Annotated in this window: 91 protein-coding genes, 1 tRNA gene and 1 pseudogene (2 of these 93 cut by a window edge); 53 read left to right on the top strand and 40 right to left on the bottom strand. The window is 57.6% G+C overall.

The features are described from left to right. The 7 genes from atpF to EC9_RS19335 all read left to right on the top strand — a co-directional run. Nucleotides 1–412, top strand: partial view of a F0F1 ATP synthase subunit B gene (gene atpF, locus EC9_RS19365; RefSeq protein ID WP_145347796.1) — the 3' portion only. Its footprint begins 245 nt before the window's first position; only the last 412 of its 657 coding nucleotides appear in the window; its start codon lies beyond the left edge, outside the window; it ends in the stop codon at nucleotides 410–412. Nucleotides 413–553: 141 nt separating this feature from the next. Further along, entirely contained in the window at nucleotides 554–1,180 is a 627-nt protein-coding gene (locus EC9_RS19360) for a F0F1 ATP synthase subunit delta (RefSeq protein ID WP_145122624.1), read from the top strand. A 106-nt stretch (nucleotides 1,181–1,286) separates the two neighbouring features. Then, on the top strand, nucleotides 1,287–2,801 hold the full coding sequence (atpA, locus tag EC9_RS19355) for a F0F1 ATP synthase subunit alpha (RefSeq protein ID WP_145347795.1): 1,515 nt from the start codon (nucleotides 1,287–1,289) through the stop codon (nucleotides 2,799–2,801). Nucleotides 2,802–2,928: 127 nt separating this feature from the next. Then, nucleotides 2,929–3,807 carry an ATP synthase F1 subunit gamma gene (gene atpG, locus EC9_RS19350; RefSeq protein WP_145347794.1) on the top strand — a complete coding sequence of 293 codons (879 nt, stop codon included), beginning with the start codon at nucleotides 2,929–2,931 and terminating at the stop codon, nucleotides 3,805–3,807. 53 nt (nucleotides 3,808–3,860) lie between these two features. Then, complete coding sequence (atpD, locus tag EC9_RS19345) at nucleotides 3,861–5,315, top strand: F0F1 ATP synthase subunit beta (protein ID WP_145122621.1); 1,455 nt, start codon at nucleotides 3,861–3,863, stop codon at nucleotides 5,313–5,315. 27 nt (nucleotides 5,316–5,342) lie between these two features. Next, the gene (gene atpC, locus EC9_RS19340) at nucleotides 5,343–5,735 is read left to right on the top strand and encodes an ATP synthase F1 subunit epsilon (protein WP_145347793.1); all 393 of its coding nucleotides are present in this window, start codon (nucleotides 5,343–5,345) and stop codon (nucleotides 5,733–5,735) included. Between the two features lie 118 nt (nucleotides 5,736–5,853). Continuing rightward, on the top strand, nucleotides 5,854–8,541 hold the full coding sequence (locus EC9_RS19335) for a hypothetical protein (protein WP_145347792.1): 2,688 nt from the start codon (nucleotides 5,854–5,856) through the stop codon (nucleotides 8,539–8,541). A 531-nt stretch (nucleotides 8,542–9,072) separates the two neighbouring features. Here the strand turns inward: EC9_RS19335 and EC9_RS19330 are convergent. Further along, complete coding sequence (locus tag EC9_RS19330; protein ID WP_145347791.1) at nucleotides 9,073–10,344, bottom strand: lactate racemase domain-containing protein; 1,272 nt, start codon at nucleotides 10,342–10,344, stop codon at nucleotides 9,073–9,075. Between the two features lie 184 nt (nucleotides 10,345–10,528). Here EC9_RS19330 and EC9_RS19325 point away from each other — a divergent pair, with 184 nt between their 5' ends. Then, nucleotides 10,529–10,963: a 3-hydroxyacyl-ACP dehydratase FabZ family protein gene (locus EC9_RS19325; RefSeq protein WP_145347790.1), complete on the top strand. Its 435-nt coding sequence runs from the start codon at nucleotides 10,529–10,531 to the stop codon at nucleotides 10,961–10,963. A gap of 2 nt (nucleotides 10,964–10,965) precedes the next feature. Then, on the top strand, nucleotides 10,966–11,769 hold the full coding sequence (locus EC9_RS19320; protein WP_145347789.1) for an enoyl-ACP reductase FabI: 804 nt from the start codon (nucleotides 10,966–10,968) through the stop codon (nucleotides 11,767–11,769). An 8-nt stretch (nucleotides 11,770–11,777) separates the two neighbouring features. Here the strand turns inward: EC9_RS19320 and EC9_RS19315 are convergent, their stop codons facing one another. Then, the gene (locus tag EC9_RS19315) at nucleotides 11,778–13,355 is read right to left on the bottom strand and encodes a N,N-dimethylformamidase beta subunit family domain-containing protein (RefSeq protein WP_218934270.1); all 1,578 of its coding nucleotides are present in this window, start codon (nucleotides 13,353–13,355) and stop codon (nucleotides 11,778–11,780) included. Nucleotides 13,356–13,603: 248 nt separating this feature from the next. On the opposite strand from EC9_RS19315, the gene EC9_RS19310 reads away from it, so the two are divergent. Then, entirely contained in the window at nucleotides 13,604–14,512 is a 909-nt protein-coding gene (locus EC9_RS19310; protein WP_145347787.1) for a hypothetical protein, read from the top strand. 103 nt (nucleotides 14,513–14,615) lie between these two features. On the opposite strand, the gene EC9_RS19305 is transcribed toward EC9_RS19310, so the two are convergent. Continuing rightward, nucleotides 14,616–15,200: a hypothetical protein gene (locus EC9_RS19305; protein ID WP_145347786.1), complete on the bottom strand. Its 585-nt coding sequence runs from the start codon at nucleotides 15,198–15,200 to the stop codon at nucleotides 14,616–14,618. 100 nt (nucleotides 15,201–15,300) lie between these two features. Further along, nucleotides 15,301–16,962 carry an OprO/OprP family phosphate-selective porin gene (locus EC9_RS19300; RefSeq protein WP_145347785.1) on the bottom strand — a complete coding sequence of 554 codons (1,662 nt, stop codon included), beginning with the start codon at nucleotides 16,960–16,962 and terminating at the stop codon, nucleotides 15,301–15,303. Nucleotides 16,963–17,398: 436 nt separating this feature from the next. Between EC9_RS19300 and pstS the strand changes: the two genes are divergently transcribed. From pstS to pstB, 4 genes are read left to right on the top strand one after another with little or no spacing between them, the layout of a single operon-like run. Next, the gene (pstS, locus tag EC9_RS19295; protein ID WP_246105776.1) at nucleotides 17,399–18,430 is read left to right on the top strand and encodes a phosphate ABC transporter substrate-binding protein PstS; all 1,032 of its coding nucleotides are present in this window, start codon (nucleotides 17,399–17,401) and stop codon (nucleotides 18,428–18,430) included. 51 nt (nucleotides 18,431–18,481) lie between these two features. Beyond that, a complete protein-coding gene (gene pstC, locus EC9_RS19290) occupies nucleotides 18,482–19,459 on the top strand; it encodes a phosphate ABC transporter permease subunit PstC (RefSeq protein ID WP_145347784.1) in 978 nt (325 codons plus the stop codon). Then, nucleotides 19,456–20,367: a phosphate ABC transporter permease PstA gene (gene pstA / locus EC9_RS19285; RefSeq protein WP_218934268.1), complete on the top strand. Its 912-nt coding sequence runs from the start codon at nucleotides 19,456–19,458 to the stop codon at nucleotides 20,365–20,367. Before pstC ends, pstA begins: the two co-directional genes overlap by 4 nt. Before the next feature lie 14 nt (nucleotides 20,368–20,381). Continuing rightward, nucleotides 20,382–21,227 (top strand): phosphate ABC transporter ATP-binding protein PstB, encoded by an 846-nt coding sequence (gene pstB / locus EC9_RS19280; RefSeq protein WP_246105774.1) that lies wholly within the window; start codon nucleotides 20,382–20,384, stop codon nucleotides 21,225–21,227. A 10-nt stretch (nucleotides 21,228–21,237) separates the two neighbouring features. Here pstB and EC9_RS19275 read toward each other — a convergent pair whose 3' ends face one another. Continuing rightward, complete coding sequence (locus tag EC9_RS19275; RefSeq protein WP_145347783.1) at nucleotides 21,238–21,897, bottom strand: hypothetical protein; 660 nt, start codon at nucleotides 21,895–21,897, stop codon at nucleotides 21,238–21,240. A gap of 307 nt (nucleotides 21,898–22,204) precedes the next feature. Here EC9_RS19275 and EC9_RS19270 point away from each other — a divergent pair, with 307 nt between their 5' ends. From EC9_RS19270 to EC9_RS19260, 3 genes are all read left to right on the top strand, one after another. Beyond that, entirely contained in the window at nucleotides 22,205–22,627 is a 423-nt protein-coding gene (locus EC9_RS19270; protein WP_218934267.1) for a thioredoxin family protein, read from the top strand. Nucleotides 22,628–22,755: 128 nt separating this feature from the next. Beyond that, the gene (locus EC9_RS19265) at nucleotides 22,756–24,777 is read left to right on the top strand and encodes a redoxin domain-containing protein (protein WP_145347781.1); all 2,022 of its coding nucleotides are present in this window, start codon (nucleotides 22,756–22,758) and stop codon (nucleotides 24,775–24,777) included. 36 nt (nucleotides 24,778–24,813) lie between these two features. Beyond that, nucleotides 24,814–26,292, top strand: a complete 1,479-nt coding sequence (locus tag EC9_RS19260; RefSeq protein ID WP_145347780.1) for a hypothetical protein — start codon at nucleotides 24,814–24,816, stop codon at nucleotides 26,290–26,292. 98 nt (nucleotides 26,293–26,390) lie between these two features. Here the strand turns inward: EC9_RS19260 and EC9_RS19255 are convergent, their stop codons facing one another. The 4 genes from EC9_RS19255 to EC9_RS19240 form a co-directional block, all read right to left on the bottom strand. Next, a complete protein-coding gene (locus EC9_RS19255; protein WP_145347779.1) occupies nucleotides 26,391–27,500 on the bottom strand; it encodes a sialidase family protein in 1,110 nt (369 codons plus the stop codon). Between the two features lie 77 nt (nucleotides 27,501–27,577). Continuing rightward, complete coding sequence (locus EC9_RS19250) at nucleotides 27,578–29,083, bottom strand: family 10 glycosylhydrolase (RefSeq protein WP_218934266.1); 1,506 nt, start codon at nucleotides 29,081–29,083, stop codon at nucleotides 27,578–27,580. Nucleotides 29,084–29,259: 176 nt separating this feature from the next. Then, nucleotides 29,260–30,180, bottom strand: coding sequence for a DUF1559 domain-containing protein (locus EC9_RS19245; RefSeq protein WP_145347777.1), 921 nt, complete (start codon nucleotides 30,178–30,180; stop codon nucleotides 29,260–29,262). 106 nt (nucleotides 30,181–30,286) lie between these two features. Then, nucleotides 30,287–30,961, bottom strand: a complete 675-nt coding sequence (locus EC9_RS19240) for a GntR family transcriptional regulator (RefSeq protein ID WP_145347776.1) — start codon at nucleotides 30,959–30,961, stop codon at nucleotides 30,287–30,289. A 565-nt stretch (nucleotides 30,962–31,526) separates the two neighbouring features. Between EC9_RS19240 and EC9_RS26640 the strand changes: the two genes are divergently transcribed. The 3 genes from EC9_RS26640 to EC9_RS19230 all read left to right on the top strand — a co-directional run bounded on the left by EC9_RS26640 (nucleotide 31,527) and on the right by EC9_RS19230 (nucleotide 33,598). Further along, on the top strand, nucleotides 31,527–31,697 hold the full coding sequence (locus EC9_RS26640) for a hypothetical protein (protein WP_218934265.1): 171 nt from the start codon (nucleotides 31,527–31,529) through the stop codon (nucleotides 31,695–31,697). 132 nt (nucleotides 31,698–31,829) lie between these two features. Then, nucleotides 31,830–32,795, top strand: coding sequence for a mannonate dehydratase (locus EC9_RS19235; RefSeq protein WP_145347775.1), 966 nt, complete (start codon nucleotides 31,830–31,832; stop codon nucleotides 32,793–32,795). Between the two features lie 32 nt (nucleotides 32,796–32,827). Continuing rightward, entirely contained in the window at nucleotides 32,828–33,598 is a 771-nt protein-coding gene (locus EC9_RS19230) for an SDR family NAD(P)-dependent oxidoreductase (RefSeq protein WP_145347774.1), read from the top strand. A 110-nt stretch (nucleotides 33,599–33,708) separates the two neighbouring features. On the opposite strand, the gene EC9_RS19225 is transcribed toward EC9_RS19230, so the two are convergent. Both EC9_RS19225 and EC9_RS19220 read right to left on the bottom strand, forming a co-directional pair. Continuing rightward, complete coding sequence (locus tag EC9_RS19225) at nucleotides 33,709–35,118, bottom strand: sulfatase family protein (protein ID WP_145347773.1); 1,410 nt, start codon at nucleotides 35,116–35,118, stop codon at nucleotides 33,709–33,711. A 75-nt stretch (nucleotides 35,119–35,193) separates the two neighbouring features. Beyond that, nucleotides 35,194–35,391 (bottom strand): hypothetical protein, encoded by a 198-nt coding sequence (locus EC9_RS19220; protein ID WP_145347772.1) that lies wholly within the window; start codon nucleotides 35,389–35,391, stop codon nucleotides 35,194–35,196. 407 nt (nucleotides 35,392–35,798) lie between these two features. On the opposite strand from EC9_RS19220, the gene EC9_RS19215 reads away from it, so the two are divergent. The 6 genes from EC9_RS19215 to EC9_RS19190 all read left to right on the top strand — a co-directional run bounded on the left by EC9_RS19215 (nucleotide 35,799) and on the right by EC9_RS19190 (nucleotide 41,580). Then, entirely contained in the window at nucleotides 35,799–36,788 is a 990-nt protein-coding gene (locus EC9_RS19215) for a DUF1559 domain-containing protein (RefSeq protein WP_145347771.1), read from the top strand. A gap of 141 nt (nucleotides 36,789–36,929) precedes the next feature. Then, nucleotides 36,930–37,301 (top strand): hypothetical protein, encoded by a 372-nt coding sequence (locus tag EC9_RS19210; protein WP_218934264.1) that lies wholly within the window; start codon nucleotides 36,930–36,932, stop codon nucleotides 37,299–37,301. 407 nt (nucleotides 37,302–37,708) lie between these two features. Next, nucleotides 37,709–38,695 carry a DUF1559 domain-containing protein gene (locus tag EC9_RS19205; protein WP_145347769.1) on the top strand — a complete coding sequence of 329 codons (987 nt, stop codon included), beginning with the start codon at nucleotides 37,709–37,711 and terminating at the stop codon, nucleotides 38,693–38,695. A gap of 292 nt (nucleotides 38,696–38,987) precedes the next feature. Next, complete coding sequence (locus EC9_RS19200; RefSeq protein ID WP_145347768.1) at nucleotides 38,988–39,359, top strand: hypothetical protein; 372 nt, start codon at nucleotides 38,988–38,990, stop codon at nucleotides 39,357–39,359. A gap of 693 nt (nucleotides 39,360–40,052) precedes the next feature. Continuing rightward, entirely contained in the window at nucleotides 40,053–40,997 is a 945-nt protein-coding gene (locus EC9_RS19195) for a DUF1559 domain-containing protein (RefSeq protein ID WP_145347767.1), read from the top strand. Between the two features lie 148 nt (nucleotides 40,998–41,145). Then, nucleotides 41,146–41,580 carry a carboxypeptidase-like regulatory domain-containing protein gene (locus EC9_RS19190; RefSeq protein ID WP_145347765.1) on the top strand — a complete coding sequence of 145 codons (435 nt, stop codon included), beginning with the start codon at nucleotides 41,146–41,148 and terminating at the stop codon, nucleotides 41,578–41,580. On the opposite strand, the gene EC9_RS19185 is transcribed toward EC9_RS19190, so the two are convergent. The 3 genes from EC9_RS19185 to EC9_RS19170 form a co-directional block, all read right to left on the bottom strand. Further along, the gene (locus EC9_RS19185; protein WP_145347763.1) at nucleotides 41,577–43,169 is read right to left on the bottom strand and encodes an alpha/beta hydrolase; all 1,593 of its coding nucleotides are present in this window, start codon (nucleotides 43,167–43,169) and stop codon (nucleotides 41,577–41,579) included. The two genes, EC9_RS19190 and EC9_RS19185, sit on opposite strands and share 4 nt — an antisense overlap. Nucleotides 43,170–43,393: 224 nt before the next feature. Further along, nucleotides 43,394–44,491, bottom strand: a complete 1,098-nt coding sequence (locus EC9_RS19180; RefSeq protein ID WP_145347761.1) for a DUF1559 domain-containing protein — start codon at nucleotides 44,489–44,491, stop codon at nucleotides 43,394–43,396. Between the two features lie 309 nt (nucleotides 44,492–44,800). Then, nucleotides 44,801–45,577: an ABC transporter ATP-binding protein gene (locus tag EC9_RS19170; protein ID WP_145347759.1), complete on the bottom strand. Its 777-nt coding sequence runs from the start codon at nucleotides 45,575–45,577 to the stop codon at nucleotides 44,801–44,803. A 771-nt stretch (nucleotides 45,578–46,348) separates the two neighbouring features. Between EC9_RS19170 and EC9_RS19165 the strand changes: the two genes are divergently transcribed. The 5 genes from EC9_RS19165 (at nucleotide 46,349) to EC9_RS19145 (ending at nucleotide 53,405) form a co-directional block, all read left to right on the top strand. After that, the gene (locus tag EC9_RS19165; protein WP_145349244.1) at nucleotides 46,349–46,987 is read left to right on the top strand and encodes a PepSY-associated TM helix domain-containing protein; all 639 of its coding nucleotides are present in this window, start codon (nucleotides 46,349–46,351) and stop codon (nucleotides 46,985–46,987) included. A gap of 104 nt (nucleotides 46,988–47,091) precedes the next feature. Continuing rightward, the gene (locus EC9_RS19160) at nucleotides 47,092–47,586 is read left to right on the top strand and encodes a DUF2271 domain-containing protein (protein WP_218934840.1); all 495 of its coding nucleotides are present in this window, start codon (nucleotides 47,092–47,094) and stop codon (nucleotides 47,584–47,586) included. Between the two features lie 73 nt (nucleotides 47,587–47,659). Then, entirely contained in the window at nucleotides 47,660–48,466 is an 807-nt protein-coding gene (locus EC9_RS19155) for a DUF4198 domain-containing protein (protein ID WP_145347756.1), read from the top strand. A 23-nt stretch (nucleotides 48,467–48,489) separates the two neighbouring features. Beyond that, nucleotides 48,490–50,160, top strand: a complete 1,671-nt coding sequence (locus EC9_RS19150; protein ID WP_145347753.1) for a sulfite reductase subunit alpha — start codon at nucleotides 48,490–48,492, stop codon at nucleotides 50,158–50,160. A gap of 299 nt (nucleotides 50,161–50,459) precedes the next feature. After that, nucleotides 50,460–53,405, top strand: a complete 2,946-nt coding sequence (locus EC9_RS19145) for a VWA domain-containing protein (RefSeq protein WP_145347751.1) — start codon at nucleotides 50,460–50,462, stop codon at nucleotides 53,403–53,405. 227 nt (nucleotides 53,406–53,632) lie between these two features. Here EC9_RS19145 and EC9_RS19140 read toward each other — a convergent pair whose 3' ends face one another. Beyond that, on the bottom strand, nucleotides 53,633–54,409 hold the full coding sequence (locus EC9_RS19140) for a zinc-dependent peptidase (RefSeq protein ID WP_145347749.1): 777 nt from the start codon (nucleotides 54,407–54,409) through the stop codon (nucleotides 53,633–53,635). Nucleotides 54,410–54,677: 268 nt separating this feature from the next. Here EC9_RS19140 and EC9_RS26635 point away from each other — a divergent pair, with 268 nt between their 5' ends. From EC9_RS26635 to glgX, 4 genes are all read left to right on the top strand, one after another. After that, a complete protein-coding gene (locus EC9_RS26635; RefSeq protein WP_218934262.1) occupies nucleotides 54,678–54,836 on the top strand; it encodes a hypothetical protein in 159 nt (52 codons plus the stop codon). After that, nucleotides 54,833–56,251, top strand: coding sequence for a tRNA (N6-isopentenyl adenosine(37)-C2)-methylthiotransferase MiaB (gene miaB, locus EC9_RS19135; protein ID WP_145347747.1), 1,419 nt, complete (start codon nucleotides 54,833–54,835; stop codon nucleotides 56,249–56,251). Before EC9_RS26635 ends, miaB begins: the two co-directional genes overlap by 4 nt. A 191-nt stretch (nucleotides 56,252–56,442) precedes the next feature. Beyond that, nucleotides 56,443–57,612, top strand: a complete 1,170-nt coding sequence (locus EC9_RS19130; protein WP_145347745.1) for a sialidase family protein — start codon at nucleotides 56,443–56,445, stop codon at nucleotides 57,610–57,612. A gap of 569 nt (nucleotides 57,613–58,181) precedes the next feature. After that, entirely contained in the window at nucleotides 58,182–60,272 is a 2,091-nt protein-coding gene (gene glgX / locus EC9_RS19125) for a glycogen debranching protein GlgX (protein ID WP_145287856.1), read from the top strand. Here the strand turns inward: glgX and EC9_RS19120 are convergent. Continuing rightward, nucleotides 60,266–60,697: a hypothetical protein gene (locus tag EC9_RS19120; RefSeq protein ID WP_145347743.1), complete on the bottom strand. Its 432-nt coding sequence runs from the start codon at nucleotides 60,695–60,697 to the stop codon at nucleotides 60,266–60,268. The two genes, glgX and EC9_RS19120, sit on opposite strands and share 7 nt — an antisense overlap. A 198-nt stretch (nucleotides 60,698–60,895) precedes the next feature. Here EC9_RS19120 and EC9_RS19115 point away from each other — a divergent pair, with 198 nt between their 5' ends. The 3 genes from EC9_RS19115 to EC9_RS19105 all read left to right on the top strand — a co-directional run bounded on the left by EC9_RS19115 (nucleotide 60,896) and on the right by EC9_RS19105 (nucleotide 65,421). Beyond that, nucleotides 60,896–63,418, top strand: coding sequence for a DUF3656 domain-containing U32 family peptidase (locus tag EC9_RS19115; RefSeq protein WP_246105771.1), 2,523 nt, complete (start codon nucleotides 60,896–60,898; stop codon nucleotides 63,416–63,418). A gap of 450 nt (nucleotides 63,419–63,868) precedes the next feature. Continuing rightward, entirely contained in the window at nucleotides 63,869–64,825 is a 957-nt protein-coding gene (locus EC9_RS19110) for a DUF1559 domain-containing protein (RefSeq protein ID WP_145347739.1), read from the top strand. Nucleotides 64,826–64,977: 152 nt separating this feature from the next. Next, the gene (locus tag EC9_RS19105) at nucleotides 64,978–65,421 is read left to right on the top strand and encodes a hypothetical protein (RefSeq protein WP_145347737.1); all 444 of its coding nucleotides are present in this window, start codon (nucleotides 64,978–64,980) and stop codon (nucleotides 65,419–65,421) included. A gap of 487 nt (nucleotides 65,422–65,908) precedes the next feature. On the opposite strand, the gene EC9_RS19100 is transcribed toward EC9_RS19105, so the two are convergent. The 10 genes from EC9_RS19100 to xseA all read right to left on the bottom strand — a co-directional run bounded on the left by EC9_RS19100 (nucleotide 65,909) and on the right by xseA (nucleotide 78,595). After that, a tRNA-Lys gene (locus EC9_RS19100) sits at nucleotides 65,909–65,981 on the bottom strand. A 107-nt stretch (nucleotides 65,982–66,088) separates the two neighbouring features. Beyond that, nucleotides 66,089–70,111: a hypothetical protein gene (locus EC9_RS19095; RefSeq protein ID WP_145347735.1), complete on the bottom strand. Its 4,023-nt coding sequence runs from the start codon at nucleotides 70,109–70,111 to the stop codon at nucleotides 66,089–66,091. A gap of 232 nt (nucleotides 70,112–70,343) precedes the next feature. After that, nucleotides 70,344–71,279, bottom strand: coding sequence for an AAA family ATPase (locus EC9_RS19090; RefSeq protein WP_391556733.1), 936 nt, complete (start codon nucleotides 71,277–71,279; stop codon nucleotides 70,344–70,346). Nucleotides 71,280–71,323: 44 nt separating this feature from the next. Next, nucleotides 71,324–72,574, bottom strand: coding sequence for a hypothetical protein (locus EC9_RS19085; protein ID WP_145347731.1), 1,251 nt, complete (start codon nucleotides 72,572–72,574; stop codon nucleotides 71,324–71,326). Continuing rightward, nucleotides 72,571–73,344 (bottom strand): DUF4129 domain-containing protein, encoded by a 774-nt coding sequence (locus EC9_RS19080; protein WP_218934261.1) that lies wholly within the window; start codon nucleotides 73,342–73,344, stop codon nucleotides 72,571–72,573. Before EC9_RS19080 ends, EC9_RS19085 begins: the two co-directional genes overlap by 4 nt. A gap of 134 nt (nucleotides 73,345–73,478) precedes the next feature. Then, the gene (locus EC9_RS19075) at nucleotides 73,479–74,417 is read right to left on the bottom strand and encodes a hypothetical protein (RefSeq protein ID WP_145347728.1); all 939 of its coding nucleotides are present in this window, start codon (nucleotides 74,415–74,417) and stop codon (nucleotides 73,479–73,481) included. Then, nucleotides 74,407–75,387 (bottom strand): stage II sporulation protein M, encoded by a 981-nt coding sequence (locus EC9_RS19070; RefSeq protein ID WP_145347726.1) that lies wholly within the window; start codon nucleotides 75,385–75,387, stop codon nucleotides 74,407–74,409. The genes EC9_RS19075 and EC9_RS19070 overlap by 11 nt, the downstream gene beginning before the upstream one ends. Next, nucleotides 75,384–76,376 carry an RDD family protein gene (locus tag EC9_RS19065; RefSeq protein ID WP_145347724.1) on the bottom strand — a complete coding sequence of 331 codons (993 nt, stop codon included), beginning with the start codon at nucleotides 76,374–76,376 and terminating at the stop codon, nucleotides 75,384–75,386. The genes EC9_RS19070 and EC9_RS19065 overlap by 4 nt, the downstream gene beginning before the upstream one ends. A gap of 224 nt (nucleotides 76,377–76,600) precedes the next feature. Continuing rightward, nucleotides 76,601–77,179 (bottom strand): 2Fe-2S iron-sulfur cluster-binding protein, encoded by a 579-nt coding sequence (locus tag EC9_RS19060; RefSeq protein WP_145347722.1) that lies wholly within the window; start codon nucleotides 77,177–77,179, stop codon nucleotides 76,601–76,603. Between the two features lie 162 nt (nucleotides 77,180–77,341). Then, complete coding sequence (gene xseA, locus EC9_RS19055) at nucleotides 77,342–78,595, bottom strand: exodeoxyribonuclease VII large subunit (RefSeq protein WP_218934260.1); 1,254 nt, start codon at nucleotides 78,593–78,595, stop codon at nucleotides 77,342–77,344. 377 nt (nucleotides 78,596–78,972) lie between these two features. On the opposite strand from xseA, the gene dapA reads away from it, so the two are divergent. The 3 genes from dapA (at nucleotide 78,973) to EC9_RS19040 (ending at nucleotide 81,295) form a co-directional block, all read left to right on the top strand. Next, complete coding sequence (gene dapA, locus EC9_RS19050) at nucleotides 78,973–79,863, top strand: 4-hydroxy-tetrahydrodipicolinate synthase (protein ID WP_145347720.1); 891 nt, start codon at nucleotides 78,973–78,975, stop codon at nucleotides 79,861–79,863. Between the two features lie 246 nt (nucleotides 79,864–80,109). Further along, complete coding sequence (locus EC9_RS19045; protein ID WP_145347718.1) at nucleotides 80,110–80,442, top strand: hypothetical protein; 333 nt, start codon at nucleotides 80,110–80,112, stop codon at nucleotides 80,440–80,442. A 127-nt stretch (nucleotides 80,443–80,569) separates the two neighbouring features. Beyond that, nucleotides 80,570–81,295, top strand: a complete 726-nt coding sequence (locus tag EC9_RS19040; protein ID WP_218934259.1) for a hypothetical protein — start codon at nucleotides 80,570–80,572, stop codon at nucleotides 81,293–81,295. 187 nt (nucleotides 81,296–81,482) lie between these two features. Here EC9_RS19040 and EC9_RS19035 read toward each other — a convergent pair whose 3' ends face one another. Next, entirely contained in the window at nucleotides 81,483–81,863 is a 381-nt protein-coding gene (locus EC9_RS19035) for a DUF3127 domain-containing protein (RefSeq protein WP_145347716.1), read from the bottom strand. Nucleotides 81,864–82,127: 264 nt separating this feature from the next. Here EC9_RS19035 and EC9_RS19030 point away from each other — a divergent pair, with 264 nt between their 5' ends. Further along, complete coding sequence (locus EC9_RS19030) at nucleotides 82,128–83,720, top strand: C25 family cysteine peptidase (protein ID WP_218934258.1); 1,593 nt, start codon at nucleotides 82,128–82,130, stop codon at nucleotides 83,718–83,720. A 1-nt stretch (nucleotide 83,721) separates the two neighbouring features. On the opposite strand, the gene EC9_RS19025 is transcribed toward EC9_RS19030, so the two are convergent. The 5 genes from EC9_RS19025 to EC9_RS19005 all read right to left on the bottom strand — a co-directional run bounded on the left by EC9_RS19025 (nucleotide 83,722) and on the right by EC9_RS19005 (nucleotide 87,896). Next, on the bottom strand, nucleotides 83,722–84,723 hold the full coding sequence (locus tag EC9_RS19025) for an AAA family ATPase (RefSeq protein ID WP_145347712.1): 1,002 nt from the start codon (nucleotides 84,721–84,723) through the stop codon (nucleotides 83,722–83,724). A 162-nt stretch (nucleotides 84,724–84,885) separates the two neighbouring features. After that, nucleotides 84,886–85,344 carry a hypothetical protein gene (locus EC9_RS19020; protein WP_145347711.1) on the bottom strand — a complete coding sequence of 153 codons (459 nt, stop codon included), beginning with the start codon at nucleotides 85,342–85,344 and terminating at the stop codon, nucleotides 84,886–84,888. Nucleotides 85,345–85,347: 3 nt separating this feature from the next. After that, on the bottom strand, nucleotides 85,348–86,442 hold the full coding sequence (floA, locus tag EC9_RS19015; protein WP_145347709.1) for a flotillin-like protein FloA: 1,095 nt from the start codon (nucleotides 86,440–86,442) through the stop codon (nucleotides 85,348–85,350). 182 nt (nucleotides 86,443–86,624) lie between these two features. Then, nucleotides 86,625–87,224, bottom strand: a complete 600-nt coding sequence (locus EC9_RS19010; RefSeq protein ID WP_145347707.1) for an NfeD family protein — start codon at nucleotides 87,222–87,224, stop codon at nucleotides 86,625–86,627. 126 nt (nucleotides 87,225–87,350) lie between these two features. Further along, nucleotides 87,351–87,896 carry a PSP1 C-terminal domain-containing protein gene (locus tag EC9_RS19005; protein WP_145347705.1) on the bottom strand — a complete coding sequence of 182 codons (546 nt, stop codon included), beginning with the start codon at nucleotides 87,894–87,896 and terminating at the stop codon, nucleotides 87,351–87,353. A 320-nt stretch (nucleotides 87,897–88,216) separates the two neighbouring features. Between EC9_RS19005 and EC9_RS19000 the strand changes: the two genes are divergently transcribed. From EC9_RS19000 to EC9_RS18985, 4 genes are all read left to right on the top strand, one after another. Beyond that, nucleotides 88,217–89,143, top strand: a complete 927-nt coding sequence (locus EC9_RS19000; protein ID WP_145347702.1) for an ABC transporter permease — start codon at nucleotides 88,217–88,219, stop codon at nucleotides 89,141–89,143. A 41-nt stretch (nucleotides 89,144–89,184) separates the two neighbouring features. Continuing rightward, entirely contained in the window at nucleotides 89,185–90,411 is a 1,227-nt protein-coding gene (locus EC9_RS18995; protein WP_218934839.1) for an ABC transporter permease, read from the top strand. After that, nucleotides 90,408–91,388 (top strand): ABC transporter ATP-binding protein, encoded by a 981-nt coding sequence (locus EC9_RS18990; protein ID WP_145347698.1) that lies wholly within the window; start codon nucleotides 90,408–90,410, stop codon nucleotides 91,386–91,388. The genes EC9_RS18995 and EC9_RS18990 overlap by 4 nt, the downstream gene beginning before the upstream one ends. Before the next feature lie 171 nt (nucleotides 91,389–91,559). After that, nucleotides 91,560–92,918: a Gfo/Idh/MocA family protein gene (locus EC9_RS18985; RefSeq protein WP_145347696.1), complete on the top strand. Its 1,359-nt coding sequence runs from the start codon at nucleotides 91,560–91,562 to the stop codon at nucleotides 92,916–92,918. 329 nt (nucleotides 92,919–93,247) lie between these two features. On the opposite strand, the pseudogene EC9_RS18980 reads toward EC9_RS18985, so the two are convergent. After that, nucleotides 93,248–93,690 (bottom strand): annotated as a pseudogene (locus EC9_RS18980) (sulfatase-like hydrolase/transferase); the annotation flags it as partial. A gap of 495 nt (nucleotides 93,691–94,185) precedes the next feature. Here EC9_RS18980 and EC9_RS18975 point away from each other — a divergent pair. Beyond that, nucleotides 94,186–94,377, top strand: coding sequence for a hypothetical protein (locus EC9_RS18975; RefSeq protein ID WP_145347694.1), 192 nt, complete (start codon nucleotides 94,186–94,188; stop codon nucleotides 94,375–94,377). Nucleotides 94,378–94,485: 108 nt separating this feature from the next. Then, the gene (locus EC9_RS18970) at nucleotides 94,486–94,953 is read left to right on the top strand and encodes an SET domain-containing protein (protein WP_145347692.1); all 468 of its coding nucleotides are present in this window, start codon (nucleotides 94,486–94,488) and stop codon (nucleotides 94,951–94,953) included. Between the two features lie 37 nt (nucleotides 94,954–94,990). On the opposite strand, the gene EC9_RS18965 is transcribed toward EC9_RS18970, so the two are convergent. From EC9_RS18965 to EC9_RS26630, 5 genes are all read right to left on the bottom strand, one after another. Then, a complete protein-coding gene (locus EC9_RS18965; RefSeq protein ID WP_145347690.1) occupies nucleotides 94,991–96,469 on the bottom strand; it encodes a sigma-54-dependent transcriptional regulator in 1,479 nt (492 codons plus the stop codon). Nucleotides 96,470–96,479: 10 nt separating this feature from the next. After that, nucleotides 96,480–97,817, bottom strand: coding sequence for a sensor histidine kinase (locus EC9_RS18960; RefSeq protein ID WP_246105770.1), 1,338 nt, complete (start codon nucleotides 97,815–97,817; stop codon nucleotides 96,480–96,482). Between the two features lie 131 nt (nucleotides 97,818–97,948). Next, nucleotides 97,949–98,689: a dienelactone hydrolase family protein gene (locus EC9_RS18955; RefSeq protein WP_145347688.1), complete on the bottom strand. Its 741-nt coding sequence runs from the start codon at nucleotides 98,687–98,689 to the stop codon at nucleotides 97,949–97,951. Between the two features lie 118 nt (nucleotides 98,690–98,807). Further along, the gene (locus EC9_RS18950; RefSeq protein WP_246105769.1) at nucleotides 98,808–100,316 is read right to left on the bottom strand and encodes a TonB-dependent receptor; all 1,509 of its coding nucleotides are present in this window, start codon (nucleotides 100,314–100,316) and stop codon (nucleotides 98,808–98,810) included. Between the two features lie 189 nt (nucleotides 100,317–100,505). Next, on the bottom strand, nucleotides 100,506–104,618 hold the full coding sequence (locus EC9_RS26630; RefSeq protein ID WP_218934257.1) for a vWA domain-containing protein: 4,113 nt from the start codon (nucleotides 104,616–104,618) through the stop codon (nucleotides 100,506–100,508). A 533-nt stretch (nucleotides 104,619–105,151) separates the two neighbouring features. On the opposite strand from EC9_RS26630, the gene EC9_RS18930 reads away from it, so the two are divergent. After that, nucleotides 105,152–106,621: a DUF1501 domain-containing protein gene (locus EC9_RS18930; protein ID WP_145347686.1), complete on the top strand. Its 1,470-nt coding sequence runs from the start codon at nucleotides 105,152–105,154 to the stop codon at nucleotides 106,619–106,621. A 96-nt stretch (nucleotides 106,622–106,717) separates the two neighbouring features. On the opposite strand, the gene EC9_RS18925 is transcribed toward EC9_RS18930, so the two are convergent. Continuing rightward, nucleotides 106,718–107,071 carry a VOC family protein gene (locus EC9_RS18925; RefSeq protein WP_145347684.1) on the bottom strand — a complete coding sequence of 118 codons (354 nt, stop codon included), beginning with the start codon at nucleotides 107,069–107,071 and terminating at the stop codon, nucleotides 106,718–106,720. A gap of 325 nt (nucleotides 107,072–107,396) precedes the next feature. On the opposite strand from EC9_RS18925, the gene EC9_RS26625 reads away from it, so the two are divergent. From EC9_RS26625 to EC9_RS18905, 4 genes are all read left to right on the top strand, one after another. Further along, on the top strand, nucleotides 107,397–107,591 hold the full coding sequence (locus tag EC9_RS26625; protein WP_218934256.1) for a hypothetical protein: 195 nt from the start codon (nucleotides 107,397–107,399) through the stop codon (nucleotides 107,589–107,591). Nucleotides 107,592–108,260: 669 nt separating this feature from the next. Then, nucleotides 108,261–111,959, top strand: a complete 3,699-nt coding sequence (gene secA, locus EC9_RS18915; RefSeq protein WP_145347680.1) for a preprotein translocase subunit SecA — start codon at nucleotides 108,261–108,263, stop codon at nucleotides 111,957–111,959. Nucleotides 111,960–112,071: 112 nt separating this feature from the next. After that, nucleotides 112,072–113,385, top strand: a complete 1,314-nt coding sequence (locus tag EC9_RS18910) for a 3-deoxy-D-manno-octulosonic acid transferase (protein ID WP_145347678.1) — start codon at nucleotides 112,072–112,074, stop codon at nucleotides 113,383–113,385. 146 nt (nucleotides 113,386–113,531) lie between these two features. After that, entirely contained in the window at nucleotides 113,532–114,506 is a 975-nt protein-coding gene (locus EC9_RS18905; protein WP_145347676.1) for an Rpn family recombination-promoting nuclease/putative transposase, read from the top strand. 69 nt (nucleotides 114,507–114,575) lie between these two features. Here the strand turns inward: EC9_RS18905 and mqnE are convergent, their stop codons facing one another. Further along, a protein-coding gene (gene mqnE / locus EC9_RS18900; RefSeq protein WP_145347674.1) for an aminofutalosine synthase MqnE crosses the window boundary here: on the bottom strand, nucleotides 114,576–115,343 show its 3' portion. It continues 378 nt past the right edge of the window; 768 of the gene's 1,146 nt are visible here — the last part of the coding sequence; its start codon lies beyond the right edge, outside the window; the stop codon is at nucleotides 114,576–114,578.

Genomic DNA, 115,343 nt, shown 5'->3' with positions numbered 1-115,343 from the left:
TATCTGGCCTCCGATTCTCGAAGGTCTGCAAGCTCGCGAAGCCAAGATTCACGACGACCTGACCGACGCCGAACGCGCTCGTTCGACCGCCAATGCGATGTTGTCCGAATATCAAACGAAATTGGACGACGCGCAGACTCAGGTGCAATCGATGTTGGCCGAAGCACGTCGCGATGCGGAGCAATCCAAGCAAGGCATCATCGACGAAGCGAAAGCCGAAGCGGATCGCCAACGCGATCGTGCGGTTGCTGAAATTCAATCCGCCAAGACCGTCGCGATCGGCGAATTGGCAAGTCACTCGTCGGCGATTGCTCTGCAGTTGGCCCGCCAAGTGGTTGGACGTGAGTTGAACGAAAGCGATCATGCCGATTTGATTCGCAAGTCGCTGGACAATATGCCCAGCCAAAACTGATCGCTTGTCGATCGAGAATTAGGTTAAATTGCAGACTCAGAACAATCCGTTTTGGGTCTCACCGAAACGTCGGCCGGATTTCGTCGATCCGGCGGCGTCACTGATACAAGTCACCATAACTTTCGGGATTGATGCGAAACGATGAACGAATCTGCCAAGCATGATACGGTGCTGGACACCGGAGCTTTGCAACTTGGGCGTGTCTATGCTCAAGCGTTAATCGGCGCGGCCATGAAAGAAGGCGTGACGGATGACGCGATCGAGCAGTTGGGCCAATTGGTCGACGATGTTCTGTCGCAGCATCCGACGCTGGCCTCGGTTTTCGCCTCGCCACGGGTTAGCCAAGAAGAGAAGTCGCGGATCTTGGACAGCCTGCTTGGTGACAAGGTGCATCCCGTGTTGCTTCGCTTTTTGAAGGTGGTCGCTGGCCGCGGTCGGTTGGGCTACCTGAACGAGATCCGATATTCGGCGGATCAGCTGAAAAACGAGATGATGGGACGCGTGGTTGCGGAGGTGCGAACTGCGCTTCCGTTGACCGACGAACTGCGCCAGAGCGTCCAACAACGCTTGGCAGACAAGCTCGGCAAGGATGTTGTTTTGAAGGAAACGGTCGACCCACAGCTGATCGGCGGCTTGGTCGTTCGGATTGGCGACACCGTGATCGATTCGAGTGTCGCGGGCCAATTGGAATCGCTGTCGCAGCGGGCTCGCGATGGTCTCGCAAGTAAATTGATCGCCAATGCCGATTCGTTCGCCAACGGATCGTAACGCCGCACGATAACGTCCAAGCGACGCTCCGTCGCTGTGATTACAAATACAAAGTTAGACGCAAGCGGTTCACAAACACCGCACGGTACAACAAGGAAATATACGGATGAAATTCAACTCCGATGAGATTGCTTCGGTCTTGCAACAAGAGATCGAGCAGTACGAGAGCAAGGTTGATGTCCGCGAAGTCGGAACGGTCTTGGAAGTTGGCGACGGTATCGCTCGCGTTTACGGCCTTTCGGGCGTAATGGCTGGCGAGATGGTCGAATTTCCCAACGGTTCGATCGGGTTGGCTTTTAACTTGGAAGAAAGCAGCGTCGGTGTGATCATCTTGGGTGATTACCTGACCATCGAAGAAGGCGACGAAGTCAAGGCGTTGGGCAAGCTGTTGAGCGTCCCCGCTGGCGACGCCGTTGCCGGGCGCGTGCTCGATCCGCTGGGCAACCCGATGGACGGCAAGGGCCCCGTGCAATCGGACATTCGCCGCGACGTCGAAGTCATCGCGGCGGGTGTTTCCGAACGGCAACCGGTTCACGAGCCGCTGCAAACCGGTATCAAGGCGATCGATGCGATGACGCCGATCGGCCGCGGGCAACGCGAGCTGATCATTGGCGACCGCAAGACCGGCAAGACCGCCGTGGCGATCGACGCGATCATCAACCAAAAAGGGAACGGCGTTAAGTGTTTCTACGTCGCGATCGGACAGAAGGATAGTGCGGTTGCAACCGTCGTCGACGCGTTGGAAAAGCACGGCGCGATGGACTACACCACGATCATCGTCGCCGGTGCCAGTGCTCCCGCACCGCTGCAATATGTCGCGCCTTACGCTGGAACCGCGATGGCCGAACACTTCATGTTCAACGGCCAGCACGCGTTGATCGTCTATGACGATCTCAGCAAGCAAGCGGTCGCCTATCGCCAAATGTCGTTGCTGATGCGACGTCCGCCAGGCCGCGAAGCGTTCCCCGGAGACGTTTTCTATTGCCACAGTCGTTTGTTGGAACGATCCAGCAAGCTGAACGATGAGCTTGGTGGCGGATCGTTGACCAGCCTGCCGATCATTGAAACGCTCGAAGGCGAAGTTTCGGCTTACATTCCAACCAACGTGATTTCGATCACCGACGGCCAGATCTACCTGCAACCCGACTTGTTCTTCTCAGGTGTGCGTCCCGCGATGAACGCCGGTATTTCGGTTTCTCGCGTGGGTGGTGCCGCTCAGATCAAGGCGATGAAGAAGGTCGCCGGTGGTTTGCGTCTGCAATTGGCAGCCTTCCGTGCTCTCGAAGCGTTCGCTCAACTGGGTACCGACCTCGATGCGGCAACGCAACAAGAGTTGGATCGCGGTTACCGAATGGTCGAACTGCTGAAGCAGCCTCAGTATTCGCCGTTGGATGTATCGCTGCAGGTGATCAGCTTGTACGCCGGTACCAAGGGCTTCCTGGATGATGTCGCTGTCGACAAGGTTCAAGAGTTCGAGAAAGCGTTGTTGCAGTTCATCAATGACAAGCACAGCGGAATCGCATCGAGCATCAAGGAATCGGGCGAGATGTCGGACGACGTGACTGAAAAGCTGGAAGCAGCGATCAAAGATTTCAAGCAAGGCTGGAAGCCCGCTGCGTAAGCGGATTTCTGATCGCGGCGGCGGATCGCAAGCGGCACCGATCAGACATCCCGATGTTTACTGAATCCGATCCGTTCGGATTCAGCGTTCCGCTTAACGTTCTGAACTAAAACAACCTGAATCATCCATGGCCAACGCCAGAGCACTTGATAAACGCCGGAAATCGATTCGCAACATCCGCAAGATCACGCGGACGATGGAATTGATCGCGACGGCGCGGTTTCGCAAAGCGATGGATCGAGCCGCTGCGGCGACCGATTACACCGAACGTATTACCCAGATCGTCGCCAGCCTTGCGGCGGCCGGTTTGGAAGTTCAACACCCGTTGCTCGAAGCACGTCCCGATCCACGGGCGGCTTCCTGTTTGGTGCTGACCAGCAACCGCGGCCTGTGCGGCGGTTACAATAGCTCGATCTTCCGTCGCGCATTGCCACGGATCGAAGAGCTTCGCAAGTCGATGGATCACTTGAACATCGATGTCAGCGGCAAGCGCGGAATCGGTGCGTTTAAGTTCCGCGGGATCAAGACTAACGACACCTACCAGCAGTTCGACGACCAGCCGAAGTTTGCCGAAGTCGAACAGATCGCCAACAAATATCTGGCGGCTTACGCTGCGGGTGAGATCGATCGTTTGGACGTTGTTTACACCAAGTTCCACAGCGTCGCTAAGCAGGAAGCGGTGATTGAGACGCTGTTGCCGCTTGGTGCGATCGACCTCGACGAAGAGGAAGCGACTGGGTTGTCGGCCGATTATGAATTCCTGCCATCGGCGGAAAGCATTCTGGAAGAGGTCGTTCCGACGAGCTTCAAGATTCGATTGTTCAAATGCTTCCTGGACGCTGCTGTTAGCGAACAGGTGGCACGTATGGTGGCAATGAAAAGTGCGACCGAAAACGCCGGCGAGATCATCAAGCAACTGTCGATGACCTACAACCGTGCTCGCCAATCGCAGATTACCGGCGAGATCATGGAAATCATCGGTGGCGTCGAAGCCTTGGCCAATTAATCCAATTCATTCATCAACAATCAACCCGACGCTAAAGCGAGGGATCTATCAAAATGTCAACCGTCACTGAAAACAAGTCGGGCCGCGTTACCCAGATCATCGGATCGACGTTCGATGCGGAATTCCCGCAGGATGCTCTGCCGAAGATCTACAACGCGCTGAAGATCACGTCGGAGCACAAGGGCGTCAAAGTCAATCTGACCGGCGAAGTGCAACAGCACCTCGGCGGCGGACGCGTCCGCTGCGTCGCGTTGGGTAGCACCGACGGCATGATTCGCGGAATGGAAGTCATCGACACCGGTTCGCCGATCACCGTTCCCGTGGGCAAGGGAGCTTTGGCTCGCGTCTTTAACGTCTTGGGTGAACCCGTCGACGGTCGCGGTCCTGTCGAATCGGACGAGCGTTGGCCGATCCATCGTCAAGCTCCACAGATTTCGGAGCTGTCGACGAACACCGAATTGTTCGAGACCGGTATCAAGGTGATCGATCTGCTGACTCCGTTTGTTCGCGGTGGTAAAGCGGGTCTGTTTGGTGGTGCGGGACTGGGCAAGACCGTTATCTTGACCGAGTTGATCGCTCGTATCGCTTCGACTCACGGTGGTTATTCGGTATTCGCGGGTGTCGGCGAACGAACTCGTGAAGGAACCGACCTGTGGTTGGAAATGCAAGAGACGGAGATCGGTTCGACCGGTCGTAACGTTATCGAGCAGACCTGCATGGTCTTCGGCCAGATGAACGAACCACCAGGGGCTCGTTTGCGTGTTGCGTTGTCGGCACTGACGATGGCGGAATATTTCCGTGACACCACCGGCGTCGATACGCTGTTGTTTGTCGATAACATCTTCCGCTTCTCGCAAGCCGGTTCGGAAGTATCGGCGTTGTTGGGACGTATGCCTTCGGCTGTGGGTTACCAACCTACGCTGGCGACCGAAATGGGTGCTCTGCAAGAGCGAATTTCGTCGACCAAGAAGGGTGCGATCACATCGGTACAAGCGGTTTACGTTCCTGCGGATGATCCGACCGATCCGGCTCCTGCGACGGCGTTTGGTCAGTTGGACGCGTTCATCTATCTGGAACGCTCGATCTCGGAAAAGGGTATCTACCCTGCGATCGATCCATTGGCTTCGAACAGCCGTATTCTCGATCCTCAATACGTCGGCGAACGCCACTATGCGATCGCTCGTCGCGTGCAAACGATCCTGCAACGCTACCGCGAATTGCAAGACATCATCGCGATTTTGGGTGTCGACGAATTGAGCGAATCGGACAAGATGATCGTTCACCGCGCTCGTCGTATCGAACGCTTCCTGTCGCAACCGTTTTTGGTCGCCGAAAAGTTCATCGGCAAGCCGGGTGAAGTCACCTCGATCGGCGATACCATTCGCAGCTTCGAAGAGATCTGCGACGGCAAGTGGGATCATCTGCCAGAGCAAGCGTTCATGTACGTCGGTTCGATCGAACAGGCGGAAGAGCAAGCCAAGCAGATGGCAGAAAAGGCGAAGAAGTAGAACGGCACCTGGAAAAAGGCATAGATCGTGGCAAAGTTAAAGTGCGTTGTAGTGACGCCAGAGAAAACCGAGATCGATCGCGAAGTCGACAGTCTGGTGCTGCCATTGTACGACGGTGCGATGGGCGTGCTTCCCGGACGCGCTCCGTTGATCGGACGCCTCGGGTTTGGACAGCTTGAACTGACCGATAGTTCGTCGACCGAGACCTATTTCGTCGACGGCGGGTTTGCTCAAGTCGAGAACAACGTCGTCTCGATCCTCACCGGTCGAGCGATGCCGGTCAGCGACATCGTCTACGCCGATGCGGAGAAAGAGTTGGCAGCCGCGTTGCAGTTGCCTGCGAATACCGAAGAGCAGCGTCAGGTCCGCGATGCGTCGGCGTTGCGAGCACGCGGTCAGATGCGTATCTCGCGCAAGTAAATCGCTTGGTTAGAGCCCGTCGCTTCTTTGCGACGGGCCACGTGCCTGGTATGCAATCGAGGCGGAAGCGGGCGGCTGTGGCTGAACCGCCGACGCCGCATCCGGCAACAGGGTCCATGTGAAAGCGTTTTTAATCCCGCTTGGCTTGTTGACCTTATCGTTGGGGGCGATTCTCTACCCAGCTCTCTCGGGTGATCGACGGCTCGCGTTTCGCGACGTCTCCCATTTCTACCAACCGCTCTATCGAGCGATCGATGCGCGGATCTCTGCCGGCGATCTACCGCTCTGGAACCCCTTGGATCAGTTTGGCCTGCCGGTTGCCGGTGAGACGACGACGGCGCTCTTCTATCCCGGCCGATTGGTCTTCCATCTCGGCCTCGACGCTCCGCAATCGCTGGCGGTCTACATCTACCTGCATCTGATCCTGGCGGGGCTCAGCGTTTTTTGGATCGCTCGCCGGTATCACGGTTCGGTTGCTGCCAGCGCTCTCGCCGGGGTTGTCTACGCCGCCGGCGGTCCCGTGTTGTTCCTTTACACAAATCCGCCATTTCTCGTCGGTGCGGCGTGGCTACCGCTGGCGGCCGGCTTCTTGGTCGAAGCGGTCCATCGCTGGAACCGTGTCAGCTTCGCCATCGGTTCGATGGCTCTGGCGATGATGTTGTTGGGAGGCGATGTTCAATCAGCCGCTCAAGTGATCGTCTTTCTCCTCGGCTACGTCTTGCTGCGCGCGATCCGTCGGATGCGAGTCGCCCGTCGTCAGACGCGGCTCGCTGGAGACGCAAGGCTTGGCACCAAGATGCTGCTCGGCGGGACGGTCCTCCGATTGATGACGATCGGACTGGCGATCGGCTTGGCCAGCGGCGCGGCTTCGCTGCAGATCATCCCTTCGTGGCAGTGGTCCCAGCAGAGCGTGCGGCGTCACAGTCCTTCATCGGGCGTGGCGCAGTTGACCGCGGCAGAGCCTTATGTCGCCGCGCCGTCTGCTTGGTGGCAAGCCCCGGCGGCCGGAACCCATCAAGCCAACGTCTACGATTTCAGCGTGGGGCCGTGGCAGTGGATCGGGGCTCTGTTGCCGGGCGTGTGTGGAGAGATGTTTCCCGAGAACACGCGGATCACGCGACTGTTGCCCAGCGAAGGAAAGACCTGGACGCCGTCGCTGTTCCTGGGCGTGCTGCCGGCGATCTGTCTGTTGATCCGGCTACCGATTTATCTGCGTCGTTTGGTCAACCGACAAGCGCAGCGAGGGCGTGGAAATCCGCTGCGGATTTGGGACGGAATGATCCTGGCCGGACTGGTCTTCAGTTTGGGAGGCTTTGGGCTCGTTTGGGCGGTTCGCGAACTAGCCTATCTGTTCGGCGGCGCGATGATCTTGAACGACTGCAACGCTGCGGTGGGCGGTCCGTATTGGTTCCTTGTGAGTTTCGTTCCGGGATATGCCAACTTTCGTTTTCCCGCCAAGTGGCTGGTCTTTTTCAGCCTTGGGCTCGCGCTGCTGACAGCGCACATGGTCGATCGGTTGGCTCGCGGATCGCGCGACCGATGGAGCGGTGCATCGGTATCGCTGATTGGAATTTCCGTGCTGGCACTTTTGATCAGCCTGCTGCCAATCGGCAGTTTTGGGATCGATCTCAGCCCCGCCGCCGACAGCTTCTTCGGGCCCTTAAACCTTTCGTTGTGGCAGCTGCAAGCGTTTTGGGCTGCGGTGCATGCAGCCCTCTTTGCCACGATCGTGTTGGTTCTTTGCCGACGCTGCCCGCCAAGTTCTCGGGTGTTGCCGATCGCTTTGCTAGCGCTGACCTTAATCGAATTGACGCTTCACGGTCGTGGCTTGATCGGAACCGCATCAGCCCCGTCGGATTCAAAGCTCGCCGAGATGCAGCGGACGACGGCACCGCTGCGACGCGTGATTTCGCTGGCTGCCGCGCCGCGTTGGCCCGAACGTTGGGGGGCGACGAGTCCGTCGGCGACTCCCGATCCGCGGAACCTACGACTCGAACAAGTTGAACATGGGCAGCAGTTATCGCTCTTCATGCGCTGGCATTTGGATGCGGGGATCGCGAAGCTCAATTCGCCGACGTCGATCAGTCATTGGCGCGGGCCGATCTTCTGGGACGCGGTCCGGCCGGTCTTGGCCGACAGCCCGCCGGATCAGACCACCGACCGCCTGAGGCGTCTGTGTCAATTGTTAGGAGCCGATGCGACGCTTCAGCCGCGCGTCGCCCAGCCCGAACGAGGACCGACGGCCAGCACCGAAGCTCCGTTGCAGATCCGTTTGGACGCCCGGGTCCGCAACCCCGACGCAGCCCCGATCGAATTGGTCGACGACTGGCGCGTCGTTGCTCCATCGGAGATCGTCGCGGTTTTGCCCGAGCACGTTCGTGACTATCTGACCGACGCGACGCAAGCGAGTCTTCTGGAATCGGAAAGCGAATCGCTTCGCACTGATTTGGAGCCAATCCCTACGGTTTCCGAGCTGGAAATCGAAGAACATCAACCCGAACGAACGCTCTCCCACGTCGAGGTTTCTCATCCGACGCTCGTCAAGTTTTTTCAGATCCAAGACGGTAACTGGACTGCCCGCTACCGCGCGACCGGCGGCTCCGTATGGCATCAAGCGACCAGCCATCCCGTCGACTTTGTCAGCCAAGGATTTGAGGTCCCCGCAGGCAACTGGCAAGTCGAATTCCGCTACCGCCCAACCTGGCTAGTCCCCGCGTCGGCGATTTCGCTGTTTGGTTGGGGATTTGCGTTGTGGCTGCTCGCCGCTGGTTTTGGGTGTTGGAGATGTGCTCGGTTGGGTGCCTGACATCGCAGTTCGGCTTGTGTCGGCCTCCGGCCTTTTAGTTTCCGTCTCGAATTCGGTTCCGGTGGCTTACACCACCGGCAGAGAATATGCCGGCCTCCGGCCTACTGGATGCTCCGGCTGGTCGCGGCCGTGGGGCTTGTGTCGGCTTCCGGACTTGTGTTTTTGTTGCGGGCTTTGGTTCCGGTGGCTTACAGCACCGGCAGAGGATATGCCGGCCTCCGGCCTAATACCTGCATGCTCAAACCACACAAGTCCGGAGGCCGACACAAGAATTGCCGGTGGTGTAAGCCACCGGAACTGAGGCCATTCCAGTCCCAAGGCCGGAGGCCGGCACACGACCTGCCGGCGGTGTAAGCCGCCGGAGCTTGAGCTCTCCACAAGGATTTTAGGCCGGAGGCCGACACAAGAATTGCCGGCGGTATAAGCCACTGGCCCTGTGGACGCTCCATTCAACAAGGCAATCGGGCGACACCTGTTTATGCCAACCGATTGGGAAAAGTTCCATCGGCTGACGCCATCGACTCCAACCGATTAGACGCGGCCTGGGGAGGCCCAGAGGCCGAGGGCTGGGTTCTTGATGAAGTAAAACTCTTCGCCGTCGCTGTCGGTGTGCCAGCCGTCGTTCAGTTTTTCCGGCGGGTACTTTTCCATCAGGCTTTTCACGTCGCCGTAGTTGTAGCCGACGCTTTCGATCTCCTGTTGCGACAGCTCGCCGGGGGCGTAGGTGACGCGGAAGCGGTTTTCGCTGCTGCCGTGGATCAGGTGAGCCGCGGCGGAGAGGTTGTTGCGGAGGTCTTCGTTCTGTTGGACCAATTCCATCACGCGGGCACTCGGTTGATAACCGTATTTGCGGATCAGCCCGTCGATCGCTTCGTCTTCGCCAAACATCCGCACGGCGGGACCCAAGACGATCAGTTCGCCTTCGTCTTCGATCGCCAGTCGCGTTCGGTAGATCGACTTGTTGCCGATCCAAGTGCTGTGGAACTCGGAGGGGTCGAGATAACAGACCATCTTTTTCGGGGCGCGTTCCAAAACGGTGAAGTTGACTTTCAGGGCCAGCTCTGCCGCCTCGAAGAACGTGTCGTGATCGTCGCCGATGTACAGCCCGCGAGTGACCAGCGATCCATCGGGCTGTTGGCCGATGACGGTCAGGATGTAGACCAGCGGCATCTCTTTGCAGAACAGGTCTTGAGCGCGATTGAGGATCTTTCGCAGCGGCGTGTCGGCGCGTCCCATCGTCCGTTCCATGCCGTAAGCCGCGCTCAGGAAGTGGCTCTCGTTGATTCCCTTCACGCCGCCGGTGCCAACAAAGATGTTCTTGTTGTAGTTGGCCATTCCGATCACTTCGTGCGGAACGACTTGGCCGATCGAGAGGATCATGTCGTGGCCTCCTTCAAGCAGCAGGCGGTTGACCTGCGCCGGCCACGGCTCCGAATAAATTCCCTCGGTCGCTTGGCTGACGAAATCGGCATCGACGTCGCCCAGGGTGACGACATCGTTTCGCCAATTGTGCTCGCGGATCAGATCGGTTGGCAGGCCGGGGAACATGTGCGCTAACTGTTCCGGCGACATTGGTTTGTGCGTTCCTAAGGCGGGCATCACATCGACCATCGCATCGCCGAGCAGTTCGTGGCAGAGGCAGGTGATTTCGCCGGCGCGGCTGGGCAGGCGGCTGTAGTCCGGGGGAATTGCCAGGGCTTTGCTGGGGCGGCCGCGGTCGGTGAACAGCTTTTCCAAGCCCTCTCGTAGATCGGCGGTCGAGAGTTCGGCGGTTTCAGAGCCACGGGCAAAGTAGGTGGTCATGGGCGGATGGTCGGGTAGGAGTCGGAGAAGTCGAAAGGGCTGTCGGGCAACCGCGTCAGGCGGGGCCGGTAGTGTTTAAGATAAGCGGCATGACAAGCTTTGGGCAGTCCGGTAGCATAGCGTTTTGAACAGTTCGCGATCGATTCGCTGCCGATACCCAACCTTCGAACCATAGTCCCCACCAATGACCGCTGAACAGATTGAAGCCGCCATTCCCCACCGCACACCGATGCGTTTGTTGGATGAAATCGTCGAACAGACCGAGCAGACGATCGTTTGCAAGAAGACGTTTCACAGCGACGATTTTTTTGTGCAGGGGCATTTTCCCGGCTACCCGATCGTGCCGGGGGTGATTCAATGCGAATGCTGTTTGCAGGCCGGGGCGATTCTGTTGAGCAAGCAGACGCCGGCGGACGGTTCGGTCGTTCCGGTGGCGACGCGGATGGACAACGTCAAATTCAAGCGGATGGTCCGCCCGGGCGACACCGTTGAGCTCCACGTCACGCTGAACGAACAGCTCTCCAACGCCTTCTATATGACGGGCAAGGTTATGTTGGACGGCAAATTGGCGGCTCGGTTGGACTTTGCTTGCAGCGTTGCGACGCCTGAGGAGGGCTAGGGATGACCGATTTTCTGAAACTCAGTGGCCGCAACATCCTGGTGATGGGCGTTGCGAACAAGAAGAGCGTTGCCTTTCACGTCGCTAAGACGTTGGAAGAAGTCGGGGCCAACGTGATCTATTCGGTCCGCAGCGAGCAACGTCGCGAATCGTTGGCAAAGCTGTTGCCGGGACGCGAGATCTTGATCTGTGACGTCTCGCGGCAGGTGGAGATCGATGCTTTGGCCGCCTACATCAGCGACAACGGCTGGACGATCGATGGCCTGCTGCACTCGATCGCCTTCGCCGACTATAGCGACGGGATCAAACCGTTTCACGAAACGACGCGGGCCCAGTTCCTGCAAGCTGTCGACATTTCGTGCTTCTCGTTGGTAGCGATCTGCAACGCGCTTCGCGGATGCTTTTCCGACGACGCCAGCGTCGTCACGATTGGAATCAGCACGACGCGGATGGCGAGCGAGAGCTACGGATACATGGCTCCGATCAAAGCGGCGTTGGCTTCGTCGCTGGCGTTTCTGACGAAGTCGTTCAGCAAGTTCTCGCAGGTCCGATTTAATTCGGTCGCCGCCGGGCTTTTGAAGACGAGCGCCTCGGCGGGAATCCCGGGCTACGTCGATTCGTATCTATTCGCCGAATCGGTGATCCCGCGTGGCAAAGCGGTTTCAACAAGCGAAGTCGCCGACACGGCGGCGTTTCTGTTGAGCCCGCGGTCGTCGGGAATCTGCGCTCAACAATTGATCGTCGATGCGGGAATGGAGATCAACTACTTTGATCAGGATGTCGTTCGCCGCGCGACCGATCACTGAATCGCGGATCAATCCTGAGGTTTCTGTAGCGAGCGCTCAAACAGATTTTTAGTGATCTGTTGAACGCGGCGATCGGGACCGTGCGGGCGGCTGAAATGCGACCAGGGGATGATGTGCCCCGGCGGGGTCGCAAGTCCTTGAGCCCAGTAGATCGTGGCTGCGTTAAAGACGAAGTTGTCTTTCGGGCCGGGGAAGATCGTCGCGGTCCAGTGTCCCGGGTCGGTGCCGCTGGCCCAAGTGGTCCCCTCGGCGACGACCTGCAGTCCCGGTCGCTGCAGATCGGGATCGCCATGATGTTCCCAGCCGATCAGGCCTTCGATGCGGTCGCCGCGGCGCATTTGAGTTCCTTCGTAAATCCAGTGCTTGGGCTGAGTGCAAACCCAGTCGCCGCCGCCGTTAAATGGAACGACCGTCCGCGCGCCGATGATCTTTCGTTCGTCGGGGCCATGGGTTTCGAACGGGCCCATGATCTTGCCGTAGGTCTGCGTCTCCTCCTCCCGCAACGGACCGAAGCTGCCGGTGCGGGTGATGATTCGATTCGACTGGCCGCTTTCGCTGGGGCTGAAGGGGCTGACCATATAGACGCTGTTGGCACTCAGCCACAGCACATTGACGCCACGATCGATCGCCGCCGCGACGGTATCGTATTGCCGCGTGTCCCAGTATTCGTCGTGCCCGACGCTCAGGAACGTTTTGCAGCGGTCGATCTCGCCGGGGTTTAACAGGTCGCTGTTGCTGACGTAGGTGACGTCGTATCCCTGTTGCTCCATCCAGAAGCAAAGCGGGAATTCCCACAGCAGGAATTCACCCGAACCGAGCGACAGCGGATGTTCGAAGATCTGGCAATACATGCCGTAGGGGCGGTCGAAGCTGACCGCGACGCCCGGCTTCTGCGGACCGTCGGGATGGGTGTACAGCGAGTCGTTCACGGGCCAGCGGTTATACGCTTGCCAAGTGTTGTCCGAACATTGGAAGACAAAATCGGCGGGGCGATCGTCTTTCACAATGAAGATCACGTAACTCTGCCAATAAGGTTGGTCGGCTTCGGGGACCGTCGTCAGTTTTCCCAGATAGACTCCACTGACCCAATCCTCGGGAATCGTGAAGCTGACACTCGGTTCCCACTTGCACTGCCGCACGCGGTCTTTCCCCGCCTCGGGAACCGGTTGCGTGATCGTGTCGATGTTCGGGAAGGTCTTGACCAGCCGGCCGCCGGTGCCGCCGTAGTAGCCCATCCGGTAGATGTCCAGATTGACGGGAACCGCCGGATCGGAGCTTATAAAGACTTTCAATTCTTCGCCAACCGAAAGCGATTGCTCCGAACAGTAGCCTTCGACAAGCGAGGTTCGATAGCGGCCGGCATTGGGGCGGACGCGGGTCAGTTGCCAATCGGTCGTCCCGGGGAGTTGGTTCTCCGCGACGATCGGGCTCGTTTCGGCGATCAGCGGAACCGGGGCGATCGCGGTGATCACGAACAGGAGGATCGGAACCAGGCCGCATGCAAGCGGTTGGCAGGCGTTCCGAAGCGGTTTCGTCCGGGAGAGATTCAATCGCGCAAGGCGAGCAACAGGTGGGATCGTTGACATCTTTGGTTGGCTCGTAAAGGTGGGAATCGAGTTCGGCGAAAACGCTGTGCTCGAAGTATTGCCAGCATAACGGAACTGCGGGCCCGTTGCAGGTGATTCGCCATGGACTTGAAAAGTCGTGGCGCGGTATATCGGCCTATCAATCGACGTTGAATGGCGGCCGGCGTATTGCCGCATTTATATGACACGCAACCGAGCCGATACGGATGAACGAACCGAATAGCCGATGCGTCGATGGAACGAAACTCTTGACGAGCTCCGCTACACCGAAACTACGTAGCGGAACTCGTCAAGAGTTTCGAGCCTTGCTGATCTTCACGTTCTCCTTGGCGGTTGTTCCGGCGCAGGCGGTCGAGCCGCTCGCCCCGACCGCGGCTCCCGCGGGCATCGCCAGCGATCCGCTGGCTGGAATGCCCGACGCCGAAGCGGGGCGGTTGCGGCAAATCGTCGGCGATCTGATTCGCAGCAGCATTCCCGAAACGTATCAGAACGAAAAGGACTGGGGCCATCAGAAACGAATCTATGCGGGCGTGAAGCTGCGCCGCGATGGTTGGAAGATCGATACCAAGCGTCGCTGGCGCGAAGTGAATCACGGCGCGTGGACGCGGTACGAGATTCGCCTGATCGATCCCGACCAGCATATGAAGGTCGATCTACACGATCTGCGTTGGTTGCCCGATGGAACGGCAACGTTCCGGTTGACGCTTGCCGGACGATTAAACTGCTTCGCCCGTCGCAGTCGCTGGAACTACGGCGTCCAGCTGTGGAGCTTCAACGTCGACGCGGACGCCGACATCGAGATCACGATTGTCGGCAGCATCGGCATCGGGCTCGATTACGTCAACATCCCGCCGGATGTCGTCGTGAAGCCGGTGATCGAATCGGCGGAGATCGCCGTGCCAAGGTTCGAAGTGAACCGGATCAGCGACGTTGGAGGCGATTTCGCCGAAGGGATCGGCGACGCGTTGGAAGGGATCTTGCGAGACGAGATTATATCCAAACAACAGGTCAAACTGGTCCAGCGGATGAATCGCCAGATCGCTCGAAAAGAAGAGGATTTGCGATTTTCGATGAGCGACTGGCTGTCGAAGTTGCTGGCGGATAAGTCGCTCGCTGCAGAAACACCGAAGGCCGACCTGTTGCCAGGCCGGCCTTAAACTCGCGTCATTGGGATCAGACAAGTGCGTCGTCGAAGTGGTTGGGGAGTTGCACTTCACAACATGTTGTGGATGCCATGTGTTGAACCCAATTTGTCAGCGTTTATCGGTTCAGCTGAAGCGTCTTCAGGCCAACGGGGCGAGCGACGTGCACGGCTGGCACTTCGTATTCGAGCATCCCATCGGTTGCCGCGGTCTGCATGACGTCGTTTTCGATCGCGGGTGTTGGAATCGAAGGCGTCGGTACGGGGGGCAGTTCGTTTGCACCCAACAGGCATCCACCGCCGTCGCAGCTGCCACAGCTGCCGTCGTCGCAGCAGTTGTTTCCGCCACCGCAGCATCCGCAGCCGCCGATCATCTTCGGTGTCCAGGTGAATTCAAGTTTGGGGCACTTGTATTCCTTCTTCTTCAGCACGCGAACGGTTCGCACGCAGGCACCGTTGTTCGCACAAGGGTTGCAGCGTTTTTGCCACGGGAAGACAACTTTGGGGATGCAGACTTGTTTGCATTCGACTTCCCAAGCTGTCTTCTTTTCGTCGACTTTGTCGACCTTCAAGCTGCAGCAAGCACAATTGTCAGCGCACAGTCCGCATTGACAGTTTGCGGCTCGCGCGGTGCCGGTGAACTGGATCGTTGTCAGGCCACCGAATAGCATCGCACCGATAATCAGTTTGTGGATGTTTTTCATCGTATCGCTCCGAATCGCCACGTCCGTGTGGCAATCAATTTAGAGAATGTAGTTTGGGAATGGAGTCTTCGGATCTGAATCGTTGGGATGTGTGCGTCGATTAGAAATCGAGCATAAATCGCATACCAAGGATCGCGTAGTCACCCGAGGTGTATTCGGTTCCCGTGGGGCCAACGGGGCTGTGGTTGTCGATCTCGCCGTAGATCAGGTTGGTCTGCAGTTTCGAATACGCAGTCCAGTACCAGTTCAGGCCACCGGTGACCGAATGACCCACGCCACCTTGGATGTCGCCGTCGGTGAGGTCGATGTAGTCGTATCGCAGAGCCAATGCGAGAGCTCCCATGCCCATCTTTCGTCCGCGATTGCCACAAAAGCGATCGACAAGGAAGAAGTTCTCAAATGGTCGGACACGATCGATCGTACCGTGGGTTCGTTTGTAGGGAATGTGTTCCCCGGTCAGGAAGTACGATGCGAAGATGTAACCGCCATGGAAGTGGGTATCGGGACCCGATCCGGCGATCTGATCGTCGCGTTGAACCCAGTTGAACAAATATTCGCTGGTGATCTGCAGCGATCCGATGTTCAGCATCGATTCGAGGCCGATCGTTTCAAACCAGTCGGCACCTACGATTCGACCTGTGTTGAGCCATCGCGAATCGCTGCGTGCTTCGGGGCGTGTGCGGAAGCGAGCTTCGTTGCTGTTCGAATCGGCACTGCTGGCGTCGCCATCGGGCTTGGCGACTGCACCGGACATCGCCAAGTGCCAATAGCCGCGTCCACCGCTGACCTCGTCGTACCAGGGGCTGCCGCCAACGCGACCGTAACCGCCCATTTGCATGCTGTCACCGATGATACGACCGGTGGTGCTGGTGTTTTCCAGGCTGTAGAGACCGTACGCCCAGAAGGTCGATTCGGCATCGTTGTGGCCGTACATTGCCAAACCGATCCGTCGAGCGTCTTCGTTGAACGCTTCGACTGCAAACGGTCGTTCCATGAACACGTTGTGGCGGCTGCTGTTCAAGTGGTCCAAGCCCATCGGACGCTTTTGGTTACCCAACAACAGCGTTTGGTTGTATGGCAGGTTGGTCCAGCCGATGTAGGCATCTTTGTATTCTGGGGTCGATGGATTGTTGAAATCCATTTGGATCCGGAAGACCATGTTTTCGGGGACTTCGCCCTGGATTTCCAACCGCAAGCGGCGGAACAGGAAGCGGTCTTCGGGGTCGGTTCCGTAGTTCGCGTTGGTTGGGTCGTCGTGCTCGAAATATCCGATCCCAGGAGAGTTGTCCATGAAGTTCCAATAGTCCATGTGAAGACGACCGCCCATTTTGTAGGACGATTTCTTCTTCTTGGCTTCGGCTTCCTTGGTGATCTTGCCTTGGTACTGGCCCCACGACTCTTCCATGTCGTCCAGACGTTTGGTCAGATCTTCGATCAGTTCGTCTCGCGAATCCTTCTCCTGTCCCGCGTTGTCTGACTTGTCTGTCGATTCGTCAGCCGTTTTAACCGAGTCGCCTAAATCATCCCCCGCGGTGGCGTCGCCGGGAGTCGCCCAGTGAAGAGCCGAAACGGGTTCGTTGTAGGCAACGGGAGCAACCGACGCGTCGTCGGATTTACCCAAAAGGATGGGGCTGAATGCAGCGGCTTCCAGGCCAGCATCTTCGGATGGGAATTGAGCGTAACCGATCGACGCCCCAAATTGGCATACAACTGCCAAGCCTAGCAGTCGGCGCAGCCAACGACGTTTTTGAGTTTTGAACATCTGGAGTCCTTTCCAGTTCGTTTCCAAACAATAGCCAAAATGAAACGGTTGGGCGTTTAGGAGGAGTCATGACCCGTCCATCCTTGGTTGGATCACTCTCCTAATAATAAATATCGTCCTAGACAGACCGTTCTTGGGGGTAGCATCGTCGCCGTTTGCCCTGCACATCCGATGCCGCAGTCTCAATCGGATGAATCTTAACAATCCCCCTCGCTGCAATCGGTACAACGGTTACAACGCGATCGATCGGGCAGGAGAACCCTGCTGGAAATGGTTTGTTAAGGAATTGTGAAGAGCCAGTGAAATTGGCGGTCTGCCACGTTTTGCGACTTGAGCGTCCCTTCTTCGGCCAATACCGTGGTTCAGGATTCAACAACCTAATCACCCTCCGTTTATTTGGGAAAACAACGTGCGTTGGCGAAACTCAAGCGTTTTCGTGGCAGGTCTGACCGTTTGTCTATTGTTTAGCGGTTGCTCGTCGCGCAGTTCCGATTCGAGCGGCGGTGATGCTGCGGATAGCGTCAAGCTCACCGGATCGGGAGCAAGCTTCCCTTTTCCGCTGTACGATCGTTGGTTTAAGGAGTACAGCCGCGCACATGACGACGTGCAAATCGACTACCAAGCCAAGGGTAGCGGAGCGGGGATCAAGGACTTTACCAACGGCACCGTCGATTTTGGTGCCAGCGATGCTGCGATGACCGACGAAGAGATCGCCGAGGTAGGCCAAGGTGTTCAGTTGTTGCCGATGACCGCTGGCGAAGTGGTTCTGGCCTACAATCTGCCGGGCGTTGAAGAGCTGAAGCTTTCCCGCGACGCGTACACCGGAATCTTCTTGGGTAAGGTCACCAATTGGACCGATCCGCTGATCGCCGACGCCAATCCCGGCGCGAAGCTGCCCGATGAAGATATCACCGTCGTGCGACGCGCCGACAGCAGCGGCACGACGTTTGTCTTCACGCAGCACTTGAGCGCGATCAGCGAAGAGTGGGCAAACGGCCCCGGCACCGGCAAGACGGTCGTGTGGCCCGACAGCGACAAGATCGTCGCCTCGCCAAAGAACGACGGCGTCACCGCGACGATCACGCAAACTCCCGGTGCCATCGGATATATCGAATACGGATATGCCAAGCTGACCAAGTTGGCGATGGCGAGCCTCGAAAACAAGGCTGGAAACTTCGTCCTGCCTTCGTTGGAGAGTGGCCAAGCTGCGTTGTCGAACGTCGAGATGCCAGCCGATCTGCGAGCTTGGTTGCCCGATCCTCCCGGCGATCAAGCGTTCCCGATCGTCAGCTACACCTGGTTGTTGTGCTACAAAAAATACGAAGATCCCAAGCAAGCCGAAGCGCTCAAAGAGGTCGTCAAATACTGCTTGACCGATGGACAGAAGATCAGCGACGAGATGGGATACGTCCCTTTGCCCGAGGATGTGGTCGCCAAGGTAACCGCTGCGTTGGATGCGATCCAATAACCGGTCGATCTACCGGCTTTCCTAACGATTACGAAATGGTAAACGGACTATATGGCAACATCTATCGAGCCAAACGATTCGATTGATTCGGTCGCATCACCTCCCACGACTTGGGATGTTTCATGGGACCGGGCGTTCCGAGGGATGACACACGTCTTCTCTTGGATGACCATTTTGTTGGTCTTATACATCCTGTATGAAATCGGTGGAAAAGCGGTTCCCGCGATTCAAGAGTTTGGTCTTTCGTTTATTACGGGAACCACTTGGGATGCCAATAAAGGCGAGTTCGGCGTGCTGCCGGAAATCTGGGGGACGCTTTACAGTTCGCTGTTGGCCCTTGCGATCGCCAGCTTCTTTGGCGTCTCGATCGCGATCTTCCTGACACAAGATTTCTTGCCGACGTACCTGGAAGTTGTCTTCAAGAACATCGTCGAACTGTTGGCTGCGATCCCCAGCGTGGTTTATGGTTTGTGGGGAATCTATGTCGTGATCCCCGCGATCCGGCCGGCGGCTAATTGGGTGCACGAGCACTTTGAGTGGATACCTTTTTTCAAGACATCGCTCAGTGGTCCCGGGATACTTCCCGCGTCGCTGGTCTTGGCAATCATGATCTTGCCGACCGTTTCAGCCATCTCCCGCGATGCGATCAGCTCGGTCCCGCACAAGCTGAAAGAAGCTGCGTTTGGCCTGGGGGCGACTCGCTGGGAAGCGATCTTTGGTGTGATCATTCCCGCCTCGGCGACTGGCATCTTCGGCTCGCTGGTGCTCGGCTTCGGCCGCGCCCTCGGAGAGACGATGGCGCTTGCGATGCTTGTTGGAAACTCCAACCAGTTGACGGTTTCGCTCTTTTCGCCAGCCAATACGCTTGCGGCACTGCTGGCGAATAACTTTCCCGAAGCGGGCAAACAGGAAGAGCAGGTGTTGATGTACGCCGCGCTGCTGCTGATGGCGATTACCTTGGGCGTCAACATCTTTGGAGCCGCGATCATGCGACGAGCTTCGGCGCATATGAAGGGAGCGACGAAGTGAGCCAAGAGATCACCGACGCCTTTGAAGACATCGACTTTCCAACTTTGGAACGCTCGCTGCGTCACCCACGCACATTTTTCAGTTCAGCACTCAGCATCCTGACTGGGGTTGTGACGGTTGTCGCTTGCATCCCTTTGTTCTCTGTGCTGTTCATGCTGATCTGGCGCGGTGGGAAGCGGTTGAGTCTGAGCTTGCTGACCGAAACACCTCCATCGGCTTTTGAAAGCGGAGGTGGGTTTGGCAACGCGATCGTGGGGACGCTGTTGATGGTTGGGATCGCGATCTTGATCAGTGTTCCCTTTGGCGTTTTGGCCGCTCTGTTCCTGGCGGAATTTGGCAGCGGCAGCAAGACGGCGTCGGCGGTCCGGTTCTGTGCCAAGTTGTTGACCGGATTCCCGTCGATTTTGGCTGGCGTGTTCGCCTATGCGGCCGTCGTCTTGGTCACGGGGACCTATTCGGCTCCGGCTGGCGGCATCGCCCTTTCGATTCTAATGCTGCCGATCGTGATGTTGACTGCGGAAGAGGCGATCAAGATGGTCCCGCACCGCATGAAAGAAGCGGCGATCGGGATGGGTGCGACGCAAACACAAGTCGTTTGGAAAGTGATTCTGCCCACGGCACTGCCGGGGCTGTTAACTGGAGTGATGTTGGCCGTGGCGCGTGCCGCTGGCGAAACCGCTCCGCTGTTGTTCACGGCGCTCAACAGCAACTACTGGATCGTACAAGATGGCGAGTTGGCGTTGATGGATCCGACGGCTTCTCTGGCGGTGCTGATCTTCAATTTCTCTGGCGTTCCTTTCGAGAATCAAATTGAACTCGCTTGGGCAGCCGCTCTCGTGCTGGTGATGATCGTGTTAGTGATCAACATCGGTGGGCAAATCCTATCGCGCAATAAAGTCACAAGCTGAGCAGGTATTTCCATATGATTCAAGCATCATCGACGGTCCAATCGAAAGCCGGAAAGGCCGCCAACGGCAGCAGCAATGGTACGGCCTCCAATATCGTTATCGATTGCAAGATCGACAACCTTTATTACGGCAAGTTTCGAGCTGTTCGCGATAGCCACATCCCGGTCCAGCAGGGGCAGATCACCGCCTTCATCGGGCCTTCGGGCTGCGGTAAGAGCACCGCGCTGCGATGTCTGAACCGGATGAACGATCTGGTCCGCGGCTTCCGCTTCGAAGGGCATGTTCATTTTCGCGGCCGCGACATCTACCATCGCAGCGTCGATCCCGTGGCGGTCCGTCGCTACATCGGGATGGTCTTTCAACAGCCCAATCCGTTTGCGATGAGCATCTATAATAACGTTGCGTTTGGCCTGCGCCTGAACCGTGTTAAAGGGGATGTGCCCGAGCGCGTCGAGAAGGCGCTGCGTGGCGCGGCGCTTTGGGATGAGGTGAAGGACAAGCTGAAGAACAGCGGATTGTCGTTGTCCGGCGGACAACAGCAACGGCTCTGTATCGCTCGGGCGATCGCTACCGAACCCGAGGTGCTGTTGATGGATGAACCTTGTTCGGCGTTGGATCCGATCGCCACGCGACGGATCGAAGAACTGATGACCGAACTGAAGAAGCAGTACACGATCGCGGTGGTCACTCACAATCTGCAACAAGCTCAACGCGTCGCTGACATGACGGCGTTCATGTATGTCGACACCTCGCAAGGTGCGCGAACCGGCTATCTGGTCGAATACAGCAAGACCGAAGCGATGTTCGCCGATCCGCAGGAAGAGTACACCAAGCAGTACATTCGCGGCGAATTCAGTTAACACAGCGACGTCAGATTCCTAGGTTGCCAAAGCCGTTATCCTGCAATCGCACCAACAGCTTGATCAGTTCGACCTGTGATTCAACCTCCAGGGTTTGCAGGATCGCGTTGCGCCGGCGTTCGATGGCGTCGCTCGAGACGCCTTCAATGTTGGCACCAGCGATCACGATCGCAATCTGGCGGTCCGTGGGGCTCAACTGCTCGAAACGCCGCCATTTTTCGGAAAGCAGTGTCGTCGGGGCGTTCGATGCGATGATGCCCATCATTCGCGAGATGCCCAGAATTGCATAACGCGGGTCGCCCGCTTCTTGTAGGGAACGTTTGTAAGTGCGGAAATGGAGCGTTCTTCCCAGGGGATCTTCTCCCACATGATTGAATTGCACCGTCGAACAACCGCCCAGGATCATCTTGTCGCTGCGTTGTGAGACGTCGACAATCGACGAATGCAAATAAGAAGCCCCCGGTTTCCCCGCGGGATCCGCCCCCGCTGTAAACCGAAGGTGATAGGCGCTGTTGACAATTTGCGTGTGTCCGTTGGCCGCCTTTACGAAAATGCTGTCGGGTTCATCTGCAATCGAGGCCAGCGGAGGCTGCCGCTGTCGAATGCAGTCGAGAACCGTATCGGAGATGCGTTGAACGGTCTGTTCAAAGTTTTCAAGGTTGTTGCCCATGGACGGCAGTGTCTTAGAATGGATGGCGGGAATGGGGGAGTTTGAAAGTGGCAGCAAAAGCTGTCACTGGACAAAGTGATGGTAGGAAGGTGCCAGATGGCCCCCCCCCTCCAGGAACTAACGCGTCGGCGCCTGACCTGCTCCGCAATGTTAATCGCAGAGTAATTCCCACCATCCGTTTCGCCACCGATCGAAATCGTGTGTTTGAAGACGAATCGCCAACCGGCGGTTTGCCGTCGGATCTGGTATATAAGATTCTGGGATTCGATTAGATAATAAATCAATATAGCTTGATTGGAAAATGAATATGCTCGCCTCGACCCGAATCGCTTTGGGATGGATCACGCTGGTTACTTTGATCGTCGTCGGTTGCGATCGCTTTCGCGTGGGAGATGGTTCGGCCAGCGATGACCCTCACTACAGCGAACAGCAGTTCGACGAATTGGTTGCACAGTCGCCGCTCACCTTGATTAAGTTCGGCGCCCCGTGGTGCGGTCCGTGCCGGATGCTCGACGACGAATTGCCGAATGTCACCGGCGAAGTCGAGATCGTATCGATCAACGTCGACAACAATCCCGAACTGAGTGCGCGTTACCGAGTTTCGGGCATCCCGCATATGATCATGTTTCGCGACGGCAAGAAGATCGACGAACGGATGGGGTTTCATTCCGCGGCCGAGATTTCGCAATGGGCTGCCGGGTTCTCCCATTCCGGTGACGCGGCCCTTTGATCGTCTTGCGTCTGTACGTGGGTTGCAGCACGTGGGGCGGTTGATCGCCGACTCGTTTGTGAACGATTAAAACCTGTTGAACAGGCTCGCTTGATCCGCACTCTTCACCATCAGTCCATTGGGCAGCCATGAACATTCGAGATCTGACGCACGAGGCCTTTCGAAACAATCGCGGGGCAGATTTTTGGCGATTGTTTGTCTTCATCGTGGCTTGCTGTTTTAGTGGGCTGCCTGCCACCGCTGCCGAATCGGTCCAGTCGTTGCAGTTGCCTTCGGTGGTGGAGAACCAATCGGTTCGCTTGTTAGATCCCGATGCGGGCAAGTTGCATGTGATCTGCTTCCTGGGGACTGAGTGTCCATTAGCCCGGTTGTATGGGCCGCGGTTGTCGGCGTTGGATGCCGAACTGCGCGATCGCGGCGTGCGTGTCTTGGGGGTCAACAGCAACCGCCAGGATTCGCTGCAAGAGGTCCGCGAGTACGTCGATCGGTATGCGATCTCGTTCCCGATGGCGAAAGACTACGACGGCGCCGCGGCGACGCTGTTGGGAGCGACGCGAACGCCCGAGGTTTTTGTGCTCGATGCAACCGGCAAGATCCGCTACCAGGGCCGTATCGACGATCAGTATCGACCGGGCATTTCCCGTCCCGTCGCCACCCGCAGCGAATTGCGCGAAGCGATCGACGACCTGCTGGCCGATCGCCCCGTGGCGATGCCACGGACCACGGCGGTCGGTTGCATCATCGGCCAATCGCGACCGCTAGCCGATGAGGGTTCGATCACCTTCTGTAAACAGGTCTCACGCGTTCTGCAGCAGCACTGCGTCGAATGCCATCGCGCCGGCGAGATCGGACCGTTCGCCCTGACCGATTACGATGAAGTCGTCGGCTGGGCCGACATGTCGCTGGAAGTGATCGACCAGGGACGGATGCCGCCCTGGCACGCGAATCCCGAATATGGCGACTTCTTAGGGGCCCGGCAGATGCCGGCGGGGGACAAGCAGATCTTGCGAGACTGGGTCGATCAAGGGATGCCCTATGGCAATGCCAACGACCTTCCCGAACCGTTGCCGCCGCGAGGCGATTGGGGACTGGGAACTCCCGATCTTGTCTTCTCGATGAACGACAAGCCGTATCGCGTGCCGGCCGAGGGAACGGTGGAGTACCAGTATTTTGTCGTCGACAGTGGGGTTACCGAGGATCAGTGGATTCAAGCGGCCGAGGTGATCCCTGGCGACCGCAGCGTCGTCCATCACGCGATCATCTTTGTCCGCCCCCCCGATGGCCAACGCCAACGTGGCGTCAATTGGTTGACCGCCTACGTGCCGGGCCAACGCGTCGCCGAGTATCCGCCCGGCCTGGCTCGTCGTGTCCCCGCCGGTTCCAAGTTTGTCTTCCAGATGCACTACACTCCCAACGGTTCGGAAGTGGACGATCTGACCAAGGTCGGCATCAAGCTGGCCGATCGATCGACGGTCACTCACGAAGTCTTTACGGTGGCGGCGATCGATCAAGAGTTCGAGATTCCACCTCGAGCGGCCAATCATCCCGTCGAAATCAAGCCGGGCGGGTTGCCGAAAATTGGGCAGCTATTAGCCGTCGCCCCGCACATGCATCTGCGCGGCAAGGCGTTCCGTTTGGAGGGACGCATCGCGGGCCAGCAGGAAACATTGTTAGACGTGCCGGCGTACGACTTCAATTGGCAGCACTCCTACGCCTTTGCCAACCCGATCGATCTGTCGACGATCGACGATTTGGCGGGGACCGTCTGGTTCGACAATTCCAAAAACAATCTCGTCAATCCCGATCCGTCGCAGTATGTCAGTTGGGGCGATCAGACTTGGGAGGAGATGGCATTGGCGTTTTTCGAAGTCTGCCAGCCGTTGGATGTCGAGAAGGATGGCGGCGCGAAGAAGAAGTCGAAAGCGAAGGCATCGCGTGATAAGGTCACCGACGAGGCGACGCAGCGTGTCAACGATTTCGTCCGCGACTTCTTCAAACAGATGGATACCGATGGCGACGGCCAGGTCGCTCGCGAAGAGACGCCGATGGCCTTCAGCCGCTACGGATTTCGTAAGTTCGATCGCGACGGCGATTCGATCCTCACGCGGCAGGAAATCGAACAGGCCGCCAAGAAGCGGTTTGGCTCGTGAGTCGCTTGTCCCCATTTGTTGCCCAAGGGGCCGATCATGGATGCCGCTGATCTGCCGCGACGCTATCGAAACTTCATCCGCTTCCACACGCATGTGACCTACCCAGACGAGAGCGAGCGGCGGCAACAAATCAACACTGCCGAGGTGATCCGGCGGCTCGACGCGATCGGAATGCAGCACATCCCCATCCCGACGATCTGGGACGGCGTTCATCTAGTCGACGACGGACGCTTGGCGGGATCGCTGGAGATCGACCGGCGGATCGGGCTGACCTATCGGATGCGAATGGGGCGGATCAAACGTTTCCTCGACGACATCTTTCATTGGTCGCAGCGCGACACAGCGATCTACCATGCGTTAGCATCCGCGCTGCGGGAGATCGAATTCGATCGACTGGCCGGTCGCACCGACATCGATCGCGCGATCGCCAACGTCGCCCTGATCTCGACCGTCAAGCAAGCTCTTGCGATCGGTTTGGCGGCTGACGTGATCGCGGCGCAAGTCAATTGGGCACTCGGTGAAGTCGGCGGGCTAACGGCCGATGAGATCGAGTTGTTGGAATGTCTGCCTGACGAGGACTCGCTGCAGTCGACCGATTCGCTCGACCTGGAACGGATGGCGTTGGACCGCGGGATCAGCGAGATCCAATTGGTCGAAAACCTGGAGACACGCGATAAGATCGCGTCGCTGTTGAGCGACTGTTTCGGTGGCGTCCGTCGCGAGACCGAGCACAAGGAGATCCATCCGCTGTCGGTCCGGCGGTTGGATATCGCGTCGCGGATGCTCAGCGAACCGGGGCTCGAAGCGTTGGTGCGGATCGCGCGGATCGCCAACGAATACGTCGGCTTTCAGCCTCGCTTTGAAAAGAAAATGTTGCCCGCGGCCGACGGCGACCAGACGCGGATGCGGATGATGCAATCGTTCGACGAACTGTCGCGGATGGTGCCGGCAGCGTGGGCGCTGAAAGTCGCGTCGCCCAAATATTTTCGCTACCGCGTGGCGACAAAAAGCTTTATGGTCCGCGAGAAGATCAAGAAGAGCGACAAGAAGCAACTGTTCTACGCGATGCTGGATCGTTCGAAATCGATGCAGCAGGGAGAGCGGATCTACAAGCTGATCGCGATTTTAATGAACCGATTGCGAGCCGTGCTGCGACGCGAAGCGATCCTCGGTTTCAGCTTTTTTGATTCGGTTGTCCATGAACAGGTGCTTGTCGACGAAGTGTCTCAGGCTCGCCACGCAATGCAAAATCTGCACTCCAGCTTTTTTCTTGGCGATGATACCGATATCAACCTCGCGATTCGCGAGGGGATCACGCGGATCGAAGCCGTTGTCGCCGACACTCAGGCCGAACGTCCCGAGTTGATCATCGTGACCGATGGAGATCACGGGATCAACGTCAAGCCAGAAGAGCTTAACGGGATCATCCTGCACGCGTTTATCGTCGAAGAAGTCAACGACGATCTAATCGAGTTAGCCAAGGCGACCGGCGGCGTCGCCTTGCAACAACTTTAGCGTCAAGCTCGAACGTCGCTGAACCAAAGTTGTGTTGAGTCGAACTTACGGTGAAGCCTGGTCTCAAGCAAAGCTTCGCAGGAAGTCGCACTATTGTTCTACTTGCCGTAGAACCAATCGACGTTCAGGCGAGACATATGCAAGCCATCGTTGCTGTGATAGACGATTAACGCGGTTCCATCTTCCAAGAATTCAACGCATTGATAACCCAAATCGTTGGTAGGATCGTCGACCAGGTTACGCTGGTGCACGAAGGTTTCCCCTTCGTCTTGAGAGATGGCTGTGGAGAGCACGCTTCGCAGTGGGAGCCCGCTCTCGCTTTTGGACTTGCCGCTGATCCAAATGAAGAGCAAGTCTCCTGTCGATGGAATTCGGCGGACCGTAGGCAGGCCAGCATAAGGCATTTTCAACTCACGGATGAGCTCGCCTTTCGACCAAGTTTCGCCTCGGTCTTCGGAATAGGCTTTCACGGGATGACCACTGTAGGTGCGAGCGAACATCAGCAGTCGGCCGTCTTTTAGTTCCACGGCATCCGGTTCTTGGACCTCAATCTTTTTCGAGTCGTATAAGTCGACTTCGTTCTCGCTAGGGTGCCAGCTGTATCCTTGATCGTCGGAGTAAAAGGTTAAACCGACATAGCCATTATGGTCATGGGAACTAGGCATGTACTTCTTCGTAACGGCCACCGCGATGACGCGGCCATCCTTGAGAGAAAGCAGTTTGTCGTTGTGGACCAGGGTGTACCCCGCGTGCGGCGTCATCGGCAGTTGCTCACTCCATGTTTCCCCTTGGTCGGCGCTGCGACGATAAAGGGTCATCGCGTAATACGGCTTGGCGGGGTGAGTGGTGTAGTTGTAGGAGATGAGAAGGTCCCCATTGTCCAGCTGCAGCAAGCTTGGATGGTTGTATCTTCCCGGTCCCGACGAGGGTGGCTGAGCGACGATAACCTTCGGCTCGCTCCATGTACTTCCTTGATCGGTCGAAGTCTTGGAAACAATGCCTCCGCCTTCACCGGGTTCGGTGTAGCAGAACAAAAGGGAGCCATCTTTTCGCTGCATCAAGTCGCCATTGATGCCGCGATAGCCGCGTAGTTTCTCTGCTTTGGGAACAATGTGTATGTCTTCGATGGCTTCGGCGGCACCGACTGAAGAAATCGAGGCGGCAATGACCAGCAATGTTGCAAAAGCGACGTTCGTTCGTTGGTTCATGCGATGGATTACCTTAGGTGATGTTCTTGTTGGATTGCCGAATTCACAAGCTTCTAAGCAACTTTGCGGCGTTGGGATTATTTGTCTTGATTCCAGCGAACCGTGCAGCGCAGGTCGGTCCACTTCGCCGCCGCGTCTTTGTCGCCGAGTGAAACCGTCACTTGGTTTTCGTTCAGTTTGAGCATTCCAGGATCGACAGTGCATTCCAGCCAGCCATCCGCCGCGGGCGATGACTTCAGCGTTTTTCCATTGAGCGCGACATCGACGTTCTTGGGAGCTTCCTTGTCAAACTGAAGGCTGAGTGTGATTTTGGGCGGAGCGACGGAGTCCAACTTTTGATATTCCACGCCGTTGTAGAAGCTCACCGTCGCCGGTTTATTGGATGCTACCGAAACCGCAGCTTTCGGATTGAGCGTGGCGATTTTTTGGTAGCTGCGATGTGGCAAAGCGCCTCCAGCCGCAGCTCCGACGCCTCGGATACTGGCGAAGTAGTCGTGATCTTGCCGGGCAAGTGTTGCCGGCTCACCAAGCTCTTTCCAGATCGGCGCGTTGGGATCAAACGAATTGAATAGATTGAGTCCCGCCATGCCGGCGCTTCGCGCGGCCAATGCTCGCCCGCGGTAGGCTTCGACCGTCATTCGCATCTTTTTCGCATCGGGATCTCGGACGCGGGATTCATCTAACGACGGGTAGACCGGGACGTTGTACTTGTTACCTAGTTTGACCGAATCCTCCCATGGGCTCAGCCGGTAATATCCCGACACTGTCATTAGGTCGATCAAATCGTCCTGCAGCCATTGTTCGATATCGAGACCGCAGTCACGGCAATAGGAGACCGAGTCGGGTACACGGACCGAAAGCAGGATCGGCTTGCCTCTTTTTTGCCCTTCGACTTCCGTGATTTTTCTAATTCGACGGATCATTTCCGTCATCAGGCTTCGCTCCTCGTCGTTGCAAGGAGTTCCCGATTGAGCTGCCCGTTTAAAGAAGACAGGATGTCGAAAGAAGTCGAGTTCGATTCCGTTGATGTCGTAGTTTTGGCAAACCTCTTCGACATACGCGACCGCAAGATCGCGAATCTCAGGACGCGTGAAATCGACAGCGCTCCAACCGCCGAACTTGGGGCGATTTTTCGGGGTCCCGATCAGCCATTCGGGATGCTCGAGCTTTAACGGATTCGCTCGCAACATGATCGGCCCGTACCCCGACAAGCCCGCATCATGTGTGTCGTTCATGCGAAACGACCAGAAGATTTCGATGTCATTCTTCTTGCCGAAATCGGCCATGACTTGCAGCGGGTCGGTCCCCGCGTCGAGCATTTTTTCGATCGAGTTCTTGGAGAACAAGCCTTCTTTCGTCTTAAAGACATTCCCCACTTTCGTGTCATGGGTGAACATGCCGAAGCCGCTGCTCCACGTGCAATAGAAAATCGTATCGACGTGGGTGTTCACCAACGGAGAGGTGCGGTGACGGAGCAGTTCGTCGGGTGTCGTATCTCGACAGAGATAGACCGGTTCGTTTCCGTCGTTATTAAAGATGATCCGCCGCTCGCGCTGAGTGGCCGCTTCCCTGTCTGCTCTCAATTGAGCAAGGGAAAGAGGCTCGTCAGCCTGACCAATGCTGATAGCAACAACCAACAGGGCAAAAAGAGTAGCAGCAACATGCGAACATCGGATCATAAAAACGAATCTCAAAGAACTTTTGGGGAAGCAAATTTGCGATGGACCGGTCTTGGTCCATCCATTCCTGCCGACGTGGACTAGAACTCTTGCAGGACTTCGCCACCGAGTCGCGTCGTCAAACCATAGAGAAGCGTCTGATCGATCGTTTCGGTGAACAATCGCACGCTACCGTCGGCGAGCGCGAAGTGGGCTCCACCGGGGTGATAGCTCGAAAAACCTTGCGGGCGGTAATTGAAAGTTCCTCCGCCGGGCAAGGTAAATGGCCCGTTGATACCGGTGGAGGTATCGAAGACGTCATATAAGGAATAAGTATTGGCGTTCACGGTGTTCGCTGGATTCAAGTCGCCGGTGACTTCGCCGATCAGCAGTGTGTTGGAGGTGCCATCGATGATGTCGCGGAACTTGGTAGAGGACCCGCCATAGAAAATGCCGTTTCCGTCGGAGCGAGGGCGAAGGCCAATTGTTCCCGAACTGTTGCAACGCCAGTCACGGGAATCCGCGACGCCGGCCATATCGGTGCGGGCAAAGGCATCAACGGCCCCGGCTAAACCGGTATTGACCATCGTATCGCTTTGCGGATTGGAGGGACAAAGATAGACAGGGATTGGTCCCAACGCGGTGTCCGGATCATGGTTTGGGCCGTAGCCTGTAACATAATTGTCGACGTTGAAATTGATCGCGTCATATCGAGCGCTCTGTTCTATGAACGGCAACGTATGGACGCCCCAGGAGAACATGTGAGGGCCGGTAAGGCCGCTGCAACCACCAGTGATTCCTCCCCCCAAAGGAAAGGTTCGATGCGTGTCGTGATAGTTGTGAATCGCCAATGCAACTTGTTTGTAATTGGCCGAACAGGACATGCGGCGTGCCGCTTCGCGTGCAGCCTGTACCGCAGGCAACAACAGCCCAACCAGAATGCCGATGATCGCAATCACGACCAAGAGTTCAACCAGTGTGAAACCACTGCGCAGGGGGGGGCGCTTTTTCTGCTGAATCATTTTCTATTCCTTAAATCAAGGCAAAAAAGGGAAAAGACTGTAGAGGTAGGTGGGGAGTGAATGGAGGAAGGAAATATCAAAAAGGGAATTTACATGTTCGCCACTACTAGCGACCGGATGCGAAGGCTTTAACTCCTTTGCTCCGTGTTATGTGTTCTCGTAAAAGTTTAGAAGCTTCTTTGATCTGTCCGGCTTCTAAGTTTGCGATGATTTCGCGGTGCTCGCGAATTACGCTCGCTTCCCTCTGTCTGCGAATATCTCCGGTGACGGGAGCAAGCGGATAAAAATGCTGAGCGGAATGGGAAAACATCTTCGCAAGGATCTCGTTTCCCGAGAATTCTAAAAGGGTCTGATGGAACAGGAAATCGGATTCATAAAATCCCATCGTCAGCCCTGCCAGATGCAGGTCTTCCATCGTGCTGCAGATCTTTTTCAAGGGTGACAAATTTCGGGGTGCCGCGCCTGGAGCAAACGCTAAATCAAGTGCCCCGAGTTCAAGAACGACTCGAGCATCCCAAAGTGAATCATAGTGGACCTCTTCCGGGGTCGGCACAAAAAAGCCACCGGTCGGTCGACGAATCAAAAGCCCGTCGTGCGTTAGCAGCACCATCGCCTCGCGCAACGCAGCGCGTTGAGCCACAAGCCGCTGAGACCATTCCACCTCCGCCAAGCGACTGCCAGCCGGGATTTGGCCGCAGACAAGCATCTTCCGCAACACGGAATAGCATTTTCCACTCGCGTTCAGCAAAACAAGTCGCTCGGGTTTCTTCTCGCTGATCATTTGGTTCAGGGTAGCACGGTCTGTGTACAATATCAACAAGAAAATGAACGCAGCACGCGACGTGCTTTATCGGGCTGGCGATCGGGGCATCTAGGAGCTTGTCATCGCTCTCTTGGCCGCTATTCCGGGCTGGAAGGACTGCCGGTGCGGGGGTGGTTCCAGGCGTCTGGTTCGCGAATCAAGCTGTGCTGTGCACAATAAGTGATTGATTTCGAGTACGGGTTTGCTAAGGTTGGTTGCTGTGGCTTGGAGAAAATTTCATGGTTTTCTCTTTCGTTCTTCTCGAAACCTTTTAATAGTTGGCTCTGGAATTATGGGATCGTTTGATTTTCGCATCGTGGGTTTGATCGGGGTGGGGCTTCTCGTTTTGGGGGGCTGTTCCAGCGAAAGTGGGCCGGAGAGACGTGTCGTTACAGGGCGGGTTACCTATCAAGGCGAAGCCGTCCCATCGGGAGAAATTCGGCTTGCCCCTGAAGGTGACGGACCTGTGTCGGCGGCACAAATTACGAACGGAGTGTTTGAAATCGCACACCGTGGGGGCGCGGTTATTGGTCCGGCGAAAGTAATGATCGTCGCTGTCCCGTCGGCCGCTGGCGTCTCGCAAGACGATTTGGATTCGGGCGGCGCTCAGCCAAAAACGATCACGATTCCCGCAAAATACAACGAGGAGTCTGTTTTGAGCACGGAGGTCGAATCGGGCGAAGGAAAGCAGACGATCGATTTCGATCTGGAATAGGAGTTCCGTTTTTGGCAACCTCCGCCGACGCGAGGACTATCTAATCTAAGAAGTCCCGCGTGCGGTGACGTCGTTCGCGCTCGATGTCCAACGGTCGCTGGATTTGATCCCCTTTTGCTAGAAGAGTTTGATATGCAGTTGGCATCCGTGGTGACTCCTTTTGATGACGAGAACCTGGCACGCGTTGCCCAGTTGGGCGTCAGTGCTGTCGCTATCCGCTATCCGGGATTAGAGCTTCGAGGTCTTCTGGAAACCCGCGAGCGGTTAAGCCGCCATGGCTTGAAGATCGCTGCGATCGAGGGAGAACTGCCGATTCAAAATGCCATCTTTGGCACCGCGAATCGGGCAGATGATTTCAGCCGCATGAAGCAGTTGTTTGCCATCATGGGAGAAGCCGAGGTACCGATCTGTTGCTACAACTTTATGCCCGCAACCGATTGGGCCCGAACCGACACGAAGGTTCGAGAACGGGGTGGAGCGCTCACAACCGCCTTTCGTAGTTCCGATGCGGAATCGGCGGCTTCGCTGCATTCCATTTCTCAGACCGATTCGATCTCGCCGATTTCCTCCGACCGATTGTGGAGCAACCTTCAGCGATTTCTGGAAGAGCTGCTGCCTGCTGCCGAAGCGGCCGGCGTCGCCTTGGCGATGCATCCCGACGATCCTCCGCTGGCATCCTTTGGCAAACATGCTCGCATCATGAATCGCCTGGAAGACTTCGATCGGCTGTTGGAAATTTCCGCCTCGCCCAGCAATGGAATCTGCTTTTGCCAGGGCAACTTCGCCGCAATGGGAGTCGACATTCCAGATACCATCCGGCGATGGGGAAAGCGGATTCGTTATGTTCATTTTCGAGACGTCCAAGGGACCGCCGACGACTTCATCGAGACATTCCACGACAACGGCCCGACGGATATGGTGGCTGCGATGAAAGCCTACCGCGATATCGGATTCACCGGCCCGATACGTCCCGATCACGTGCCACAGCTGGCCGGCGAAGAAGAAGGCCAACCGGGATATACGATGCTGGCCCGATACTTTGCTTTTGGATATATCCGAGCATTAATTCAAGCGACCGAGCTTCCCGCCGCCCGCTGACGCGATCGTTCCACGGAACCTAAGCAAAACGCATGAAACTTAAAGACAAAACAATTATTGTCACGGCAGCGGGCAGAGGGATCGGGAAAGGGTGCGCCGTTGAACTGGCCAACCAAGGGGCTTCGCTGATCGTTAATGATCGACCCGGGAGCCAAGATTTGCAGGCAACCGTGGAAGAGCTACGCGACCAGGGGGCTAACGTGCACGGTGTCGAAGCCGATGTCTTCACTCGCTCTGGCTGCGAAGGCTTGCTTCGCGAAGCGGAGGAGCAGTCGGGGCCGGTTTACGGACTTGTGAGTTGTCCCGCTTTCCAGAAGGTCTCTCCGTTTCTCGACTTGCAGCCGGAGGACTTTGAAAACGTGGTTCAGGGAACTCTTTTCAGTAGTTTTCACATGAGCCAGTTGGTCGCACGCCAGATGGTTGACGAAGGCATCGCGGGGAAGATTGTTTTCATCTCAAGCGTTCTCGCTCAGCGGCCTATGGCTCAGAAGAGCGCCTATTGCGCAGCCAAAGCGGGCTTGAATCAATTGGCCATGACAATCGCTGTCGAGCTGGCCTGCCATCGCATTAACGTCAACGTGATCGAGCCGGGCTGGATCGATACGCCCGGGGAAAGAGAGGCGTTCACGCCGAAGTTCTTCGAGCGGGAAGCGACCAAGCTGCCGTGGGGGAAGCTGGGGACAGCTCGGGATATTGGCCGTGCCGCCACTTTCTTGATGTCGCCCGATGCCGACTATATCACGGGAGCGATCTTGCCGGTCGATGGGGCGTTTCGTTATCGCGACGGACGCATGCTCGACTGATCCAATCGATGGCGCGGGGCCCGTGAATCGCATCACTCGGGCCCGAGCCAATTCGCAATTTTGAAGCGGCTTGCAATGTACCCGCCTTTGCTTTCGTGGAGCCCTCGATCCTATTTGGTCCACGGTGGGCGAGCGTTGGCCGTGATCTCTGCATCCAACTCTTTCATCCTCGCTTCCAGTTCCGCGACCCGTTCGGGATGGGCATCGGCTAGGTTCTTCTGCTCGCCAACATCGGCCTGCAGATCGAACAGCATCCGCTGCGGTAGGTTGGTATCGGTCTTCAGCTTCGCCGAAGGTTTCTTCTTTGGCGGAGCTTTGACCAACAGCTTCCACTTCCCTTGCCGCAGTCCTTCTAGTGCACCGCGGGACGTGTAGTAGACGAACTCGTCGCGCGACGTTTCCCCCGATTCGCCGGTCATCAGATGGGCGAGGTTCATACCGTCGATCTTGCGATCGCTGGGCAGGGTGCTTTTGGTCAGCGCGGCGATCGATGGCAACAGGTCGATCGTTCCCATCAGTTCGTCGCACTCGGTCCCGGCGGGAATGCGGCCTGGTCCCCAGACGACGCAGGGAACGCGTTGCCCTCCTTCGAACGTGGTCCCTTTCCCCGCGCGAAGCGGACCGGCCGAGCCACCATGATTTTTGAACTGCAACCATGGGCCGTTGTCCGACGTGTAGATCACGTACGTATTTTCTGCCAGATCCAATGCGCGGATCGTATCGATCAATCGGCCGACTTCGGCATCGATGTGCTCGATCACGCAGGTGTAGGCGTTTTGTGGATCGGCGTCGTAGGCATCCTCGGGAACATACAGCGGGATGTGTGGCATGCTGTGCGGAAGATAGACGAAGAAGGGCTTCTTTTGGTTCTCGCGAATGAACTCGATCGCCCGATCGGTGTAGCGACGCGTGACGGTCCGTTGGTCGACGGGCAATTCGACAATCGTTTCGTTTTCGACAAGGGGCGTGTTCCAGTACTTCACCGCACTGTTGGGATTTCGCCACAGATCGTCCGACGATACTCGCGACTTGCGTTTATTGTCCGGGTGATTCATGTCGTTGGAATAGGGGATCCCAAGATAGGTGTCAAACCCGTGCTGGCGGGGCAAGGTTTCGGGGTGATGCCCGAGGTGCCACTTGCCGAAACATGCAGTCGCATATCCGAGCCCCTTCAGGTGATCGGCGATCGTATGCTCGGCCGGATTCAACCCCTTGGTCGATTGCGGAAAGAGCACATGTTCGTGAAGCCCGACGCGCTTTGGATAACATCCGGTCAGCAACGCCGCTCGCGACGGAGTGCAGACGGGCGAGGCGACCATGAAGTTTGTCATCCGCCGCCCCTCCTTCGCCATCCGATCGATGTTGGGCGTTTTGATCTTTTCGGAGCCGAAGCAGCCGAGGTCACCGTAACCCTGGTCGTCGGCGAAAATGATCACAAAGTTGGGCGTCGCCGCGGGGCTGATCTCGCAGCGGAACAGACAGAAGCCGGCGATCGCGGCAAATAGAATCGATCGATACATCGACAAACTCGCTAGGTGTTGGGGGATGGGATCCACAATTCTAGTCGCCCGCGAGATGCGATGTGGGGGAAGTGGTCAGTCGGGTCGTATCCCCTCATCACGCGGTCGATTTTCGACCGCTGTCTCGAAGACCGTCGCAGCCGCTTTTGCCATCAAGTGCAGTGTTTTGGGGGAAGGCTGCATCGGCAACGGGGAGTTTCTCGGCTGGTCGAAGAGCTCGGCTAAGACGGCTTCGATCTCTCGTTCGAGTTGGTCGACGATTTTCGGTTTCATATCGTATTCTCGGTTAGTTACGGAGTGGACTCTGCCGTTAGCGTACCACGAGTCCGTTCGGAGAGAACTAAGGATCTGCGGTCTATCGCGTGCGGAGGTTGCCACTAATGGTGTTTTGCGTTTGGCTCTTCAGTCTGGGGCGAGGTTCTTTTAGGGCGGTCCGGCTTTGCTTTGATGGTGGTAAGTGTTCCCTAATGGTGTGGAAAAAATCCGAAAAAAGAAAGTTGTGTTATCCACCGATGAAAGGTGGATGTGTGCATTAATGGTTCGTGGTGGACCTTTGTGGTTGCCTAAGGCCTGGTAGTTGCACTTTTGGTGAGTTGACAAATTTTTTAGGTCGAGGCAGACTTCCGCAAGGTCCTAGTTTTCCATGAATTTTTATCGAGAGTATCGAGGCTTTGCAGAAGATGATCCGAACCCAGAGACGAGGTTTTACGCTGGTTGAATTGTTGGTCGTGATTGCGATCATCGGTATTTTGGTTGGGCTATTGTTGCCAGCGGTTCAGGCGGCACGCGAGGCGGCTCGGCGGATGCAGTGCAGCAACAACCTCAAGCAGATCGGCTTGGCGTTGCACAACTACCACGACACGTTCAAGAGTTTTCCGAGCGCGGCGATCTATACCGGCACCGCTCCTAAGCAGAGTCCGCCTTTGGACGGCAGCAACCGCTGCAACGGCCGCGATGCAAACTGGGGTGCAACTTGGATGGTGATGATCCTGCCGTTTATCGAGCAGCAAGCAGCCTACAACCAGATGGATTTCACCCAGCGAGCGCGGTCGACGGTCAACAACGCGATCACCAGCCAACCGCTGGATGCGTTTCTCTGTCCTTCGCACGTCTCGGTCCCGGTCAAGTTGGTCCAGGACTACGATGGTTTTGCCAAAGGCAACTATGCGGCCAATGGCGGAACGCACTACACCCAGGACATCGCCACGTTCAACAACAGCGCTTACAAAGGTCCTTTCTCGTTGCCTGGCCAGTATGGTGCCAAATTCCGCGACATCACCGACGGCACTTCGCAGGTGATTGCCGCCGGGGATGTGGTCGCTTCGCCGAGCAACACGTGGGATGATCGCGGGACTTGGGGATGGCCCAGCGGGTCGCTGTTCGGGCTCCGCGCCCAACAGTTCTCCAACGGAGTGCTGACTCCAAACGATCCCCGTCAGACCGACTGCACCGCGTATGCGAGCAACGACAACACGAATGTCGTCTTCAATCAGCGCAACAATCCCGATTGTTCGACCAATCAAGGGATGGCTTTGCGAAGCTATCACCCCGGCGGTGTGCAAACGGTCTTCTGTGACGGCAGCGTGACCTTCATCGGTGAGACGATCGACGAAGTCATCTACGAAAACCTGATGCGGATTCAGGATGGCCAGCCGTTAGGCCAATTCTAACAAAGCTTGCGTTGGCGGTTGCTGGCCGCCAACAGCATTTCACAGTCCAGGCGTTCGCTTGGGCTTCTTCGGATCGCGAGTTGCTCGCGCGTCTCGTTTCCCATGACATTCTTCCCCATCGTAATCCTGGATCTCTCATCGATGTTCGCGTCTGTTTCGAAAACCTTCGTTTGCGTCTGTCTTTTCATGTCGACTTTGGCCGGATGCACCGGCGGGGCCCCGGCCCCTTCGGAAGACCAAGTGCTTCAAGATTCGGCAGGTTTTGTCTGGACCTTCATCAATGAGGCAAAGAAGGAACGTAAGTCGGATGTGATTCAAGCCAAGCTGTCCGTCATGATGGAAGCGCTCGACGCTCAAGCCGAGGCCTTCGGCGGTAAATTGGTCGAACTGCGCGACGCTGCCAAGACGCTTCAGGCGGATCTACAAGCCGGCGAGAAACCGGCCGATTGCTTGCAAAAGTTCGCCGATTCGGTCAGCGCGTTGGTCCCCGAGCCCCAAAATCTGGGCGAATAGCTTCGCTAGCTACTGCATCCACCTGGTCGATCTTGCAGCTTCAGGTCTGCTGGTCGTAATTGCTCGCAGCGGATTTAGGGAAGATCGGTTTTTGCATGCTATTCTCAGGCATCGGTGCCTGACTCGGCATGCGAAACCGTTAGTTTTGTAAACTAGACAAACCACTTTGGTGGAAGTGTTCGGAAGCTGACTGTCGTCAGCCTTATTGCGATTTTAAGTGAAAAACGGAATGGCCGGGGCGGCACCAGTGGTGGTCTGCGTTGAGCCGTAATGGCGTGTTTTGGTCCGTTCTGTCCTGTTTAGCGATGTGGCTCGAATTGTTGGCGCTTGACACCGCATGGGTGGTTGTCAAGACTTGACTCAAATCTCTTTTATTATTCTTTTAGCGAGCTTTTGGGGGACAAACAATGATTCGAATGAAGAAAGAAGGTTTTACTTTGGTGGAACTGTTGGTCGTGATCGCGATCATCGGGATCTTGGTGGGGTTGTTGTTGCCAGCAGTGCAGGCTGCCCGCGAGGCAGCACGTCGGATGCAATGCAGCAACAATCTGAAGCAGATTGGCTTGGCGTTGCACAACTACCATGACACGTTCAAAAGTTTTCCAAGTGCGGCGATTTACACCGGGGAAGCACCCAAGCAGAGCCCGCCGTTGACTTCCAACCGCTGCAATGGTCGCGATGAATTTTGGGGCGCGACATGGATGGTTTTGATTCTGCCATTCATCGAACAGCAAGCTGCCCACAATCAGATGGATTTTGGCCGAGTCGCTCGCTCGACTGTTAACAACGCGATCACGGGGGAGCAAATGGATGCTTATGTTTGTCCGTCGCACCCTGGCATCGGGGCTCGATTGACCCAGGATTACAACGGCTTCGCAAAGGGTAATTATGCTGCGAACGGTGGAACACACTACACGCAAGACATGAACACGTTCACCAATAGCACCTACAAAGGACCGTTTTCACTTCCGGCCCAGTATGGAGCGCAGTTTCGTGATATAACCGACGGTACTTCGCAAGTGATCGCCGCTGGGGATATCGTGGCCTCTACTGGTCACTCGGCAGATGATCGCGGTGCGTGGGGGTGGCCCAGTGGAGTGATATTCGGCTTGCGTGCCTCAGCTTTTGCCAACGGTCTCTTGACGCCAAATGATCCGCAGCAGACCGATGCCACTTCGTACGCAAGCAATGACACATCCAACGTAAATTTTAATCAACGCAACAATCCAGATCGCAACACCACCCAAGGAATGGCACTTCGAAGCTATCACCCCGGCGGCGTGCAAGCGGTTTTCTGTGACGGCAGTGTGCACTTCATCACCGAAACCATCGATGAGGTCATCTACGAAAATCTGCTACGGATTCAAGACGGCCAACCGATTGGCCAGTACTAATCTAGCGTTTTTTGCTCAAACAGGTTCGTGTTTGATGCCTCGGGGGAGTTCGCGATTGGCGGCTCCTTCGCATGACCTTTGATCGATCCGCGAGCCCCACGGGTGGCGGTCATCGGCCGCTTCATCGGGACGACGTTGCTGTCGACCAAAACGTTAGTTCCAGCGACAAGTAATTTTGGTCATGCGTGGCATCTGCCGCAATGTCCTCAATCCTTCACCTTTCGTGAACGGCGATCCCATTTGCCCTTGTCGTTCACGGTTACCGAAAAAAAACATTCAGGATCTATCATCGATGTTGCCCCGTTCCGCAAAAGTGTTGGCGTGTATTTGTCTTCTCTCGTCGCTATCGATTGGCTGCAGCGGTGGCGCACCGGTCCCTGCGGAAAACCAAGTGCTTCAAGACTCGGCGCATTTTGTCTGGACATTCATTCACGAGGCGAAGAAGGAACGCAAGTCGGATGTAATTCAAGCCAAGTTGAGCATCATGATGGAATCGCTCAATGCCCAAGCTGATGCGTTCGGAGGAAAGTTGGTCGATTTGCGTGATGCGGGGAAGTCGTTGCAAACTTCATTGCAGGCGGGCGACCCACCCGCTGAGAGTGTGCAGAAATTCGCCGACACGGTCAGCACTCTAGTTCCCGAACCCCAGAACATGGGCGAATAGTTCGGCTGCGAACGGCTACCGGTGTTGGGATCCTTCAGGATTGGGCGCCGAGCGGAATGTGCGAGCGGTGTATCCGACGGCATGTGGATGCTTGCTTTTCCTTCTGCCGCAGCCACATGCTCACGTGGCGCGATTCCGTACCAACAGCGCGTTCTGTCTAATCTTCGGCATCGAAGGGCTCCAAAGGCTGTCGGTCGCCAAGCGGTCCGTCGAGCCTAGCCCCTTCCTTTGCGGGATCTGGCTGTTTGGAGCCGCGTTTCGCTGGCGAATATGCTCCGCACAACCGTGTTTCGATGTTGGTGAATAGTCTCTTCACATAGCATCGGTTAAGCGGCATCGTGGGTCACGGGTAAGCGCCGCAATTCTCATTGGCGTGGGATTGGCTCGTCTCTGTTGGCTCCCGCTGACACCGTGGTGCGGTTGCTTGTGTTCCTATAAGGTGGCGATCTGCGGTGTGGAAATGCTTTTTGTTGCCCGCATCGCGGTGCAGTTTTAGAAAAAAAGCAATGAGGGGGAGGCCACCATCGCGTAGTTGATTCGTGCATTAACGGGAGATGCAGTTCCGTTGGAAGGGGCTTAGTTGCCTCTCTAGCACCAGTGGACCGTTGACAGACAACTCCGGGGGGTGGACACTACCCCCTTCTCAGAATTGTCTTTCTATTTTCGTCAACGAGATTTTGAAGGTGTTGAAAAATGGCTCGAGTCAAGCGGCAAGGTTTTACGCTAGTTGAATTGTTGGTCGTGATCGCGATTATCGGCATTTTGGTCGGCTTGCTGTTGCCTGCGGTCCAGGCGGCGCGGGAAGCGGCCCGGCGGATGCAGTGCAGTAACAATCTGAAGCAGATTGGCCTGGCATTGCACAATTACCACGACACCTACAACACGCTACCGCCGTTGGTGATTACGCCAGCAGCCGATCCTAGTGATTCCACCGCGAACAACCCAATTGGCGGCGGGAATGTTGAAAGCTGGGGATGGACGGCGTTTATTTTGCCCTTCATCGAGCAAGGCGCGCTTCACGAATCGGCGGGGATTGGAGAGGGACGTTTGCTAGAACTCGAAGTCAACAATGCTGCCAAGGTCGTTGTGTCGGCGTACCGTTGTCCTTCGGACGTTGGTGCCGAGGTTGGCGATGTAGCGCAGCGATTTCTGAAAGGGGCCGGTTCAAACTATGCGGCTTACAATAACTCCCGCTCGGGCGTCTTCTATCACAACACGACGCCAGACGGTGGCTTCTATCAGAACAAATCGCGTAAGTTTCGCGACGTCACCGATGGGCTCAGCAATTCGATGGCGGTCGGAGAATCGTGCTCACGATTGAATGGCCAAACGATGAGCTTGAAATCATGGGCAGGTTGCTTCTACGGTGAGGATGGCAACTGTTTGGATGAAGTGGGACTTTCGGGGCGATGGCCGATTAACGATTCAACGGGCAGCATCGATCAAAAGGGGGAAGCGCTAAGCAGCTTGCACCCTGGAGGCGCGATGGTGCAGTTGTTCGATGGCAGCATTCGGTTCCTGTCGGAAAACATTCAGTTCGCCCGCAGTGCGGCCCCCAATAACAATACGAGTGCCTGCGACAGCTTGTATGAGTTCTTGATTGGGATCAACGACGGAAACCCTATCAGCGAATTTTAGTCGTTCTCAAATCCGAGACGCTCGTCACGCTGGATTGTTGTTCAAGTGAATGATGCTGGGCTGGGAGGTTGGTATGTTCCGCCTTTCAGCCCTGTGTTTGCATGCCGCTTCTTCCCGTTCTTAAATTGTGATCCAAGGCTTGTTACCGATGTCCGTTGTTTGTCGATGTTTTCAGATTCAATACGCTCTATTAATTGTCGTTTCGTCTCTCGCAGTGATCGGTTGTGGTGGCTCGGGCGGACGTGATTTGCCGAAACTAGGGCAGGTGACCGGAACCGTTACGCTCGATGGCCAGCCGTTGGCCGACGCTGTGGTCTCTTTCCAATCGAAGGAGGCTGGTCGCGTTGCTTCGGGGGGGACCGACACCGATGGAAACTACACAATCTACTTGCTGAACGATATCGAAGGGGCTCCGGTTGGCACAAATCAAGTCATGATTGTGACCGCCAAGCCGGGGGACGATTCGATTCCGGGAAGCGCCAAGCCGGAGACTTTGCCGGCGAAATATAATGCCGAGACCGAACTCACCGCCGACGTTCAACCGGGCGACAATGAGTTCAATTTTGATCTGACGTCGAATTAATCAATTGTCGCCGAGGTCGTTTGAGAAGACTCGCTGCCCAGTAGGTCGATCAGTCCGTTGGCAAAGGTGTATCGCCAATAAAAATAACCGTGGCTGCTGCTGTATTCGCGGTGCGTAAGCGTGTAGCCTTTCGCTTTCAGGACGTCGCGGAAGTGGCGAGTCGAATTCAAGATGTCGACTTCGAATTGGCCCGCTTCGAGATGGAACCGGATCGGTTTTAGCGGAGCGTCGGCGAATTGGCGAGCGAGCCATTCCGGCTCCGATCCTGGCAAGGTCGGACGACTGCCGGGCGACCACCAGAAGGATCCCGATTGGCTGTAGGCGTTGCCAAAGATCTCGGGATGGGGGTGCGCGATAAATGCCGACGCCAGCCCGCCGTAGCTCGCTCCGGCAACCACGCTGTTGGCTGGAGTCGCGGTGATCTCCTGCGCCTTCGTCCAGGGAATCAGTTCGTCGGCGATGAAGCTGGCGAAGTCGGGGGTGCAGGGAAGCTCGGTCGATCGACTTGCGGGGCTGGGGTTGCTGACAAAGATCGCCGCCGTGGGGCGGATCTTTTTCGCGGCGATCAGATTGTCCAGAATCGTTGCGGCGCCGATCTCTTGTAGGTATTTGTCGCCATCGAAGACGACTAACATTCCGTTTTCCGAATCGCCTGGTCGGTAGCCATCGGGTCGGTACAGGTGGATGTCGCGGGTGTTGCCGAGCGTCTCGCTGGTTAATCGGTGTCGCGTGATTACGCCGCGCGGCGTCTCAGGATTCGCTTCGATCCAGGTCGGTTGCGGTGCGTCGGGCAGTTCGACGACCGAGCTGCCGTCGTAGATGTCGACCGGATCGGCGGGGAAGCAAAGCTTGTTTAAGGGATCACGCTGCGCCGTGGCGAGAATCGCGCGGCGTCGCTCCCAGGGCGTTCCGTCGAATACCGGCACGTCGGGAGCGAATCGGTAGTCGATTCGAGCGCTGCGGGGGACGCGGTAGCTGCGATACCAAACATCGGAATCGCCCAGGCGATGCAGTTCGTCGTGGTCGCCCGACGGCGCGCCAAACAACCGCACGTTGCGATGATCGCCCCGCCAGAGAAAGGTTACCAAAGCGTCGGGCTCCGGCAGCGGTGGCATCACCCCTTCGGATTCGACCAACGGCGCTCCCGCTTCGCGGATTTCACTCCAGAAACGATCGGTGCTCGGATCCTTCAAAAGGTCTTGCTGCAGCTGACGCAGCCGAGGGCTCTGCAATTCAGGTTGCGGAGCCTTTTGTTTGGCCAGCGGGATGCTGCTGCGTAGCGTTAACGAAAACTCCCCCTTCGCAGGACCGGAGATCGAAAACGCGTAGGGGCCTTCGCTGGCGACGACAAACATGAAGGTTTGCGTTCTCCCCTGGCCGGCGGTGAGTTGACGGATGTGGTTTCCAGCGGAACCGACGAGCGACAGGACCAGTTGTTCGCCAGCGATTGCGCCACGAATGAAGTCCCCAGCGGGTGCGGGAATGACGATCGTTGGCGAATTGCCTTGAGCGTCGAGTGAATCGTTTAGCGGTTCGCCGATCGTAAGCGTTGCCGCTGCCGGTGGTGAAGCATTTTCTGAGGCCCGCAATTTTGCGGATGAGTTGCAGGCGACTACGACCAGGGCAATTGCCAGGCGGCAGGTAAGCGTTGAACTTGTATTGAACAAAGGAGATCTTCGGCAAGAGTGGAATGGATTGGATCTGCGATTCGAAGCAGCAGGCGGACGAAGGCGATACGAAAACTCCAAGCCGTTGCAATCACAGCTTGGAGCCTCGCAGACGTTGCATTATAAAAAGAACCTGTGGGGCGATTCTATTGCGACACAACGGTCTTCACTTCGCCGCCGTGCCGGGTCCAGCTGGCGTGCCAGACCGTGCGATCGATCGTGTTGCTGGCGTTGCGGACGCTGCCATCGGCTAGGCTGACCACGGCGATGCCGGGGTGGTAGCTGCGGGCGGCTGTCATTTTGGAAGAGCCGTAAACCATGTCGGGGACCTCGCTGTTGGGTGTCAAGCGACCGTTCATCACCGGGCCGTTGGGGACGCTACCGCGCAGCCAATAGTGATTTCGGTCGCCCGTCCAGGATCCAATGTACGACTGAATCCCCGCGACTCCACTGGCATCGGCAGCGTTGGCCATCGTTTGGTCGACACCCGACGTTGCCGCGGCTCGATAGGCTCGTGGATCTTGCAGCGGCGTCGGGGAGGCTGCGGTGTTTCCCGTCCCAATCGTTGTCTCGGCAAAGACGATCGTATTGCTGGTTCCGTCGACGATGTCGCGGAAACGAATCTTGGCACCGATCCAACACAGTCCATCCGACGGCGTGCCATTGCCGGGATGGAACACGCCATCCAAACCGCTCCCTTGATTCATCGCATAACTGGTCCCCGCGATTTGGATCGTCGTTCCCGATGGCATCGTCAACGAGTGCAGGTCAGCTCCAACATCGCTTGGGCATTCGAAAGTCGGAACCTGCGTTCCGGCAGCGACTTGCAGGGCCAAGGGCAAGTCGGCCAGTGCGGGATGTCCCATGTAGATGTCGAAATCGATCAAGTCCTGCAAGTTCGCCTGCTCGATAAACGGGAGCAGTTTCGCAAGAGGTGAAAAGTCGTTGGGGTAGCCGCCGGAGTAGGTCCAGCCGTTGTTCGGGAACGCTTCGTTGTAGGTTGACGCATAATTGTGCAGCGCCAGCCCCAGTTGCTTCATGTTGTTGCCGCATTGCATTCGGCGGGCCGCTTCGCGAGCCGCTTGCACGGCGGGTAACAACAGTCCGACAAGGATCCCAATGATCGCGATGACAACTAACAATTCGACAAGCGTGAACCCGCGGCGACGTCGATCGGTGCGGCTCGAGGGGCCGGAAATGTTGCGTGGGTACAGCGATAGAAACGAAGCGTGGCGAAACGCCATAGTACAGTTCTCCTCAGATAGGCAGGCAAATGGAAACGGTTGCCCGCAGTCCAACGAGGACCGCGGCATGGAAAACCGAGTTTGGCTGGCTAAGAGATAGAGACTCTGTTGCTTGCTAACCGCGGACGCTGCAGCAAATGGCTGAGCCTTGGGGCGGTGTTGTCGCGCCGATCGAGAGCTCTCGATCGAGCGTAGGTTTTCGTTTTTCGAAGCTTCCGGGAAATTGGAAATTGGAATTTGGTGTGGAGGAGGCGGTCGAAACCTGTTTGCGATCGATTGCAATCAGGCTTCTCGCCATCGGATTGGAAGTTAAGTGGTTAAGGCGGGTTCGCCCGCTCCCAAAACCTCTTGGTAGTGAGCCGCCAAGGCTTGGGCGTCGGTGTATTCGTCGGTTTGCAGCGACTGAACGATCTGACCATCTTTTAGGATCACGACCCGATCGGACCAGATCGCCACGCTTGGTTCATGGGTTACGACGATGATCGTCCGCTGTTGTTGATCGCACAGTTCACGCAGCAGTTTGCAGATCGATTCGCCGGTGACCGAATCGAGGCTTCCGGTCGGTTCGTCGGCCAACACGATTGCCGGGTCGGTTGCCAACGCTCTCGCGATCGCGACGCGTTGCTGTTGTCCACCGCTGAGTGCATCGGGGCGGTGTGACAATCGGTCGGCGATTCCGAGGCGCTCTGCCAATTCGTTCAGCGACCCGTTTTGTGGCTGCTTGATCCCGGCGGCGTACAGCGGCAGTAGGATGTTGTCGGCCGCGGTGAGCGCTGGAACTAGATTGAACGATTGGAAGACCAAGCCGATTTGGTCGCGACGAAACTCGGTCAGCTTGCGGTCCGAGAGCGTCGCGAGATCTTGTCCGTCGACAAAGACCGCGCCGTCGGTCGGTCGCGTCAGTCCCGCCATCAAGTGCAGTAGCGTGCTTTTGCCCGATCCGCTGGCACCCATCACGGCGACAAACGAACCGTGCTCGACAGTCAGATCGACCTCCTTCAACGCGTCGATCGCACGCTCTCCCTGGCGAAACGTCTTGGTCGCGTTTCGGACCGACAGCGGTGCGGTTAGATTTTTTTGGCTCATGTAGGTTGGCAATTCGCCGGTGCATTGAGGGTTAAAAGGTTGTGACGTCGCTCTCGTCGTGATGCCGCTTCGCCGGAATCATCGTCAACCGTCGACTTCTTCGATTGCTCGTCCCCCATGCAACCCGCGTGCCAACCTTGTCCATCGCTTCGACTCGATGCCACCCGTACCGTTCCCCTCGCCCGTCGCGTTGGAGCCTCTTCGACAAGCGGATTTCAGACTCGTCCGTTCTCTGGTGGGGAACGAGGACCAGCAAACAAAATTTTGCGTCCGCTCGGTGGGACTCTCCGGAAGAGGGGTTCTTGTTCCCGCGGCGGCGGAAGTTTCACCGCCGGCGATCAATTGACCGCCGACCGACGTTCGCCAAGGAAAACGCTGGGGATATTCTGACTGCAGCGCGGGAAATTTGGACTTCACCGGTTGCCAAGGAGGCTGGCGGTAACTACGCTTATTGCGACGCGATCTCAATAACGCGTCGCCGCAGCCGATAGCAAACTGTTTACGATCGGTTGTTCCCGCCAGCAAATGGCAATGCTCCGACGATCCGTCCGCCGCATCTAGGCCTCCGATCGACGCCAAGCATTTTTGCCTTGTAGCCAGCATCCAGCGGCAGCATCGTGCTCGCCGATTTGTACTGCAAACTCAAGGCTGCAAAATGCGCCCTCCAACCCATTCCTCACGGTTCGCCTCCCTGCGTGCTTCGATGCTGTGCGGTTTTTCTGGGGAGAGTCCGGTTTGAGTCAACGATCTTCCGACACCACCAACGCACCGATCGAATCCGATCTACCATCGGTCAGCCAGACGCTGCGCCGCGGATTTTGGTTGCGGACGATGATCCAATGGCACTGGATCAGTTCCGCTGTCTGTCTGCTGGGAATGATCTTGTTTTCGGTCACCGGGATCACGCTGAACCATGCATCGCAGATCGAAACCGTCCCGGACGTCGAGCACGAGATCATCGAGCTGCCCCAGTCGGTGATCGATGCGATCGACGCGGAGTCGTCCGAGGACGATGCACCGTTGCCGGTCGCGGTCGCGGGATGGTTGAACGATCAGTTGGGCGTCTCGGTCGGTTCGCGAAAGGCCGAATGGAGCGAGGACGAGATCTATCTCTCGATGCCTGGGCCCGGGAGCGATGCGTGGTTGAGCATCGATCGGTTCGCTGGCGAAGTCGAATTCGAACGAACGCAGCGCGGCTGGATCTCGTATTTCAACGACCTGCACAAAGGACGCAACACGGGGCCGGCGTGGAGTTGGTTCATCGATATCTTTGCGCTTGCGACACTCGTCTTTTGTTTCACCGGTTTGGGGCTTTTGTTCCTGCATGCCAGGCACCGTCGGATGACGTGGCCGCTGGTCGGACTCGGGCTGATCGTTCCGTTGTTGCTCGCGCTACTGCTAATCCACTGACCGCCACGCTTCCCTGATTCACCATCACCTCCATGACTGTTTCCTTGAACAACAAGAGTCGACGCATGTTGAAACGCTTTCCAATTCTTGCCGCTTCGTTGGCCATGGTGTTTGCTTTGACCAGCGCCCCGGCGACGGCCGCTGAGATCGAACTGAGTATCGAAATTCCGCGATTAAACGTTTCGGAATATCACCGCCCCTATGTCGCCGCCTGGATTCAAACCGCCGATCGCAAACTGGTTCGCAATCTGACGGTTTGGTACCAGATGCGCGATACCGATGAAGGGCACGGCACGAAATGGTTGCCCGATCTGCGACAGTGGTGGCGAGTCTCGGGGCGCAGCTTGGACGTGCCGGTCGATGGCGTCACCGGTGCCACGCAACCCGCAGGCAAGCACGCGCTGACCTTCACCGACAAACAGCCTCACTTGGCCGATCTGCCACCGGGGAAATACACCCTGATCGTCGAAGCGGCACGTGAAGTCGGCGGCCGCGAAATGGTGAAGATCCCGTTCACATGGCCTCCCGCGTCGTCGCAGAAGTTCGACGCGAAAGGCGAAAAGGAGCTGGGGGAAGTGACCCTATCGGTCAAACCTTAGGTCTCCAATCCATCAACGTTTGAATCCAGTTCTCAGTAATTTCCGCTCCTTAACCCGAAGAGAGAAGTTCACGATGAAAATTGCATCCTTCCTGTCCATCGCCCTTGTGGTCACCCTGTCCCAGATCGCATCCGCCCACAAAGTGTGGCTGTTGCCATCGCAGACGACGCTTTCGGGGAACGATCCCTGGGTCACCGTCGACGCCGCAGTGTCGAACGATCTGTTTTACTTCAACCACCACCCGCTGCGGCTCGACAACGTTGTCATCACTGCTCCGGATGGCGGTTCGGCCGAAGCGCAAAATCCTTCGACCGGAAAGTACCGCAGCGTCTTTGATGTTCAATTGGAGCAAGAGGGAACCTACAGCATCGCGTTGATGAACCAGGGGCTGTTTGCAAGCTGGGTCGAAAACGGCGAACGCAAACGTTGGCGTGGATCGGCAGCAACGTTTGCCACCGAAGTACCGGCCAATGCGGAAAACCTGAAGGTTACCGAAAGCGTCGGGCGGGTCGAGACCTTCGTCACCAATGGCGCTCCGACCAAGGAAGCGTTGAAGCCGACTGGCGTGGGAATCGAATTGGTCACCGCCACACATCCGAACGATCTGTACGCTGGAGAAAAGACTCAGTTCCAATTGCTCGTCGAAGGCAAGCCTGCGGCGGGACTGGAGGTCGAGATCATCCGAGGTGGCACGCGGTATCGCGATTCGCAAGAGGAAATCTCCGTGACGACCGACGAGAACGGAGAGTTCACCGTTGCCTTGGACAAGCCGGGGATGTATTGGTTGTCGACCTCGTCGCAGGACGAAAAGGGGAAGACCGCGCAAGCGAAGACCCGTCGTCTCAGCTATGCCGCGACGCTGGAAGTTTTGCCACAGTAAATCCTTTTGAATAAGTCGGACCGATGGCAAACCAACCACCCCGCCGCAGATTCGCTGAAGTGATCGGCAACGCAGTCGTCATGCTGCTGTTGGTGATCGTTGCGTTGCTGTTTCTGCGGCTCACTCGCGGCGCTTGGTGGATCGCAAATCCACCCTCTTCGCGGTGGTGGCTTGCCGGCGGTGCGCTGACGATTTACATCGGGTTCTGCCTGCGGATGCTCCGCCGTCCGGCGAACCGATTGAAATCGAACCCGTCGGTTGTTTCGGCAACCGCCGCGGATGAGGGTGTGGCGATCGATCCGTCATCGATCGCCGTGGTCTATGCGAGCCAAACCGGTTTCGCCTACGAATTGGCAGAGCAGACGACCGCGCTGTTAAACGAATCGGGCAGGTTGGCGCACCTGGCGGGGATCGAGCAGATCGATCGCGATCGGTTGGTCCGCGGCGGACGTTTGTTGTTTGTCGCCAGCACGACCGGCGATGGGGATCCGCCCGATCACGCCTACGGATTTCTCGAAGAGGTGATGGGGCAGGGGGCTGATCTGCAAGCTTTGGAATACGCCGTGTTGGCTCTCGGCGATCGCACCTATGACCAGTTTTGTGCCTTCGGACGTCAAATCGACAGTTGGTTGCGGCGCCACCAGGCGCAGCCGCTGTTCGATCTCATCGAGGTCGACAACTGCGATCCCGCCGCGGTGCAAACGTGGCAAACGAAGGTCGCCGAAACGTTTGAAACCTCATCGGCTGAGCCATGGCAGCCGGCGGAGCTCGACGACTGGCAACTGACAGGCCGCGTGGAACTGAATCCAGGCAGTCTCGGCGGCGGCGTCTATCATCTGACATTAGACCGCAAGAGTCTCGCGTCGCAGTCGATCGATTGGCAGGCGGGAGACATCGCCGAAGTCGAACCGCGGAACGCAAAGGCATCGGTCGATCGTTGGCTGCAGCAGGCCGGATGCGATGGAGAGACGACGATTGAAGTGGGCCACGAGAGCACAACGTTTGCCGAACGGTTGTCGCGGTGCGAGCTGCCAGAGTTCGACGGCGTCGAAGATCGGAATCCGCAAACGCTGGCCGACCGGTTGAAGCCGCTGAAGGCTCGCGAATATTCGATCGCATCGTTGCCGAGCGATGGCAATCTGCAACTGGTGCTGCGTCGCGTCGTGCGGACCGACGGGGCGCTTGGAATTTGTAGCGGTTGGTTGTGCGACCACTTGGAATTGCAGCAGTCGGTGCGATTGAGGATTCGCAGCAACCCGAGCTTCCATCCGCAGAAGGTCGCCCGGCCGGTGATCCTGATCGGCAACGGGACCGGGATTGCGGGGCTGCGAGGACATTTGAAGCAACGCGTCGCCGAGGGGCATGCCGAAAACTGGCTGCTGTTTGGCGAACGCTCCGCCGATCGCGACTTCTTCTTTCGGGATGAACTCTCCGATTGGCAGCAGCAAGGTCTGCTGAAACGTTTGGACCTCGCCTTCTCCCGCGACGGCGAACAGCGGACCTACGTTCAGGATCGACTGAGTGAAGCGGCCGACGAATTGAAAGCCTGGGTCGCACGCGACGCGGCGATCTACGTCTGCGGTAGCCTGGCCGGGATGGCTCCCGCGGTCGATGCCGTAATCCGCGAGACGCTTGGCAACACGCTAGTCGACCAGATGCTCGCCGACGGCCGCTACCGTCGCGACGTCTATTAGTTGGTGGCTATACGACTCCGTCGCGTGGGCTATTTCGAAGCCGCGATGTTATCCTTATAGCATCAAAGCAATGCAGTCGAAGCCACAGAGCTCTCCGAGTTCACCGAGGCCCACGAATCGCGGCTAGGTTTCTCTGTGGACTCTGAGAACTCTGTGGCGAAGCCGTGCTTCAAATTGGATCTATCAGCCGGGCACCAATAGCTCCCGCGGGTCTCGACGCTCTGTTTTACTTCTCGCAGGTAGCAATGTAGCTTATAGCGTTGGTTCGATTGATGGATGCGTAGGACTAGGAATCTTGGATGCGAATCGGTTTTGATGCCCCCGAATTTTTGTGGCTGCTGTGCCTGTTGCCTCTGTTCTGGGTAGCCGCGTACCGGCGTCGCGGATTGGGCGTCGTGCATGCGGCGGTTGCGATCGGTTTACGTTCGCTGGTCCTGTTGGCGATCGTTGCGGCGATAGCGGGCGTGCAGATTCGTTGGCACAGCGATCGCGTCGCGGTGATGTATCTGTTGGACCAATCCGAGAGTATCGATGCCGGTCGGCGTCGGGAGATGTTCGACTTCGTTGCTGCCAACGTGCGCGAGCATCGCCATGCGTCTCGCGACGATCTGGCGGGAGTGATCTTGTTTGGCCGAGAGGCGACGATCGAAGTCCCTCCGTTCAGCGACGACCTTCCGCAGCGGTCGCAATTCAGCGACAGCTCGCTTCGCACCGACGCGACGAATCTTGAACAGGCGTTGCAGTTGGCACGGACCGCGATGCCGACCGACGTCCGCCGCCGGATCGTGGTCATCACCGATGGGAATCAGACGCTGGGACAGGCTGCGCGAATCGCAGATCGGATCGCCGCCGATGGGATTGGAATCGACATCGTTCCTGTTCCAACCCAGTCGGGCAGCGATGTGCTAGTCGAAAAGATCGACATGCCGGCGCAAATTCGTCGCGGGCAACCGATCGAATCTCGCGTGGTGATGACTAATTTTGCCGCGGAGAATTCGGACGCGCCCGTTCCGGGGCGGCTGCAGGTAACGCGGCGCAGCGGACACGACGATCAGATGATCTTGAATCAACCGATCCAGCTGACGCCCGGTAAAAACGTCTTTCCACTGCGACATACGATCGATCGCGCCGCGCCTTATACGTACACGGCGACCTTTGTCCCGGACGATCCGGCGGACGACGCGCGGTCGCAGAATAATCGCGCCGTGGCGTTTGCCAATGTGCGGGGGCAGAGTCGCGTGCTGCTGATCGAACCGGCGACCGAGCCTGGAGCATGGGCCGAGTTTGCCGATCGGTTGCGGGAAGAGAATATCGAAGTCGTGGTCGAACCGAGCGATGCGACTTTCAGTTCGCTGGCTCAACTGCAAGCCTACGATTCAGTGATCTTGGCCAATGTGCCGCGAGTCGGCGGGGACGCTGCCGATTCGCTGCAATGGTTCAACGATGATCAGATCGAGATCTTGGTGCGCAACACGCAACAACTGGGAGCGGGGTTGCTGATGATCGGCGGTCCCGATGCGTTGGGAGTCGGCGGTTGGACTGGGACGGCTCTCGAAAAAGCGATGCCTGTCGACTTTGAAATCAAGAATCTGAAAGTCGCTGCGGTTGGGGCGTTGGCACTGGTGATCGACAGCAGCGGATCGATGGATGGCCAAAAAATGCAGCTGTGCAAAGCGGCGGCGTCCGAGGCGATCAAGATGCTTGGCCCGAGCGATCACTTGGGAATCTGGACCTTCGACGGCGCGACGCGCGAGGTGATTCCGATGCAGCCGGTTGCGGGGCGGACGCACATGTTGCCGATGGTTTCGCGGATCACGGCTGGCGGCGGAACGGTGATGTATCCGGCGATGGAGCGAGCATTTATCGGGCTGTCGCAAACCGAAGCGGCGGTGAAACATATCATCGTGCTGACCGATGGGCAAACCATGCCAAACGACTTTGCCGCTTTAACGCAGCGGATGCAACAACAAGGGATCACTGTTTCATCGGTAGCGATCGGTAAAGATGCCGATCTCGCTTTGATGCGGGAGATCGCTTCGATCGGCAGCGGAAAGATGTACCACGTCCATTCGCCGCGAGGCATTCCGCGGATCGTGATGCGGGAGACGCGTCGGGTTTCGCGGCCCTTGATTTTTGAGCAGCCAGCAGGCGTGCAGCCGCAGCTCGCACAAGATCATCCGCTGATTCAAGGCGTTGGCAGCCCGCCACCGATCCGCGGCTATGTGATGACGACGGCCAAGGATAGCCCGTTGGCTCAGGTCCTGATGTCCGCGGCCGGACCACAGAACAGCCAACAACCGGTGCTGGCGGTCTGGCAGTATGGACTGGGCCGAACCGCTGTCTTAACGACCGATGGCGGCCAGCGTTGGGCGAGCGATTGGCGGACCTGGGACGACCGCAAGAAATTGATCGCTCAATTGATGCGATGGCTGAACCGGCCCGCTGGCGACGCGGGGAAGTTTACTTTGGCGACCGTCGTTGACGATGGGCAGGTGCAAGTTGTTGTGAACGCGTTGGATGAGAGCGATCAGTATTTGAACTTTCTGGAGATGGGAGCGTCGGTGCTCGACCCCGATCTCGAACCTATCGACTTGCGGATGCGGCAGACCGCGCCGGGACGTTACGTCGGTTCGTTTCCCGTCGATCGCGCGGGGAACTATTTTGTCCACGTCGTCCCCGAAGCTGGCTCGGCTCCGCTGACCACCGGCGTCAGCGTGCCGTTTAGCGCCGAATATCGGATCCGCGAAGTGAATCGAGGGCTGTTGGAACAGCTGGCAGCCGCGGAGCCACGCGGCGGCGCGGCCGGAACGTTGGCTCCATCGATGGAGAACGGCGACGCCGATCCGACGTCATTGGACCCGTTTCGTGGCGGTTTGGATGCGATCCGTTCGATCCAAGATTTTTGGCCCATCTTCGTTCTGATCGGCTGCTGTCTGTTTGTCGGTGACATCGCGGTCCGCCGCATTCGATGGGACTTCAGCGGCGTGAAACGCGTGGCGGCCAAGAGAGCGACGAAGTTACAGGATGCCGACGCGGGCAAGCTTCAGCGCCTGCAAACCCTCCGCTCGATCAAACAGCAAGCGGCTGGCAGCACGCCTCCTCAGCCCGAACTCTCGCCGTCGCCCGCTGTTTCTGAACCATCAACCGTTCAGGCGAAGCCGCCAAGCCTCGGCATCGACGATGCCCCCGAAACTCTCTCGTACACCGAGCGCTTGCGGCAAGCAAAAGCCAACGCACGACGGTAAAGACCAAATTAGAAAAGACAGTGGAAACGTGACTCCGTCGTGTTGCCTTGGTTCACTCGTCTAGCCAGCGATACAGTCCGGGCGCATTGTAGATTTGAACTCGCTGTGACCAACGTCCTGCTCCTTCGATCACATGGTCTCTGTGAGCATTAAGGCCTCTGTGGCTAAATTTTTCGGCCGTCGTTGTGGGGGGGGGCCAGATGTGCTAATGAGCACCGATCGACAAGCTAAGGGGCTGTCTGCACGCCCCAGAGTTTGGTCAACAATTGGCAGACTTCGGGATCGTGCTGTTGCAGTTCTTTGCGGTCGAAGGGGAAGAAATCGTTCCGCGCGAAAAAGGCTTCGGTCGTTTCGGCGAAATATTCCTGCGGACTGGTCAGCGCATAGGCGCGATCGAAGCGTTTGTTCCCTTCGGAATCTTGACGCTCCACGCGATCATAGATGCCGCTGGACTGGGCTTTTTTGAAAGCTGATCGCAGCGGGCCGTTTCGGAACCCGTCCTCCAGTTCGCGGTCGTGGTAGGCGTGGGCGAGTTCATGCAGGGCGAAGTTGGGCATGCGCCGCGTCTCGGCGGCGAAGATCCGGATGTTTGTAAATTCGACGCCGCGGGCCATCGCCGGATCGCGCCCGTTGGCTCGCAACCAATCGCCGCTGGGATGGTATTCGGCGCGAGGGGAGACGCCGGGGTATTCGGGTGAAAACCAGAGCGTTACCTGTTGCAGCTGTTTGAGCGGCGCCGCCGGTACGACGCGGCAGATCTCATCCAACTGAATCGTCAGCAGTTCCAAAGCCTGATCGGTGGCGTCGCGACTTTCCGGTTCGAGCAGTTCGCGGCGGATCTGGATCGTCCAGCCGGAGAGGCTACGCTTTTCGTAATGCTGCTCCGGCGACGCCGTCGCGGACGGCTGAGGCTTGTCCGAAGCGGCGGCGGGGAGATCCGCGCCGAGGCTGGCGAGAGTGCAAAAGCTGGCGAGTAGACTGGTTTTGATAGCGGTCATCGACATCGAGCGAGCCTGGGGTTGATATCAATTTGTGGGGCGGGGCGGCGGAAAGGGGGGCTGGTTGGGTAGACGCGGGCCCCTTGCAGCGGAAGGTCCAGTCTATCCGCAGCGGCTTGCTGTCACAAAGCACTAGCCTTTCAGGCACTTCCGCTGGTAACATCTACACCCATCAGGGCTTAAGTTGGGGTGCGTGTTCGGGATCCCGGACGCGGTAACGAATCGGGAATCGCTATCTGGAAGCTTATGCCGCGTGGGTGCTGACTACATAAATATGATCCTCTGGGTGGTCGGGTCGATTCTGGCTGTGGGGATCTTGATGGGCTTGATGCGTCGTCGGCGCGATCAATTGGTCCAAGAACTTCGGGAACATGTCGAGCGAGAGCGTTCGACCGACAAATCGCCAAAGAGCGAAGCTAAAAGTAAAACATGACGAAACGACTTTATATCGAAACTGTCGGCTGCCAGATGAACGTCTTGGACAGCGAGATGGTCGTTGCCAATTTGCGGCAACACGGCTACGAGGTCGTGCAATCGACCGAAGATGCCGACGTGCTGTTGTACAACAGTTGCAGCGTTCGCCAGATGGCTGAAGAGAAAATCTACAGTGCCGTCGGCGAGGTCAAACGGATCAAGGAAGCGCACCCCGATCGCGTGGTCGGCATCATGGGCTGTATGGCTCAGAAGGATCAGGCGAAGATTTTTGATCGCGCCCCGCATGTCGATCTGGTGATCGGCCCGGGCCAGCTGCATCAGATCCCCGACTTGATTCAACAAGTGCGCGCCGGTGCCGGGCCTCAGGTGATGGTCAGCCTCGGCCGCAAGGAAGGTTCGCAGGCCGATATCCGTCGCAGCCACGAGACGTTTGATCCGTTGCGCGATCCGTCGATGCGGCCGACTCCGTTTCAAGCCTATCTGCGAATCCAGATCGGTTGCGACAAATTCTGCACCTATTGCGTCGTGCCGATGACTCGCGGTCCGGAACAGGGACGCCGTCCGGCCGACATCTTGTTGGAAGCTCAAACGTTGGCCGATCAGGGCTGCAAAGAGATCACGCTGTTGGGGCAGACTGTCAACAGTTACAAATACAGCGAAGATGGCACGACGACGCGGTTGGCCGATCTGCTGCGATCGCTGCACGAGATCGACGGCATCGAGCGGTTGAAGTTCGTGACAAACTATCCCAAGGATATGACCGAAGATCTGCTGCGAACGGTTCACGAATTGCCGAAGTGTTCGCCCTATCTTCACGTTCCAGCGCAGAGCGGATCGGATGAGGTCCTGAAGCGGATGAAGCGCGGTTATACGATCGCCGATTACCGAGCGATGATGGAACGGATCCACAAGTTCCTGCCCGAAGCGTCGGTCAGCAGCGACTTTATCGTCGGCTTCTGCGGCGAGACCGAAGAGCAGTTCCAGATGACGATGGATCTGGTTCGCGAGTACCGCTACAAAAACAGCTTCATCTTCCAATACAGCGTTCGCGAGGGAACCGTCGCCAACCAGCGATTGGAGGACGACATCCCGTTGGATGTCAAGAAGCGTCGCAACAACGATTTGTTAAACCTGCAGAACGAGATCTGTCTGGAAGACAATCAACGCTTTGTCGGCGAGACGGTTCAGGTGCTGGTCGAAGGGCCGAGCAAGAAGGCGATCAAAAACGGCGACGATGGGCCTGTCGTTCAGATGACCGGGCGGACGCATTGCGACCGGATCGTTGTGTTCGATGGAAATCGCCGCCAAGCGGGACAGATGATGGACATCGTCGTTCGCGAAGCGTTGTGCCACACGCTGATTGGCACCGTCCATACGAAGCACTTTGGCCCGCAAGTTTTTCAGCTCGCTTAATCGTTCGCTTAGCTTATAAGAGAAGACGTATTTAGCTCCCGTTTCAGTTCATTTTCAATTCGCGTGGCCCGGGCGACAGATCCTGCTTTTTCGCAGGCAGGGTTTGTTTTCAGAGACCATGCACGGCATAGATCGGGACGGCGCTGCCGTTGCACCGTACGGATCGATCGTTCATCAAGGACCGATGACAAATGAAAGTTGTAGCCTTTCCGCTGGCCGTTCTGCTTGCCTTTGCCGCGACCGCTTCACGTGTGGGAGCGGATGATCCGCTGACCGCGGTGACTCTGGAAACGATCGATCTGACCGACCAACTGCGTCGCCAAGTCGTGGTCGACCGCGAAACGGGACTCTATCTTGGCTATCCCACGACCGCTTTGTTAGACGATGGCCAATCGATGCTGTGCATCTATGCTAAGGGACGCGGCCGCGGGGCGCTTCTCTATAAACGCAGCGAAGATGGCGGAAAGACTTGGGGCCCACGGCTGGATACTCCCGAAAACTGGTCGACTTCCAAAGGAGTTCCCAATCTGCATCGTGTCATCGATGCCGAGGGGAAGCGTCGCAACTTGTTGTGGGCGGGGAGGTATCCGGCGCGAACGGCGGTTTCCGATGACGAAGGAAAGCAGTGGAGCGAATTGAAGCCGGCCGGCGATTGGGGCGGCAGCATGGTGATGGGGTGTGTCGAAGCCTTGAACACCAAGGGGCATTATTTGGCGATGTTCCACGACGACGGCCGCTACTTTACCGAACGTGGTGGGAGCACCGAAACGGTGACGGTCTACAAGAGCCTGTCGACCGATGGCGGTTTGACTTGGTCGCGTCCCGAAGCTGTTTTCCGATCCGACGAGATTCATCTTGCCGAACCGGCGTGCATTCGATCGCCCGATGGCAAGCGGTTGGCGGTGCTGTTGCAAGAGAGTCGCTTGCGTAAGAACTCGCACGTGATGTTTAGCGACGACGAAGGGAAGACGTGGACCCAGCCGCGTGAGCTTCCGCTGGCGCTGACCGGCGAACGGCATGTCGCTCGCTACGATTCCGACGGCCGTTTGATGGTCAGTTTCCGTTGCCGATCACCTTATCGCTCCGCGAATACTCGTCCCTTCGAAGGCAGTTGGGTCGCTTGGGTTGGCACCTGGGACGATATCGCCAACGGAAAGCAGGGCCAATACAACGTTCGCCTGAAGGAAAATACAAAGGGTTACGACACTGGTTATTCGGGCGTTGAACTGCTGGGTGACGGCACTTTTGTCGCCACCTCTTACGGTCACTGGGACGAAGGCCTCGACCCTTACATCCTCAGCGTGCGATTGAAGCTGGCGGAGCTGGACGGAATGTCCAAGGGGCTTGCTACTTCGGAGTGATCCATGGGGGCCGGGAGAGCGGTTCGGTAGACTTCCGTGTCTGCCGACGTTATCTCCTGGGCAATCCGGCGTCGACTGCTGGCAAATAGTCGGCAATGTTCCTCCCCCGGTATTGGGCATACGATCGGATCAACCGGAAAACTCCAAGGTTTATTTCGATTATTTCGTCCTTAAGGCCTCTCTGGTGGCGTTGAAGGCGGGTTAACTTCCCCAGTAGGCTGTGCGTGGGAGCGATCGCTACCGGTCGGTGGCGAGGGGATAATACGAGTGCCGGGGCAGTCAAGCGGGGGATTGCAAGGTATCTTGTGGTCTGGGTCTGGAAGGTGTTAAGGCGAAAGTGCGTCTAACCCTACCGGAATGTCCGTTCTTTCTTCGCTGACCGACAATGAAGGTGCTTCTGGTAGCGGCTTGCTAGCTGATTCGTCCGGCCATCGCTCAAATAAAAATGGGCGAAGGTGCATGAAGAATCCGGCCGAAGTCGAGACCGGGGGGTATTGTTTTTACATAGGCAATTTGAAGCCTGTCGATGAACTACCCCTTGAGTCATGCTCCAGAAGGATCTCCGAAATATGCTCATGCGTCACCCGCACCCCGAGTTGCAATTCGCTTACCAACTGCCTTACGGGGCGGTCGTGAAGCCCAATGGCGTTCAGTTCTCTGTTTACAGCCGTTCTGCAACCTCGATGCGTTTGCTGCTTTACAAGAATGTCAACGACCGCGATCCGTCGAAGGTGATCGAGTTCGATCGCGACGTCGACCGCTGGGGGGACATCTGGAGCATTCAGGTTCCGAATCTCAAGCCGGGCCAGCTGTATCACTTCCAAGCCAGCGGACCTTTCGATCCCGAACGCGGCCAGCGGTTTGACGCTTCGGCGCGATTGATCGATCCCTACGCCAAGGCATTGGCTGGCAAGTTCCAATCGAACGAAGACGGGATCACCCGTCCGCCGAAGTGCGTTGTCGTAGACGACAGCTTCGATTGGGAAGGCGATCGCCACTTGCGGCACGATCTTTCCGATTCGGTGATCTATGAGATGCACGTCCGCGGCTTTACCAAAAGCAAGACGGCGAAGATCAAAAATCCCGGCACCTACCTGGGCGTGATCGAAAAGATTCCGTACCTGAAGTCGCTGGGCGTGACGGCTGTCGAGTTGATGCCGGTGCACGAGTTCCCTATCGAAGCGACCAACGGCGAAAAACTGGAACGGCCGAACTATTGGGGCTACGACCCGATGGCCTTCTTCGCGCCGCACCGTGGCTATGCGGCCGGCAAGCAGCCGGGAGCGCAGGTCAACGAATTCAAAGAGATGGTCAAGGCGTTGCACGCCGCCGGGATCGAAGTGATCCTGGACGTCGTCTTCAACCACACCTGTGAAGGGAACGAACAGGGACCGACGTTGAGCTTCAAGGGGCTCGAGAATTCGGTCTACTACATCCTTTCCGAACAAGAGCACTACACGAACTACAGCGGTTGCGGAAACACGGTCAACGGAAACCATCCGGTTGTCCGCGAGATGATCTTCCATTGCCTGCGACACTGGGTGCACAACTACCACGTCGACGGTTTCCGTTTCGATCTGGCGAGCATCTTGAGTCGCGATCGGCACGGCAATTTGGTCCCCAACCCGCCGATGGTCGAATTGATCGCCGAAGATCCGATGTTGGCTGACACCAAGATCATCGCCGAAGCTTGGGACGCCGCGGGAGCATACCAAGTCGGCTCGTTTGGCGACCTGCGTTGGGCCGAATGGAACGGTCGCTTCCGCGACGACGTTCGCGGTTTCTGGCGTGGCGATGGCGGAACGCTCGGCGCCGTGGCAACTCGCCTGGCGGGCAGCAGCGATCTGTACCAACACGCCGGTCGGGCTCCGTTCTGCAGCATCAACTTTGTCACGTCGCATGATGGCTTCACGATGAACGACCTGGTGTCGTATCGTGACAAGCACAACATGGCCAACGGCGAAGACAACCGCGACGGCGACAACCACAACATCAGCGACAACTACGGTATCGAAGGACCGACGCGACGACGCGGGATCCAATCGGTTCGTGAACGTCAGATCAAGAACATGCTGTCGACGCTGTTACTCAGCCAAGGCGTTCCGATGCTGGTCTCGGGCGATGAAGCTCGACGCACGCAAAAGGGAAACAACAACGCCTACTGCCAAGACAACGACATCAGTTGGTTCGATTGGCGATTGGTCGAGAAGAACGAATCGATGGTTCGGTTTGTCCAGGGGCTGATCAAATTCCGCCGCGACCAACCGACGATGCGACGCAAGAAGTTCCTCACCGGTCGACCTGAAAACGGTCGCAAGATCCCTGACGTTTCGTGGTTCAACGCCAACGGCGACGCGCTCGATTGGCATCAACCCGAATTGGCGATGTCGGCTTATTTGGCCGCACCGTTGAAAGCCGACGATCCCGACGGGATGGGACGCGATGTCGTGATGTTCTTCAATTCGACCGGAGAGCGGAAGACCTTCAACATGCCATTGCACGGCCGCGGAATGAAGTGGAATCTGTTTGTCGACACGACGGCGCCTTCGCCAGCGGATATCTATCCCGATCTGGACGGTCCCGTGCCGGTCAGCGGTCAAGCGATCGACCTGTCCTATAAAGGGCTGATGATCTACGTTTCCGAATTGGTCAATCAGTAGTCGACGTCGGCGGGCGGCTCTTCGGAGCCGCGAGCCAGATAGACAATGACAGCGCCGCCGGCGGCGGTGCTGATCGCTTCTCCATAAGTCCAGATCGCGGGCATGCCGGTCGCTAGATCGACCCACCATTGCAAAAGGCCCAGGACAACGATCCCCCAACCGAGCTTCAGCACCAACGCTCGGTATCGCGGCAGGTCGCGGGCCAGTTCCAGGACCGCGACGCCTAGCATTCCGTAGACCACCGACAGGTGCCGAGCCAGGTACCAGGTGAGCCGGTGGTCGGGGAAGCCGGCGATTTCGAAGAACTCCGCTGTTGCGATCATCCACGCTTTCGGCATCGCGGCGGCGAAGAAGGCGGAAAAGACGACGCCGCCAAACAGCAGCAGGTACCAATAGAGCAGTCGATGGCGAGTGGCCGTTTTCATCGGTGGCGGTCCGGCGAGGAAGAATTCGTTTCGGGCGAGTGATGATACCACGTGCGGCGAGGTTTCCAGCCCAGCGGTGTCAAATCGAGGGAAGTTCGGTCGGGCTAAAAAGTCGATCGTACGCTACAATGCGAGAGTGCGATGAGGCTGTGTTTGTCCAGCCTCCCACGCCTCTGTCCCCAACCGCAAAAAGCTACCTTGTCCACCTTATCGCCCGATCGCCCCGCGCCCCTGCCTCCCGAACTGCTTGCTCCGGCGGGCGACATCGATTGCGTTCGCGCGGCGATCGAAAACGGTGCCGATGCTGTCTACTTCGGCCTCGACTGTGGATTCAACGCGCGGGCTCGGGCTCATAATTTCGGCCCCGCCGATTTGCCCGAGGTGATGGATCTGCTGCACAGCCGCGGACTGGCGGGTTACGTCACGCTAAACACGCTGATTTTTCCCAGCGAACTGCCGGCGATCGCCGACCTGTTGCGACAGATCTCCGACGCCAACGTCGACGCCGTCCTCGTGCAAGACCTCGGCTTGGTTCGCTTGGTCCGGCAACTGGTTCCCGATCTGCCGATCCACGCTTCGACGCAGATGACGATGACCAGCGCCCAATGCATCGACGAGATCGAATCGCTGGGGATCGAACGCGTGGTCGTCGGCCGCGAACTGTCGGTCCGCGAGATCAAGGCGATCGCGCAGAAGACGACGATGCCGTTGGAGTGTTTTATTCACGGCGCGCTGTGCGTCGCCTATTCCGGCCAATGTCTGACCAGCGAATCGCTGGGAGGCCGCAGCGCCAATCGCGGCCAGTGCGCCCAAGCCTGCCGTCTGCCGTACGAGCTGATCGTCGATGGCCAGGACCGCGATCTCGGCGACCAAAAGTATCTGTTGAGCCCGCAAGATCTGGCCGGATATGCGCTGATTCCCGATCTGATCGATGCTGGAGTCTGTTCGCTGAAGATCGAAGGGCGTTTGAAGACGCCCGAATATGTCGCCAACATCGTTCGGCATTATCGCAAAGCGATCGACGACGCGATGGCGGGCCGCGCGGTCCATCTGACCGAGACCGAAGTCCGCGAGATGGAGCTTTCCTTTTCGCGTGGCTTCTCGCCGGGCTGGCTGGAGGGTTGCGAGCACAAGCGTTTGGTCCCCGGGCAGAGTTCCGCTAAGCGTGGCGTCCGTGCGGGAACGGTGATCGCAACGAATCGTCGTGGCGTGATCGTCGACGCCGAAATCCCTCTGAATCGAGGCGACGGGGTCGTCTTCGATGGCGATCGAGATCAGCAAGCCGAACAGGGCGGCCGGCTGTTCGATGTCCGCGCGTTGGATCGCGAGGATCCTTCGCGAGTCGAGCTGCAGTTCGGAACCGGGGCGATCGATTTTGATCTGCTGGAACCGGGCCAAGCGATGTGGAAGACCGATGATCCGAAGCTGAACCAGAAGCTGAAGCGAAGCTATTCGCAAACCGATCCGGTCCGCCGGCGTCCGCTGCGGATGCGCGTGACCGCCGCAGTCGATCAACCGCTGCGCGTCGTCGCCGAAGCGGCTGGCATGGTGGCTGTCGAAATCGAGTCGGACCAACCGATGCAGGAAGCACGCAAGCACCCGATCGACGAAGCAACGCTTCACGCCCAGCTGGGCCGGATGGGCGGGACCGCGTTTGAATTGGCGGCGCTTTCGGCCAAGATCGTCGGCCGTCCGATGTTGCCGCTGAGCGTGTTGGGACGGTTGCGACGCGAACTGGTCGCGGCGCTGGAAGCTCAAGCGATCGCGCGGCCGCCGCGGCGATACTGTGAATCGGCGCTGACCGATCTGCAGCGAAGCGTTTCGGAAACGCAAGCCGCAGCAGCGAGCGAAGCTGGCCGCGTGCCGACGCTGCACATTTTGTGTCGCACGATGGACCAAATGCAGGCGGCGATCGACGCCGGGATGCGAGACCTGTATGCCGATTTCCACGACATCCGCGAGTATCGTGGTGCGGTGGCGATGGCGCGGCAGGCCGATGCCAGGATCGTGCTGGCGACGCCGCGGATCCAGAAGCCCGACGAATACGGGCTGTTCCGCGCGATGCGACGCCATCAGCCCGATGGCTACCTGGTTCGCAATTTGGCCGGACTGAGATACTACCGAAACGAAGGCTTCCCCGTGATCGCCGACTTTTCACTGAACGCGACCAACGAAATCTCCGCCGATCATTTGATCGCGCAGGGAGCGACGCGGATCACGCCGTCGTACGATCTGAATCGGCAACAATTGACCGAACTTATCGAAGCGGTTCCCAGCGGATGGTTGGAGATCGTCGTGCATCAACACATGCCGATGTTCCACATGGAGCATTGTGTCTTCTGCGCCGTGTTGTCGCCCGGGACGAACAAGACCAATTGCGGCAGGCCCTGCGATCGGCATGTCGTTCATTTGCGCGATCGGGCGGGGATGGAACATCCGCTGCAAGCCGACGTGGCTTGTCGCAACACGCTCTTCAACGCCGCGGCTCAAAGCGCGGCAGAGATCGTGCCGTCGTTGATCTCCGCCGGCGTCGCGGCGATGCGGATCGAGCTGTTGGAAGAAACGGGGCCCGAGATCGCGCGAACGATCGAACTGTATCAACAGCTGTTGCGCGGCGAGGTGACCGGAAAAGATGTCTGGACGCAATTGCGAGCCAGCAACCGCGTCGGCGTCACGCGCGGCACTCTGGAAGAACGCCGCAACCCGCTGACGATTCTCTAAATCGCGTACGACAGAAGCTCTGCCCTACATCGATACTTAGGAAAACTCAACATTCGAATTGTTGGGTATACGGAGTGTGTAGTTTACCATGGTTTGTCTGTCTATATATCGGCAGTGTTGCTGTGAAGGGGATCATTTGTGCGGGCCGGTTTGGTTTGTTTATCATGGTAACTTGAAGGGTTTGCGGGAAATCTGTAGATTCACCCTTCTTCATGTGTAATCTGGCACCCAAGTCAGCTTGTGTGTGTCAATTATCTTTCCGCAAAACGGTGCTCCGATTGAACCGCTGCAGGTTCGGAAATTAGATCTCGCGCGTTGTCGATTCGATATTCGATCGAAATGTAGCGCATTGGAGTTCGCTGTTAGCTTGGTTTAACAATGTATGAGTTTGGTGGAGGGTTCGCGCTGCGAGCACTCGACCATTCGGAGATTGCCAAATGATAAAGTCGATTGAAATCGAACGGCGGCCTGCGATCGCAGGGTCTTACGCTGGTTGAGTTGTTGGTGGTGATTGCGATCATCGGGATCTTGGTGGGGCTGCTGTTGCCGGCGGTCCAAGCGGCACGTGAGGCCGCTCGGCGAATGCAATGCTCTAACAATCTGAAGCAGATTGGTTTGGCAATGCACAACTACCACGATACGCACCTACGTTTTCCTCCCGGAAGTATCGGGACGGCTTTCACATCGTCGTCGACCGATTTGGACAACAAATTTGGACCGTTGGTTCACATCTTGCCCTACATCGAGCAAGGGCCGTTGTACGATCAGGTCGACTTCAACGTCAGTTTTTGCGCTCCAGTGAACCACAAGATTGCCGCGACGCGGATCGATGCCTATCTGTGTCCTTCGTATGCCGGAGAGGAATCGGGTAAGGATCAGTTCTATCAATATGGTGGCTCGAATCCATCATTCGATGCTGTGATCAGTAACTACTTAGCTGTTGGCGGCTATCATCCGACCGGGCATCAGAATTTTAAGTCGACGACGACTCTGGGCGATTCGAGTCGCTACGGGATGTTCTTCGCGAACAGTAAGACTCGGATGGCAGATGTCATCGATGGCACCTCGAATACCATGATGTATGCCGAATTCCGGCCGACGATTATGAAGGATATCGGTTGGTCCACCTGGAAAGTCAACTCGCGCTGGAGTCCTTGGGTAGGCGGGATCTATTTGGAAGGTAGTGGCTCGACACGGGGCACGCGGTATGGACCCAACCAATTGACGCCCTATACCGGCAATCAAGCGAACGATTGGACTTTGTTGCCATTTAGTTCTCAGCATCCAGGCGGGGTCCAAATCGTGATGGCCGATGGAAGCGTTCGGTTCGCTGCGGAGACGGTCGATATCCTCACTTGGCGCGCCATCAGCACAAAGGGCGGGAACGAAACGGTCGCGCCCTGGTAGCGGAGCGTGCAGCCTCACGTTGTCACTTGCTTGACAATCGGTATGGAAATCAAGAGTAAACCGTTGCTGGCAGTTCGTGGACAACGAACTGCCAGCCGGTGTTTTGCGCACTTTAACCTATTGCAATTGAATCGATAATGAGAATAGAACGCTTGTCTAAAACTTGGCTCGATGTTTGTGTCGCGGCGACCTGTTGTGTTGCGCTGGTGGGGTGTGGTCCTTCGGGGCATCCTGGGCTGATCCCGGTCTCGGGCAAGGTGACAATCGATGGAGAACCGTTGCAGACGGGGACGGTTGAATTTATTCCCGACACATCCAAGGGGACGACCGGTCAGGTTGCCTTTGGCCAGATCGGCGCCGACGGTTTCTTTCAATTGCGGACTTTTGAGCCGAACGATGGAGTGAAACCTGGTTCCTACAAGGTCGGCATCCAGGCGATGGAAGTCGTTCCATTTGACCCCGAAGCTCCTGAGCCTCCGTCGGACAAATCGCTCATACCAACACGATGCGCCGACGCCATTACTAGTGGATTGACGGCGGAGGTGAAGCAGGAGTCTAACGAGAAGCTCGATTTCGAACTGTTCAGTAAACCCTAACGGCGCCGTCCAGCGGGCATCTTCCTGTGGGCTGTGGTCAATTCGTCGATACTGCTAGGTGCGCAAGACCCCGTCGACAAGCTAATTCAGTGGGGGCTGTTCTCATTGAGTTCGAAGACTCGACGGTTTGATGGGCATTCGGTCAAGATCGGTAAGGCTTGCTGCGGTACTACCAAGCCACCGACGTCGGGGAGCCTTTCACGTTGCTCTGCGACTTGCAAGGGCCTCCGCTATCACTTCCCTGTCTGCGTTTTTCGCCTGCTATGTCTTGTTGGGCATGTCTGAGGTGAATGCGATGCCGCCCGAACCTTTTCCCTGTGACACGAAAAGGCTGAGCCCACAACTTTGGTGCTGAAAATCAGGTTCACGATCGCAGTGCGTGTAGGCTGTGGCGCAGACTCGCGGGGGCTGGCTTTAGAAAGGGCACAAAAAAACCCAACGTTTCCGGCTGTGGACAGCTCGAAAACGCTGGGAATAATGCCTGAAGTGCCCCCGCAAGGGCTCGAACCTTGGACCCGCTGATTAAGAGTCAGCTGCTCTACCGACTGAGCTACAGGGGCATTCTTTTTAGCGAGGGTGAGTTTACCAATTTGTTGCCAGCCTGCAAAGCCGTGTTTCGGGCAATGTCAAAAACTTTGGAGTGCACGACTTGGAAAGGTCGATGCGGTTATTCCATGTGGGGCAGGCGGCGGCCCTGTCGGTTGGCTTGTTCGAGTTGTTCGATCAACTCTTCGGCCGTTGGGAAGGTCGCGGTGATCGAGATCAGTTTACGATCGTCGACCTCATCGGCTTCGCGCTGCGCGATCACGTTGTCGACCTCTTCTTCCAACGACGCCAGCCATGCTGGCAGATCGAGCCCCGAGCCCGAAGGGTTGCGGGTCATCACTTCCGCCTCTTGGTCCAACAGTTCGAAGGCGTGCGAGTGTTGTTGTTTGTCGGCGTCGTTCATCGCCAATTTGATCAGAGCTCGCATCCGGTCGATCGTCATCGGTTGGATGAACCGCTCGCTGATCCGATCGGCGACCGTAGGCATTCGCATCGCGTACTTGTTCTGCAGTTCTTGCAGCTTCACCAGGTAGAGTTCCGATTCGGAGCCGATGCGTTCAGCCAACGAGCGTCGCCAGGCGGCGGCGGCGGAATCGAAACCGCTGCGGACCAGGATCTCATGGGCCCACATCACCGGTCGCAAGTTCCAAGCGATGCGGTCGTATCGAACTCGCAATCGCAAGAAGTCCAAGAACATGTAGATCAGGTCGCCGCGATCGCTTTGCGTCGTCGTGCTGTTGTAATCGCGATACTCGCTGTGATGATCCAAGATCGATTCGAAGACGATTTCCAGGTGTTGTTCCGCCTTGTTCAGCGGCAACGAATTGCCCAACGCTTCGACCAATGGCGTACCGACGAGGGCGTCGGGATCTTCCATCAAACGCTGCAGCCAATTTTTAACGCCTTGATGCAAGATCGCCCGAATATTCCCCAGCTTGAGGAACGATTGGGTGAAGATCGGGTCGCCGTATTCGCGAATGAACTGGACCAGTTCGTTCCACGACCGCTCGTCCGATGCGGTTTCCAAAACCGATAACCGCAGCGTTCGGCTGTGGGCCAGCCAGCTGCCGAGCAGGGTTTCGGTCAGTTTCTCCAGCAGAGAAATCAGTTCGCCGGCGTCGTCATGTTGCGTTTCATGCCATGAACGGACGGTGTCGACCAGCGATTGAACCATGCTGCGGAAACCAAACCCAAACAGCGAATCGAATTCAGTCACCGCCCCAGGGCCAACCGGATTGTGATGTTCCATCAACCGAGCTGTTTCGACCAATTGGCAGGCGAGCGCCATGTGTCCTTGTCGGGGGAGCCATTGCAACAGATGGGTCAACAGTCGACGTCGCAACCGAGTCGTGAAGATCTTGACCGGGTCGCCACCGCGGGCTAGCGGAATGTACAGCAAGCTCTTGGTCTGGATCGCTCGCAGCACGTCGGGGAATTGTTTCTTGACGTCTTCGCCGCGGCCATCGATCAATGCGGAGAACATCTGGATCACTTGCTGATCGTCGTCGCTCATCGACGCCATCAACGAGGCCGCGACCGAATCGCCCCCCGGTTCGGCGCCGAGCGATCCGGTTAGGACCCGCCGCGCATCGGAGGTTTCCACCGCGGTGCCGATGATCCGTTCGATCAACGAATCGCGGACCATCCGCCGGCGATCGTAAGTGCTCATCGAATCGTCATCCGCACCCCCGGTGGGAATGCGGTAATGTTGAACCGCTTCGAGCAGTTCAAGCAATCCGGCTCGGTTATTGGCCGCATGTTGAGTCCATTGGGACATCAAATCGATCCGCCGGCGAATCAGTTCATCGTCCTTCTGCTCTTCGGCTTCGGCGTGTGCGATACCGCGGAAATCGGCGGCGATCACCCACAATCGCGACAGCGAGGTGAGGAAGCTGAGGTGTTCAGCAAGGCGGCGCGATTCGGCTTCCAGTTCATCCTGGCTGCCATCCCCTTCCTCGAACACGGCCCCTTCGAATCCGTCGTTGGTCGTGTCTTGGTAGGTTACGTTTTCGTAAGCGGCATCGAATAGGTCTTGTTGGTCTTCGTCGTCATCGCCATCTTGGTCGAGCGCTTCGAGTTCGCGATCCCAGTCGCGTTTTCGTGTCGAATGTTCGCCCAGCGCGAATTGCGGTGGATGCCAGAAGTCTTCCGCGTTGGCTTCCAGGAAATCGAAAAATTTGTGGACCAATTCCCAAGGACGCTCGGTGCCCGGTTTGGATCGATCGCCGCGACGCGCCGTCTGTCGCAGACTGGCCAGCCAGCGTTCGGCGATCCGTGCAAAGGAGCTGTTGCCCCGTTCGAGACCGACTTCCGCCGCGTTCCCTAACCAGTGCATCAACAGGGCCATCGAGGCGACGAAATCTTCCCGTTCCAACAGCGCGCCGATCACCAGCGCGTAAGCTCGCGGTGAATCAAAGGCTTGCGCGTGGGGGGCCCAGAATTTGACATCTCCCGCCGACGCGCCACCGCGGTGCCAGACACGCAAAGCGCCGGCGACCAATTTCGCCGATTCGTAGGTTTCCAATGGGTCGGTCGCTTCGAGGTCGGCGACTTCGTGCGCCGCGAACTGTCGCCACCACATCGCTGCATCGCGGAACTGGCGGTCCAGCAGTTCAAAGCTGGGCTGGTCGTCGACCGCCGCCGCTTCGCTCCAGACCCTTGCGGTGTAGCCGAACAATTGTTCCATCAACGCGATTAATTCGTCGACGCGGTGGTCGTGAACGGCACTGTCGGGACCGAGGAAGCGGGAGAAATTCCCTGCGAATCCGATGATGTTCCAAGGGTCGACCATCGCACCGCAATCGATGCCGCGGTGGACCAGATCCATCACTTGGGCCGGGACTTCGGCCGCGGTCGCCAGGTCGCCTTTATGCAGTGCTCGCAAGCCTTCGGTCATCGCGCAATCGATCCGGCTCTGCATCCGCGCGTTGGTCACATGCACGACATCGGTTTGTCGTTTGGCAGCGTCGGGAAATCCCATTCGGGCGTACAGCTTGGCCAGATGGACGTGCTGTAATTGGATGGCTCGCTGGCGGGCCAACGACGCGTTGAGGTGTTGCCGCGCGGCGCCAAAAGCTTGGTGCCTGACCAAGGCTTCGGCTTTTAAACGCTCGCCGTGTGGACCGCTCATGTTGTTCAACAGGTAGTCGTAGAACGCATCGCGAAATTGAGCGATCTCCGGACAAAGCGTCGCCAGGGTGACGGTCGAGCTGTGAGCCGACGGGCCCCAGCCACTGATTCCCGATGCCATCAAGATCGTGCCAGCGAGGACAGCCGCCGCTTCTTCGGCCAGTTGTTCTTGGGGCAGGTCGCTCGCTTCGCTGACGCGACTCTGCAACGCATCGAGCGTCACCTGTTGAACGAGAAAACGTCGATAGCGACCTTGGCTGTCGATCGCGTGCGGATCCCAGGTGCCGAAGTGATAGTTTGGTCGCCGGTTTACCGGGTGATCAAAATCGTAGGCGCGGGGATCGTAGGCGAGTTCCGAGAGCAGGCTGACATCAAAATAGGCCGCTCGCAAAATCGATTCGTCGGTGTCGCGGAGGATCTCCAAAGCGCGTGCGAGCACGTCGTGGTAACGACCCGACGCAACGCCCACCCCGTCGATATATAACGGGATCGGTGCGAACCATTCATGGGGATAGGGTTGGCAGCGGCGATTTTCCAGCGTCGCGACGGGACGGTATCCGACGCAGTTGTTCAGGGTGGCGATCGCTCCGCTGACGATCCGGTCGGTCTCTTCCCAAGGGCCCCCCTGTTGTAAGACCGCTTCGATGCAGCGGCCCAGGAAAAAACTGTTGATCAGGACTTCGGGGGGCTGATGAAACAGCAGATCGCGATGGAAATCGATGTAGGCTGGCAGCAGGTCGCTCCAGACCAAACGGACGACGGTGCGAGCCTGTTCGACGCTGGCAAACGCGCTGCTGGAACCTTCGAGCTCGCCGAGCGCTGTCTTGATTCGATCGCCCAAGTTGATCCAAGCGGCTTGGCTGAACAGCGGATCGGTCGCCTGAGACGGTTGGCACAATTGGTCGATGTTCGCCAATGTGTGCGGATCGCTGGCCCCTGAAGAAAAGTTCAGGTACCCGGCGATCTGGCGGATCGCGTCGTCGGCATTCGATGGAGTCGGTTTCTGAAGAGGCATGGAGGACAATCCGTTGATCGTCGCAGCCAAACATTGCACCAAGCAATGTCGACTGCTAGGAAACGCAGCTTGCCCACAATCCTAGGATAAGTGTGGGGTGCTGGTCTAGGCGGGGGAGAAAGGTGGGTGTTCGCTGTGGATAGCGGCAGGGGGGCGTTGGTTTGCCTAATTCGGGTAACAACGGTGGGGAGTCGCGCGGGATGGGGCGTTTGAGGTGGGTGGTTGTGGGCGGTCAGCTGCGCGGCACTTCGACCGAACGGATCAGCGCGGTCAATTCTTCGTCGACGCGGCGCCCTTCGACTTCTGCTTCGGCGGTCAATTGCACGCGGTGACGCAGTGCCGGCAACACGACTTCGACCACATCGTCGGGCGTGGCATAGTCGCGACCACCAAAGGCCGCCAGGGTACGAGCCGATTGCATCAATGCGATCCCCGCCCGCGGTGAAGCACCGATGTGAAGCGAGGGCCAGTTGCGAGTCAGTCGAACGAGGTTGTTGATGTAATCGACCAAGGGATCTTCGATTCTCACTTGGCCACACAGCGCGATCAGGTCGCGAATCTCTTGAGGCGACGTGACTGTGGCGACTTCGTCGTGCAGTCGTTTGTTGAGGTCGATTTGTTTGCTGTGCATCCGCAGGATCTCGGCTTCCTGTTGGCTGCTGGGGTAATCGATGATCAATTTAAACATGAATCGATCGAGTTGTGCTTCGGGCAGGTTGTACGTCCCTTCGCTCTCCAACGGGTTCTGCGTTGCCAGAACCAAAAACGGTCGCGGCACCTGATGGCTGACCCCGTCGATCGTGACTCGGTATTCCTGCATGATCTCCAGCAGAGCGGCATGCGTTTTGGCGGGGGATCGATTGATCTCGTCGGCCAGCAACAGTTGCGTGAAGACCGGACCGGGATGGAACCGGAACTCCGATTCCTTCATATCAAAGACCGGTGCACCGGTGATGTCCGATGGCATCAGGTCGGCGGTGAATTGAATCCTTCCGAAATCGCAGCCGAGCACTTTGCCCAGCGTGCGGACGAACAGCGTTTTGCCCAAACCTGGGACGCTTTCTATCAGGACGTGCCCATGGCTGAACAACGCCGTCAGCGTGCCCAGTACCAATTCGTCTTGGCCGACATAAAGTTTGCTGATCTGTTCGGTGATCTTTTGGTAGATCTCGCGGGCGCGTTCGAAGCGTTCTGCGGTCGGAGTGGTCTCGATCAATTTGCATCTCCTGGTGGTTTATCTTCTGGGGCGGGTGCGGTTGGCAGCACCCAAGGTCCCGATTCTTCGCCACGAACCTGTACGAAGTATTCGGAAATTCGTTGCCGCGCATAGTCGGTGTCGCCGCTGCGTTGCAGTAATTCGGCGACGGCGGAGACATGTTCGCCGAAGTCGCCCGTTGCGGGAGGGGGCAATCGGCGGGGCCGACCAAAGATCGGCAACAGTGCTAGGATCGCGATAAACCCTAGCAATACGACATGCATCGTCGTCATGCTGAGCGGCCATTGCGTCAGCAGTTCCATCCCGGCGGCCAAGTCGTCGTCGGAATCGCCTTGGACGCGCGCTCCCATCATGTCGGTCCGAAGGAAACCGACATCGCTCGGCGGGCCGGTCTGTTTTATCAATCGATCGGCCAACGCGCGGTTTGCCGGTTCGGTAAGCGATAGGTTCAGTAGACACTCCGCCGTGCTGAGGACCAGGACCTGGGAATCGGGCCACCGTTCGCTCTTCAATCTCGCTGCCAACGTATCGCCCGACGCCGATGTCAGCAACGGTTCCATGGTGACCGCTTCATCCTCGTCGACGGTGTCGATACGAAACAGGCCGGTCGACAGCTGGCTGTCGGTGTCGGGATCGAAGGTGCGGATCGTCGCTCGCGTGGTCAGGCGTTGGGGGAGCGGGTCGATCTGTTCGGCCCAGGGGCCACCAAAATCTTGGGCCGTCGTGTAATGGGACTGAAAATCCAATGTGAACCATCCGTTTGAGAACGAATTCGTGGTTCCTATTTGCGGCTGAGACTCCGCGAGGACTTCCGTTCTCGCTTGACGCCGACGATATTCCAGCCGTTGCTGCGGTGGGGCGTCGGCCATGGCCTTTCGCCAGTACATCGGTTCGGTCGAATCGAAACCGCGGGCGACAAAGACCAGCGTCCGGGGAGACTCCGAAAGCCATCGGTCCAGCCACGCGGTGGCGCGGTGGCTGGGAACTTGTTCGGCATCGGGAAACCAGACGATCGTATCGAGTTGATCGGCGGCGTTGGAGAGCCGTTTGATCGTCTGTGTATCCCAGTCACGGAGCGTATACATTTCACGAAACGCCGCGGTCCCGTTGATGCTTAGCGTGCCTTGATGCGAGTACGAATAGCCGTACGCAGTGATCATTTCCCGTTGGCGAGTTACGCTCGCGTAGATCGAACCAACGATCAAGACCAGGGTGAACAAGCCCCACGGACCCCATGAACGATTCATGCCGAGTCCCCCTTGCTAACTGTCTGTTCGACGGCGGCGTGGAAGCGGTCGAGTTGAGCCCAACAGCTTTGAAAACGTTGCCGCGTGATCGTGTGGTCGCCAAAGAAGGCATCTTCGAAGGCGTGGATCGTGGAGTGTAGGATCTCTAGCAAGTCGTTCGACTGGCGAATTTCACGCAGATATTGTCGGTTGGTTTTGCCGCGCGCCAACCGAACCAATTGGTGGCGATCCAATTGGACCAATTCGTGGCTGAACAGATAGATGATCGCTTCGTTGTAACGCCCCGCCTCCATCAACCGCTTGGATTCGTTCAAAAGATTCGATGCCGGTTGGTTGATCTGGACGGGCAATCGTTCCAAACGCTCGGTCGTTTCACTCTCCTCTCGTTCGTCATCGGCCATGCCCGAGCGGCGGAAGCGGTGCTCGCGTTCGCGGAGCATGAACGCATATCCAATTGCGGCGACGATTAGTAATACGAGCACCGCCAGCACCGACCACGCGACCACTTGCCCCAACGCTTCGAGGATCGAATTCAGGTTGTTGGAGCCTTGGGGCTTGGGAGGTCCCGATTGTTGGTACCCGCTGGTCCGCGCGGCGACATCATCCTCGGACGCATCGGTACTCTCGACCGGAATCGCCTTGATCCGGTCTTCGTCTCGATCGTACCAGGGAGGATCGCCCAGCGCGTGGATCGCCTGGCGCCCAATCGCTTCGGATGTTTGATCGTCGGCGGCGGGGATTGCGGAGCTTGGAGATGCGGGTTTTGCCATCGCGGTTGATGCAAGCAGGGAAACGAGCATCACGACGCGCAACGCGTGACGGCAGTGCGTTCGGTTGGGGAAGCGTCCCCGCGTGACAGACCGTGCGGTGCGAATCCGGTTCGCTATCGTGGGGCGAGCGACGTTCATTGGCTGGCTCCGCTGGTCGCCAGTTCTTTCTCGGGGCTGCCGAATTGTCGGATCGCTTCGGCCCCGATCGCCAGCCCGACATCCCAGCCTTCCAGCCGGATGCGATTGTCCAGGTAGCACAGGAAGCGAAACAGCACGCTGTACCCGGCGACGATCCACATCGCGGCGGGGACGTAGACCAATTGAGCCACCAAATTGAACGACCAACGCTGTGCAAAGACACCCTGTAGGAAGATCAACGCAAAGAAGAGCGAGGTGGTGAGCATCATCGCCAGCAGCATCATCGTGACAAAGCGGTTGACCGAATCGCCGGTGACAGGCGCGTGGAACAGATGGCTGCGTTGAGCGTAGGTCATGCGTCCCGATTTACCACCGCGCAACGGGCAACGTTCCAGCAGCAAGATCTCGGGGGCGTGCGGTCGGAAGGCGCGGATGCAACCGACGAACATCAGGATCAGCATCATGAAAAAGACGGCCAGCCCGTCGGCATCGCCAAGCGACCAAGCCCACATCAACATCAGCACGGCGGGCAACGGCCCCCGCAGTATTCCCAGTTTCCAGACGCACCGGTGCCAGCTTGCCGCCGCCTCGCGAGCGACATCGCGCCAGGTAGGTCGTTGTTCGAAAACGGCTTGGCCGATGAATAGCGTTGCGAAAACGCCCGCCAACGGTGCCTCCAGGAAGATCAGCGAAGCCATCAGGAAAACATATTCCAATCGCCACGCAAATGTCTCTTCGTCGGCGATCCCTTCAAATTCCGATTCGATCGGCAGCCAACCGATCAGGGCAGCATTCAGGATCGCAAACGGCAGCGCACCGGCCGCAAAGGCGACGCACAGCGGAAAGAAATATTGACGCATCAACAGCAGCGCCAGATCGCACAATTCGCTGCACGAGCGCGGCCGAACGACGACATGCGTGCGATCAAGTTGCATCGATGCCTGCCCTGGGGAATCCTAAAACGACGAAATAAAATGTCATGGCGCCGCTGGACAGGATCGCCCACATCGCCTTGATCGTGTAGGGGAGCGGGCTGGGAGACAAAAAGCCTTCGGTGAATGCGGCCAGCGTAAACAAGACCGCCGCTGCGGCGATCACCGGAATCGCCCGGATCGCACTGACCTTCAACGAATCGGCGCGACACAGGCCGGCGGTCGAAATCAGCCCCATCCCCAATCGCAAACCGGCGGCGGCGGAGAGCACGATCGCGGTCAGTTCAAACGGTCCGTGAGCCGTCACAAATTCAAAGAAGTTGTCGCCGCCGGTGGTCGACGCACGGGCCATGTATCCAAAACTGGTCCCTAGCGCAACCGCGTTGTAAGCCAACGTGAAGATGCATGGGATAATCAAGATGCCATACGCAAAACACTTCAGGCCGATCCCGGTGTTGTGGCGAATGTAGAAGCTGGCCATCATCACGTAATGATCGACGCCGGCGTTAAGCTCCTCTGCGAAGTTCGTCTCCATCTGTTCCAGCTGCGCCTGGCCGACGACCTGCGCCGGGAAATCGGGCAAACGTTCTTCCGACATCCCCAACAACATCGCCAGCCAGAACAGTCCAAAAAACAACAGTGCGCAAACATGAACGCAGGGGTCGGCGAAGATCTGCTGGGGCGCTTGGCGGACAAACATGTCGACCGATCGGGACAACGAAAAATTACGGCTGCGATAGAGTTGATTGTGGGCGCGGCCGACCAATCGATGCAGATATTCCACCGTTGCCGGCGGCAGTTGATAGGCTTCGGCCAACGCCAAGTCGGCGCAGGCGGAACGGTAGAGCGAAGCGAATCGCGTCGCGCCGGCCGCTTTTTCTCGCGTCCGACCGCGCGCTTGCATCTGGTCGCACAGCCGTTCCAGTTCTTCCCAGCCGTGGCGACGCTGTTCCAGCAGAGCGACGATGTTCATGGTGTGGAGTCCTGGGGCGTGGAAGGATCTTGATCAGCGATCGGTGTAGCATCGATCGGGAGGGCGTCGACCGATGGGGTTGCGTCCGACGCAACGGATTCGGCTGGCACCCACTGGGCATCCTTTTGCAAAGGGCTGTACCCGGCCAGGGGTTGCAGGTCGACATCTTGGTTGCGTCCGTCGGCCAGATAGGTTCGCCAATACAAGGCATACAGTAACAGATCGTGGTCGAGGTCTTCGCGGAATTCGAAACGCTCGGCGAGCGGTAGGGCCAAGGGGGTTGCGAGTTCACGCCGTCGTTGGGGCGATAGGAACAAGCGACGCTCGGCGTACAAAGCCAAGACTTTGGCCAACGAAGGACTCACCCGATAGTCGGGAGGAATGAAGCTGGCCAGCGCCGGGACGCGCGTATCGTCGACATGAGCGACGGGCAATTGCCACCCTCGCTCATCGATCACCACCATCGTGCCGGCGGCCAGATCGCCCAACCGCTGCATCCGCCGTGTACAGATCATCACGACCAATGCCACGATGCCCGTGGGGATCATGTAGACCGGCGGTGCGTCGGCGGCAAAAAATTGCAACGAGACCGGCGGAGCTAAATCGGCAACGCAGATCAGGTTTCGTAGCATCGCATGAACACCGCCGATCGGATGCCCCGAGACGGTGACGACACGGATCCGCATCGCCATCTTGCCGACGGTGCGTCCGTTGAACCAGGTCTCCATCGCGACGCCGTAGAACCACCAGACCAAGAACCAACCGACGTTGATCGCCGCGAATCCAGCGATCCCGGCCAATTGGCTGCCGGTCAAGCCTGCGAACAATGTCACGGCGAGAATCGCTAGCAAGATGATCAGGAATTTGATCACTAGGTCGATCAAGAAGGCTGGCAAGCGACGAAAGGGACCCGCCAATTGATACTTAAACGCAATGTTTTCAGGCGTCACCACTTCGATTGTCGTATCAAGTGGGGCGGACTGGAACATTGGCAAAGCGATCGAATGTGGTTCGCGGGCTAGCAGCGCAAGGTGTTTCTCATTCTAGCAATTTTCACCTTAAAGCAATCACCGGTCGCTGACAAACCATCGAGGCTCTGCGATCCCGCGCGAATCGCTTTTCTGCTTGTGGTATCCGCCGGCACGCGGTCGCGAATAGGTCGCCCCCGAAGCAAGGAAAGCAGGAACGTTGGAGCTGCGACGATTGTCGCGGTTCAGGAATGCATTGCCAGTTGGCGATCGCGTGCCAGTTGCAGCAGTCGGGCTTGGTTGACGCGAGCGTGTTCCGACATCGCGGCGCGATGCCGCCGAGGGCTCGCCGAAGAAGAGCCCGCCGCGGATTGCAGTGATCGAATGACCGAGCGGCTGGAGCGGAACGGTGTCGCTGGAGTCGCAGCGATGGCCGGTTGATGTGGTTGGCGAGGCGGGACTTTGGGCGTTCGCGCGCGAGCTCGGGGATCGAGAACTCTGACGGGGCTATCCAAGTGTTGCCCCCAGACGCCTCCAAATTTTTCGACATCCAGGTCGCCGTGAACCGAGCACTGGCAAGCCAATCGCAATCCCGCTTCGGCGGTGTGCGGGGGCAGACGCAGACGAAGTGCTTCGAGTTTGGTGGGCCAGGAAGCGCTGCCGCGAAGTTTTACGGCGCAGGTGCCACAGGTGCCCATGCCGCGACAATGGGTGAACCTCGCCAGAGGGTGATACAGCGGCAGCTTGGCTTTCATTAAGACACGGCGCAGGTTGGCCCCAAGTTCGCATTCAATTTGAACGCCGCCGAAAGTGACGATGGGCATACTGATTTCCTGGCCGACAAGTTTAACGAAGGGTGCATCCAATTCTGGAGTGCGATGGCGCGTTTGCAAGCCGCGATTGCGATCGATGCGGGATATGACGCCTTCAACGAAAAGGGGGCCTAGGTCGGCTTGGTTTGGCCGTCCTTGCGACCGCTCTTGTGGCTATTTCGGCTTTGTCGATTTGGAGGTGACTGTGCTGTGCAGTGTCCCATCGACGAGGACGGTTTGAATCGAATCGCCAGGCTGAACCTGATCGACCGATTGCACCAACTTTGCCGCGTCGGCCGTTTGCGTGACGCTGTAACCGCGGGCGAGCACTTTCAACGGCCCGACGGCATCCAACAATTCGGCGGCTGAAGCGAGCTGTTGACGCATTTTTTCGACAACCGTTTGGATGCCGCGATTGAACCGCAATTCGGCTTCATCAAACCAGAGCGCCTGTTGCGTAATGCGATCGAAGGGGCGAGTGAAGACGGGGCGTCGCGACAGTTGTTCCAGCTGGGCCTGTTGATTGGCGTGCTTTTGAAAGATCCGCAACCGCAGATCGTCGGCCAGTTTGGTCAGTTCGTTCGATAAGTCGTCGCGCGACCGGACGACCAATTCTCCCGCTTCCGAAGGAGTTAGCGCCCGACGATCGCTGGCCAGATCGCTTAACGTGACATCGATCTCGTGCCCGATCGCGGAGACCAACGGGATCTTCGACGCGGCGATCGCGCGGACGACCCGTTCGTCGTTGAAGCACCATAGATCTTCCAGGCTGCCGCCACCGCGAGCGACGACCAAAACATCCAACGCCGGTTGGATCTTATGGGCCGCTGCGATTCCAGCGACGATTTCGGCAGCCGCTTCGGCCCCTTGGACTTTGGTGGGGATGATCAGCACGTCCAGATCGGGCCACCGTCGCTGTGCGACCTCTAGAAAATCGTGGACCGCCGCGCTGGTCGGACTGGTCACCAGACCGATTCGACGTGGAAAGCGAGGCAACGGCCGCTTGCGCGCTGGATCGAACAGTCCCTCGGCCTGCAGTTTCTGCTGCAGCTGACGGAGTGCGGTTTGCAGATCGCCGACCCCGCGCAGCTCGACTCGGCGGATCACCAATTGATATGTGCCGCGCGCGCTGTAGACGTCGACGTCACCTTGGCAAAGGACCGATTGGCCGTCCTGCAAATCGAACCGCAGCCGTTCGGCTGCGCTGCGCCAGATCACGCCCCGAACCTGGCTCTGTTTGTCCTTGAGCGTCAGATAGACGTGACCGCTGTGAGGCCGCGCGATGTCGGTAATCTCGCCAGCGACCCAGATGTTGCGGAACTGGCCCTCGAGCGTCTGTTTGACTTGGTTGTTCAGCTGAGTCACCGACAGCGCCGAAGGCTTGGCGTTGGCAGTGCTTGGATTGGATGTGTTCAATGGATCGCTCAAACAGTGGTTCCATACCCGGTGGGGCGCTTGTTTTTCTCGCAGGCTATTGCAGCGGCGGGGAGGCGTCAATCGATCCGAATCGACTTTCGTTTGAAGGAATCGAGTCGGCGGGGGAAGGCTGGTGAAAGAATCGTTTCGATTTTAACGAACCGGGGACAGGGGGCGGTGTCCTGATAGATTCAGCGGTGAGGATCGGCCGACTGACGGGGGCGGGGCGGGGCGCCGAGCAGCCTCCCGGGGCGAGTGCCCCTTGGACGCCGTGCCCGGGTTGCTTTATCCTGCTGGGGTGGAAAGTGCCATTGGCCGAACTTCTAAGATTTGCCCACTGCAACCAAACGATACAAATTCTTGGTGACTAGGTAGGATTGACGCGAAAGATGACTCAACGCAAAGGTTCCGATTACGCAGGACTGTCGGTAGCAATCGTGACCCCGTTCCGCGATGGCGAGGTCGATTATTCGCTGTTGCGCGAGCAGGTCGAATTTCAGATCGCCGCCGGCACCAACTGTATCGTTCCTGTCGGCACGACCGGAGAATCCCCCACGCTGTCGCACGATGAACACGAGCGAGTGATCAGCGAAGTGATTCAGGTGGTGGCAGGCCGTTGCAAAGTGATGGCGGGAACGGGCAGCAACAGCACGGCCGAAGCGTTGCGTTTGACGCAGCGGGCCGAACGCGAAGGGGCCGACGCGACGTTGCAGGTGGCACCCTATTACAACAAGCCGATGCAGGAAGGGTTCTATCAGCACTTCAAGGCCGTTGCCGAAGCGGTTTCGATTCCCGTCTGCGTCTACAACATTCCCGGTCGCACCGGTAAGGTGATCGAAGCGGAAACGATCGCCCGCTTGGCTGAATTGCCAGGGATCACGATGGTCAAGGAAGCGACTGGTTCGTTGGACATGTGCTCGCAGATTCTCAACCAGACCGATTTGACAGTGCTCAGCGGCGACGACAGCCTGACCCTGCCGATGCTGGCCGTGGGAGCCGAAGGGGTGGTTTCGGTCGCGGGAAACATCGTCCCGGGCGATATGCGAGCGTTGGTGGAATCGTTTGCCAGTGGTGCGGCGGAGGAAGCGCTGCGGTTGCATCACAAACTCTTCCCACTGTGCAAAAACATGCTCGGCTTGGCGACCAACCCGATTCCCTTGAAGGCTGCGATGCGGTTGTTGGGACGCGATTCGGGGGAGATGCGGTTGCCGATGACACCCTTGGATCCAGCCTCGGAAGCTCAATTGGTGCAGACGCTCGAGGCGTATGGGCTGCTTTAGGGGCGGGCTGCAAGCAAGGTAGGGGTGAAAAAGCCCCCCCGAGTATCTTGAGCTGTTGCTTTCAGGCATCACATGTTGATGTGGTGCGCCGCAGGGTCGACTATTGGCTGTTTTTTTGTCGACCCGTCGCGCGGCGGGATTTCCCTATCGTAGGATTTTCCGTGGAGTTTGAGTTGCGTTAGACGATGCGACGCCAGCGAACTCCGTAGATCATGGGCGCACTCAACACTCAGCTCGGATTCCACGATGCAATGTCACGAATTGGCCGAACGTCTAATCAAACTGCAGCCACAACTCACCCCACACGAAGTGGCGCGGTTGAGCTTGTTGATCCTGAACGACGTCACCGAACCGAGCGAACTCGCCGATGATCAAGCGTTGTTGCGACATTGGAACAGTGCCTGTTTTCGGTTGCAGGCGGCATCGGATCAACATGCCGCGATGAGCGACGAACTGGATGATCTGGCTGGCGATGGGCCGATCAAGTTTGAACCCGAGCAGATCTGGACGTTGCTGCGGGCGATCAAGGTGCAGAGCCAGTTGTTGGACCTCTATATCGAAGAGCCTTCCTTGGTGTAGCGACACCCTACGATTGAGTGGCAACCGCGTGCAGGCTACATTATTCGCCATAGAACCCAAGAAACGGTTCGCTACGGCGAATTGAAGCAAGAGCACTTGGTCCCACCCATCGAAAAGGAAGTTGCGAATGAGTAGCGACGAAACGAACACCGATCACCCACCACAAGCTAAGAAGTCGCAGAGGATCTATTTAGTTCCGTTTCCGAAGTTCATCTTTATGTACCCCACGTTGCTGATCTCCCTGCTCGCCTGGGCAGTGTTGGCAATAAAAGGTTTCAAAACTGTCAATCCCGACGATTCGCTGCCGGTGATGATGACAGGCATCTTTCTGGGAGTGCTGGCTCTGAACACGTTTGTGATCGTGTTCGATTTTCCCCGAGCCACTTCGCTGACGCTGATCTTTATTCTGACCACGCTTGCCCTTGGCGGCTGGATGGCGGTTAGCATGAAACCCAATCTGTTGCCCGCCGTGGAAAGTTGGGTGATGGCGCTGCGACCGGCTGCCAATTCAACCTTCTTTGGCTGTATCAGTGTTGCGATGTTGTTGATGTATGTCGCGGTCTTCGTCAGCGTGCGGATGAATTATTGGGAGCTTTCCAACAATGAATTGCTGCATCACCACGGGATCTTGAGCGATCTGAAACGTTATCCCGCTCCGCAGTTGCGAGTCGACAAAGAGATCAACGACGTCTTCGAGTTCATCTTGTTGGGAGCGGGGCGATTGATCCTGCATCCAGCCGGTGAGACTCGTGCGATCGTGTTGGACAATATTCTGTTTGTCGGCAACAAAGAGAAGTTGCTGACTCAGGCTCTCGGATCGATCAAAGTCAAGATCGGCAACGATTCGGCCTAAGGTCGCGATGTCACTGAGCTGGCATCTTCCGGGAAAGAGAGTTCCCGTCGCAAGTAGAGACGCCATTGGGCTGGCGTCTTGGAGAATGAGAGACGCCGTTCTGCCGGCGTCTCGCGTTTGTTCTGAAATGATGATCGGTGCAGGGGGCGCCGACGGAGTGTCGTCCCCATGCGAGCGCCGTTCTGGATTAGAACGGCACGTCGCCTTCGTCGTACGAAACTTCCGAGAAGGCATCGTTTGCGGATGCCGCGTCGCGACCACCCGCAGCGGGTGGGTTGCCAACCGCTTTGAAGCCCATCGCTTCAGCGCTCAGGAAGTACTTCACTTCGCTGTTGGCATCCTTCTGCCACTTGCGGCCGTTCAGCCGGTAATTGACCTCGATCTCGTCGCCGACGTTCAGATCGTTGGCCAGGTCGCAATTGTCGCGGGTGAATTCCAGGGGGACGTAGTTCGTAAAGCTGCCGAAATCTTGGCTCAGCACGACCATACGCTTGCGAAAACCCTTGGCTCCGTACGTCTTGGTTTCTTCGACAAGGTGGACAATGCCTTTAACTTTTGCTTCACTCATAACACGGCTTCCATCACGGACGTTGCGAAATCTTCAACTCTGTCAGTACCCCTGACCTTCCCTGCTATCCTAGCGGTAATCTCGCCCGATTTGAACCGGTTACGGTGGTCTCCCCCACGAGAAGTCTCTTTACTTTTGGAAAGCTAAGCCGGTAAGATCGACTTTGCGTTGCTGTGCCCAGAGCGGTTTAGGTAGACGCTATTTCTCGCATCCCCCCAGCGGATGTGCGACTCCAATCGATCCTTTTCGTCAAAAGGCAAATGCATGCTCTCGCGAACGCTCGCCACGCTGCTTGCACTCACGCTTGTTTCGACCGCCGCGGCCCGCGACGCGATCGTCGTCTGTGCCACCGATCTACGGCCGGCAATCGGCCCGTGGGTGGAGTATCGGCAGAGCCAAGGGGTGACGGTGCACGTCGTCGACAGCAAGCCGATGGTCGGCGATGTCGTCGCCGATCTGCAGGCGATGGTGGCTGCTAGGGGGCTGCGTCCCGAAGCGGTTGTCATTTTTGGCGACTGCCGAATTCAGGGCCCACGTTGGCCGGTCGATCCCCGTCGACATGTTCCCACGCACCACCTGGCCAGCCCCGTGGCAGCCTCTTTGGGGTCGCTGCCGACGCTGGCGACCGACAGTCTGTACGGCGATTTGGATGGCGATGGAGCGCTCGATGTGCCGGTCGGTCGGATTCCGATCGCACGGGGCGATCAAGTGGAATCGTTTGTCGATCGGGTGCGTCGGTATGAAGCCAGTCGTCATTTCGGTCCATGGCGACATCAGGTCGACCTGACCGCGGGAGTCGGCGGGTTTGGGCTGTTGATCGATGCGGCGATGGAATCGGTTGTCCGTGGCATCCTGACCTCCAATCTCCCCTCCAGCATTCAGACACGCGTTACGTATGCGAGTCCAACGAGTCCGTTTTTTCCCGGGGCGAAAAACTTCTGCCAAACCGTCGTCAACGGTTTTAATGGTGGCGGCCTGTTTTGGGTTTACGCCGGTCATGGTCACGTGACGCAATTGGATCGGGTGCCAGCAACCGCCGCCGGGACGCCGATCTTGGACGACACAAGTGTTTCCCAGTTGAAACGTCCCGCGGAGCGATCGCCGATCGCGTTGCTGTTGGCTTGCTACACCGGGGCCTTCGATGCGCAAGACGATTGTTTGGCGGAGCAGATGTTGTTGGAACCGGGAGGGCCGATCGCCGTCTTTGCTGGTTCGAGGATGACGCTTCCCTATGGGAATGCGATCATCGCAACCTCGTTGATCCAATCGTGGTTTGAATCGCGTCCCGATACCCTGGGCCAAGTTTGGCTGGAGACTTCGCGTCTGGCGGTCAGAGAGCCTGGGCAGGGGGCCGTTCCTGGCATGCTCGATGCGATGGCGGCGATGCTCAGCCCGACGTCGGACCGGTTGCCGCAGGAGCGGTTGGAGCATACGCGGTTGTACAATCTATTGGGCGATCCGTTGTTGCAGATCTCGCATCCCGAGGTGGTGTCGCTGGAATGTCCGGTGAGTGCTCCGGCGGGAACCGAGATCACGGTCAACGGAACGGCACCTCACGGCGGCAAGTTGACACTGGAGCTGCACCGTCGCGGCGAACCGAGTCGCGATGAGTTGCGGCATCTGAGCGAAATCGATCGGCATCGCGCGGCGAGCGATTCGTTGTTGGAGAGGACCATTTGCGAGGTTGAACCGGGAGAGTTTGCGGTTCAATTGAAGCTTCCCGCGACGTTGACGAAAAGCTCGTTGGTGCTGGCTCGGATCGAATCGGAAGATCGATATTCGTTGGGGACCGATCGGATCCTGATCGATCGGGAATCGCGAGAAACACCGGTCGTCCAAGCCGCTTCACCGCGGTAGTTCAGTCGGCCTTTTCGGCAACCTTCTCCAGGATCTCTAGCAGCACGCGATCGGGTTCGATTCCTTCGGCTTGGGCTTCGAAGTTCAGCAGCACGCGATGCCGCATCGCGGGTAAATAGACGCGCCGGACATCTTCAAAGCTGACGTTAAAGCGGCCTTCCAGAAGTGCGCGCACCTTGGCGGCCAATGCCAACGTTTGGGCTCCGCGTGGACTGCTGCCCCAGCGAACGTATTGGTTGGTGATCGGCGTCGCCAGCGGTCCGTCGGGATGGGTCGCCAGGACCAAGCGGACGATATAATCCTGGACGTGTGAGGCGAGGATCACTTCGCGAACCAGGTGTTGCCAGCGAATGATCTCGGCGCCATCCATGACCTTGGTTGGATGGACGGTTTCACGGCTGGTCGTCCGCTCGATGATCGTCGCCAGTTGTTCGCGCGTGCTGTAACCGACGACCAGTTTGAACATGAACCGGTCCAGTTGGGCTTCGGGCAGCGGGTAGGTCCCTTCTTGTTCGATCGGGTTCTGTGTGGCCAAGACAAAATACGGCTTGTCCATCGTGTAACGGGTGCCGCCGGCGGTGACGGTTCCCTCCTGCATCGTTTCCAGCAACGCGGATTGCGTCTTGGGGGTGGCACGGTTGATTTCGTCGGCCAGCAGGATTTGCGTGAAGATCGGTCCGCGTTGGAATTCAAAGTTCTTTTGCCCGTCACGTTCGACGATCATGTTGGTGCCCAGGATATCGGCGGGCATCAGATCGGGCGTGAATTGAATCCGGCTGAACTGGAGGTCGAGCGTTTCGGCGAGCGTGCGAACCAGCATCGTCTTGCCCAGCCCAGGGACCCCTTCGAGAAGGCAGTGTCCGCCGATCAGCATCGCGGTCAAGACACCGTGAACGATGTCGTCGTGGCCGACGATCACGCGGCCAATCTGCTCGCGTACCGCAGCGTATCTCGCCTGGAATTCTTCCGCTTGCTGCTGCATCGAATCTGCCAAATTGCTCATGCGAAATCGTTCCTGGAGTCGGTGCGAAGAGAAGGTTTGTTTTGGAAGGCCAGAGCCGTGGGGAGCATTTGGATGGCCGTGCCCACCGATGGAGCGTCGACGTGATGCAAAGACTGGGCAGCGGCATTTGCGCCGGAACGATGGCGCCACTTCTGCGCTCGATCAATCCCAGCGGTGTTCGGGGCGGTCGATGATTTCACGCAGCAAAAACGCTTGTTGGACGCCTTGGGGTGTCTGCAGCAGAGAGATCAATGTCTTGGCGATGTCATCATCGACGACCGAGTGAATCACGGGCTCGGACGGTTCGCTGGCCAATCGACCGACCTGGTGGTCGAACACTTTTTGGATATGCGCTTCCATCTTGTCGTCGGCTTGTCCGACCGTATTGGCCAGGTGATCGGCTTGCAGATGGCGACTGCTTAAGTCGCTGATGCCGGCCGAATCGTCGACGATCTCCGCTTCGACGACGACCTCCTCGGGGCGGACTTGGCGAATCGTTCGCTCGGCGCGACTGTCGGTGTACTCCGGCCGCGACTTGGCCGCTGGGGCCGCCTTGCGGGCGGCTTGTTCCTTGCGGCGTTGAGCGGCGCGTCGCAGAAACGCTTCGATGTCGTCGGCCATGGTTTAGCTCTGGGCTTGGGCTTGTTGTTGTTTCTGGATTGCCAATTCGCTCGCATCGCGTGTCGAACGCGAGATCGCTTTTCGCATGTCGGTATCGGCGTTGATGTTCTGCAGTTTGTAGTAGTCGAGGATTCCCAATTTGCCGCTGCGGAAGGCTTCAGCCATCGCCAGGGGAACTTCGGCTTGCGCGGCGACCAGCATCGCTTGGCTGTTCTCGATATCGGCGAACTTTTCTTGTTCTTCCGCTACCGCCATCGCACGTCGGCCTTCTGCGCGAGCGCGGGCCACGCGGGTGTCCGCTTCGGCCTGATCGGCTTGCAATCGAGCGCCCACGTTGACGCCAACATCGATGTCGGCGATATCGATCGAAACGATTTCAAACGCAGTTTGGGAATCGAGTCGCTTCGACAAAACCCATTTGGAGATCAGGTCGGGATTTTCGAGTACGTTTTTGTGCCCTTCGGCGCTACCGATCGCGCTGACGATCCCTTCGCCGACGCGAGCGATGATCGTTTCTTCGGTGGCACCACCAATCAATTGTTGCAGGTTCGCACGCACGGTCACGCGGGCTTTGACCTTCAATTGGATACCATCTTTCGCGACGGCATCGAGCGATGGTTTCACCGAACCGCGCGGTGGGCAATCGATGACTTTGGGATAGACGCTGGTCTGCACCGATTCGAGCACGTCGCGGCCTGCCAAATCGATCGCCGTCGCCTCGCGAAAGGTCAGGCTGATCGTCTTCGCTTTTTTGGCAGCGATCAACGCCCGGATCACTTGGGGAACGTTACCACCGGCCAGGTAATGCGCTTCCAAAGCTTTGCTGGTCAGTTCGGGATCTTCGATGCCCGCTTGAGTCGACATGATCTTGCCGCGGACAATCGTTCGCGCGTTGACGTTCCGGAAGGTCATCCCTAGCAAATCGCCCAGGGTGACCTTGGATCCGGTCAGCAGCGACTGGATCCAGAGTCCGAAATAGCTGAAGAAGACCATCGCAAAGATCATCATCCCGATGACAACAAAAACGATGAACGCAAGCCAGAGGACGTTTGCGTCCTGGCCTTGAGCAAGAAGCATCGATGAATTCAACGCTGTCATGGTGTGATCCTTACGAAGTGCAACTAAGTCTTATGGATGCAGTTGTTACCCCAGTGCCGCTGCAAAGTCAAGCGTTTGCAAGTTTAAGCCAGGGCGATTCAGTTCATCAACTTGAGGTATCAGCCGGACGCTACGGCGCGGCGGCGGATTTGCGCAGACACAATAACGGATTTACCTTGATGTTAAGCCAATGGGTCTTCCAAGCTGTCGATTCCCAGTTGTTCGATCGGTTGGTCCAGCGGCGATTTGCCACGTTCGATCCGGTTGGCACCGTCGTCGATGCTGCGAGATGTCGCCCGCACATGTAGTTTGCCCGAATCGATTCGGAAAACCTCGATCGTTTGCCCGCGATCGATCGCGCCGCCCGAACTGACCGCATCGAACTTTTCGCCATCAATTTTAATCGTTCCGTTGGGCAGCATGTCGTTGATCGCAACTCCGACGCGTCCTTGCAGCGATTTAATTTTGCGGTGGTATGCGTCGTCGGGCAGCACGTTGGGCAAGGGATCCCCCGGTTGCCGCGTCATGATGCTGCGTCCCATCGCCGTCCGCGGCCATAACCGCACGGTGAACATCAGGACCACCGGGACGATCGCCGCCACCAAGACGACCATCAACATTCCCCATCGCAAGCTGACGGAAAAACCGACGATAATGCTGCCGATCAGCGATAGAACGCTGGCGATCGCCAGGAACCCGCCGCTGGGAACAAAGAATTCGACGATGATCAACAACAGTCCGGCTGCCAAAAGCATGAAGGACCAGAGCAATGGGCCGTCCATCAGATCCACTCAATTCGCACGAGGCATCCCAGGGTTTGGGGGTAAAACGTTCACCGATTTGATGCCGTGGCAATTGATTGCCACAACAGAGACGCGTGAACTTGGCCGGTGGGGCTGTCGCAGGAGTTATGATTTCTTGGCAGTCGAACTGCAGGCCGACGCGACAACGCAGACCGCACATCCGCCGGAGCAACCGCCGCCCTCTTTGGTACCACAATCGGGACCGCAGCCCTCGCGGAGCAGTTTGGCAAAATGGCGGCTCCGTACATGCTGTTCGTACGCATCGGCCAATTCATTGGTGATTGCTTCGACATCGGCATTCGTTTCGCCCAAAAAATGGAAGAACAACGTTCGGCCATCGAACAACTGTTCCACTTCCAACAGCACCGCGTCGATCCCGGCCGCGGTCAATCGATCGCGGCATTCCTGGACCGCTTTACGTTTATATCGTTCCAGTCGCTTTTGCAGCAGTTCATCCTGGTCGGTCATCCGCCGCAGAATCAGGCCGGCGGAGGCATCGGAATCGACTTCGGTGACGACCTCGCCGATTTCCAAGCCCCGAGCGGTCTCGCAGATCACGCGGTCGCCGCGGCGATAGGCGTTGCCGTCGACGGGGCGATGTTGCGAGATTTCGCCCCAGGCACCGGAGCGAACCAAATAATGATGGGTCAAGTCGGATCTATCCGTTTGCGATATTGATGGTCCGTCATCGGCAGCCGATGTTTCGGCCAACGGTGGTGTGGAACAAGTTGTCGGCTCATTTTCTCGCGATTGACGGCGGAGTGCAACCCGCGACGAAGCGGGGGCCGCGGCAAAGTGCGATCCGAGGCTTGGCAGCGGTCGCGGGGGCGATGGAGAACGGAAGCTTTACGACGAGGAATCGTTCACGGAAAACCAGGGTGGGCCAAAGCCGCTACTTGTTGTAGGATTTTACGACATCGACGGCACTGCCGCCGCAGCCAACAGCTTGTTGCCTCCATGAGAAAATTGTCGTGCAGGACTTGATCATATTTTTGATACGTCGACTCGGCTGGATGCTGCTGACGCTGTGGATCGTCTTTACCGTCTCGTTCTTTCTGATGCGGTTTGTCCCCGGCGGTCCGTTCAGTAGCGAGAAGAACGTTCCCGAAGCGATCAAACGGAACATCGAAGCGCGTTACGGATTAAACGATCCGTTGCCCACGCAATACTTTCGCGAACTCGGCCGCGACCTGACCGGCGATTTTGGTCCCAGCTTTCGCTTGGAAGACTTTTCCGTCAACGAAGTGATCGCTCAAGGCTTTCCGATTTCGGCATCGCTGGCGATCCTGGCGCTTTCCTTTGCGCTGTTGTTGGGCGTGACCGCGGGCGTGGTCAGCGCACTCAAGCCGGGTTCGATCGGCGACCTGACGTTGATGATTCTGGCAACCTTGGGGATCGCGATCCCGAACTTTGTCCTCGCCAGCATGCTGATCATCATCTTTGTGTTCGGCTTGAATTTGTTTCCGACGGCGGGGTGGGGCAGCGCTTGGCATCTGGTGTTGCCGGCGTTGTGCCTGGGAGCTCCCGTTGCCGCTTACATCGCGCGGCTGACTCGAGCTGGTTTGTTGGAGACGATCGGCCAAGACTATATCCGCACGGCGAAAGCGAAGGGGTTGCCGATGTACAAGGTGATCGGCAAACATGCGCTTCGCGGTGCGTTGTTGCCCGTCGTCTCCTACCTTGGCCCCGCGGCGGCGCGGGTGTTGACCGGGTCGATCGTGTTGGAGCAGATTTTTGCGATCCCCGGGATGGGCAGTCACTTTGTTGAAGCTGCGTTGCAACGCGATTATTCGCTAGCGATGGGCTTGGTTTTGGTTTACACAGCGCTGCTGTTCTTGATGAATACACTGGTCGACCTGTCGTATTCGATCATCGATCCACGTGTAAAGCTGGAGTAGTTCACAAGAAGATGGCTGATCCCGAGATCGCAACCGAACAAATGACCGACCAGCAGCGGGCGCATTATCGCCAGTTGTTGAGTGATGCGCAGCGGATCCAAGGGGTCTCGCTGTGGCAGGATGCTTGGCGACGACTGCGTCGGCGGCGGGCGTCGATGCTGTCGATGTATTTTCTAATCGCGTTGGGGGTGTTGGCGTTTCTGACGCCCGCCTTGCCGCTGCAAAGTCCGTTGGATAAAGATCTGGACAATCGCCGCGGCATGGCTCCCAATCTGCAATCCTATCGAATGGGGCAACGCCAAGATCTGAAGTTCACCGACAACAGCTTGTCGGCGGAAGTGGCGGAGGTTAATCGATCGATCGCCACGCTGCAGGCCGAGCGCGCCGATGCGGCGGATCCAGCCGCCCGCGAGGCGTTGGACGCGGAGATCGTTCAATTGCAGACCACCGCGCATCCGTTCAGCCAGATGTGGAACCAATTGGATCCGTTGGCGTGGCAGCTGACTCGGCTGCGAGTCGCGGTTTTCGGCGACTGGGCTCTGCCGAGCATCTGCGGCACCGATGACCTCGGCCGCGATATGCTGGCTCGGCTGTTCTGGGGTGCCCGTGTGTCCTTGGTTGTCGGTGTGGTGGCGACGATTGTCAGCTTGGTGATCGGCGTCTCCTACGGAGCCACGTCGGGGTACTTTGGCGGTCGTGTCGACGCGGTGATGATGCGGATCGTCGACGTGTTGTATTCGGTGCCGTTCATCTTTGTGGTGATCTTCCTGATGACGTTTTTAAGCGAGGAGTCGATTGCGGCGTCGCTGAAGTCGTTTGGGATCGATCAGATCACGATCTTCTATATCGTGATCGGTGCGATCTATTGGCTGACCATGTCGCGGGTCGTCCGCGGTCAGGTGCTGTCGCTGAAGCACGAGCAATTTGTCGACGCAGCGCGAACCGTTGGCGCGTCGCAGCGGCGGATCATCTTTCGTCATCTGGTCCCGAATGTGTTGGGAATCGTGATCGTTTATCTGACGCTAACGATCCCAGCGGTGATGTTGTTCGAAGCGTTCCTGTCGTTTCTTGGCTTGGGCGTTTCGCCGCCCGACGTCTCCTGGGGGCTGTTGGTCAACGACGGCGTCCAAGCGATCACGCCACTGAAATCGCGGTGGTGGTTGGTCGTCTTTCCCGGTGCTGCGCTGGCGGGAACTTTGTTCGCACTGAACTTCCTAGGCGATGGACTCCGCGACGCGTTGGATCCGAGGATGAAGAATCAATCATGAGCAAGCCGTTATTGTCTGTTGAAAATCTGGGCGTTGGATTTGGCACCGACGATGGCATGCTCGACGCGGTGCGCGGCGTTTCGTTTGATGTCGCTGCGGGAGAGACCGTCGGGATCGTCGGCGAATCGGGCTCCGGCAAAAGCGTGACCAACCTGGCGATGATGGGTTTGATTCCCATGCCGCCGGGGAAGATTACGAGTGGTCGGGCGATGTTCGACAATCAAGATCTGTTGGCGCTGTCGCAGGATCAATTGAGTGCGATCCGCGGCCGTCGGATCGCGATGATCTTTCAAGATCCGATGACAGCGCTGAATCCATTTCTGACGGTCGAAGATCAATTGACCGAAGTCACTCGTTTGCATCTGGGATTTAATCGTCGCCAAGCGACCGAACATGCGATCGAAATGCTGACCCAGGTCGGGATCAGTGCCCCCGAGAAACGCTTGCAAGACTATCCGCATCAATTCAGCGGCGGGATGCGGCAACGGGTGATGATCGCGATGGCGTTGTCATGCAACCCCGAGATCTTGATCGCCGACGAACCGACGACTGCGCTCGACGTGACGATCCAGGCTCAGATTCTGGATCTGCTGAAGAAATTGCAGCGCGAACACAACACCGCGATCATCATGATCACTCACGACCTGGGCGTCGTGGCCAACATCTGCCACCGCGTGTTGGTGATGTATGCAGGACGAATTGTCGAAAAGGCACCGGTCGATCAATTGTTCGCCAAGCCACAGCATCCCTATACTCAAGGCTTGCTGGCTTCGATCCCGCGTTGGGATCAAGACGGCAGCGAATTGCTCAAAGCGATCGAAGGCCAACCGCCTCACCTGGCGGAATTGCCCACCGGATGTGCCTTTCATCCCCGTTGTCCTCACAAGGTCGATCGCTGCTTGGGCGAGGATCCGCGACTGGAAAGCACGTCGACGGAGCGTCAACGGGCCTGTTTTGTCGACCTAAACCTCAGCTGAAGTTTCCCGCGGCGAGGCCGCTGCGTTGCTGAAGAGTCGATTTCTTTCCCTCGTGGTGCTAGTATGGGGGCGGCGCATTGCGTTATCGCTGTCCGAACGTTTGGCCCCAATTTGCGATCGGCCAACCGTTGTGCCTGACTTCACAACCCATCCAGCCCAAGATTCTTCCTGATGAGTAAACAAAATCGTCGTGACTTTTTGCGAACTTCGGTTGCTGCCAGTGCGGGCGCTTCGGTCCCGTATTTCTTTTCTCGCAGCAAAACGCTGGCCGACGAAACCCAATCGAAGAACGATCGAATTCCGATCGGCTTGATCGGTGCTGGTGGCATGGGGCTGGGAAACATGCGTTCGGCAGCGGATTATCTCGATGTGGTTGCGATCGCCGACGCGGATAAGTCGCGGCAGGAAGCTGCCAACAAGAAGCTCTCCGAAGGCAAGGCCGATGTCTACGACGACTATCGCAAAATTTTAGACCGCGACGACATCAAGATCGTTCACATCGCCACCCCCGACCACTGGCATACCAAACCGGTGATCGAAGCGATGCTCGCCGGCAAGGATATCTACTGCGAAAAGCCGCTGACGCTGACGATCGATGAGGGGAAATTGATCCGCAAAGTGCAGCGGGAGACGGGGCGGATCGTCCAGGTCGGAACCCAGCAACGCAGCACGTTCCATCTGTTCACCAAAGCGATCGCGATGGTTCAGCAAGGTCGATTGGGGAAGATCTTGCGCGTGCAAGCGGCGATCGGTGGCGCACCGACCAGCCCTGCGATTCCTGTTGCCGACACGCCCGTGGGGCTGGACTGGGATCGTTGGCTGGGACCAGCTCAGAAAACCGATTACCGCTATTTGCCTGGCGAGGGACGCGGCAAGACCAACGGACACTATGAATTCCGTTGGTGGTACGAATACTCCGGCGGCAAATTGACCGACTGGGGAGCCCATCATGTCGACATCGCCACCTGGGCGTTAAGCGTCAACGGCCAGCCGACGTCGCCGTTGTCGATCGGCGGCACCGCTAAGCATCCTGTCGAATTTAAGGATGCCCGGCCACAGCAGACCGATCGCTACAACACCGCGACGGCGTTTAACTTTGTCGCCAAATATGCTGACGGCACCGAGATGGTGATCCGCAACGACACCGACAACGGCGTACTGATCGAAGGCGAGAAGGGGCGGATTTTTGTCAACCGCCGGAAACTGGTCGGCGCACCGGTCGAAGCGCTCGCGGACGATCCGTTGCCTGAAGATGCGATCCAGAAAGCCTATAAGGGGCTGCCGATGGAAAGCAAGGAACGCAAAGGGCACTGGGCCAACTTTTTGAACTGTACGCGAACGCGAGACGAACCGATCTCCGACGTTCATTCGCACATGAAAATGTTGAACGTCTGCCACTTGGCCGGAATCTCTGCGCGGCTGGGACGGACCGTGAACTGGGATGGCGAGAACGAACAGATCACCGGTGACAGCGAAGCCAACGCGATGCTCGCGCGTCCGTACCGAGAAGGTTACGAAATCGAAATGTAACCGACCGACCGGTCGTGAGAAACGAAAACAGCACAGCCGTTGGGACGGCTGTGCTGCGCGATCCGATCTGCCGCATCACCGCCGTCTGTCGGCGGTGATACCTTTTGTGGGGCGATCTATTGCTTCGGGGTGAAGCTGCCGCTTTCTTGGCGCGGTGGGAAGTCTTTGAACGTCTCCATTAAATCGGCGACGAGAGCTTTTACCGGAACCATTACGTATATGTGGCGGACCAACCAGTCGTCGTAGTACGACGAATCTTCGGGAGCTATTTCAAACGGGTCGGCTCGCAGGTCGATGATCAGCGGTGCCTTCCGCGGTTGTTGCGCGAAGAACCACGATCCGGTGCCGCCGTTGGTCGGTAGGAATTCATCGAGGTTGCCGAGATGGTTTTTGCCGAATTGACCGGTCGCGTCACCGTAGGGTTTGAGCAGTTCGGCAAGTGTCGGGGCTTCGCTTTGGAGACCGGTCGGTTCGCCCGGTATGCCGATTTTCAGCAATCCGGTTCGCTTGGGAGATTGCCCGGTGATGAACGCTGCGCGTCCGGCCGTGCAGCTTTGCTGACCGTACGCATCGGTGAACATCACTCCCTCTTTGGCGATCCGATCGATGTTGGGTGTTTGCTACCCCATCATCCCGTGGTTGTAGCAACTGGGCGTAAACCAACCGATGTCGTCTCTCCCATGATCACGACGATGTTGGGTTTGTCGGCCGCATGAACCAGACTGCCGAAGGCTAGCGTGACGCACGTGATACTCCACAAGTACAGTTTCATTTCCAATGCCTCTCAGATTGTTTGGGGACCGCTCGTTCGTTCTCGACGTGCAGCCGACCTCTCTTGGGACCGATCGGCTTGCAAACGACAACGGTTCGGCGGAGGAATATCCCTTCGATTCGGTAAAGGGGAAAAAGAACGGCAGGCAATTTCCGATTGCATTGATTTACCGCTGAAACCAATCGAAGGAAGCCAAATTTACATCGGTTCTTCGCATGGACTTAACGGGGCTGGAAATCGACCATCGATCGCGGATTGCGATACCGGGGCAGAACGCGAGGTCTAATGGTCCATTTAATTGAATATGATTTGGAACTTCGCTGGAATCGCTTAGCCCGTTGGACTCGATAGCCCGATGACCAAGGGGAGGGCAAAAAACATCCGGCAATTCCGGTCAAATGGCGTGAATTTGCTTCGGTAGAACCGGACTACAGGTTATTGTTCCTGCTGCTAAACGAAACCAAGTCAATCAAGCGCAATGCGAAAGGCGATCCTGTGAGCGAACCATTGGAAAACGAAGAGATGGAAGCATTGCGAAACCAAATCTGGGACTTCGTCTATCGCGCTGGCAACCCGCAGACCATCGCTTCGATCGTCGACGATTTGCACCTGTCGGACGATTCGGTTCGGCAAGCTGTCCACCACGCCTGGTTTGTTTGTGAGGGAGAAACTGTCGCAATCGCGTAAACTGGCTGCGTTTGCTGCAGATAAGGGCTGGTTGAATTGCCAGCAAAGCACTAATCTTTTCCTCTAGCCACGACGGCATCTCACGGCGCGTGTTGGAGGAATCTTCCCTTGTTGAAATCTGAAACTTCGCCGACGACCGACGACGAACCCGGTCCGGCAGTCAATGTTCAATCGACGCCCATTGGCAATGGGGTGTTTGCCGACCAGGATTTTCGAGCCCACGACGTGGTCGGTTGGATCACTGGGAAAATCCATGATGACCCGAACTATGGTTCGGAGTATTGCATCGACATCGGTGAAAAAGCCACTTTGGAACCCGATGCTCCCTTCCGGTTTCTGAACCATTGCTGTGAACCGAACTGCCAGTTCACCTGGGATGAGTACGAGGATCAGCCCGATGCGATTCCCGAGGTCTATCTGTTGGCGCTTCGCGATATCGAGGCGGGCGAGCAGTTGACGATCGATTACAACTGGGCTGCCGAGTGTGCCATCCCTTGCCGCTGTGGTGCCGAGACCTGCCGCGGTTGGATCGTGACGTTAGACGAGATCGATCAATTGCCAGCGAACAATAAGTAGCGGGGTTCAACCGCTCGGTCGCTGTCTGCCCCCGCGATCAATCTCCGTTGGGAGCGTCCATCTGGTAGGCCCGCAAGCGGTCGCGAAGCGTGCCGCGATGGATCCCCAAGATCTCCGCCGCCTTGGCGCGATTGCCAGCGGTATGTTCGATTGCGATCTGCAGTAGCGCCGGTTCGCTGGCCGCCAAGAATTGTGCGTGCAGGTCGTTCAGCGGTTGCTTGGCTGTCGCGATCGTTTGTCTCGCCCACGCGGTCACGCTGTCGTTCAGCGTCGTCGCATTCGACGTGGACGTCTCGCCACGAGCGGGTGTCGATGGCGGAAAGTCGGTCGCCTCCAAGGCCCGGCCGCGCGCCACCACGGCCGCGTGTTGGATCGCATTCTTCAGTTCGCGGACATTTCCGCTCCAGGGACGCGATTGCAGTTCGGTTACCAGTTCCGCGTCGACCGCCGCGTCGAAGCCTGGGTAGTCCATCGCGGATAAGAAATGCTGGCACAACAACGGGATGTCTTCGGGGCGTTGTCGCAGCGGCGGGAGATGGATCCGTACGCCGGTCAATCGGTAGTACAGGTCCTCGCGGAACGTCCCCTCCTGCACGGCATGGTGTAAGTCGCAGTTGGTGGCGGCGATGATGCGGACGTTGGCGTGTCGGACGCGCAGGTCGCCGACGCGACTGTATTCCCCCTGTTCCAACACCCGCAGCAATTTAACTTGCGCGGCCAGAGGCAGGTCGCCGATTTCGTCCAACAGGATCGTTCCCCCTTGAGCCTGTTCAAACAATCCCGCCCGATCGTCGGTCGCGCCGGTGAAGGCTCCTTTGGCGTGACCGAACAATTCGCTTTCGATCAGATCGGGGTTCAGGGCGACCGGAGCGATCGGGATGTACGGCTTGTCGGCACGCTGGCTGTTGCGGTGGATTGCGGCCGCGACCAATTCTTTGCCGGTTCCGGTTTCGCCAGTGATCAACACCGACAGGTCGCTCGCAGCAACCAACGCGATCTGGCGGAACGCCTGCTGCATCGCTGGGGATTGCCCCACCAGGACCTGTTGACCGCTGGGCATCGGTTGCGGCGTGGCCGGTTGGCTGCGGCGGTCGAGCGCCGCACGTAGCGCTTGCCGGCAGGTCCGCTGCGCATCGGCTAACCGAAACGGTTTGATCAGATAGTCGCTGGCCCCGTTCCGAATCGCATTGACCGCCGTGTCCAAATCGCCAAACGCTGTCATCACGATCACGGCGGCGTTGTTGGTCGCCTTCAGGAACTTTGGTAACGCCGTGATGCCATCTTCTTTGGGCAGGCGAACATCCAACAGCACCAGCGCCGGTGAATGCTCCGCAGCGAGCAGCAACCCTTCCTCCGCCGATGACGCCGTCAACACCCTGTGCCCTTGCTGAGAGAGCATCTTTTCAAAGGCCCAGCAGATCGACGGTTCATCGTCGACAACCAGGACGACCGAAGGGGTGTCGGAGAGTTGCGTGTCGACGTCGGATTGAATTTCGGTTTCAGTTTCTTTATCCATCTTCGGGTTATCACATAATCCGGGCATAGAAGTCAAACACGGTCCGTTGCTGGCGACGCCTCCAGACCACACGTCCCTCCAGATGCTCCGCGGCGCGGCGAACCACCGGTAACCCCAATCCCAGGCCTTCGGGCTTTGACGTGACAAACGGCTCAAATAATTCATCGGCGATCGCTTCGGGAACCCCAGGGCCATCGTCGCTGATCGATACTTGCAGCCATTGCTGATTGCGAACCTTCGCCTGCACGTGGACGTCCCCCGCGGTCTGCAACGCGTTGAGCACCAAATTGGAAATCGCTGCCGACAACGTCGCCCCGTCTTTTACCTGTTGGTTGGCGAGGTCCAAGGCGAGGTCCCAATGCAAGTTCACGTTCAGATGCCGCGCGATCGGAGCCAAGCTCGCTTGCACATCCTGAAGACATCGCATCGCATCGGCAGGTTGATCCTTGTCCTGTCGCCCCGACGCGACCAGCAGCAATCGTCGCACATAATCTTCGGCCTGTTCGATCTGCGCGATCGCGATCTGCAGTCCTTCGTCTGTCGGATCGCCACAGTCGCTGGCGTGCAATTCGATCGCCATCCTTGCGCCGGTCAAGCTGTTGCGCAATTGATGAGCCATCCCGCCGGCAATCTGATGCAGCAGTTTTTCTCCTTCCTGGCGATGGACCGTTGCCCATAAATGTCTCAATTGGCTGGCCATCGTTTCGACCGCGGCTCCCAGATGCCCCAGTTCGTCGCCGACGTTGTCGGAGACTTTCGATTCAAAGTCGCCGGCGGCAACCCGGTCGACACGAACGCGCAATGCCGCGATCCGCCGGACCATCCTTTCGGTCACCAACAACGTGATCGATGTCAGGGCGAGGATCGTCGACAGCCCGGTCACCAACGGCAGGATCGCCGCGCGGCGTTGTGCGTCTTGCAGCAGCGCTTCGTCGAACAGGATCAGCACGGAATCGACTCGGTCGGATCGCATCGCCGGATTTTGCGTTGGGAATCGATACGCCAGATATCGCTTTTGCGGTAGCTTGAGCATTTGCACCTGAGCCACTTCGTTTGCGTCGTGCGATGTCGCCAACAGGTGCTCCAGATCCGCCAGCGATTGCGATGGCGCGTCGATGGTTTGCTGCAGCACCGCGCCACGCGAATCGAGCGTGACAAGTTCGGACTGGGTCAGGTCGGCCAGCAATCGCAAGACGACCCGATTCAACGGGAACGTCGACTGGGAAAGCGTCCGTTGGATGCCGACCAATCGCGATTGAAGATCGCGCGTCGCCCAGCGGGCTGCCAACCAATAGGACCCCGCAGCGACACCAGCAGCCGCCAACACCGAACATAAGATCAGCGGCAACAGCAATCGGATTCTAAGCGAGCGGAATGACACAATCGGAAGTTCTGCTGCGGGGATGGAAAAGGAATCGGCAACAAAGTAATCGCGTCGCGGTGGCGCGGGTCCCATTGTCCGTTTTGTTGTTGGCGTCGCTATTTCAGCTGGTTCGACAAGTGTTGGCAGACCATTGTGTAGAGTGAAAGTGCCAGTGCCGGATCGTAGCGGTGCCCTTCGTCTCGCATGAACGCATGTTCGCCGTTGAATTCGTGCCAGGTGAAACGAGTCTCCGCGGCGGTCAACGCATCGTAGATGATCCGTCGTCCTTCCAGCGGAATGTGAGGATCTTGTCGTCCCCAGATCATCATCAATTCGCCGTGGATCTCGGGGATCCTAGCGAGCGAATCGTCGGCCATTCCCTTGCCCAAGCTTCCTTTGTGGATGTCGGTTGCGTAGAAGCAGACGCCGGTATGCACTTGGGGATTCATCGCCGCTCGAAACGCGAGATGTCCGCCAAGACAGATTCCCACCGCGCCGATCCGTCCGCTGCAGCCCGGATCGCTGTTGAAGTAATCGATCACCGCGTCGGTGTCGGCGTCGTAGCTGGTCAGTTCCTTGGTTGTCTTCAACGCGTTGCCGCGATCGGTGCCGGCTTGGTCGTAAGCAAACGCTTCGCCCAGCTCGGTGAATTCGTGGTACACATCGGGGACCGCGACCAGAAAACCGTGCCCGGCGAGCAATGCTGCCGTGCGGGCGATGGGAGCGGTCATCTGGTAGATCTCGGAGTAGAGGATCAGACCGGGGAATTTGCCTTCCGTTGCGGGGCGAAACAGGTGAGTTCGCATCGCGCCGCTGGGCGTCGACAGATCGACATGGCTTGTCGGCTGGATTCGCATTGGGATTCCTTCAAGGAGCGAAAATTTTGTTCCCTGAAGGATAGCAGAGCGGTGGCGATTTTCATCCTGGGTGATTCCGCTTCGACGCAATCGCTTGCGTTCCAGGAATCAGATCGGATTAGTGGATTGATCCGGCAAGCGATGGAACCAGTTGCCCTTGATCGATCGGCAGCGGTGCGATCGGCGGGGCGGAGATCGCCGCCGGTTGGATCACTTCGGACGGAGGCGTGCGGCGACATCCGAAGAAGCCTCGCTGTTGGATCAGTTCGGCGACCGCAGGGGGGACGTGGTTGACCCAGCTGGTATCGTTGACTTGAATCTGACGCAGCACTTCACGCGAGAAAGTCGAGAGGTGGGCGGGATTGAAGTTATCGAGTTGTTCGATGCAGCCTTTGTCGACCAGATACTGATACAAGGTCCGCAGTTCGTCGGCGATCTTCAGGTTTTCGATCGTCGTCAGTTCCCCCGATTTGCGATCCAGGAGCGGATAGATGTACAGTTTCAGATCGTTCTTAAACAGCCGGCCAAACGATTCCAGTATTCCGCCGTCGAGCTTGGTGTAATATTTGTCGTCGAACAGTTCGATCAGACTCGCAGCACCCATCGTGATCCCGATCTTCTTCTTGGTGTACCGCGCCAGATAGGCTGCCAAGCGGTAGTATTCGAAATAATCGGAGATCAGGACAGTCATTCCGCATGCCGCCAGGACGTCGACGCGGGCTAGGAAGTCGCGGAGATCGATGTTGCCATTGGCTTGCAGGTTGCGCATCGTGATCTCGGCCAGCGTGACCACTTCGTCCGGGTCGATATCTTCTTCGTGATGGAATTTCTCTTGAGCCGCTTGCAGCATGTCGACGTTGACGTTGGTCAGCGGACGGAAGCTGCCCCGTTCGACAAGGATCGGCTTTTTGTACAGCACTTCGGACGGTTGCAATACTTCGCCATCTGCTGAGAACATCGCCGCGCTGCTGAGTCCCAGTTGAACCAATCGCAAACTCATCACGCGATTGTCGACGTGTCGGAACGCGATCCCGGAGAATTCGATCATGTCGATTTCAATCCGCCGCGTACTGAGGTTATCCAACAGCGATTCGATCAATTGATCCGGTTCGTGATTTAAGAAGAACGCCCCATACAACAGATTCACACCGACGATCCCGAGCGCTTCCTGTTGAAGTGCGTTTTCGGTGTCGAGCATCCGGACGTGGATGATGATTTGGCTGTCTTGGTCGCGTGGGTGGGCTTGGAACCGAATGCCCATCCAGCCGTGGCAATCGTTGGTGCCGTGAAAGTTGCGGGCCGAAACGGTGTCGGCAAACGCAAAGAAGGCTGTCGTGTCCCCGCGACTCTCGCGCAGCCGTTGCAGGTTGAGAGAGTGCTCGTGATCGAGCATGTCTTCCAAACGCTTGCGGCAGACGTAGCGTTCGCACTGCCCGTAGATCGCGTCGCTGACCGACATGTCGTAGGCCGACATGCTTTTGGCAATCGTGCCGGCCGCAGCCCCGACGCGAAAGAACCATCGGACCACTTCCTGTCCCGCGCCGATCTCTGCGAACGACCCATACCGCCGTGCGTCCAGATTGACGTCGAGCGCTTTCCGTTCTGTGTTTGGTCGTTCCGATCCCATGCCTGTCTGCTCCCCAAAGATTGCGAATGTGTTAACTCACCGCAATGCTTATAGGACACGCAGACCGGACGAGCTGGACAATTCCGTGGCAATCGATCTGGCGCTTGAGGGCTCGGTTGATACGTTTGACGCAGTCGGAATAACGCTGCGCCAAACGTAGGCTAATACATCGAGCAAACGGGTTGTCGACTACAGCTGGCCGCCAACGCCGCCACCGCCACCGCCACCAATGCCACCGCCGCCAAACGATCCACCGCCAGCACCGCCGGCGGTTCCGGCTCCTTCGTCACCGGTGACGAAGTTAAACGTGGTCACGTCGCCAATCTGCGAGAAGAACGGCCCGGGGGTGATCCGCACATAACGGCGATCGGCCGAAATGATTCCCAGCACTTGCAGCGATGCACCTTCGGGAAGAATCGTGATGTCGGGACGGAAACCAACCGCACCGTTGCGCTGGAACGGGTTGCGTCCGCGGTTGCCGCCGCTGAGGGCGATGTCGCGGTAGTAATCCGCAGCCGACCGGAGATCGACCGGTGCACCGGCGGACTGTTGTGCCAAAATGTTCTTGTTGATCTTGGCTTGTTGTTCGCGAAGATCGACCAGTTTTGCTTCGGCAACCGGTTGCTTACGGCGGCCGTCTTGAACCTGGAACGTAATCAAGGCATTCTGCTCGGTCAGCGGAATCTGACGGCGGAAATAATGTTGTTCGGGACGTCCGACGTCGGTGATCACATCGACCGTCACGTGTCCGGTCGAAACGTTGCCCCAGACGCGGCGCAACAAGACCCGATATTCACCGGAGAATCCTTCGGGGCAGACATAGGATTCGGAGAATCCCGAAACCGATGGCTGATCGCCACTGAAGCTGTCGCCCAATAACACGCCACCACCAGCGGAGCGCGGTGTTTGAAGCGAGCAAACGGTTCCCGAAGGTTCTTCCACCATCAGATCGATATCGGCTTGGCCGGTCCAAGAGACACGCACAACACAATCGCGGACGACCGATTCGGCCACGTTGCTTTCAAACTGCTTGGCTTCCATCACGCGGTTCTCTTCCAACAAGCGTTGGTAGGTCGAACGGGCGGTCAGTCGCGCCTTGTCTTCGATGTGCTGCAGCGATTCAGGCCACGCCTGACGCAGTACACCCGCACAAGCCCAAGTGATTCCGTCGACATCATCGGTCTGCCGAGCAATCCCCAAGGCCATTAAATAGGCTTCGCTCTTGTACGGGTCCAACTGGGCCGCCTTCTTGCATAGATCAATCGCTTGGGCATGCATCTCCATCTGATTCATGTGCCGAGCGACGTTCAACAGGTCGTCGGTCGTTTCGGCAAAATCAGCGGCCGACAACATCGCCCGCGCAACTTCGCTTTGCTCCGCTCCGGTTCCTTGCAGCGCGATCGCCAACCCGTGGTACATCCAGCCTTGGGCGTGACCTTGTCGCAACGCCGCGCCAACGATATCGCAGATCCGTTGGAATTCCTGTTTGGTCTTTTCAGCGTCGTCCGCTTCGTCGGCCTTTTCCGCTCGACGCAAGCCTTGGCGGATCGTTATCCGCAGTCGCGAATCGTGGATCGCTCGCTCGCGATCATCGGCAAACGAAAGGTCGGTGAAATACTGATCCCAAGCTTCCGCTTCGGTCTGACCCTCGGCGGGCGAGACTTTGAGCAACTGGTTCAATTCGACGGCCAACGGAACATCGTTCGATGCTGCCGGAGTAGTCTTTGCCGACGCAGGTGCCGCAGCGGATTCGGTCGTCGTGGTCTTTTCGGACAGCCGGACTTCGTCGGGAACAGCAAACATGCCGCCACCGCCGCCCATGCCGCCCATGCCGCCGCCCATACCGCCGCCCATGCCGCCACCCATGCCGCCGCCCATGCCGCCACCCATGCCGCCGCCGCCGCCAAAGCCGCCGCCGCCGCCCATGCCGCCACCCATGCCGCCGCCGCCAAGTTGGATCACGGGAACGACGAGATCGCCGACCGGGTAAACCTTGGTTACGAGGTTGGTTTCGGCTGCATCAGGCGTGGTGATTTGCAACACTTCGTCTTTGATCATGTAGGTTAGATCGAGGTCTTGCAGCAACAATCGCAGACCCGAACGCAGCGAGACGCTTTCCAGGTTCTTGGTGACCGGGATATCGGGAGTCAAACCGAGATCGTCCAACGCACGCAGATCGATCACGATCGGGATGTTGTGTTTCTCTTTCAGGATCTCGACCACGTTCTCCAACGGTTCATCGATGAACTTCAACGAGGTATCGTCGTTGAGCGCTTTGTAGATCCGTCGTTCGGCCGCGTTGTCGCCGGTCAGTTCGATCGCACCGTAGCGATCCAAACGTCGACGGCTCATCCGTTGCCAAGTTTCCGCATCGGTGTAATGCAATGGTGGTTCGTCCACAAACGGGATAAACGCTTCTTCGTTGAGCAACAGCGAATCGACAAAGTTCCGCTGACGCATCGACTGGGCTCTTTTCCAGCGACGGTAATTGTGAACCATGTGACCTTGGGTCTTCACGGCGTTGGAGATGACCGTATTGGGTTCCAGTTCTTCAACTTGAGGTGCAACCTCGAAGACAGCTTCGGTGGTGCGGTTCTCTCGCATCAACGAGGCGAACTGGTCGACCAACGTTTTCACACGAGCTTCGTGCCGGAACGTGTCTTGCAGCAGGCGTTCGGTTGTTGCCGCTTGGGCCTTGATCTCTTGCTGACGCTCTTGAGTCTCCGAAAATCGAACTTCCGAACGCTCCGAAACCTGAATCGCGCTGATGATCTGTGCTGCCAGTTCGTCTCGAACCTTGACGTCCAGATTGGGCTCGGCTTGCACTGAATCGAGTAGGATCTTCAATGTCGCCGCGACTCCGGTTGGGTCTTGGGAGAGGCGTTGTCGGGCTGCTTTCAGCTGTGCCCGTACCTCCGCCCGCACGCGACCCGTCAATTGATTGCGTTCGGCTTCGACCATGTTCATGAAAACGCCGGGGGCTTCCAACGGATCGGGCCTAATTCCTGGAGTCTGAGGATCCAGCAAACCGCTGCCTTCGGCGTCGACAATCTGAGCTGTCAATTGGGTCTGGTTCGAAACCAGGTTCGAGACCGACAGCGCTTGCGGGTTGGTGGGATCGATTTTCAGTGCCATCTCGGCTACTGCGGCGGCTCCCTTGAGTTCGCCACGCTTCAGTGCCAACGCACCCGCTTTGGCCAACTGGTCGGCGTTTTCGGTCATCATGCGAGCGGTCTCACGCAGATAACCGGAACCGGCGGTCGCCAGATACAGGCCATTGGTTTCGCTGCTTTGGGAGACCAGCGAAGGGAGGAAGGCAAAATCGGGATTGCTCGGTTCGCGATGCAAATCCCAGTTCAAGTCGATCTGTTGATCGGCGGCCATGGTGCGAACCATCAACTCGCCATCGCCATCGCCTTCGAAGCGGCCGATTAGGACCGAATCGCGATCGGTTCGCAGCGGTGGCAAACGGTCGCCATGAGCGCTAACGAAACCCGCGGGCAACGTGGCCGATTGAATCCACAGCGGCGAATGGCTGGCTGCGTTCGCCAACATCGTTCCCATCTGCAGTGGCGAAGTTTTCGAATCGTCCGCTTGGACCAGCGTGACGCCGCCGGTTTGGTTTGCGATCGAAGCCAATAGCTGAACGTTCGATGTGGGGCCAACTGCCAATGAGTGGACGGCCACTTGGTTGGATCGCAGCGAATCGGCGATTTTGCCAAATGCTTGTTCGTCCAGAACGTCGCCAATCGAACTGCCGTCGCCAACGTAGATCATCGATCGATGACCGGATCGCGAGGCGAGCATTCCGTCGGCGGTTCGCAGAGCGGCGGCCAAGTCGGTGTTGCCCAATGGCAAGCGGTTGGCCAAGTTCTTGATCGCTTTGCTGGTCGTTTCCGCAGTGGGGGTGGCGAATTGTTCGCTCAACGGAGTTGCTTGCACGTCGACAGCAACGATGCTGACTGCCACGTCGGAATCGAGTCCGGCTAGGATCGATCGCACCGCGTCGAGCGTTTGGTTGCGATAATATCCGGCTTGGCTGGCTGATGTGTCGGCAACGATCACCACGCTTCGCGGGCCTTGCGTGACCGCCGCGAGTTGTTGCGGATTCAGTTCCGGCGTGACGCTGATGGCAAAATAGCCGTCGCCAGCGGGAGTCTGATAGGTGGCCAAACGGCTGTTCGATTCAGGCTTTTCAGCCCAAGCGATGCCGCTGGTCAACGTGATTGCCAGCATCAACATCCCCAGTCGCGCCGACCTGGGCTGGCGAGGGATTCGTTGGGTTGGGCAGAGGATTTCCATGCGCGGGGTCTCCCGATGACCTTGCAGAAGAGAGTGGGGGTCGAAGTTTCTTTTCGTGGCGTTCCCATACGCGGATGCCGCCACGGACCTGTTAAGACAAGCTGGAGGGGAGCCATCGTTAGCTGACGCCCCGTTCGATTCTATTCTGACCATTGCCATACTTCCAAGAAAAAAGCCAACTTGTCCCAATCTGTCGCGTTGCATTTCGGCGCAACAACGGTTGTTGCAAGTTGCAACAGTTGTAGCGATGCAGGGGATATACGGCTCCGATTCCCGAGCCGCTTGTCGCTAGGATAGTCAAAGCAAATCGGATGCCAAACAACTTCATTGGATCGATCGCCGGATGAGGGGGGCGACGTAATGGTTGTCGTTGGCGCGTCAAAAGATTTTAACGAGTTGCATTCCGCCGATTTGCTTCTGCTACAATAGTCCACGCATTCCCACCCATCGAATCTTCTTTCTGTATTCCGCAGGAACGATTCGCGAATCGGTTCGATCAACCTCCACCTGGCCCCCACAGATAAGGATGAATCATGCTGTCGATCAAAGGTGCTGCCGGTAAAGACTTGTGCGACTCCTCGCTCAAACGGACCCGTCGCGATGTGCTTCGTGTGGGTGGTTCGGGGATGCTAGGCCTGTCGTTGGGGTCGATGCTGAATCTTCAGGCGAAAGCGTCGGAGACGCCCGTCGGTGGCGGCCCAGGCTGGGGGAAAGCCAAGTCGATCATCCTGGTTTATCTGCAGGGGGGGCCAAGCCAATTGGATCTCTGGGATCCCAAAGAGAATGTGCCCGACAACGTGCGGAGCGTGTTTAAACCGATCAGCACCAAGATTCCCGGTGTCAAGTTCACCGAAAATCTGCCTGGGCTGGCTCAATTGAACGATCGGTTCACGATGATCCGTTCGATGAGCTATACGCCCAACGGGCTGTTCAACCACACCGCTGCGATCTACCAAATGATGACCGGCTACACGACCGATAAGGTCAGCCCGTCGGGGCAGTTGGAACCGCCCAGCCCTAAGGATTTTCCTAACTTTGGGTCGAACTTGATCCGTCTGCGCCCCGTCGACGAACCGATGTTGCCGTTTGTCATGTTGCCCCGCCCTCTGCAGGAATCGAATGTTGTTGGCAAGGGGGGATCGGCCGGTTTCCTCGGCAAATCGTACGATCCGTATACTCTCTATCCGTCGGGCGACGACATGGACATGGAGAAGATGAGTCGGATCAAGATCGACGACCTGATGCTGCGGCCGGAAGTCTTTAGCGTCCGATTGCAGCGGCGGGCGCGGTTGCGCGACTTGATCAATCGGCAGATGCCAACGATCAATAAGGCTGTCGAGTCTTACGAATTGGACGAATATTACGATCGGGCTCTCTCGTTGATCGTTTCGGGACGGGCTCGCGAGGCTTTCGATTTAGCTTCCGAACCGCTGGCGCTGCGAGAACGCTACGGGCAGAATACGTTTGGCCAAAGCTGTCTGTTGGCACGTCGGTTGGTCGAAGCGGGAACCCGCGTGGTGGAAGTTATTTGGCCCAAGGTCGCCAACAGCGATAACCACTCTTGGGATCAGCACACCGGCCTCTCCAAACGGATGAAGGAGCAATCGGCGCCGATGTTCGACGCCGGTTTTTCTTCGCTGATCGAAGATCTCGACGATCGCGGCCTGCTCGACGAAACGCTTGTCGTCGGTGTTGGTGAATTCGGCCGCAGTCCACAGCGGGGTGTCAGCACCAGCGGTAATAACAATAGCGCCGACGGACGCGATCACTGGCCCTATTGTTACACCTGTGTCCTCGCGGGGGCGGGGATTCGCCGCGGCTATGTTCACGGCAAGAGTGACAAGACGGCCTCGGCACCGTTGGAAGATCCGGTCCATCCCGGCGAACTGTTGGCCAACATCTATCACAGTTTCGGAATCCATCCCGAAACGATGGTCTACAACCACCTCAATCAGCCGCGTGAATTGGTCAAAGCCCAAGCGGTCACCAAGCTGTATGCGTAGCCCTTTGGTGTGGTGCCAATCGTGTGGTGGTAGTGACGCGGCACTGCCCGCGTCACAGCGGCACGCGGGCGGAGCTGCGTTGCCACTGCCGGTCGGTTATTTGTCCGACCAAACCGCCAACTCGTTTCCGCTTGGCTCGATGAACTGGAACCTTCGGCCCCCGGGAAAGTGAAAGATCGGCTTGATCACCGTTCCGCCAGCCTGTTCCACCTTCGCCTGCGTCGCCTCCAGTGAATCGCTAAACAGTACGATCAGGGCGGACCCATTGACTGTTTCTGCAGCCAGATCCGCTTGAAAGAAACCGCCGTCGAGCCCCTGGCCTGAAAAGGCGGTGTATTCAGGGCCGTAATCGGTAAAGGACCAGCCGAACGCGGCGGTGAAAAATGCTTTCGTCGCCGCCAGATTGCGGGCCGGGAACTCGACGTAGTTGATCTTCTCGTGTCGATTCATGTCGTCTCTTTTGAGGATAGGATCGTGACTCGACAGCATTCTACCCCGAACGCTGGTGGCAAAGGGGCGTGGAACCTTAAGGCTGCGGGGGCGAAGTTGGAGGGAAAGATTCGGGGGGCCGTTCCCGTCCCTTATGGCGCAAAAAAAACGGGCTGTCGATTGACAGCCCATTTACATTTTTTGATTGCTCGTCCAAGAACTATGCGTCTCGGCGGCGAATAGCGTCGTTTTGGACGCTTGTATCAAAACTAGTTGCAGCAAACAGGAGCTGGTTCGCAGCAAACTGGTTCGCAGCACTTCTTGGCAGCGATCTTGGCACGGATACGTGCGAACAGACCTGGCTTCTTGCAAGGATCGCAGCAAGGAGCTGGTTCGCAGCATACGGGTGCTGGTTCGCAGCAAACTGGAGCTGGAGCTGGGCAGCAAACGGGTGCTGGTTCGCAGCAAACAGGAGCTGGAGCTGGGCAGCAAACAGGAGCTGCTTCGCAGCAAACTGGTGCTGGTGGGCAGCACTTCTTAGCCTTCAGGCGGCCGAACAGGCCAGCTTCAGCTTCGGTAGCGCTGAACGAGATCAAAGTCGCAACAACACATACAGCAAGAATTGAACGCATCGTAAGTCTCTCCATGGAGTTTTTTAAAGGAAGGTGGGTTCACGCAGAGTTTACCGCTTGCAAATGGCGGGTCAACTGGGTTGTGTGAGTAGTTTTCGATAAATGTGGACTTTGGGTGGAGTTCGTTCTTTTAAACGGTTTCGTTTGCTGGTCCGTTTCCGATCCGCAAAGGGTGTAATTACTCTACCCGATTGGGGGCTGTTCGTCTGGGGTGGTGAGCGATCGCGGTTGACCCAAATTCTTCAAGCCCGTAACTTTAGAATATGCCGACATTTACGCTTTACGCTGCCCCAACAACGAGGGTCGCAGCGGTGTCGTGTATCGTTGCGCCAGTGTTTCGCTCGGTAGAGAGCACCCTGTTGGGGGTGTTTTTGTGGCCAGCAGAAGCCGGTTGGGCGGACGCAGACTGATAAAACAACAAATATAAATAGTTGTAGTCGCTTCCTTGCGGAGAACAGGTACCGCGATTCCTTTGGATTGTGTTGTCTATTAAGAAGTAGCGGAGAGGAATCGCCTGCAACCGCTGGCCGCGAATTGGTCAGCACAGGGATGATTGACACGACTGGGTTAGGAATACGATGGCAATATTGGAACGCATCTGGGAATTACTCGGCGTCATTTCCGGCGGCCTGCTGCGCATGATCGAGCGCAGTGCGACGGCGGTATTCGGATCGCACAACGCCCGTCAGTTGAAAAAGCTGACTGCTCGAATCGAACAAATTAATGCGTTGGAGCCGAAATACCAGGTGATGAGCGACGACGAGCTGCGCGAACAGACTCAGTTGTTCCGCAATCGCTTGCGCGCCGGGGAAACGTTGGACGACATCCTTGAAGAAGCGTTTGCGGTCTGCCGCGAAGGGGGCAAGCGTTGGTTGAACATGCGACATTACGATGTCCAGTTGATCGGCGGCATGGTGTTGCATTCGGGGGCGATCGCCGAAATGGTCACCGGTGAAGGCAAAACGCTGGTCGCAACGCTCCCTTGTTACCTCAACGCCTTGGAGGGCAAAGGGGTGCACGTGATCACGGTCAACGATTACCTCGCTCGCCGCGATATGGAGTGGATGGCTCCGCTGTACATGGGCTTGGGGTTGACGATCGGAACGATCCAAGGGGGGATGAGCACCAGCGCCCGGCAGGCGGCTTACGCGTGTGATATCACCTACGGTACGAACAACGAATTTGGCTTCGATTATCTCCGCGACAACATGCGTCCGGCGGCTCGCGGCGACGATCGCTTCCCGAAAGAGATGCAGCAGAGCCAAGGCCCGCTGAACTATGCGATCATCGATGAGGTCGACAATATCTTGATCGACGAAGCGCGAACGCCGTTGATCATCTCCGGTCCCGCGCATACCGATCCGCAGAAATACGCCGAAGCGAATCGGATCGCCAAGCAATTGCAGAAGGAATTGCACTTCACGGTCAATGAAAAGGACCATTCCGTCACGCTCAGCGACGAAGGGGTTCGCGAAGCGGAAAAATTGGCCGGCGTGGAGAGCTTTTACACCGCGGGCAACATGGAATGGCCACACTTGATCGACAATTCGCTCAAGGCGCTGCACCTCTATAAACGCGACGTCAACTACGTCGTCAAAGAGGGCCAGATCGTGATCGTCGACGAATTCACGGGGCGTCTGATGGAAGGCCGCCAGTGGTCCGACGGTTTGCATCAATCGGTCGAAGCCAAGGAGGGCGTCCGGATCAAAGAAGAGACGCAGACGATGGCGACCATCACGCTGCAAAACTTCTTCAAGCTGTACAACAAGCTCTCGGGCATGACCGGTACGGCGATGACCGAAGCCAACGAGTTTATGAAGATCTACAACTTGGATGTGATCGAGATCCCGACCAACCGAGTGCTTAAGCGGATCGAGAATCCCGACGTGATCTACATGTCCGAACGCGAGAAATACGAAGCGGTCGCACACGAAATCGAACGGGCCGCCAAATGGGATATCTTGGAACTTACCGATGGCTCCGAGATATGGGGAGCGATCCAGGCCGATGAGGATGACGCGATTACGATCATCCCCAAAGGCGAAAAGAACAAACAACGCATTCCACGCGACAAGCTCGCAACCGTCGAACGCTCCGGGCGCCCGGTGCTGGTCGGTACTGTGTCGATCGAAAAAAGCGAGCGGTTGGGCCAATTGCTCGAACGCCGAGGCATCAAGCATGAAGTCTTGAATGCCAAGCAACACAAGCGGGAAGCGGAGATCGTTGCTCAGGCGGGACGTCTGGGGGCGGTCACGATCGCGACCAATATGGCGGGGCGTGGTACCGACATCATCCTCGGTGGCAATCCCGAAACAATGGCCTGGGCTCAGCTGCAAGACAAATATCCGACACGGTTGGAAGTTCCCAAAGAGGAATGGAATACCTTGGTTCGCGACATCCAAGAACGCGAAAAGATGAAGGAAGCGGCCGAAGAGGTGCGGACGCGTGGCGGGCTGATGGTAATCGGTACCGAGCGACACGAATCGCGTCGGATCGATCTCCAGTTGCGTGGCCGTTGCGGTCGCCAAGGCGATTTTGGATCCAGTCGTTTCTTTCTGTCGCTGGAAGACGATCTGATGCGGATCTTCGCTGGCGATTGGGTCAAGAGCGTGATGGTCAAGCTGGGAATGACCGAAGGCGAAGCGATCGAAAGTGCGATGGTTTCTCGTCGGATTGCTTCGGCACAGAAGAAGGTCGAAGAACGTAACTTTGAAATTCGCAAGAGCCTGCTCGAATACGACGAAGTGATGGACGAGCAGCGTAAGCGAGTCTACACCTACCGCCAACAGATCCTCGATGGCGTCAGCTGCAGCGAATTGATCCTCCGACAGATCAAAGGACAGGTCGATCATTACGTCGACATCCTAGCGTCGGAGCACTATGGGGCCGAGTCGTTTGCGGCGTGGAGCGGCAGCCAGTTGGGGTGCCAATTGGAACCCAAGGATTTCCGCAACATGGACTACCAGGCGGCCGAACAATATGCCAAGGAACAGGCTGAACGAGCGGCCGAAGCGATGGTGTTGGAAGCGGTCGAAGAGAACCTGCCCTATGAAGAGGATGAAGCCGATTGGAACTGGAACGCGCTGGTCAATTGGTGCAACACGAAATACAGTACCAATTACCGGGACAAGGATCTGAAGCAGCTCGAACGTCGCGATCTCGAAGAGGAGTTGACGCAGGCGGCTTGCAAAACGATCTCCAGAGTGGATTTGTCGCCGGGTGAAATGTTCCTGGCCGCCGACTTTGGCCTTCAAACGATCGCTAATTGGGTTCGCGACAAATTTGGTATCGAAGTCACCGTCGATGAGATGCGCGATCTGGAAACCAAGGATATCAAAGCTCTCTTGGTTCAACGCGCTCAAGGTGCCTATTCGGTCAAAGAGGCGGAATATCCGATTCTGGCGGGCCTTTCGCGGTTCTGCGAAACCTCCGGTGGCCAAACCCGCATCGACCGCGAGGGACTTGCCCTGTGGGCCCAGGATCGCTTCGGTATTCAAGTTTCGGTCGAAGACCTGCGAAGTCTTCAACGCGACGAACTGAAGCAATTGCTGGTCGATATCAGTAGCAAATCGAACGATCAGGCCGGATCGTTGCATTCCGACTCTTGCAAGCGAGTCGAGGCCTTGTTTGCTGGGGCCGATGAGGGGACGACGGCGACGATCGCTGCCGGCAGCGACGATTCGCTCGACGCGTTGACCCAGTGGTTGCACGAAGATCTTGGCGTACGACTACCAAAAGACGAACTAGCGCGGATGGATCGCGCAACGATGTTGCGGACCGTCGATGGGGCCGTCGACGAACGCTATCATCCCGAAATGCGACGGATGGAACGCCAGGTGTTGCTGAACATTGTCGACACCGCTTGGAAGGACCATCTGCTGGCGATGGATCACCTGCGCAGCAGTGTGTCGCTGAAAAGCTACGCTCAAATGGACCCCAAGGTCGAATACAAACGCGAAGGCATGCGATTGTTTGAAACCATGTGGACCTCGATTGGCGAACGAACCACCGATCTGATCTTCCGCATGGAGAGCCTAAACGAAGATTTTGTTCGCAGCACATTCATGGGGGCTCAGGAACGCCACGACGATACGCCCAGCGGGATCGAATCGGGAGCCGACGATGCAAACGAAGCGGCCAGCGCCAGCCAAGATGGCGACGCCAAGATCGAACCGGTTCGCAACCGTGGCGAAAAGATCCGCCCGAACGATAAGTGCCCCTGCGGCAGCGGCAAAAAATATAAGGCATGCTGCAAGCGACATGGTACGTACGCCTAAGTTGGCTATTGCGTTACCGCAGCATTCCGTGGTTGAATCGTAGCGTCTTTGGGAACGCAGGAAGCGTTTTTGATCCCTCTGACGCATGGCGGAACCTCGCAAGGATGCTGAGATGACTTACCTTTTAAACATCGCCTACCTGTTGGCTGCCGTTGCCATCTCGCCGATTCTCGTTTGGCGATCGCTGCGAACAGGCAAATACCGGGCGGGTTGGTCGGCTAAATTGCTAGGAAGTGTCCCGGTTCGCGATGGCAGCCAGCCGTGCGCTTGGCTGCACGCGGTCAGCGTTGGCGAAGTCAACCTGCTTTCCAATGTCGTCCAGCGTCTGCAGCAATCGCGTCCCGACATGCAGATCGTGATCAGCACGACTACCGCGACGGGCATGCAGTTAGCCCGCACACGGTTCCCCGAACACACAGTCTTCTATTGCCCGCTGGACTTCAGTTGGGCAGTGCGGCGAGCCTTCCGGCGAATTCGCCCCGATGTTCTGGTTCTCAGCGAATTGGAACTCTGGCCGAACCTGATCGCGATCGCGAGGCAAAAGGGGGCGGAAGTTGTTGTGATCAACGCCCGGCTCAGCGAACGCAGCTTCCGCGGCTACCGCCGCTTTGCCTCTCTGTTGCGGCCAACCTTTCGGCGACTCTCGCTGGTCCTCGCTCAAGACGAAACCTACGCACGTCGCTTCCTGCAAATGGGAGTCGATCACAGCCGCGTCCGCGTGACTGGGTCGATCAAATTTGACGGTGCGCGGACCGACCGGCATGCGCCCGAAGTCGTCGCTCTGCGGAAGTTGTCGGCCGCCTGCAAGGAGCAAATCGTTTGGATCGCTGGCAGCACCCAGGCTCCCGAGGAACGGATCGCGCTGGACATCTATCGTCGTTTGGCTGATCGATTCCCTCAACTGCGGTTGGTCCTTGTGCCACGGCATCCCGAACGTTTCAAGGCTGTTGCCGATCAAGTGGTGGGCGCGGGACTCAAGTTGCGTCGCCGCAGCGAATTACAGACCCCGGCTGAATCGTGGCCCGGCGATACAGTATTATTGGTCGACACCGTCGGTGAACTGGGATGTTGGTGGGGCCTTTCCGACATCGCCTTTGTCGGCGGCAGCATGGGCTCGCGCGGCGGCCAGAACATGCTCGAACCGGCCGGCTTTGGAGCTGCGGTTTCCTTTGGCCCCAACACGAAGAACTTTCGCGACATCGTCGCTCAATTGCTCGCAGCCGACGCTGCGACCGTCGTCCGCGATCGCACTGCGTTGGAGCAGTTTGTCGTCAATTGCGTCGAAGACCCCGCCGCGCGTCGCCAGCAGGGTCGGCGCGCTCAAGTTCTGGTGGTCGGTGGGCAGGGAGCGATCGATCGTACGATCGCTGCTGTCGAACAACTCTTGCCACCCGCCTTGTCTAGCTCTTCTCGCCAGGCAGCCTGACGCGCGGTTAGCCTCTCCCACTGCAGCGGGCCTCCAGCCTCGAACTGTACATTACGTTCATCTTTCGTCGCGTCAACGCAGCAATCTTTGGTTACACTGCATGAATATGTTAGTTGATAAATTCAGCTTATGTAGCAAGGGTTCTCATGGGCGGGGACGAATCGTTACAGAATCCACACGATCGGTTCATCCGCCACTTCTTGGCGGAGATCGATCATGTACGTGAGCTCGTGGCCTGGCAGTTGCCCGCTGCGGTGGTCGATCAACTCGACTTGGCGTCGATCCAGCCGGCGAAGCAATCGTTTGTAAACAAGACGCTCCGCGAGGACTTGTCCGATCTCGTCTTCAACGTCCACCTGGCTCACGATGCGGGGGAGGCGATGGTCGTGCTGCTGTTTGAACACAAATCCGCCCCCGATGAAATGACACCCTTTCAGGTGTTGCGATACATGGTCGAGATCTGTCAGGAACGGCATCGCAATGGCCAGCCGCTCTGCTGCGTGATCCCGATCATCTTGTACCACGGACCGCGACCGTGGCGAGTCGCCCGATCGATTCAGGAATTGATTGATGTTCCCGAACCGCTGAAACCATACATTCCCCAGTTTTCGCTGCCACTGATCGATCTGAGCCAGTGCAGTGATGAAGAATTGCGAGGGAAATCGATCTTCCTCGCGACGATGACGCTGTTAAAATATATCAAGCGGGACGAACTTCCCGAACAACTCCCGGAAATCTTCAGCTTGTACCGGCAACTGCTACCGCCAGCGACAGCGTTGGAGAGCTTGGAAGTTGTCTTGCGGTACTTGATCAACGGAACCGACCGAGTCACCCGGGAAGACCTAAGCGCAGTGGTCGCTAAAACCCTTCAGCAACAAGGAACCTCACTGATGCCAACGATTGCCGAACAATGGCTCCAAGAAGGGATCGAACAAGGAATTGAGAAAGGAATCGAACGTGGTCGGGAACAAGGTGAGCTGATTGGGAAAATCCAAGCATTCCAAGCCGTTCTAGGCCGCGAGACATCGCAGCGCGACGCATTGTCCAAGCTACCAATCGACGAACTCATGCGGATCGTCGCCGAATTGACCAAGGCAATCGAAGAAAACCGCGCTCGTTGAATCTCTTCAACGCCGCGCAACGACGGCGGTTCGCGGGCGTCTTCTACTATGCCAAGCAATTGCGATCGTCTACGACACGGGTAGCGTTTCGCCGATCGACCAGTTCGAGAAATCGTTTGGGTCGCGGATCACTTCTTGATAGATCGTGTTGCGTTCCACCGGCACGCGGCCCGCTTCGATGATCAGTTCTCGGATTCGGTCGACGCTCAGGAATTCGGGAGTGGTTGCGCCCGCATCGTGATAAATCAACTCATGTCGTACGGTGCCGTCGATGTCGTCGGCGCCGTAGGAGAGAGCGGTTTGAGCGGTCCCGATTCCCAACATGATCCAGTACGCCTTGATGTGCTGGATGTTGTCCAACAGCAATCGGCTGACAGCAACGTTCCGCAGATCGTCCAATGCCGAAGGCTTCTTCAAATGGCTCAGCTTGGTGTTTTCTGGGTGGAAGGCCAGCGGGATGAAGACCTGGAATCCACCGGTTTCATCCTGCAGTTCCCGCAGTCGCAACAGATGGTCGACACGGTGATACGCTTTTTCGATGTGTCCATACAACATCGTGCAGTTCGATCGAATGCCCAGTTGATGAGCGGTCCGGTGGGTGTGGAACCAAGCGTGCGTGTTCGCTTTGTGTTCGCAGATTTCATCGCGAACCTCGGGGTGGAAAATCTCGGCGCCGCCGCCGGGCAAGCTGCCCAGCCCCGCTTCGCGCATGTCGTTCATAACCCATTCGGTCGAGTTCTTCGTCTGAAACTCAAACCAATTGATTTCGACGGGCGTCCAAGCTTTCAGGTGCAACTTGGGGAAATTCTCTGACAACGTCGACAACACGCCGCGATA

Origin of the sequence: Rosistilla ulvae (assembly GCF_007741475.1) — a bacterium.
Taxonomy (GTDB): Bacteria; Planctomycetota; Planctomycetia; order Pirellulales; family Pirellulaceae; genus Rosistilla; species Rosistilla ulvae.
This window is presented reverse-complemented; position numbering and strand designations above follow the sequence as displayed.

Coding starts and splice junctions, on each gene's coding strand:
- EC9_RS18985 (WP_145347696.1), top strand. CDS start 91,560: ATGAGTAAACAAAATCGTCGTGACTTTTTGCGAACTTCGGTTGCTGCC.
- EC9_RS19145 (WP_145347751.1), top strand. CDS start 50,460: ATGCGAATCGGTTTTGATGCCCCCGAATTTTTGTGGCTGCTGTGCCTG.
- EC9_RS19315 (WP_218934270.1), bottom strand. CDS start 13,355: ATGTCAACGATCCCACCTGTTGCTCGCCTTGCGCGATTGAATCTCTCC.
- EC9_RS18965 (WP_145347690.1), bottom strand. CDS start 96,469: ATGGATAAAGAAACTGAAACCGAAATTCAATCCGACGTCGACACGCAA.
- EC9_RS19025 (WP_145347712.1), bottom strand. CDS start 84,723: ATGAGCAATTTGGCAGATTCGATGCAGCAGCAAGCGGAAGAATTCCAG.
- atpD (WP_145122621.1), top strand. CDS start 3,861: ATGTCAACCGTCACTGAAAACAAGTCGGGCCGCGTTACCCAGATCATC.
- EC9_RS19045 (WP_145347718.1), top strand. CDS start 80,110: ATGCAATGTCACGAATTGGCCGAACGTCTAATCAAACTGCAGCCACAA.
- EC9_RS19155 (WP_145347756.1), top strand. CDS start 47,660: ATGAAAATTGCATCCTTCCTGTCCATCGCCCTTGTGGTCACCCTGTCC.
- EC9_RS26635 (WP_218934262.1), top strand. CDS start 54,678: ATGATCCTCTGGGTGGTCGGGTCGATTCTGGCTGTGGGGATCTTGATG.
- EC9_RS19200 (WP_145347768.1), top strand. CDS start 38,988: ATGTTGCCCCGTTCCGCAAAAGTGTTGGCGTGTATTTGTCTTCTCTCG.
- atpA (WP_145347795.1), top strand. CDS start 1,287: ATGAAATTCAACTCCGATGAGATTGCTTCGGTCTTGCAACAAGAGATC.
- EC9_RS19180 (WP_145347761.1), bottom strand. CDS start 44,491: ATGGCGTTTCGCCACGCTTCGTTTCTATCGCTGTACCCACGCAACATT.
- glgX (WP_145287856.1), top strand. CDS start 58,182: ATGCTCATGCGTCACCCGCACCCCGAGTTGCAATTCGCTTACCAACTG.
- EC9_RS19265 (WP_145347781.1), top strand. CDS start 22,756: ATGAACATTCGAGATCTGACGCACGAGGCCTTTCGAAACAATCGCGGG.
- EC9_RS19075 (WP_145347728.1), bottom strand. CDS start 74,417: ATGCAACTTGATCGCACGCATGTCGTCGTTCGGCCGCGCTCGTGCAGC.
- EC9_RS18910 (WP_145347678.1), top strand. CDS start 112,072: ATGACTTACCTTTTAAACATCGCCTACCTGTTGGCTGCCGTTGCCATC.
- EC9_RS19085 (WP_145347731.1), bottom strand. CDS start 72,574: ATGAATCGTTCATGGGGTCCGTGGGGCTTGTTCACCCTGGTCTTGATC.
- EC9_RS18930 (WP_145347686.1), top strand. CDS start 105,152: ATGCTGTCGATCAAAGGTGCTGCCGGTAAAGACTTGTGCGACTCCTCG.
- EC9_RS19080 (WP_218934261.1), bottom strand. CDS start 73,344: ATGGCAAAACCCGCATCTCCAAGCTCCGCAATCCCCGCCGCCGACGAT.
- EC9_RS19225 (WP_145347773.1), bottom strand. CDS start 35,118: ATGTATCGATCGATTCTATTTGCCGCGATCGCCGGCTTCTGTCTGTTC.
- EC9_RS19060 (WP_145347722.1), bottom strand. CDS start 77,179: ATGCCCATCGTCACTTTCGGCGGCGTTCAAATTGAATGCGAACTTGGG.
- EC9_RS19020 (WP_145347711.1), bottom strand. CDS start 85,344: ATGGCCGACGACATCGAAGCGTTTCTGCGACGCGCCGCTCAACGCCGC.
- EC9_RS19120 (WP_145347743.1), bottom strand. CDS start 60,697: ATGAAAACGGCCACTCGCCATCGACTGCTCTATTGGTACCTGCTGCTG.
- EC9_RS19325 (WP_145347790.1), top strand. CDS start 10,529: ATGACCGCTGAACAGATTGAAGCCGCCATTCCCCACCGCACACCGATG.
- EC9_RS19305 (WP_145347786.1), bottom strand. CDS start 15,200: ATGAAAAACATCCACAAACTGATTATCGGTGCGATGCTATTCGGTGGC.
- EC9_RS19140 (WP_145347749.1), bottom strand. CDS start 54,409: ATGTCGATGACCGCTATCAAAACCAGTCTACTCGCCAGCTTTTGCACT.
- EC9_RS19150 (WP_145347753.1), top strand. CDS start 48,490: ATGGCAAACCAACCACCCCGCCGCAGATTCGCTGAAGTGATCGGCAAC.
- EC9_RS19230 (WP_145347774.1), top strand. CDS start 32,828: ATGAAACTTAAAGACAAAACAATTATTGTCACGGCAGCGGGCAGAGGG.
- atpG (WP_145347794.1), top strand. CDS start 2,929: ATGGCCAACGCCAGAGCACTTGATAAACGCCGGAAATCGATTCGCAAC.
- EC9_RS19065 (WP_145347724.1), bottom strand. CDS start 76,376: ATGTTCCAGTCCGCCCCACTTGATACGACAATCGAAGTGGTGACGCCT.
- EC9_RS19130 (WP_145347745.1), top strand. CDS start 56,443: ATGAAAGTTGTAGCCTTTCCGCTGGCCGTTCTGCTTGCCTTTGCCGCG.
- EC9_RS19160 (WP_218934840.1), top strand. CDS start 47,092: ATGGTGTTTGCTTTGACCAGCGCCCCGGCGACGGCCGCTGAGATCGAA.
- EC9_RS19270 (WP_218934267.1), top strand. CDS start 22,205: ATGCTCGCCTCGACCCGAATCGCTTTGGGATGGATCACGCTGGTTACT.
- EC9_RS19210 (WP_218934264.1), top strand. CDS start 36,930: ATGTTCGCGTCTGTTTCGAAAACCTTCGTTTGCGTCTGTCTTTTCATG.
- EC9_RS19300 (WP_145347785.1), bottom strand. CDS start 16,962: ATGTTCAAAACTCAAAAACGTCGTTGGCTGCGCCGACTGCTAGGCTTG.
- floA (WP_145347709.1), bottom strand. CDS start 86,442: ATGACAGCGTTGAATTCATCGATGCTTCTTGCTCAAGGCCAGGACGCA.
- secA (WP_145347680.1), top strand. CDS start 108,261: ATGGCAATATTGGAACGCATCTGGGAATTACTCGGCGTCATTTCCGGC.
- EC9_RS19245 (WP_145347777.1), bottom strand. CDS start 30,180: ATGATTCAGCAGAAAAAGCGCCCCCCCCTGCGCAGTGGTTTCACACTG.
- pstB (WP_246105774.1), top strand. CDS start 20,382: ATGATTCAAGCATCATCGACGGTCCAATCGAAAGCCGGAAAGGCCGCC.
- EC9_RS19205 (WP_145347769.1), top strand. CDS start 37,709: ATGATTCGAATGAAGAAAGAAGGTTTTACTTTGGTGGAACTGTTGGTC.
- EC9_RS19360 (WP_145122624.1), top strand. CDS start 554: ATGAACGAATCTGCCAAGCATGATACGGTGCTGGACACCGGAGCTTTG.
- EC9_RS19330 (WP_145347791.1), bottom strand. CDS start 10,344: ATGACCACCTACTTTGCCCGTGGCTCTGAAACCGCCGAACTCTCGACC.
- EC9_RS18950 (WP_246105769.1), bottom strand. CDS start 100,316: ATGGGATCGGAACGACCAAACACAGAACGGAAAGCGCTCGACGTCAAT.
- EC9_RS19095 (WP_145347735.1), bottom strand. CDS start 70,111: ATGCCTCTTCAGAAACCGACTCCATCGAATGCCGACGACGCGATCCGC.
- EC9_RS19010 (WP_145347707.1), bottom strand. CDS start 87,224: ATGGACGGCCCATTGCTCTGGTCCTTCATGCTTTTGGCAGCCGGACTG.
- EC9_RS19260 (WP_145347780.1), top strand. CDS start 24,814: ATGGATGCCGCTGATCTGCCGCGACGCTATCGAAACTTCATCCGCTTC.
- miaB (WP_145347747.1), top strand. CDS start 54,833: ATGACGAAACGACTTTATATCGAAACTGTCGGCTGCCAGATGAACGTC.
- EC9_RS19220 (WP_145347772.1), bottom strand. CDS start 35,391: ATGAAACCGAAAATCGTCGACCAACTCGAACGAGAGATCGAAGCCGTC.
- EC9_RS19030 (WP_218934258.1), top strand. CDS start 82,128: ATGCTCTCGCGAACGCTCGCCACGCTGCTTGCACTCACGCTTGTTTCG.
- dapA (WP_145347720.1), top strand. CDS start 78,973: ATGACTCAACGCAAAGGTTCCGATTACGCAGGACTGTCGGTAGCAATC.
- EC9_RS19170 (WP_145347759.1), bottom strand. CDS start 45,577: ATGAGCCAAAAAAATCTAACCGCACCGCTGTCGGTCCGAAACGCGACC.
- EC9_RS19275 (WP_145347783.1), bottom strand. CDS start 21,897: ATGGGCAACAACCTTGAAAACTTTGAACAGACCGTTCAACGCATCTCC.
- EC9_RS19190 (WP_145347765.1), top strand. CDS start 41,146: ATGTCCGTTGTTTGTCGATGTTTTCAGATTCAATACGCTCTATTAATT.
- pstC (WP_145347784.1), top strand. CDS start 18,482: ATGGCAACATCTATCGAGCCAAACGATTCGATTGATTCGGTCGCATCA.
- EC9_RS19035 (WP_145347716.1), bottom strand. CDS start 81,863: ATGAGTGAAGCAAAAGTTAAAGGCATTGTCCACCTTGTCGAAGAAACC.
- EC9_RS18925 (WP_145347684.1), bottom strand. CDS start 107,071: ATGAATCGACACGAGAAGATCAACTACGTCGAGTTCCCGGCCCGCAAT.
- EC9_RS19195 (WP_145347767.1), top strand. CDS start 40,053: ATGGCTCGAGTCAAGCGGCAAGGTTTTACGCTAGTTGAATTGTTGGTC.
- EC9_RS19040 (WP_218934259.1), top strand. CDS start 80,570: ATGAGTAGCGACGAAACGAACACCGATCACCCACCACAAGCTAAGAAG.
- EC9_RS18995 (WP_218934839.1), top strand. CDS start 89,185: ATGACCGACCAGCAGCGGGCGCATTATCGCCAGTTGTTGAGTGATGCG.
- EC9_RS18905 (WP_145347676.1), top strand. CDS start 113,532: ATGGGCGGGGACGAATCGTTACAGAATCCACACGATCGGTTCATCCGC.
- EC9_RS19320 (WP_145347789.1), top strand. CDS start 10,966: ATGACCGATTTTCTGAAACTCAGTGGCCGCAACATCCTGGTGATGGGC.
- EC9_RS19235 (WP_145347775.1), top strand. CDS start 31,830: ATGCAGTTGGCATCCGTGGTGACTCCTTTTGATGACGAGAACCTGGCA.
- EC9_RS18955 (WP_145347688.1), bottom strand. CDS start 98,689: ATGCGAATCCAGCCGACAAGCCATGTCGATCTGTCGACGCCCAGCGGC.
- EC9_RS19240 (WP_145347776.1), bottom strand. CDS start 30,961: ATGATCAGCGAGAAGAAACCCGAGCGACTTGTTTTGCTGAACGCGAGT.
- EC9_RS19255 (WP_145347779.1), bottom strand. CDS start 27,500: ATGAACCAACGAACGAACGTCGCTTTTGCAACATTGCTGGTCATTGCC.
- EC9_RS19070 (WP_145347726.1), bottom strand. CDS start 75,387: ATGAACATCGTCGCTCTGCTGGAACAGCGTCGCCACGGCTGGGAAGAA.
- EC9_RS19215 (WP_145347771.1), top strand. CDS start 35,799: ATGATCCGAACCCAGAGACGAGGTTTTACGCTGGTTGAATTGTTGGTC.
- EC9_RS26640 (WP_218934265.1), top strand. CDS start 31,527: ATGATCGTCGCTGTCCCGTCGGCCGCTGGCGTCTCGCAAGACGATTTG.
- EC9_RS18990 (WP_145347698.1), top strand. CDS start 90,408: ATGAGCAAGCCGTTATTGTCTGTTGAAAATCTGGGCGTTGGATTTGGC.
- EC9_RS26630 (WP_218934257.1), bottom strand. CDS start 104,618: ATGGAAATCCTCTGCCCAACCCAACGAATCCCTCGCCAGCCCAGGTCG.